Source organism: Mesorhizobium sp. WSM4808 (genome assembly GCF_055811675.1).
Map to the genome: position 1 here is coordinate 57,672 of NZ_JBVVQX010000001.1, position 114,486 is coordinate 172,157.

The 114,486-nt window shown below is 63.2% G+C and carries 102 protein-coding genes, 1 other RNA gene and 1 pseudogene (2 of these 104 running past the window's edge); 76 read left to right on the top strand and 28 right to left on the bottom strand.

The annotated features are described in order from the left end of the window. From AC0L2U_RS00240 to AC0L2U_RS00265, 6 genes are all read left to right on the top strand, one after another. Positions 1–1,574, top strand: partial view of a translocation/assembly module TamB domain-containing protein gene (locus tag AC0L2U_RS00240; protein ID WP_473601259.1) — the final stretch only. Its footprint begins 4,480 nt before the window's first position; the window shows 1,574 of its 6,054 coding nt (coding positions 4,481–6,054); its start codon lies beyond the left edge, outside the window; it ends in the stop codon at positions 1,572–1,574. Between the two features lie 266 nt (positions 1,575–1,840). Continuing rightward, complete coding sequence (locus AC0L2U_RS00245; protein ID WP_127331805.1) at positions 1,841–3,493, top strand: ABC transporter substrate-binding protein; 1,653 nt, start codon at positions 1,841–1,843, stop codon at positions 3,491–3,493. A 227-nt stretch (positions 3,494–3,720) separates the two neighbouring features. Continuing rightward, the gene (locus tag AC0L2U_RS00250) at positions 3,721–4,755 is read left to right on the top strand and encodes an ABC transporter permease (RefSeq protein WP_027035014.1); all 1,035 of its coding nucleotides are present in this window, start codon (positions 3,721–3,723) and stop codon (positions 4,753–4,755) included. A 12-nt stretch (positions 4,756–4,767) separates the two neighbouring features. Beyond that, on the top strand, positions 4,768–5,925 hold the full coding sequence (locus tag AC0L2U_RS00255) for an ABC transporter permease (RefSeq protein WP_027035013.1): 1,158 nt from the start codon (positions 4,768–4,770) through the stop codon (positions 5,923–5,925). Between the two features lie 65 nt (positions 5,926–5,990). Continuing rightward, complete coding sequence (locus AC0L2U_RS00260; RefSeq protein ID WP_473601260.1) at positions 5,991–8,339, top strand: dipeptide ABC transporter ATP-binding protein; 2,349 nt, start codon at positions 5,991–5,993, stop codon at positions 8,337–8,339. Positions 8,340–8,410: 71 nt separating this feature from the next. Then, on the top strand, positions 8,411–8,629 hold the full coding sequence (locus AC0L2U_RS00265; protein WP_127270554.1) for a CopG family transcriptional regulator: 219 nt from the start codon (positions 8,411–8,413) through the stop codon (positions 8,627–8,629). A 392-nt stretch (positions 8,630–9,021) separates the two neighbouring features. Here AC0L2U_RS00265 and AC0L2U_RS00270 read toward each other — a convergent pair whose 3' ends face one another. Then, a complete protein-coding gene (locus tag AC0L2U_RS00270; protein ID WP_127809952.1) occupies positions 9,022–9,612 on the bottom strand; it encodes a transglycosylase SLT domain-containing protein in 591 nt (196 codons plus the stop codon). Between the two features lie 216 nt (positions 9,613–9,828). Between AC0L2U_RS00270 and AC0L2U_RS00275 the strand changes: the two genes are divergently transcribed. Together AC0L2U_RS00275 and AC0L2U_RS00280 are read left to right on the top strand one after the other, a co-directional pair. Then, positions 9,829–11,367: a trimethylamine methyltransferase family protein gene (locus tag AC0L2U_RS00275; protein WP_473601261.1), complete on the top strand. Its 1,539-nt coding sequence runs from the start codon at positions 9,829–9,831 to the stop codon at positions 11,365–11,367. A gap of 57 nt (positions 11,368–11,424) precedes the next feature. Next, complete coding sequence (locus tag AC0L2U_RS00280) at positions 11,425–13,851, top strand: GcvT family protein (RefSeq protein ID WP_127809954.1); 2,427 nt, start codon at positions 11,425–11,427, stop codon at positions 13,849–13,851. Between the two features lie 458 nt (positions 13,852–14,309). Here the strand turns inward: AC0L2U_RS00280 and AC0L2U_RS00285 are convergent, their stop codons facing one another. Continuing rightward, positions 14,310–14,702 (bottom strand): DoxX family protein, encoded by a 393-nt coding sequence (locus tag AC0L2U_RS00285; protein ID WP_128289523.1) that lies wholly within the window; start codon positions 14,700–14,702, stop codon positions 14,310–14,312. Positions 14,703–14,899: 197 nt separating this feature from the next. On the opposite strand from AC0L2U_RS00285, the gene AC0L2U_RS00290 reads away from it, so the two are divergent. Beyond that, complete coding sequence (locus AC0L2U_RS00290; RefSeq protein ID WP_127399239.1) at positions 14,900–15,388, top strand: hypothetical protein; 489 nt, start codon at positions 14,900–14,902, stop codon at positions 15,386–15,388. A gap of 81 nt (positions 15,389–15,469) precedes the next feature. Here the strand turns inward: AC0L2U_RS00290 and AC0L2U_RS00295 are convergent, their stop codons facing one another. Further along, positions 15,470–16,246, bottom strand: coding sequence for a VOC family protein (locus AC0L2U_RS00295; protein WP_127809955.1), 777 nt, complete (start codon positions 16,244–16,246; stop codon positions 15,470–15,472). 165 nt (positions 16,247–16,411) lie between these two features. Between AC0L2U_RS00295 and AC0L2U_RS00300 the strand changes: the two are divergent. From AC0L2U_RS00300 to AC0L2U_RS00350, 11 genes and pseudogenes are all read left to right on the top strand, one after another. Further along, positions 16,412–17,094, top strand: a pseudogene (locus AC0L2U_RS00300) (gamma-glutamylcyclotransferase). A gap of 175 nt (positions 17,095–17,269) precedes the next feature. Continuing rightward, positions 17,270–18,634, top strand: coding sequence for an NAD(P)-dependent oxidoreductase (locus tag AC0L2U_RS00305; RefSeq protein WP_127272618.1), 1,365 nt, complete (start codon positions 17,270–17,272; stop codon positions 18,632–18,634). A gap of 2 nt (positions 18,635–18,636) precedes the next feature. Beyond that, entirely contained in the window at positions 18,637–19,950 is a 1,314-nt protein-coding gene (gene preA, locus AC0L2U_RS00310) for an NAD-dependent dihydropyrimidine dehydrogenase subunit PreA (RefSeq protein WP_128289522.1), read from the top strand. Between the two features lie 198 nt (positions 19,951–20,148). Beyond that, positions 20,149–20,652 (top strand): RrF2 family transcriptional regulator, encoded by a 504-nt coding sequence (locus tag AC0L2U_RS00315; protein WP_024501511.1) that lies wholly within the window; start codon positions 20,149–20,151, stop codon positions 20,650–20,652. Positions 20,653–20,695: 43 nt separating this feature from the next. Next, positions 20,696–21,154: a carboxymuconolactone decarboxylase family protein gene (locus AC0L2U_RS00320; protein WP_027035002.1), complete on the top strand. Its 459-nt coding sequence runs from the start codon at positions 20,696–20,698 to the stop codon at positions 21,152–21,154. Between the two features lie 62 nt (positions 21,155–21,216). Then, a complete protein-coding gene (locus AC0L2U_RS00325) occupies positions 21,217–21,594 on the top strand; it encodes a DoxX family protein (protein ID WP_473601262.1) in 378 nt (125 codons plus the stop codon). Positions 21,595–21,708: 114 nt separating this feature from the next. Next, positions 21,709–22,770: a glycosyltransferase family 4 protein gene (locus AC0L2U_RS00330; protein ID WP_473601263.1), complete on the top strand. Its 1,062-nt coding sequence runs from the start codon at positions 21,709–21,711 to the stop codon at positions 22,768–22,770. 50 nt (positions 22,771–22,820) lie between these two features. Beyond that, a complete protein-coding gene (locus AC0L2U_RS00335; protein WP_473601264.1) occupies positions 22,821–24,983 on the top strand; it encodes an amylo-alpha-1,6-glucosidase in 2,163 nt (720 codons plus the stop codon). A gap of 141 nt (positions 24,984–25,124) precedes the next feature. Further along, positions 25,125–26,906 carry an alpha,alpha-trehalose-phosphate synthase (UDP-forming) gene (locus AC0L2U_RS00340; protein ID WP_128309097.1) on the top strand — a complete coding sequence of 594 codons (1,782 nt, stop codon included), beginning with the start codon at positions 25,125–25,127 and terminating at the stop codon, positions 26,904–26,906. Positions 26,907–26,959: 53 nt separating this feature from the next. Then, a complete protein-coding gene (gene otsB / locus AC0L2U_RS00345) occupies positions 26,960–27,685 on the top strand; it encodes a trehalose-phosphatase (protein WP_473601363.1) in 726 nt (241 codons plus the stop codon). A 60-nt stretch (positions 27,686–27,745) separates the two neighbouring features. After that, positions 27,746–27,994 (top strand): hypothetical protein, encoded by a 249-nt coding sequence (locus AC0L2U_RS00350; RefSeq protein WP_473601265.1) that lies wholly within the window; start codon positions 27,746–27,748, stop codon positions 27,992–27,994. Positions 27,995–28,024: 30 nt separating this feature from the next. Here the strand turns inward: AC0L2U_RS00350 and AC0L2U_RS00355 are convergent, their stop codons facing one another. Further along, the gene (locus AC0L2U_RS00355) at positions 28,025–28,747 is read right to left on the bottom strand and encodes an SDR family oxidoreductase (RefSeq protein WP_473601266.1); all 723 of its coding nucleotides are present in this window, start codon (positions 28,745–28,747) and stop codon (positions 28,025–28,027) included. Further along, the gene (locus tag AC0L2U_RS00360) at positions 28,744–29,589 is read right to left on the bottom strand and encodes an SDR family NAD(P)-dependent oxidoreductase (RefSeq protein ID WP_473601267.1); all 846 of its coding nucleotides are present in this window, start codon (positions 29,587–29,589) and stop codon (positions 28,744–28,746) included. The genes AC0L2U_RS00355 and AC0L2U_RS00360 overlap by 4 nt, the downstream gene beginning before the upstream one ends. A gap of 103 nt (positions 29,590–29,692) precedes the next feature. Between AC0L2U_RS00360 and AC0L2U_RS00365 the strand changes: the two genes are divergently transcribed. After that, positions 29,693–30,580: a helix-turn-helix transcriptional regulator gene (locus AC0L2U_RS00365; protein ID WP_127382854.1), complete on the top strand. Its 888-nt coding sequence runs from the start codon at positions 29,693–29,695 to the stop codon at positions 30,578–30,580. Between the two features lie 272 nt (positions 30,581–30,852). On the opposite strand, the gene AC0L2U_RS00370 is transcribed toward AC0L2U_RS00365, so the two are convergent. Beyond that, positions 30,853–31,482, bottom strand: a complete 630-nt coding sequence (locus AC0L2U_RS00370) for a TetR family transcriptional regulator C-terminal domain-containing protein (protein ID WP_127272371.1) — start codon at positions 31,480–31,482, stop codon at positions 30,853–30,855. A 227-nt stretch (positions 31,483–31,709) separates the two neighbouring features. Between AC0L2U_RS00370 and aptA the strand changes: the two genes are divergently transcribed. From aptA to hydA, 5 genes are all read left to right on the top strand, one after another. After that, positions 31,710–33,038: an omega-aminotransferase AptA gene (aptA, locus tag AC0L2U_RS00375; protein ID WP_292336978.1), complete on the top strand. Its 1,329-nt coding sequence runs from the start codon at positions 31,710–31,712 to the stop codon at positions 33,036–33,038. 139 nt (positions 33,039–33,177) lie between these two features. Further along, on the top strand, positions 33,178–33,597 hold the full coding sequence (locus tag AC0L2U_RS00380; RefSeq protein WP_473601268.1) for an endonuclease domain-containing protein: 420 nt from the start codon (positions 33,178–33,180) through the stop codon (positions 33,595–33,597). A 3-nt stretch (positions 33,598–33,600) separates the two neighbouring features. Then, the gene (locus AC0L2U_RS00385) at positions 33,601–34,851 is read left to right on the top strand and encodes a Zn-dependent hydrolase (protein ID WP_473601269.1); all 1,251 of its coding nucleotides are present in this window, start codon (positions 33,601–33,603) and stop codon (positions 34,849–34,851) included. 280 nt (positions 34,852–35,131) lie between these two features. Further along, positions 35,132–35,497, top strand: a complete 366-nt coding sequence (locus AC0L2U_RS00390; RefSeq protein ID WP_473601270.1) for an endonuclease domain-containing protein — start codon at positions 35,132–35,134, stop codon at positions 35,495–35,497. An 80-nt stretch (positions 35,498–35,577) separates the two neighbouring features. Beyond that, complete coding sequence (gene hydA / locus AC0L2U_RS00395; protein ID WP_473601271.1) at positions 35,578–37,029, top strand: dihydropyrimidinase; 1,452 nt, start codon at positions 35,578–35,580, stop codon at positions 37,027–37,029. Positions 37,030–37,357: 328 nt separating this feature from the next. Here hydA and AC0L2U_RS00400 read toward each other — a convergent pair whose 3' ends face one another. Beyond that, positions 37,358–37,762 (bottom strand): cupin domain-containing protein, encoded by a 405-nt coding sequence (locus tag AC0L2U_RS00400; RefSeq protein ID WP_127331164.1) that lies wholly within the window; start codon positions 37,760–37,762, stop codon positions 37,358–37,360. 157 nt (positions 37,763–37,919) lie between these two features. On the opposite strand from AC0L2U_RS00400, the gene AC0L2U_RS00405 reads away from it, so the two are divergent. From AC0L2U_RS00405 to AC0L2U_RS00420, 4 genes are read left to right on the top strand one after another with little or no spacing between them, the layout of a single operon-like run. Then, positions 37,920–38,711 carry an ABC transporter ATP-binding protein gene (locus AC0L2U_RS00405; RefSeq protein WP_127272369.1) on the top strand — a complete coding sequence of 264 codons (792 nt, stop codon included), beginning with the start codon at positions 37,920–37,922 and terminating at the stop codon, positions 38,709–38,711. A gap of 48 nt (positions 38,712–38,759) precedes the next feature. Beyond that, positions 38,760–39,638, top strand: coding sequence for an ABC transporter permease (locus AC0L2U_RS00410; protein WP_292138005.1), 879 nt, complete (start codon positions 38,760–38,762; stop codon positions 39,636–39,638). Continuing rightward, the gene (locus AC0L2U_RS00415) at positions 39,635–40,789 is read left to right on the top strand and encodes an ABC transporter permease (protein ID WP_128288487.1); all 1,155 of its coding nucleotides are present in this window, start codon (positions 39,635–39,637) and stop codon (positions 40,787–40,789) included. Before AC0L2U_RS00410 ends, AC0L2U_RS00415 begins: the two co-directional genes overlap by 4 nt. Before the next feature lie 40 nt (positions 40,790–40,829). Continuing rightward, the gene (locus tag AC0L2U_RS00420; protein ID WP_013894623.1) at positions 40,830–41,801 is read left to right on the top strand and encodes an ABC transporter substrate-binding protein; all 972 of its coding nucleotides are present in this window, start codon (positions 40,830–40,832) and stop codon (positions 41,799–41,801) included. A 45-nt stretch (positions 41,802–41,846) separates the two neighbouring features. Here the strand turns inward: AC0L2U_RS00420 and AC0L2U_RS00425 are convergent, their stop codons facing one another. Continuing rightward, a complete protein-coding gene (locus AC0L2U_RS00425; protein ID WP_127271209.1) occupies positions 41,847–42,305 on the bottom strand; it encodes an Lrp/AsnC family transcriptional regulator in 459 nt (152 codons plus the stop codon). A gap of 125 nt (positions 42,306–42,430) precedes the next feature. Here AC0L2U_RS00425 and AC0L2U_RS00430 point away from each other — a divergent pair, with 125 nt between their 5' ends. Both AC0L2U_RS00430 and AC0L2U_RS00435 read left to right on the top strand, forming a co-directional pair. Further along, the gene (locus tag AC0L2U_RS00430; RefSeq protein ID WP_128363738.1) at positions 42,431–43,714 is read left to right on the top strand and encodes a cystathionine gamma-synthase family protein; all 1,284 of its coding nucleotides are present in this window, start codon (positions 42,431–42,433) and stop codon (positions 43,712–43,714) included. A gap of 138 nt (positions 43,715–43,852) precedes the next feature. After that, positions 43,853–44,296 carry a CHRD domain-containing protein gene (locus AC0L2U_RS00435; protein ID WP_128363737.1) on the top strand — a complete coding sequence of 148 codons (444 nt, stop codon included), beginning with the start codon at positions 43,853–43,855 and terminating at the stop codon, positions 44,294–44,296. A gap of 53 nt (positions 44,297–44,349) precedes the next feature. On the opposite strand, the gene AC0L2U_RS00440 is transcribed toward AC0L2U_RS00435, so the two are convergent. From AC0L2U_RS00440 to AC0L2U_RS00450, 3 genes are all read right to left on the bottom strand, one after another. After that, positions 44,350–45,999, bottom strand: a complete 1,650-nt coding sequence (locus tag AC0L2U_RS00440) for a thiamine pyrophosphate-binding protein (protein ID WP_127398277.1) — start codon at positions 45,997–45,999, stop codon at positions 44,350–44,352. Then, positions 45,996–47,171 carry a CaiB/BaiF CoA transferase family protein gene (locus AC0L2U_RS00445; protein WP_473601272.1) on the bottom strand — a complete coding sequence of 392 codons (1,176 nt, stop codon included), beginning with the start codon at positions 47,169–47,171 and terminating at the stop codon, positions 45,996–45,998. The genes AC0L2U_RS00440 and AC0L2U_RS00445 overlap by 4 nt, the downstream gene beginning before the upstream one ends. A gap of 99 nt (positions 47,172–47,270) precedes the next feature. Then, a complete protein-coding gene (locus AC0L2U_RS00450; protein WP_473601273.1) occupies positions 47,271–48,203 on the bottom strand; it encodes an alpha/beta fold hydrolase in 933 nt (310 codons plus the stop codon). 226 nt (positions 48,204–48,429) lie between these two features. Here AC0L2U_RS00450 and AC0L2U_RS00455 point away from each other — a divergent pair, with 226 nt between their 5' ends. Together AC0L2U_RS00455 and AC0L2U_RS00460 are read left to right on the top strand one after the other, a co-directional pair. Continuing rightward, complete coding sequence (locus AC0L2U_RS00455; protein ID WP_473601274.1) at positions 48,430–49,437, top strand: ribonuclease T2 family protein; 1,008 nt, start codon at positions 48,430–48,432, stop codon at positions 49,435–49,437. An 89-nt stretch (positions 49,438–49,526) separates the two neighbouring features. Beyond that, positions 49,527–50,129, top strand: a complete 603-nt coding sequence (locus tag AC0L2U_RS00460) for a hypothetical protein (RefSeq protein ID WP_292336968.1) — start codon at positions 49,527–49,529, stop codon at positions 50,127–50,129. Positions 50,130–50,133: 4 nt separating this feature from the next. Here the strand turns inward: AC0L2U_RS00460 and AC0L2U_RS00465 are convergent, their stop codons facing one another. Further along, on the bottom strand, positions 50,134–51,420 hold the full coding sequence (locus AC0L2U_RS00465) for a GGDEF domain-containing protein (protein ID WP_473601364.1): 1,287 nt from the start codon (positions 51,418–51,420) through the stop codon (positions 50,134–50,136). Between the two features lie 274 nt (positions 51,421–51,694). Between AC0L2U_RS00465 and ettA the strand changes: the two genes are divergently transcribed. The 4 genes from ettA to AC0L2U_RS00485 all read left to right on the top strand — a co-directional run bounded on the left by ettA (position 51,695) and on the right by AC0L2U_RS00485 (position 56,353). Then, positions 51,695–53,344: an energy-dependent translational throttle protein EttA gene (gene ettA, locus AC0L2U_RS00470; protein ID WP_027034974.1), complete on the top strand. Its 1,650-nt coding sequence runs from the start codon at positions 51,695–51,697 to the stop codon at positions 53,342–53,344. A 42-nt stretch (positions 53,345–53,386) separates the two neighbouring features. Continuing rightward, positions 53,387–54,154 carry a trans-aconitate 2-methyltransferase gene (gene tam / locus AC0L2U_RS00475; protein WP_473601275.1) on the top strand — a complete coding sequence of 256 codons (768 nt, stop codon included), beginning with the start codon at positions 53,387–53,389 and terminating at the stop codon, positions 54,152–54,154. A 186-nt stretch (positions 54,155–54,340) separates the two neighbouring features. Further along, positions 54,341–55,462, top strand: a complete 1,122-nt coding sequence (locus AC0L2U_RS00480) for a beta-ketoacyl-ACP synthase III (RefSeq protein ID WP_473601276.1) — start codon at positions 54,341–54,343, stop codon at positions 55,460–55,462. A 273-nt stretch (positions 55,463–55,735) separates the two neighbouring features. After that, the gene (locus tag AC0L2U_RS00485) at positions 55,736–56,353 is read left to right on the top strand and encodes an MOSC domain-containing protein (protein WP_127809974.1); all 618 of its coding nucleotides are present in this window, start codon (positions 55,736–55,738) and stop codon (positions 56,351–56,353) included. Between the two features lie 56 nt (positions 56,354–56,409). Here AC0L2U_RS00485 and AC0L2U_RS00490 read toward each other — a convergent pair whose 3' ends face one another. Next, complete coding sequence (locus tag AC0L2U_RS00490) at positions 56,410–57,255, bottom strand: SDR family oxidoreductase (protein ID WP_127272444.1); 846 nt, start codon at positions 57,253–57,255, stop codon at positions 56,410–56,412. A gap of 132 nt (positions 57,256–57,387) precedes the next feature. Further along, a complete protein-coding gene (locus tag AC0L2U_RS00495; RefSeq protein WP_127809975.1) occupies positions 57,388–58,350 on the bottom strand; it encodes a D-amino acid aminotransferase in 963 nt (320 codons plus the stop codon). A gap of 150 nt (positions 58,351–58,500) precedes the next feature. On the opposite strand from AC0L2U_RS00495, the gene AC0L2U_RS00500 reads away from it, so the two are divergent. Further along, the gene (locus AC0L2U_RS00500; RefSeq protein WP_128288481.1) at positions 58,501–59,004 is read left to right on the top strand and encodes a hypothetical protein; all 504 of its coding nucleotides are present in this window, start codon (positions 58,501–58,503) and stop codon (positions 59,002–59,004) included. 6 nt (positions 59,005–59,010) lie between these two features. Here AC0L2U_RS00500 and AC0L2U_RS00505 read toward each other — a convergent pair whose 3' ends face one another. Further along, positions 59,011–59,325, bottom strand: coding sequence for a DUF2293 domain-containing protein (locus AC0L2U_RS00505; RefSeq protein ID WP_127322835.1), 315 nt, complete (start codon positions 59,323–59,325; stop codon positions 59,011–59,013). Continuing rightward, entirely contained in the window at positions 59,322–59,861 is a 540-nt protein-coding gene (gene tsaA, locus AC0L2U_RS00510) for a tRNA (N6-threonylcarbamoyladenosine(37)-N6)-methyltransferase TrmO (RefSeq protein ID WP_128288480.1), read from the bottom strand. The genes AC0L2U_RS00505 and tsaA overlap by 4 nt, the downstream gene beginning before the upstream one ends. Positions 59,862–59,983: 122 nt before the next feature. Between tsaA and AC0L2U_RS00515 the strand changes: the two genes are divergently transcribed. Beyond that, positions 59,984–60,991, top strand: a complete 1,008-nt coding sequence (locus AC0L2U_RS00515; protein ID WP_023813166.1) for an ArsR/SmtB family transcription factor — start codon at positions 59,984–59,986, stop codon at positions 60,989–60,991. Beyond that, positions 60,991–61,908, top strand: coding sequence for a methylenetetrahydrofolate reductase [NAD(P)H] (gene metF, locus AC0L2U_RS00520; RefSeq protein WP_023813165.1), 918 nt, complete (start codon positions 60,991–60,993; stop codon positions 61,906–61,908). The genes AC0L2U_RS00515 and metF overlap by 1 nt, the downstream gene beginning before the upstream one ends. A gap of 474 nt (positions 61,909–62,382) precedes the next feature. Here the strand turns inward: metF and AC0L2U_RS00525 are convergent, their stop codons facing one another. Continuing rightward, on the bottom strand, positions 62,383–63,300 hold the full coding sequence (locus tag AC0L2U_RS00525; RefSeq protein ID WP_128288479.1) for a DMT family transporter: 918 nt from the start codon (positions 63,298–63,300) through the stop codon (positions 62,383–62,385). Between the two features lie 200 nt (positions 63,301–63,500). On the opposite strand from AC0L2U_RS00525, the gene AC0L2U_RS00530 reads away from it, so the two are divergent. Continuing rightward, entirely contained in the window at positions 63,501–64,721 is a 1,221-nt protein-coding gene (locus tag AC0L2U_RS00530; RefSeq protein WP_013530936.1) for an alanine racemase, read from the top strand. 168 nt (positions 64,722–64,889) lie between these two features. Here AC0L2U_RS00530 and AC0L2U_RS00535 read toward each other — a convergent pair whose 3' ends face one another. Together AC0L2U_RS00535 and AC0L2U_RS00540 are read right to left on the bottom strand one after the other, a co-directional pair. Next, complete coding sequence (locus tag AC0L2U_RS00535) at positions 64,890–66,071, bottom strand: lytic murein transglycosylase (protein ID WP_128288478.1); 1,182 nt, start codon at positions 66,069–66,071, stop codon at positions 64,890–64,892. Positions 66,072–66,480: 409 nt separating this feature from the next. Further along, complete coding sequence (locus tag AC0L2U_RS00540) at positions 66,481–67,281, bottom strand: glycoside hydrolase family 25 protein (RefSeq protein WP_127321779.1); 801 nt, start codon at positions 67,279–67,281, stop codon at positions 66,481–66,483. A gap of 227 nt (positions 67,282–67,508) precedes the next feature. Here AC0L2U_RS00540 and AC0L2U_RS00545 point away from each other — a divergent pair, with 227 nt between their 5' ends. Continuing rightward, entirely contained in the window at positions 67,509–68,888 is a 1,380-nt protein-coding gene (locus AC0L2U_RS00545) for a serine hydrolase domain-containing protein (RefSeq protein WP_128288477.1), read from the top strand. Positions 68,889–68,905: 17 nt separating this feature from the next. On the opposite strand, the gene AC0L2U_RS00550 is transcribed toward AC0L2U_RS00545, so the two are convergent. From AC0L2U_RS00550 to AC0L2U_RS00570, 5 genes are all read right to left on the bottom strand, one after another. Next, entirely contained in the window at positions 68,906–69,214 is a 309-nt protein-coding gene (locus AC0L2U_RS00550) for a HigA family addiction module antitoxin (RefSeq protein ID WP_473601277.1), read from the bottom strand. 9 nt (positions 69,215–69,223) lie between these two features. Next, positions 69,224–69,520, bottom strand: coding sequence for a type II toxin-antitoxin system RelE/ParE family toxin (locus tag AC0L2U_RS00555; RefSeq protein ID WP_128288476.1), 297 nt, complete (start codon positions 69,518–69,520; stop codon positions 69,224–69,226). Positions 69,521–69,630: 110 nt separating this feature from the next. Further along, a complete protein-coding gene (locus AC0L2U_RS00560; protein WP_128288475.1) occupies positions 69,631–70,314 on the bottom strand; it encodes a class I SAM-dependent methyltransferase in 684 nt (227 codons plus the stop codon). Next, positions 70,311–71,609, bottom strand: coding sequence for a BtaA family protein (locus AC0L2U_RS00565; RefSeq protein ID WP_128288474.1), 1,299 nt, complete (start codon positions 71,607–71,609; stop codon positions 70,311–70,313). Before AC0L2U_RS00565 ends, AC0L2U_RS00560 begins: the two co-directional genes overlap by 4 nt. A gap of 31 nt (positions 71,610–71,640) precedes the next feature. Beyond that, entirely contained in the window at positions 71,641–75,408 is a 3,768-nt protein-coding gene (locus tag AC0L2U_RS00570) for a hydantoinase B/oxoprolinase family protein (protein WP_473601278.1), read from the bottom strand. A 194-nt stretch (positions 75,409–75,602) separates the two neighbouring features. On the opposite strand from AC0L2U_RS00570, the gene AC0L2U_RS00575 reads away from it, so the two are divergent. From AC0L2U_RS00575 to AC0L2U_RS00605, 7 genes are all read left to right on the top strand, one after another. After that, the gene (locus tag AC0L2U_RS00575; protein ID WP_081734943.1) at positions 75,603–75,863 is read left to right on the top strand and encodes a hypothetical protein; all 261 of its coding nucleotides are present in this window, start codon (positions 75,603–75,605) and stop codon (positions 75,861–75,863) included. 164 nt (positions 75,864–76,027) lie between these two features. Next, on the top strand, positions 76,028–76,747 hold the full coding sequence (locus tag AC0L2U_RS00580; RefSeq protein WP_127268668.1) for a J domain-containing protein: 720 nt from the start codon (positions 76,028–76,030) through the stop codon (positions 76,745–76,747). Beyond that, the gene (locus AC0L2U_RS00585) at positions 76,744–77,499 is read left to right on the top strand and encodes an N-acetylmuramoyl-L-alanine amidase (RefSeq protein WP_128288473.1); all 756 of its coding nucleotides are present in this window, start codon (positions 76,744–76,746) and stop codon (positions 77,497–77,499) included. Before AC0L2U_RS00580 ends, AC0L2U_RS00585 begins: the two co-directional genes overlap by 4 nt. A 210-nt stretch (positions 77,500–77,709) precedes the next feature. Beyond that, positions 77,710–78,438: a lytic transglycosylase domain-containing protein gene (locus AC0L2U_RS00590; RefSeq protein WP_127809985.1), complete on the top strand. Its 729-nt coding sequence runs from the start codon at positions 77,710–77,712 to the stop codon at positions 78,436–78,438. A 50-nt stretch (positions 78,439–78,488) separates the two neighbouring features. Next, an RNA gene (gene rnpB / locus AC0L2U_RS00595) (RNase P RNA component class A) lies at positions 78,489–78,898 on the top strand. Between the two features lie 173 nt (positions 78,899–79,071). Further along, positions 79,072–79,347 (top strand): type II toxin-antitoxin system ParD family antitoxin, encoded by a 276-nt coding sequence (locus AC0L2U_RS00600; RefSeq protein ID WP_027034949.1) that lies wholly within the window; start codon positions 79,072–79,074, stop codon positions 79,345–79,347. Further along, the gene (locus AC0L2U_RS00605) at positions 79,344–79,646 is read left to right on the top strand and encodes a type II toxin-antitoxin system RelE/ParE family toxin (RefSeq protein WP_473601279.1); all 303 of its coding nucleotides are present in this window, start codon (positions 79,344–79,346) and stop codon (positions 79,644–79,646) included. Before AC0L2U_RS00600 ends, AC0L2U_RS00605 begins: the two co-directional genes overlap by 4 nt. A 9-nt stretch (positions 79,647–79,655) precedes the next feature. Here AC0L2U_RS00605 and AC0L2U_RS00610 read toward each other — a convergent pair whose 3' ends face one another. Then, entirely contained in the window at positions 79,656–80,771 is a 1,116-nt protein-coding gene (locus AC0L2U_RS00610; RefSeq protein WP_292700869.1) for a cystathionine gamma-lyase, read from the bottom strand. 410 nt (positions 80,772–81,181) lie between these two features. Here AC0L2U_RS00610 and mraZ point away from each other — a divergent pair, with 410 nt between their 5' ends. The 24 genes from mraZ (at position 81,182) to AC0L2U_RS00730 (ending at position 109,683) form a co-directional block, all read left to right on the top strand. After that, a complete protein-coding gene (gene mraZ, locus AC0L2U_RS00615; protein ID WP_128288471.1) occupies positions 81,182–81,640 on the top strand; it encodes a division/cell wall cluster transcriptional repressor MraZ in 459 nt (152 codons plus the stop codon). After that, positions 81,637–82,686 carry a 16S rRNA (cytosine(1402)-N(4))-methyltransferase RsmH gene (rsmH, locus tag AC0L2U_RS00620; protein WP_292700864.1) on the top strand — a complete coding sequence of 350 codons (1,050 nt, stop codon included), beginning with the start codon at positions 81,637–81,639 and terminating at the stop codon, positions 82,684–82,686. The genes mraZ and rsmH overlap by 4 nt, the downstream gene beginning before the upstream one ends. Before the next feature lie 4 nt (positions 82,687–82,690). Further along, positions 82,691–83,086 carry a cell division protein FtsL gene (gene ftsL / locus AC0L2U_RS00625; RefSeq protein WP_128364617.1) on the top strand — a complete coding sequence of 132 codons (396 nt, stop codon included), beginning with the start codon at positions 82,691–82,693 and terminating at the stop codon, positions 83,084–83,086. Beyond that, positions 83,083–84,792, top strand: a complete 1,710-nt coding sequence (locus AC0L2U_RS00630) for a peptidoglycan D,D-transpeptidase FtsI family protein (RefSeq protein ID WP_027034944.1) — start codon at positions 83,083–83,085, stop codon at positions 84,790–84,792. The genes ftsL and AC0L2U_RS00630 overlap by 4 nt, the downstream gene beginning before the upstream one ends. 54 nt (positions 84,793–84,846) lie before the next feature. Then, a complete protein-coding gene (locus AC0L2U_RS00635; RefSeq protein WP_127399080.1) occupies positions 84,847–86,301 on the top strand; it encodes a UDP-N-acetylmuramoyl-L-alanyl-D-glutamate--2,6-diaminopimelate ligase in 1,455 nt (484 codons plus the stop codon). Further along, entirely contained in the window at positions 86,298–87,755 is a 1,458-nt protein-coding gene (locus AC0L2U_RS00640) for a UDP-N-acetylmuramoylalanyl-D-glutamyl-2,6-diaminopimelate--D-alanyl-D-alanine ligase (protein WP_127809990.1), read from the top strand. The genes AC0L2U_RS00635 and AC0L2U_RS00640 overlap by 4 nt, the downstream gene beginning before the upstream one ends. Positions 87,756–87,774: 19 nt before the next feature. Then, positions 87,775–88,857, top strand: coding sequence for a phospho-N-acetylmuramoyl-pentapeptide-transferase (gene mraY, locus AC0L2U_RS00645; protein WP_013530954.1), 1,083 nt, complete (start codon positions 87,775–87,777; stop codon positions 88,855–88,857). A gap of 8 nt (positions 88,858–88,865) precedes the next feature. Beyond that, entirely contained in the window at positions 88,866–90,266 is a 1,401-nt protein-coding gene (gene murD / locus AC0L2U_RS00650; protein ID WP_128288467.1) for a UDP-N-acetylmuramoyl-L-alanine--D-glutamate ligase, read from the top strand. Then, complete coding sequence (ftsW, locus tag AC0L2U_RS00655; RefSeq protein ID WP_128288466.1) at positions 90,266–91,417, top strand: putative lipid II flippase FtsW; 1,152 nt, start codon at positions 90,266–90,268, stop codon at positions 91,415–91,417. Before murD ends, ftsW begins: the two co-directional genes overlap by 1 nt. A gap of 1 nt (position 91,418) precedes the next feature. Continuing rightward, on the top strand, positions 91,419–92,546 hold the full coding sequence (gene murG, locus AC0L2U_RS00660) for an undecaprenyldiphospho-muramoylpentapeptide beta-N-acetylglucosaminyltransferase (protein ID WP_127809991.1): 1,128 nt from the start codon (positions 91,419–91,421) through the stop codon (positions 92,544–92,546). Next, entirely contained in the window at positions 92,543–93,949 is a 1,407-nt protein-coding gene (gene murC / locus AC0L2U_RS00665; RefSeq protein WP_023813140.1) for a UDP-N-acetylmuramate--L-alanine ligase, read from the top strand. Before murG ends, murC begins: the two co-directional genes overlap by 4 nt. After that, a complete protein-coding gene (gene murB / locus AC0L2U_RS00670) occupies positions 93,946–94,911 on the top strand; it encodes a UDP-N-acetylmuramate dehydrogenase (RefSeq protein WP_127322152.1) in 966 nt (321 codons plus the stop codon). Before murC ends, murB begins: the two co-directional genes overlap by 4 nt. 313 nt (positions 94,912–95,224) lie before the next feature. Continuing rightward, on the top strand, positions 95,225–96,151 hold the full coding sequence (locus AC0L2U_RS00675; protein WP_127328876.1) for a D-alanine--D-alanine ligase: 927 nt from the start codon (positions 95,225–95,227) through the stop codon (positions 96,149–96,151). Then, positions 96,139–97,080, top strand: coding sequence for a cell division protein FtsQ/DivIB (locus tag AC0L2U_RS00680; RefSeq protein WP_128288464.1), 942 nt, complete (start codon positions 96,139–96,141; stop codon positions 97,078–97,080). Before AC0L2U_RS00675 ends, AC0L2U_RS00680 begins: the two co-directional genes overlap by 13 nt. After that, a complete protein-coding gene (ftsA, locus tag AC0L2U_RS00685; protein ID WP_027034934.1) occupies positions 97,077–98,384 on the top strand; it encodes a cell division protein FtsA in 1,308 nt (435 codons plus the stop codon). The genes AC0L2U_RS00680 and ftsA overlap by 4 nt, the downstream gene beginning before the upstream one ends. 68 nt (positions 98,385–98,452) lie before the next feature. Then, complete coding sequence (ftsZ, locus tag AC0L2U_RS00690; RefSeq protein WP_127273569.1) at positions 98,453–100,135, top strand: cell division protein FtsZ; 1,683 nt, start codon at positions 98,453–98,455, stop codon at positions 100,133–100,135. A gap of 281 nt (positions 100,136–100,416) precedes the next feature. Next, a complete protein-coding gene (gene lpxC, locus AC0L2U_RS00695) occupies positions 100,417–101,367 on the top strand; it encodes a UDP-3-O-acyl-N-acetylglucosamine deacetylase (RefSeq protein ID WP_128363274.1) in 951 nt (316 codons plus the stop codon). A gap of 264 nt (positions 101,368–101,631) precedes the next feature. Beyond that, complete coding sequence (locus tag AC0L2U_RS00700) at positions 101,632–102,501, top strand: outer membrane protein assembly factor BamD (RefSeq protein ID WP_127328879.1); 870 nt, start codon at positions 101,632–101,634, stop codon at positions 102,499–102,501. A 118-nt stretch (positions 102,502–102,619) separates the two neighbouring features. Beyond that, positions 102,620–104,293: a DNA repair protein RecN gene (recN, locus tag AC0L2U_RS00705; protein ID WP_127809997.1), complete on the top strand. Its 1,674-nt coding sequence runs from the start codon at positions 102,620–102,622 to the stop codon at positions 104,291–104,293. A gap of 111 nt (positions 104,294–104,404) precedes the next feature. After that, entirely contained in the window at positions 104,405–106,609 is a 2,205-nt protein-coding gene (gene ligA, locus AC0L2U_RS00710; RefSeq protein ID WP_127270946.1) for an NAD-dependent DNA ligase LigA, read from the top strand. After that, complete coding sequence (locus tag AC0L2U_RS00715; RefSeq protein WP_128288512.1) at positions 106,609–107,301, top strand: DUF2461 domain-containing protein; 693 nt, start codon at positions 106,609–106,611, stop codon at positions 107,299–107,301. The genes ligA and AC0L2U_RS00715 overlap by 1 nt, the downstream gene beginning before the upstream one ends. A 111-nt stretch (positions 107,302–107,412) precedes the next feature. Next, the gene (locus AC0L2U_RS00720) at positions 107,413–108,141 is read left to right on the top strand and encodes an AzlC family ABC transporter permease (RefSeq protein WP_128288491.1); all 729 of its coding nucleotides are present in this window, start codon (positions 107,413–107,415) and stop codon (positions 108,139–108,141) included. Beyond that, a complete protein-coding gene (locus AC0L2U_RS00725) occupies positions 108,138–108,434 on the top strand; it encodes an AzlD family protein (protein ID WP_127809999.1) in 297 nt (98 codons plus the stop codon). The genes AC0L2U_RS00720 and AC0L2U_RS00725 overlap by 4 nt, the downstream gene beginning before the upstream one ends. Before the next feature lie 352 nt (positions 108,435–108,786). Continuing rightward, positions 108,787–109,683 carry a LysR family transcriptional regulator gene (locus AC0L2U_RS00730; RefSeq protein WP_127396438.1) on the top strand — a complete coding sequence of 299 codons (897 nt, stop codon included), beginning with the start codon at positions 108,787–108,789 and terminating at the stop codon, positions 109,681–109,683. Here the strand turns inward: AC0L2U_RS00730 and AC0L2U_RS00735 are convergent. From AC0L2U_RS00735 to AC0L2U_RS00745, 3 genes are all read right to left on the bottom strand, one after another. Then, entirely contained in the window at positions 109,673–111,523 is a 1,851-nt protein-coding gene (locus tag AC0L2U_RS00735) for an aminopeptidase P family protein (protein WP_473601280.1), read from the bottom strand. The two genes, AC0L2U_RS00730 and AC0L2U_RS00735, sit on opposite strands and share 11 nt — an antisense overlap. 138 nt (positions 111,524–111,661) lie before the next feature. Further along, the gene (locus tag AC0L2U_RS00740) at positions 111,662–112,534 is read right to left on the bottom strand and encodes a 50S ribosomal protein L11 methyltransferase (protein ID WP_127810001.1); all 873 of its coding nucleotides are present in this window, start codon (positions 112,532–112,534) and stop codon (positions 111,662–111,664) included. 10 nt (positions 112,535–112,544) lie between these two features. Next, positions 112,545–113,123 carry an SCO family protein gene (locus AC0L2U_RS00745; protein WP_127810002.1) on the bottom strand — a complete coding sequence of 193 codons (579 nt, stop codon included), beginning with the start codon at positions 113,121–113,123 and terminating at the stop codon, positions 112,545–112,547. A 187-nt stretch (positions 113,124–113,310) separates the two neighbouring features. Between AC0L2U_RS00745 and AC0L2U_RS00750 the strand changes: the two genes are divergently transcribed. Together AC0L2U_RS00750 and AC0L2U_RS00755 are read left to right on the top strand one after the other, a co-directional pair. After that, positions 113,311–113,829 carry a CreA family protein gene (locus AC0L2U_RS00750; RefSeq protein ID WP_127395906.1) on the top strand — a complete coding sequence of 173 codons (519 nt, stop codon included), beginning with the start codon at positions 113,311–113,313 and terminating at the stop codon, positions 113,827–113,829. Between the two features lie 142 nt (positions 113,830–113,971). Further along, positions 113,972–114,486, top strand: the 5' portion of a protein-coding gene (locus AC0L2U_RS00755; protein WP_127810003.1) for a transferase hexapeptide repeat family protein. Its footprint extends 127 nt past the window's final position; the window shows 515 of its 642 coding nt (coding positions 1–515); it begins with the start codon at positions 113,972–113,974; its stop codon lies beyond the right edge, outside the window.

Consider the following 114,486-nt stretch of genomic DNA (forward strand, 5'->3'; position numbering starts at 1 on the left):
CCAACAGTTTTTCGCCGGGGCTCGATGCCGCCGGCTCGATCTCAGGCACGGTCAAGGTGACGGGCGCGCCGGCAAATCCCGCCATTGCCTTCAATCTCGACGCGGCGGGCGTGCAGACCTCGCAGACCCGCGGTGCCGGTGTCGGTGCGGTCAGTGTCTCCTCGTCGGGCACCTTCGGCGCCAACAAACTGACCTTCAATGCCAATGTCAGCGATGGAGCCGGCCTTGGCGTCAAGGGCGGCGGCACCGTGACGACGGCCGGCACGCCGGCACTGGTGCTCGACTTCAATGGCGTCGTGCCGTTCGGCCTGCTCAGCCAGAAGCTTGCCGCGCAGGGCCTGTCGCTGTCCGGAACCGCCAATGTCAACGTGCAGGTGCGCGGTCCCGCGACATCGCCCGTCATCGGCGGCAGCGTCAGCACCTCGGGTGCGCGCCTTGTCGATGCGCGCTCCGGCCTCGCCGTCAACGATCTCGCCGCCGATGTCTCGATTGCCGGCGGCGTCGCCAGGATCAACCGGTTGACCGGAACGCTGTCGACGCGCGGCAGCCTGTCGGCCAGCGGCACGGTCGGCATCAACCCGGCGCAGGGTTTTCCGGCCGATTTGTCGATCAAGCTGGTCGACGGCCGCTATACGGACGGAAGGGTGGTGACCGCCAATCTCGGCGGCGACCTTACGATCAAGGGACCGCTGACCTCCGCACCGGTCATTGCCGGCACCGTCAACCTCGCCAAGACGGTGATCACCGTTCCGGACAAATTGCCGGGCTCGCTGGCGGCGCTCGACGTCAAGCACAAGAACGCGCCAGGTGCGGTAAAGGCGCAGGACAAGGCGCTGCGGCCGCCGACGACCAGCGGCAAGGGCGGCGGTAGCGGCCTTGCACTCGATGTCACGGTCAACGCGCCGAACCAGATCTTCATCCAGGGCAGGGGCGTCGATGCCGAACTTGGCGGCTCGCTGAAGCTGACCGGCCCGGCCTCGTCGCCGCAAGCGGTCGGCACCTTCACCCTGCAGCGCGGACGGCTGTCGATTCTCGGCAAGCGGCTGACCTTCACCGAAGGCACGGTCGGATTTTCCGGCTCGCTGGTGCCCTATCTCAATTTGACGGCGACCACGACGACGACCGGCGCCACCGTCACCATCGTGGTGTCGGGCGAGGCGACCAATCCGAAGTTCACCTTCTCCTCGGTGCCGGCGCTGCCCGAGGACGAGGTGCTGGCGCAATTGATCTTCGGCCGCTCGATGTCGAATCTGTCGCCGCTGCAGATCGCCCAGTTGGCCGAGGCCGCCGGGCAACTGGCCGGCGTCGGCGGCTCGACGTCGCTGCTCGAAAACCTGCGCAGCGCCATTGGTGTCGACGACCTCGACGTCACCACCGACGACCAGGGCGGCACGGCGGTTTCGGCGGGCAAATACCTCAACGACCGCACCTATGTCACGATCCAGAAAGGCGACAAGCCGGGCTCGGGCAAGGCTACGATCGACCTCAATGTCGGGCGCGGCGTCAAGCTGCGCGGCGAGGCCAACGATGCCGGCGAAGCCAAGGGCGGCATCTTCTACGAGAAGGAATACTGATAGTTCGGCAGGACTTTTGGCCTCATGATGGATCGATTCTGGCGCTGTCCGGGCTGGAGTAAATGTCTCAGTTTAATCGACTACCGAGATTCCAGAAGAATCCGTCGGACAGTAGCAAATTTGCGCCAAGACTGTCGTTATCACGCGAACCGCTCCCCTTTCAAAGTTGCACATTCCCTAACATGTTCTCAATCCACGCCGTCTTTGACATCATGGCCTGGATGCGGAATGTTAAAAGGCGGAAAGCCAACAATGGGAGTTAAGTCATGACAATTTATAAGAGTAATGGCGATCGCGTTCCGGATCACATCCTGGCCATGGCCGAAGAAGCCAAGGCAGGCAAGGTGGATCGCCGCGAATTCTTGGCCATGGCCAGCGTCTTCGGTGCATCGACGGCAATGGCTTACGGCTTGCTCGGCCTCGCCGATCCGACGCCGGCGAAGGCCGAAGAGGTAAAGGGCAAGAAGGGCGGCACGCTGAAGATCGCCCAGTGGATCAAGGATCCCAAGGACCCGCGCAAGGCCGACTGGTCGGAAATCGCCAATGCCGAGCGCCAGGCGCTCGAGCCGTTGGTCAAGTACACGTCCGAATACACGTTCCGCCCTTATCTGCTGGAAAGCTGGGACGTCAACGACGATGCCACGCAGTACACGCTGCATGTGCGCAAGGGCGTCACCTGGTCGAATGGCGATGCCTTCACCTCCGCCGACGTCGTCTTCAACCTGAAGCGTTGGGCCGACAAGAAAGCCGAAGGCAATTCCATGCCAGGCCGTCTTGGCTCGCTGGTCAAGGACGACAAGCTCGACGAAAGCGCCGTGACCATGCCGGACGACCACACGGTCGTGCTGAAGCTCACCAAGCCGGACATCGCGCTGATTCCGAACATGTGCGACTATCCCGGCCTCATCGTCCACAAGACCTTCGATGAGAAGGGCGGCGACTTCAAGGCCTGCCCGATCGGCACCGGTCCGTTCGAACTCGTCTCCTACGATGTCGGTCAGAAGGTGGTCTACAAGCGCCGCACCGACGACAAGTGGTGGGATGGCGAAGTGTTCCTCGATGGCCTGGAATTCATCGATTACGGCACCGATCCGGCAGCCATGGTCAGCGCTTTCGAAGCCGGCGAAGTGCACACCAATTTCGAGACTTCGGCCGACTACGTGTCGATCCTAGACGGCATGGACCTGGTGAAGTCGGAGATCGTCACCGCGTCGACCATCGTCTGCCGCACCAACGTCAACAACAAGCCCTATGGCGACCAGAAGGTGCGCAACGCGCTGCAGCTTGCGGTCGACAACAATGTCGTCTTGCAGCTCGGCTACGGCAATGCCGGTTCGGTCGCCGAAAACCACCATGTCTGCTCGATCCATCCGGAATATTACGAGCTGCCCAAGGTTGCCCGTGACCCGGCCAAGGCAAAGGCACTGATGGCGGAAGCCGGCCAGGCCGACTTCGAACACGAGCTGATCACTGTCGACGAAGACTGGCACAAGAACACCGGCGATGCGATCGCCGCCCAGCTGCGCGACGCCGGCATCAAGGTGAAGCGCACCGTTCTGCCGGGTTCGACGTTCTGGAACGACTGGACGAAGTATCCGCTGTCGATGACCAACTGGAACATGCGCCCGCTCGGCGTCCAGGTTCTGGCCATCGCCTATCGCACCGGCGAGGCCTGGAACGAGGCCGGCTGGTCGAATCCGGACTGGGATGCCAAGCTCAATGCGGCGCTCGCCGTTGCCGACGCCGCCAAGCGCAAGGAAATGATGAAGGACATCGAGCAGATCCTGCAGGATTCCGGCATCATGATCCAGCCGTACTGGCGCAAGCTCTACAGCCACTCGGTCAAGGCGGTGCAGAATTACAAGATGCACCCGACCTTCGAGCGCGACTACGGCAAGGTCTGGCTCGAGCAGGCTTGATCGCATCGACATGGGGGAAGGGGCTCGCTCCCTTCCCTTGCTCTTTGCATCGTCCGTCCCTGCTGGTCCGCACTTTCTCAAAAAAGTTGCGGACTCGCGGGCAAGGCCATGCAACAAAAACAGGGTTGATCGCATCCGAAGGCCTGTTTGAGAGCCAGCCCCGCCGGTTACGGCAGGGTTGGCTTTCATAGCCGGCTCAAACCCCAACCCATCGGCAGGGGGCCGCCATGCTTTCCTTCGTTATCAGGCGTCTTGGCACCATGGCATTGACGATGCTGTGCCTGACCATGGTCGTCTTCTTCCTGATCAACCTCGAACCCAATCTGAAGAAGCTGGCGATCAGCCAGACCGAAATGCATACGTCGGCCGAGCAGCTCGAGAGCTGGCTGGTCAACCATGGCTACCGGCAGAACTTCTTCGTCCGCTATGGGCAGTGGCTGGGCGTGGTGCCCAAGCAACCTGTTACAGACCCGGCGACCGGCAAGCCGGCGCAGCGTTTCTCCTTCTGCAACGATCCGCTCGTGCCGACCTTCGCCGGCGTTTTCCAGGGCGATTTCGGCTGCTCGACCAAGTTCAAGGCGACCGTCGCCTCAAAGCTGTTTCCGGCACTCGGCGCTACGGGCATCCTGATGTTCTGGGTGCTGGTGGTGATGGTGCCGATCTCGCTGCTGATCGGCATTCTGGCCGGCATGCGCGAGGGGTCGCGAACCGACCGGGTGCTGTCCGTGGCGTCGATCGCCTCGACGGCGACGCCTGAATATGTGTCGGGCGTCATCTTCACCGTCATCTTCGCCTCATGGCTCGGCTGGCTGAACGGCTCGGCGGCTTCGGCCAGCCAAGGCATCACCTTCTACAATTTCACTTTGCCGGTGATGACGCTGGCGATCTACGGCATCGGCTACATCGCCCGCATGACGCGTGCTTCGATGGTCGAAGTGATGACGCAGCAATATATCCGCACTGCCAGGTTGAAGGGTCTTTCCTTCGGCAGCGTCGTGGTCAAACATGCCTTGCGCAACGCGCTGATCGCACCGTTCACCGTCATCATGCTGCAGTTCCCCTGGCTGCTCACGGGCGTCGTCATCGTCGAGGTGATGTTCCGTTACCAGGGCTTCGGCTACACGCTGGTCGAGGCGGCCGGCAACAACGACATCGACCTTTTGCTCGGCTGCTCGCTGGTCTCGGTGTTCATCGTCCTGATCACGCAGCTCATTTCCGATGTCGGCTACGCATTTCTCAATCCGCGTATCAGAGTTCAGTAGGGAGCGAAGCGGATGCCGGTTCAATACATCAGTGGCTTCACCATCGTTCTCGAAGTGCTGTCGCGCTTCTGGCCGGTCTGGATCGCGCTCGTCATCGTCATGGGCGCGAGCTTCGCCTACAAGAAGAAGCTGGCGCTCTACGGCCAGCTGTTCGACAGCGGTGTCGGCATCGTCGGCGTCGGCATCTGCCTGTTCTGGCTGTTCACGGCGATCTTCGCCGCGACCATTTCTCCCTTCGACCCGCTGGCCCAGATTCCCATCATGAAGGATGTGCTGCCGGGCGCCGTCGAACCGAAATCGGGGCTGACCTATCTGTTCGGCGGCGACAAGCTGGCGCGCGACGTGTTTTCGCGCATGGTCTATGGCAGCCAGATCGTGTTGATCATCGCGCCTGCGGCAACCGGGTTCGCGCTGATGGTCGGCATCACGCTCGGCCTGCCGGCCGGCTATTATGGCGGCAAGATCGACACCGTACTGTCGTTCCTGGCCAACCTCGTGCTCGCCTTCCCGGTCATCCTGCTGTTCTACCTTTTGGTGACGCCGGGCATCATGGACACGCCGATCCCCTATGGCATGGCCGGCGTCTTCTTCCTGTTCCCGATCATCTTTTTCAGCGTGCTGTTCTGGACCCGCTACAAGAACCGGCCCGACCGGCTCTACATCCTGCTCGGCATCACCCTGATCCTCGGCGGCTGGATCTATGCCGGCCTGGTCTTCGACGCCGATCCGCTGAAGATCGTGCATATCGACCCCAACCAGCTCAATATCTTCGTGGCGGTGGTGTTCGCCTCCAGCCCCGGCGTGTTCCGCATCGTGCGTGGCCTGGTGATGGACATCAAGACGCGCGATTATGTGGCGGCGGCGCAGACGCGCGGTGAATCGCCCTGGTACATCATGCTGTGGGAGATCCTGCCCAATGCGCGCGGGCCACTGATCGTCGACGCCTGCCTGCGCATCGGCTACACCACGATCCTGCTCGGCACGCTCGGTTATTTCGGCCTTGGCCTGGCGCCGGAAAGTCCTGACTGGGGCACCGCGATCAAGGACGCCAGCCGCCTGCTGCGCTCCTTCATCCACCCGGCGTTGCCGCCGACGATCGCACTGATGTCGTTCGTGCTGGGCTTGAACCTGCTCGCCGACTCGCTGCGCGAACAATCGATGAAAGACTGATCTCGGGTTTCGACCCGATGCGCCTGAGAGAAACAGGCCTAGAAGAACCAGGATTGGAGCGACCCATGAACGAGGCAGTTCGAGATCCCGCCACGCCAACCAATGGGCCGGCCAACGCGCCGATCATCGAGATCGAGAACCTGTCGATCTCCTTCTTCACCCGCAAGGGCGAGATTCCGGCGGTCATGGATTTCTCCTGCACCGTCATGCCGGGCGAGGCGATGGGCATCGTCGGCGAATCCGGCTGCGGCAAGTCGACCGTGTCGCTCGGCATCATGCGCGACCTCTCCAACATCGGGAAGATCGTCGGCGGCAAGATCAAGTTCCAGGGCAAGGACATGGGCGAGCTCTCCGACGAGGAGTTGCGCTCAATTCGCGGCAACAAGATCGCGATGATCTACCAGGAGCCGATGGCCAGCCTGAACCCGGCGATGAAAGTCGGGCAGCAGTTGATGGAAGTGCCGCTGATCCACGACAAGGTGTCGAAGGAAGAGGCCTATAAGCGCGCGATCGAAATGGTGCGCTCGGTCAAGCTGCCCGATCCCGAGCGCATGATGCGCTCCTATCCGCACCAGCTTTCGGGCGGCCAGCAGCAGCGTATCGTCATCGCCATGGCGCTGCTGTCGAAGCCGGCGCTGCTTTTGCTCGACGAACCGACGACGGCGCTCGACGTGACGGTGGAGGCCGGCATCGTCGACCTAGTCAAGGGGTTGGGCGAGAAGTTCGGCACGTCGATGATTTTCGTGTCGCACAATCTCGGCCTGATCCTCGAGACCTGCGACCGCATCACTGTGATGTATTCGGGCGAGGCGGTGGAGACCGGCAAGATCAAGGATGTGTTCGACCGGATGCGCCATCCCTATACGCAAGGGCTGTTCCGCTCGATCCCGCTGCCGGGCGCCGACAAGAACTCACGGCCGCTGATCTCGATTCCCGGCCAACTGCCGCTGCCGCACGAGCGGCCCAAGGGCTGCAATTTCGGCCCGCGCTGCCACCATTTCGTCGAGGGCGTCTGCAACGCCGCCGAAATCCCGATGATCGAGGTCGCTGGTCACGAAGGCCATTTCTCGCGCTGCGTGCGCTTCAATGAGATCGACTGGGAGGCGCTGCCGCCCGGCGCCAAGAAGGTCAATGAGCGCGTCGTGCCCGGTGCGCCGGTGCTCAAGATCGAGGACCTCAGAAAATACTACAGGGTCGGCGGCAACGAGGTGTTCGGCTCGAGCGAGGGCCGCGTCGTCAAGGCCAACGAGACGATCTCGTTCATGGCGCGCGAATCCGAGACGGTTGCCATCGTGGGCGAATCCGGCTGCGGAAAGTCGACGCTGGCCAAGGTGCTGCTCGGGCTGGAGACGGCAAGTGCCGGCACGGTGACGCTGGGCAACACGGAAATCCAGTCGACCGGCATCGAGAAACGGAGCGTCGACACGGTGTCGTCGATCCAGATGGTGTTCCAGAATCCGTTCGACACGCTCAATCCCAGTCATTCGGTCGGTTCGCAGATCATCCGCACGCTGGAGAAGTTCAACGTCGGCAAGACGGTTGCCGATCGCCGCAAGCGCATGCTGGAGCTGCTCGACCTGGTGAAGCTGCCGCGGGCATTCGAAACCCGCAAGCCGCGCCAGCTATCGGGCGGCCAAAAGCAGCGCATCGGCGTGGCGCGCGCCTTTGCCGGCGACGCCAAGGTGGTGGTGGCCGACGAGCCGGTGTCGGCGCTCGACGTTTCGGTGCAGGCGGCGGTGACCGAACTGCTGATGGACATCCAGCGCAAGAACAAGACGACAATGCTGTTCATCAGCCATGATCTGTCGGTCGTGCGCTACATCGCCGACCGCGTCGTGGTCATGTATCTCGGCTATATTGTCGAGCAAGGCACGACCGACCAGATCTTCGCGCCGCCCTACCATCCCTATACCGAGGCACTGCTGTCGGCGATCCCGATCGCTGACACCAGCGTGGTCAAGCGGCACATCGTGCTGGAGGGCGACATTCCCTCGGCGATGAACCCACCGTCCGGCTGCCCGTTCCAGACCCGCTGCGGCTACAAGAAGCTGGTGCCTGACAATCTTTGCGAGACCAAGGTGCCACCGGTCAAGCATCTCGGCGGCGGCCATATGAGCCTGTGCTGGCTCTCCGACGACGTGCTGGCCAAGATGGAGCCGGTGATCAAGTTCGACAAGGAACACGCCGCGCATGAGGGTTTGCCGGAAGACGCGCCGCATGGCGACGGCCCCGGTTTTGCCGGCACGCCACCGAAGCGTCCGCGCGGCAAGACGGGCAGCGCGGCAGCCGATGCGGTGGGGCAGGCTGCCGAGGAGGCCGAAGCCGTTTCGAAAGCCCGCCGTCACGAGGTCCGCGACGAGGTTTCGGAAACCGGCCGTTCTCCAAAGCCGGGCAAGCCCAGGAAATCGAACTGACCGGCATCACGCAATTTCATATGCTGCGCCATGTGATGCGTGATGTTTGATGCTTGGAGGGAGGGCGAATTGTGAGAACGACACTTGCAATCGATGACGATGTCCTTCTTGCCGCCAAAGCTATGGCGCGGCAGCAGGATCGCAGTGTGGGCGAAGTCATTTCCGATCTGGTTCGCCGTTCGCTGCGTCCGCCGCAGGCGGGCGGGGAGCGCAACGGCATTCCCTTGCTTTCGTCGCGGCCCGGCGGGCCGATGGTCGATCTCGAAACGGTCAATGCGCTTCGCGACTAGCCGCGCTGGAACAGAGGATTTGGCAGGGTTGGGGATCTGTCGGCAGCAAGATGTCTTCCCTCGGTGGACCATCGCTGGCATTCGGGATTGGCTGGAGCCTCCCCAAACTTCGTCATCCTAGGGCGTAGCAGGAGCGAAGCTCCGTCGCGGAGACCCCGGGATCCATGCCGCGACCTCAGCCGAGGGCGCAGCGGAGCACAATTTCTGCCCGCGGCGGCGATTTGAAGTCGCGGCATGGATCCCTTGGGCTGCGGAGCAGCTCCAGGGGTCTGCGCTGCGTCGCTGCGCTCCTTGCTCCGCCCGTGGATGACGAAGCGATGAGCGTTTACCGCTAGTCGGCAAGGCATGCCGTCCATCAGCGGGTGGTTGAAATGCTCATGCCCGGAATTAGTTCAGTTGCCGCACTCGCTCAGTTGCTGCGCGTAGTCCCGCGCCATCTTGTCGGTGGCCCGGGCATAGCCCTGGACGCCGGCATCGCCCCGGTTGCCGCGGCCATAGGCGGTCCAGCCGAGATAATAGGCGAGATAGAGGTTGTAGGTGTCGTTGCGGGCGACGCCATACGTGTCTGCCGTTTTGGAATGATACCAGCCGACAAAGTCGACGGCGTCGGCGAATTTCGACCGCCGGGCCGCCCAGTTGCCGGTCTCGCGCTGATATTGCGACCAGGTGCCGTCCAGCGCCTGCGAAAAGCCGGTGGCCGACGAGACATGCTTCCACGGAATGAAACCGAGCAGTTTGGTGCGCGGCGGCCTTGCATTGCTCTTGAAACCGGATTCCTTGCGCACCGTCGCCATCAGCACGGGAACGGGGATGCCGTATTTCTGCTGGGCGCGCTCGGCGGCCGACTGCCAGTTGTCGAACCAGCCGTCATTCTGGTCGAAGACGGCACAGACATTGTTGATGTGGCTGGGCGGCGTGGCGCAGGCCGAAAGCGCCAGCAGCACGCAAACCGCACCAATTTTACTAAAACTCGAACTACGCATTGGCGCAGCAATAGGCCGAAATCATAAAGGGAATCTTGCAGCGTCCGTTAACGCTTCGCCCAGGCAGTCGCTTGAGGGAATTTGTGTCAGTAATCCGACGTGTTTCGTCGCTTTCTCTAAATAGATATTGCAGAAATGCCGCCGTGGCTAAAATCACGCCCGCAAACGGCGTATTTCTGACAGCTTGCCCGGTTTGCCGGGGCTTTGATGCCGGGCATGAACGAACCAAGACGCAAACGCGGCGCCGAGCGCACCAGCAACAGGGGCCCGTCGGCCATCCCGCAACTGCCGCTCAGGCGGGTGACGAATCCCTATCCGCCAATGGCCATGCTGTCGCCCGACCAGATCGAGCAGATCCATCAGGCGTCGATGCACATATTGGAGAATTTCGGCATCGAGGTGATGAGCCCGCGGGCGCTGTCGCTGTTCGAGAAGGCTGGCGCCAGGGTCGATCATGCATCGGCGAATGTCCGCATCGATCGCGGCCTGATCGAAGACGTGCTGAAGACCACGCAGTCCAGCTATGTGTTGACGCCGCGCAATCCGGCCAACGCGGTTCATCTGGGCGGCAACACCATCAATTTCACGCTCGTTGCCGGGCCGCCGAATGTGCACGATATGGAGCGCGGCCGCCGCGCCGGCAATTTGAGCGACTATGCGGACCTGACCCGGCTGGCGCAGCATTTCAACTGCATCCACATGCTGGGCAACCAGGTCTGCGCACCGGTGGAGCTGCCGGCCAATTCCCGCCATCTCGACACCTACTTCACCAATCTGACGCTGACCGACAAGAGTTTCCATGTCTCGGCGATCGGCCGGGGCAGGGCGCTTGACGGCATCGAGATGATGGCGATTTCGCGCGGGCTGACGCTCGACCAGATGCGCGACGATCCCGGCATCACCACGATCATCTCGGTCAACTCGCCGCGCCGCTTCGACGAGATGATGGCCGAAGGACTGATGACCATGGCCGAATTCGGCCAGTCGGTGGCGGTGACGCCGTTCACGCTGATGGGGGCGATGAGCCCCGTGACGCTCGCCGGCGCGCTGGCGCAGCAGAACGCCGAGGCGCTGTTCGGCGTCGTGCTGACGCAGCTTGTCCGTCCGGGCGCGCCGGTCATGTATGGCGCCTTCACCTCGAATGTCGACATGAAGTCCGGCGCGCCGGCCTTCGGCACGCCTGAGAATACCAAGGCCAATATTGCGTCGGGGCAACTGGCGCGGCGATACGGGCTGCCCTACCGCACGACACCGGGCTCGGCTTCCAACGCCGCCGATGCACAGGGCGCCTATGAGACGCTGATGGCGCTGTGGGGCGCGGTGCTCGGCCACGGCAACCTCGTCTACCACGCCGCTGGCTGGCAGGAGGGCGGGCTGACGGCGTCGTTCGAGAAGCTGATCATCGACGTCGAGATGATCCAGCACATGATGGAGTTCTTGCGCCCGATCGAGGTCAATGAGGCGGAGCTTGCCGTCGAGGCTCTGGGCGCGGTGCCGACCGGCGGCCATTTCTTCGGCGAACCGCACACGCTGGAGCGCTACGCCACCGCCTTCTACCAGCCGATGCTGTCCAACTGGCAGAATTACGAGGCCTGGCAGGAAGCCGGTGGGCTCGACGCGACGGCGCGCGCGACGCGGCTGTGGAAGAAGGCGCTGGAAGACTATGTCGAGCCGGTGATGGATATCGCCGTGCGCGAGGCGCTGGAGGCTTACATGGCCAGGCGCAAGGAAGCGATCGGGCAGGGCGAGCCGTGATCGTTCCCAGCTTGAATCCACTCACCCATCCAACTCACTGATAACAGAGCAAAACTCATGAAATCGCATGCAAAGGTCGTGGTCATTGGCGGTGGCGTCGTCGGGTGCTCCGTGCTGTTCCATCTCGCCCGCCACGGCTGGACCGATGTTGTCCTGCTGGAGCGCGACGAATTGACGTCCGGCTCGACCTGGCACGCGGCCGGCGGCATGCACACCATCAACGGCGACCCCAACGTCGCCAAGCTGCAGAAATACACGATCAACCTCTACAAGGAGATCGAGGAGCTTTCCGGCCAGGCGACCGGCGTGCATCTGACCGGTGGCGTGCTTTTGGCGGCAACCGAGGCGCGGCTGGACTGGCTGCGCGGCGTCGTCGCCAAGGGCCGTTATCTCGGCATCGAGCTCGAGGAGATCTCGCCCAACGAAGCGGCCCAGCTGATGCCGCTGCTCGATCCCAAGCAGTTCGTCGGCGCCGTCAGGAACAAGGAGGACGGCCATCTCGATCCCTCAGGCGTTACCCATGCCTATGCCAAGGCCGCGCGGAAACTTGGGGCGGAAGTGGAGCGCTTCACCAAGGTCGAGGACATCGTGCGGCGTCCTGACGGGTTGTGGCGCGTCATCACCAACAAGGGCGAGGTGGTGGCCGAGCATGTCGTCAATGCCGGCGGCCTGTGGGCGCGCGAGGTCGGCCGCATGGTTGGTCTGGAACTGCCGGTGCTTGCCATGGAGCACATGTACCTGATCACCGAGGACATGCCTGAGGTCGCCGCCTGGAACGCCAAGACCGGCACCGAGATCATCCATGCGGTCGATTTCGACGGCGAGCTTTACCTGCGCCAGGAGCGCGGCGGCATGCTGATGGGCACCTATGAGAAGGCCAACAAGCCGTGGTCCGAATACCAGACGCCATGGAATTTCGGCCATGAATTGCTGGAGCCGGACATCGACCGCATCGCGCCGTCGCTGGAGGTCGGCTTCCGCCATTTCCCCGCCTTCCAGAACACCGGCATCAAGCAGATCATCAACGGGCCTTTCACCTTTGCGCCGGACGGCAACCCGCTGGTCGGGCCGGTGCGTGGCCTGCCGGGCTTCTGGGTCGCCTGCGGTGTCATGGCCGGGTTTTCGCAAGGCGGCGGCGTCGGCCTCGCTTTGTCGAACTGGATGATCGAGGGCGATCCCGGCGCCGACATCTGGGCGATGGATGTCGCGCGCTACGGCGACTGGGCGACGATGGCCTATACCAACGCCAAGGTGCGCGAGAATTATTCCAGGCGCTTTTCGATCCGCTTCCCCAATGAGGAGCTGCCAGCCGGGCGGCCGCTGAAGACGACGCCGATCTATGATCTGCTGTCTGCTGGGGGTGCGCAATGGGGCGTTGCCTATGGGTTGGAAGTGCCGCTGTGGTACGCACCGGAAGGCGTCAAGGACGAATTCTCGTGGCGCCGCTCGAGCGACTTTACGCAGGTCGCCAAGGAGGTCGCGACGGTACGCGACAGCGTCGGCCTGTCCGAGATTTCGAGCTTCGCCAAATACAAGGCGACGGGCGAGGGAGCGTCGGCCTGGCTCGACCGGATGCTTGCCTGCAAACTGCCGAAACCCGGCCGCATGACGCTGGCGCCGATGCTGAAGCAAGACGGCAGGCTGATCGGCGACTTCACGCTGGCCAATCTCGGGGAGGACGGCTGGTTCCTCGCCGGCTCCGGCATCGCCGAGCAATACCATATGCGCTGGTTCGAGAAGCATCTGCCTGACGACGGATCGGTCCGCATCGAGGCGCTGGGCGCGAAGCTCACCGGCCTGTCGATCGCCGGCCCGAAGGCGAGGGATGTGCTGGCAAAGGCCACGCGCTCGGATGTCTCCAATGCGGCATTTTCCTTCATGGCCATTGGCCGGATGGATATCGGCATGGCGCCGTGCCTGGTCGGCCGTGTGAGCTATACCGGCGATCTCGGCTACGAGATCTGGGTGGCGCCGGAATATCAGCGCGCCGCTTATCAAGCGCTGATGGCGGCGGGCGAGGAATTCGGCATCGGCCTGTTCGGCTCGCGCGCGCTCAATGCGCTGCGGCTGGACAAGAATTACGGCTCATGGGGGCGCGAGTACCGGCCGATCTACGGGCCGCTGGAAGCGGGGCTCGACCGCTTCGTTGCTTACGGCAAGGACGCCGATTTCATCGGCAAGGCCGCGGCGCTGGCCGAGCGCAGGCAGGGCGGCAAATTGCGCCTGCGCGCCTTTATCGTCGATGCCGACGATGCCGATGTCATTGGCGACGAGCCGATCTGGTTCGATGGCGCCGTGCGCGGCTGGGTGACGTCGGGCGGCTATGCACATCATTCGAAGAAGTCCGTCGCCGTCGGCTATGTGCCGAAGGAGATCGCAGATGAGAGCGACGGCTTCGAAATCGAACTGCTGGGCAAGCGCCATACGGCACGCATGCAGGCGGTGCCGCTTTTCGACGCCAATTTCGAACGGATACGTGCCTGACTCCCGCAGAGATGCCTGCGGCTACAGCCGCGACTAGTGGCCATCACCGGGCCTTGCATCAGCAAGGCTGCGGCCCATGTCGGCAATGCTTGCGAGATCGGGAGCGTAGCTGAGACCCACAGTGCGGCCTGCCGCACACCCGGCATCTCATCTTCGGCAATAGGTCAGCTGGCATTGCCGAGGCTTCCGGTCCGTACCTGTTGCGCAACAACTCAAGATCGAGCGCTTGGGTGTAACTGCAATGGGCACAATGCATCGTGATCTTAGTGCCGCGGTCTATCAGTAATTGAAGCGTGCATCCGGCCATGAGAAACAAAAATGCCTCCCAGTCGGAAGGAGTCAACGAGATCGGACGTAGGGTTAAAACCGTACAATTGCAGGCGTGCGATCTCGCCCAGGGTCAGGCCATCAACGTGTGGCTCCAAGGGCGCGCCCGAGCGCGCATCCCTTTCAAGACGTCAGGCGCTGCGGCGGTTGTCCAGCGCGAAGGCGCCGGCGCCGGCAAACACCAGATAGAGGAAGATGAAGCAGAAAGAGATCGCCGAATCGCCGCCATTGTTGACCGGGAAGAAGTCGCGCGGCATGTGCGCCATGAAATAGGCGATCGCCATTTCGCCGGCCAGAAGGAAGGCTACGGGCCGCGTGAACAGGCCGAGCGCCAGCAGGATGCCGCCGGCGAATTCGAGGATGCCGGCGGTCATGGTCAGCCCGGAAAGGGCGTGGTGATCGGCGCTGACGGGGAAGTTGAACAGTTTCTGGCTGCCATGCTCGATGAACTGCAGCGCGGTCATGATGCGCAACACGCCGAGCGCCTGCGGCTGGTATCTGGAGAGGCTTTCGAAAAGCTTCATAATGACTCCATTTTCAATCCGCCCGGCCATAGATTATCGCCCAGGAATGACCATTCACTTCGTATGGCCTGCCGTCAACAATCGGTGATTGGGATGTTCCCAATTGCCATTAAATTTTTCTCGCCGAGGTTGCATTAATATCTCTATGGTTGTATTGATGCGTGTACAACAATCCTGAATGTGTGGGGGCCTTTGCCATGAAAAAAGTCGTCATCAGCCTTTTCGCGATCCTCGCAGGCACCAGCTTCGCCATGGCCGAGGACGCCGGCTGTGAGGCGTTCAAGTGGCCGGTGACGCGGGAGCAGACCCTGTTTGCCGCAGCACCGGCAACGCCGTCCGGAGCGGCGCTGGCGGTTGGTGCGGCTGCGGACCTGGCGCTGGTGCCGGTAGAGAAAGCCGGTTTTGCGGTAGCGCCGGAACGTGCGCCGGCATCGGACACGTTTGGCGCCGTCGCCAGCGTGGAGGTGCCATCCGAGGGAGCCATCCAGATAAGTCTCTCGGGCGAGGCCTGGATCGATGTCATCCAGGACGGCCAGGCCATCAAGTCGGCGGGTTATAGTGGCGTGAAAACATGCCCTGGCATCCGCAAGAGCGTGCGCTTCAAGCTTGCACCGGGCCCGGCCACCGTCCAGTTCAGCGGCGCGAAAAAAGCTGAGCTGAAGGTCGCGGTGCTGGCGCCGGAATGAGACGGCGCCAGGCAGGGGATAGAGGCCTTCATCGGTAGTCCGATGAAAGCCCGCGCTTTGTTTCAGCGATGTTGATCGCGGTCAGCGGACCGGCGCCATCAAGGCGAAATGCGCGCCCTGCGGGTCCTGGCATTGGACGATCCAGCTGCCGCCCGGGACCTCCATCGGCCCCATCAGGATCTTGCCGCCATTGTCGGTCACCCGTTTGGCCGCCGCATCGATGGCCGGAACATTGAAATAGAACTGCCAGACCGGGACCGGAATCTGCTCGGGCTTGTTCATGATGCCGCCGCCGGATTCGGGGCCGGCTGTAAAGGTCTGGTAAGTGCCCATCGGGCCCATGTCGAAATCGCCGGCGTCGACCCAGCCGAACTGCTCGGAATAGAAATCGAACGCGGCTTTCCAGTCGCTCGTATAAAGCTCGTGCCAGCCGATGTGGCCCGGCGTGCCGGCCGGCACGACAGGCTGGTCGGGACCGTTCGGCTGCAGGAACATGAAGGTCGCGCCTTGCGGATCGGCGACGACGGCAAAGCGGCCGACGCCCGGAATGTCGTCGGGCTGGCGGTGAACGGTGCCGCCGGCTTTCTCCAGCGATGCCGTGGCAGCGTCGGCATCCCTGGTGTGGATATAGCCAAGCCAGGCGGGCGGCATACCCATCTTAGCGGCATCCTCAGGCAAGGTCATCAGGCCGCCGACGCCACGTTCGCCGACATTCATGACGACATAGCGCGGCATGCCGGGCGCCTTGTCGAAGGGCTGCGCCGTCCAGCCGATGACTTGGGTGTAGAATGCCTCGGCGGCATCGAGATCTGATGTCATCAATTCGTACCAGAAGAAGGGCATCGGGGCTTTTGGCATTTTCCGTCTCCTCACCTTTCATACGTGATCGTCGTCCATCATAGGACGATCCTCACGACGGGAATCCGACACCGCCCGGAAAACAATGGGTGTGTGTGCCAAGCGTTCCCTGGTTGCGCACCCAGCGGTTTTCGATTTCTCTACGGCTATGAAGAGTTGTCGTTCATGCGCTTGATGTCGCTCACGCCCGAGCTTGTCGCACTGTGCCATCGGGAGGAGGCCGATCCCGGCCCGGACCCGAGCTGGACAGACATGAACGACGAGGACTTTCGAGACCTTGCCTTGCGGCTGTCCAATGAAGCCGATGAGGGACCACTATGGGTGTTCGCCTATGGGTCGCTGATCTGGAAGCCGGAATTCGAGTCGGTTGAGCAACAACTCGCCACGGCCTTTGGCTGGCACCGGTCCTTCTGCCTCGACATGGTGCGGTGGCGCGGCAGCGCCGAGCAGCCTGGATTGATGATGGCGCTCGAGCGGGGCGGACGCTGCAACGGCGTGATCTATCGCTTGCCGGAGGGCGAGAAGCCGGCGCAGATCGAAAGGCTGCTGCGGCGCGAGATCAGCGACCACGAAAGCATCGAGACGGTCCGCTGGCTGCCGGTCCATACGCCGCAAGGTAAGCTGCGCGCGCTCGGCTTCTGGGTCGGCGTGAAGGGCAGGGGAACGTCGCTGAACCAGCCGTTGGACAGAGTGGCGAGCGTGCTGGCCAGAGCCTGCGGGCATATCGGATCCGGCGCCGAATATCTCTACAACACGGTCAGCCACCTCGAGGGTTCGGCATCCATGACCGCAATCTGTGGCGACTGCAGCAGCTGGTCGCAGAGGAGGTCAAGACCATTCATGGCTGAAAGCTTGAACCCGGCCATTCGCTCGCACTGTAAAAGCAGCCTCGGCTCCGATAACATGAGTAAAAAAATCATGTTATTATCCAGCCTTTTCAGAGACTTGCGCCGAAAATTGACCAATTGATAAAAAAATAAAACGTGCTAGCCTTCCCCAAAAGAAAACATGGGGGAACTGACGATGCCAGAAGGCCAATTCAGGGAAGGCATTGCGGGCGGCAGGCTCTCGGCCGACCAGTATGCGGATAATTTTTCCGACCTGCATCCGCCGCTCGATCACCACGAGGCGCTGGTCGAATCCGACCGCTGTTATTTCTGCTACGACGCGCCGTGCATGAACGCATGCCCGACCTCGATCGACATTCCGCTGTTCATCCGCCAGATCTCGACCGGCAATCCGATCGGTTCGGCCAAGACCATCTTCGACCAGAACATATTGGGCGGCATGTGCGCCCGCGTCTGCCCGACCGAAACGCTGTGCGAAGAAGTCTGCGTGCGCGAAGTGGCGGAAGGCAAGCCGGTGCAGATCGGCCGCCTGCAGCGCTATGCCACCGATGTCGCCATGAGCGAGAACAAGCAGTTTTATCCGCGCGCCGAGCCAACCGGCAAGACTGTCGCCGTGGTCGGCGCCGGGCCGGCCGGCCTTGCCGCCGCGCACCGGCTCGCCCGCCACGGCCATGACGTGACCATTCTGGAGGCGCGCGCGAAGGCCGGTGGCCTCAACGAATACGGCATCGCCGCCTACAAGAGTGTCGACGATTTCGCCCAGGCCGAAGTCGACTACGTGACCGCGATCGGCGGCATCGACATCCAGAACGGCAAGGCCCTCGGCCGCGACTATCAGCTGTCGGATCTGATCCGCAATTACGATGCGGTGTTTCTCGGCATGGGCCTTGGCGGCGTCAATGCGCTGCGTGCCGATGGCGAGGACGCCGACGGCGTCATCAACGCGGTCGAGTTCATTGCCGAGCTGCGCCAGGCCAGCGACCTTTCCGGCCTGCCGGTTGGCCGCCGCGTCGTCGTCATCGGTGGCGGCATGACGGCCATCGACGCGGCCGTGCAGTCGAAGCTGCTCGGCGCCGAGGAGGTGACGATCTGCTACCGGCGCGGCCAGGAGCACATGAATGCGTCCGAGTTCGAGCAGGATCTGGCCGCCGCCAATGGCGTCACCATCCGCCACTGGCTGCAGCCGAAGCGGGTGATCGCCGAGGGCGGCAAAGTGTCGGGCATCGAACTCGAATACACCGCCATGAATGGCGACAGGCTTGCCGGCACCGGCGAGACGCTGACGCTCGTTGCCGACCAGGTGTTCAAGGCGATCGGACAGAGTTTTGTGCCGGCAGCCCTCAACGGCAGCGGTGCATCGATCGATCTTGAAGCCGGCCGCATCAAGGTGGATGCGGAAGGGCGCACGTCGCTTGCCAGGGTCTGGGCCGGCGGCGACTGCATCTTCGGTGGCGACGACCTCACCGTCTCGGCGGTCGCGCAGGGCCGCGACGCTGCGGAGAGCATCAATCGGGCACTGACCTCGAACGGGAGGGCATGAGCATGGCTGATATCAGAAACAATTTCGTCGGCATCAAGTCGCCCAATCCGTTCTGGCTTGCCTCGGCGCCGCCGACCGACAAGGCCTACAACGTCATCCGCGCCTTCAAGGCCGGCTGGGGCGGCGTGGTGTGGAAGACGCTGGGCGAGGAAGGCCCACCGGTGGTCAACGTCAACGGCCCGCGCTATGGCGCGATCTGGGGCGCCGACCGCCGACTGCTCGGCCTCAACAACATCGAGCTGATCACCGACCGCGACCTGCAGGTCAATTTGCGCGAGATCAAGCAGGTCAAGAAGGACTGGCCCGACCGCGCCATCGTCGTCTCGCTGATGGTGCCTTGCGTCGAGGAGGCCTGGAAGGCGATCCTGCCGGTGGTCGAGGAGACCGAAGCCGACGGCATCGAGCTCAATTTCGGCTGCCCGCACGGCATGTCGGAGCGCGGTATGGGCGCGGCTGTCGGCCAGGTGCCGGAATATATCCAAATGGTGGTGCGCTGGTGCAAGCAGAACACCCGCATGCCCGTCATCACCAAGCTGACGCCCAACATCACCGATGTGCGCAAGCCCGCACGGGCGGCACATGCCGGCGGCACCGACGCGGTGTCGCTGATCAACACCATCAATTCAATCACCGGTGTCGACCTCGACAGCTTCGCGCCGCAGCCGACAATCGACGGCAAGGGCTCGCATGGCGGCTATTGCGGCCCGGCGGTGAAGCCGATCGCCATGAACATGGTGGCCGAGATCGCGCGCGATCCCGAAACCCGCGGCCTGCCGATCTCCGGCATCGGCGGCATCACCACCTGGCGTGACGCGGCCGAATTCATGGCGCTCGGCGCCGGCAATGTGCAGGTGTGCACGGCGGCGATGACCTATGGCTTCAAGATCGTGCAGGAAATGATTGCGGGCCTCGAAAACTGGATGGACGAGAAGGGGCACGCCTCGCTCAACGACATCGTCGGCCGCGCCACGCCCAATGTGACCGATTGGCAGTATCTCAACCTGAACTACGTCGCCAAGGCGCGTATCGACCAGGATGCCTGCATCAAATGCGGCCGCTGCCATATCGCCTGCGAGGACACTTCGCACCAGGCGATCACCAGCATGGTCGACGGTATCAGGCACTTCGAGGTGATCGAGGCCGAATGCGTCGGCTGCAATCTCTGCGTCAATGTCTGCCCGGTCGAGAACTGCATCATCATGGAACCGCTGGCGGCAGGCGTGACGGACCAGCGCACCGGCATGCCGGTATCGCCGGTCTATGCCAACTGGACGACACACCCGAACAATCCGATGGCCAAGGTGGCTGCGGAATAGGGACACGTCACGAGAAGAGCGCCGAGGGCGCAGCAGCGTCTCTTCTCCCCGTATAGTGACGGGGAGAAAGACGCTGGCATCGCCGATTTCGCCAACCGCCAACGTATTCCTTTTTTCGAAAGCGGACGACTCTGCATTTTCCTATTGCAGATAATAATTATCCACGATACTATGTATCCACGATAAGGAGCCGATCCAATGAAGCTGGGCGAGGGCGTTGAGGCAGCCATCCATTGCGCTGCCACGCTGGCGAGTGTGGAGGGGAACAGCACCATGCCTGGCGCTGCTCTCGCCGAGGCCTTTGGCCTGTCGCCTAGCTATCTGCTGAAGCATCTCAACATGCTGAGCGCCGCGCGCATCCTGGAATCGGTGCCCGGGCCTGCCGGTGGCTATCGGCTGGCGCGGCCGGCCGAGCGCATCACGCTGCTCGACATCGTGCTGGCCGTCGAGGGCCGCGAGCCGGCCTTCCGTTGCGGCGAGATCCGCCAGCGCGGTCCGGTGAAGCTCGATGCTTCAGCCTATGTCAAACCCTGCGGCATCAACGCGGCGATGCTGAAGGCCGAGCGCGCCTATCGCGCCGCGCTCGCCGAGACCAAGCTGTCCGATATCGTGGCCACCTATGCGGCAGAAGGCGATCCCAGGTCACTTGCCGCGAGCTGCGCCTTCGTCGAGCGCCACCAGCGGCCGCAGAAATCCAGTTAACCCCGCAGACCCAAAATCCAAGCAGACATGAAAGGACAAGAAGATGAAACAGAGGCTGCAATTTTTCGCCAAGGCGCCGGAGATCATGAAGGCCGTGTCGGCGCTCAACAAGGCGGTGGACGAATGCGGGCTCGAGGTTAGCCTGCTGCACCTGATCAAGCTCAGGGCATCGCAGATCAATGGCTGCTCGTACTGCGTCGAGATGCACAGCCGCGAGGCGAGGCGCGACGGCGAGACCGAGCAGCGGCTCTACCTGGTTTCAGCCTGGAAGGAATCGCCGCTGTTTTCCCTGCGCGAACGCGCCGCCCTTGCCTGGACCGAGGCCGTCACCCTGATCGCCAACAATGGCGTGCCGGACGAGCTCTATGCAAAGACGCTCGAGCATTTCTCGGAAGAGGAATTGGTCAAGCTGTCCGTTGCGCTCGGCATGATCAACACCTGGAACCGGCTGTGCATTCCGTTCCAGGCCATTCACCCGATGCCGGCGGCCAAGGCCGCCTGATTGTCCAGTTATGTTGGGAGCGCCGTCGAAAGGCGGCGCTCCACTTTTCAAGGGAGCGTTTGATGCCTGCCGATTTGCCTTCAACCTTGTTGTTTCTCGCTCGCCTGTTGCTCGGCGGCGCCTTCGTCTTCGCCGGCCTGCGCAACATCCAGAACGCGGCCTTCCTGACCCATATGATGGCCGCGCGCGGTGTGCCGCAGGCAAGATTGGCGCTGTGGCTCGGTATCGTGCTTCAGATCGCCGCCGGCGCGCTGGTCATCGCAGGATTGTGGACGGCACTCGCGGCCGCGGTGCTGCTGGTGTTCCTCATAGTCGCCACGCCGATGTTCCACAATTTTTGGGACCATCAGGGCCCGGATCGTGCGTCCCGCATCAATGGCTTCGTCGGCAATGTCGCCCTGAGCGGTGGCTTTCTGACCCTGATCGCGCAATCCGTTTGACGCACAGTTGCATGCCGACTGCGGCCTCTGGTGCCGACGGCTCGATCATAAAATCGGAACCAATCGAGGCGTTGACGCATTTCACACCTGCATGCCCAGCATCCAGGATGGAATATGAAAATCGCCCATGTCGCGCCGCTTTATGAATCGGTGCCGCCAAGGCTCTATGGCGGCACCGAGCGCATCGTCTCGTATCTAACCGAAGCGCTGGTCGATCTGGGCCATGAGGTGACGCTGTTCGCCAGTGGCGACAGCCAGACTTCCGCGACGCTGGTAGCCAGCCGGGAACGCGCGCTGCGCCTCGATCCGCGTCCGCTCAAGTCCGAGATCGCTGCGCATCTTTCGATGCTTGCGCAGGTGAGGGACCGGGCGTCGGAGTTCGATGTCATCCACCTCCACCTCAGCCATTTCCTGCACTTTTCCTTCTTCGAGGATCTCGCCGACCGCACGGTGACGACGCCGCATGGCAGGCTGGATTATGTGGACCTGGCGCCGGCCTATGAACGGTTTCCGCGTTTTCCCCTGATTTCCATTTCGCACAGCCAGAAGGCGGGCCTTGCCAAGGCCAATTGGCTGGCGACGATCCATCACGGGCTGCCGACCACTCTCTACGAACCGACTTTCGAGACGACGGCGGAAGAACCCTACCTTGCCTTCCTCGGCCGGTTCTCACGCGACAAGCGCCCGGACCGCGCCATCGAGATCGCCTTGCGGTCGGGGCTCAAGCTGAAGCTTGCGGCAAAGATCGGCGACGACGACCGCGCCTATTTCCACGAGGTGGTCGAACCGTTGATCGACGGCGATCGCATCGTCTATGTCGGCGAGATCGAGGAGGACCAGAAGGCGGAATTTCTCGGCAAGGCGGCCGGCCTGCTGTTCCCGATCGACTGGCCGGAGCCGTTCGGGCTCGCCGCCATCGAGGCCATGGCTTGCGGTACGCCGGTGATCGCCTGGAATTGCGGTGCGCTGTCCGAGATCATCGATCAAGGCGTCACCGGTTTCATCGCTGACACGATGGATGGCGCGGTCGCCGCGGTGCCTGATCTGCTGCAACTCGACAGGCGCAAGGTGAGGGCCGTTTTTGAAAAGCGTTTTTCCGCTCGAAGAATGGCCGGCGACTATCTGGCCGCCTATGCACGCCTGATCGGCGTGCCGACCGAGGCGAAGGCGTCTTGAGCAACGACGTGCTCGAGCCACGACAACGAAACAACAGGGATCTTTGACGAATGGCCCAACTCGATGAGCGCCAGCTCGATCCCGCGGTTGCGCTTGCATCGCTCGACGCCACCGCCCCTCGCGAGCCGCATCGGCTGTTTGCGCTCAAGCAGGGCGATTGCTTCGCGGTTGCCGACGCCTATGGCGACATACGTGGAGCCGGCGACGGTTTCTTTCGCGACGACACACGGGTTCTTTCCGAGTTCCGGCTGACCGTCGGCGGCAGGCAGACATCGCTGCTCGGCGCCTCGCTCAGCCAGGACAATGTGCTGTTCACCACCAATTTGACCAATCTGCCGATACAGAGCGCCGGCGGACGCGACATCCCGCAGGGAGCCATCCACATCGAACGCGTCAGACTGCTCTGGCAGGACAGGCTGTTCGAACGCATCACGCTTTCCAATTACAGCCGGGAACATTCGACGATCAACGTTTCCCTGCACTATTCCGCCGATTTCCGCGACATGTTCGAAGTGCGGGGGTCGACACGGCTGAAGCGCGGGCTGGCCCATGCCGCCGAAACAGACGCGACGTCGGTCCTGCTGCGCTATGACGGGCTCGATGGCCTGGCCCGCCTCTCTGCGATATCGTTCTCGCAGGCGCCGGACCAACTGACAGCCAACCGTGCCGATTTCCTGATCGCCGTGACCAAGCGCAGCAGGAAGGTGCTCTATGTCGAGGTCGGTCCCGAGGTGGCCGACAAGCCCGACCGCGACCGGTTCCGCGCCGCTGCCGCACGCGCCCGCTTTGGCATGCGGGCCAAACGTCGTCATGGCGCGACGGTGCGCAGCTCCGGCCGCGTCTTCAACGACTGGGTCGAGCGCGCCCGCGCCGACGTCGCGCTGCTGACTACCGAACTGGCGACCGGCCCCTATCCCTATGCCGGCATCCCCTGGTTCTCGACGGCGTTCGGTCGTGACGGCGTCATCTCGGCGCTGCAGATGCTGTGGCTCAATCCCGGCCTGGCGCGGGGCGTGTTGGCCTTTCTGGCCCAGCATCAGGCGACCGAGACATCGCCGTTCAGCGATTCGCAGCCGGGCAAGATCATGCACGAGACCCGCAAAGGCGAAATGGTGGCGCTGCGGGAGCTTCCCTTCGGCCGCTACTACGGTGGCGTCGATACGACACCGCTCTACATCTATCTTGCTTGCGCCTACGCCGATCGTACCGGTGACATGGCGTTCATCGACGGCCTGTGGCCTTCGCTGTGCGCGGCGGCCGAATGGACGGCGGAGGCGGGCCGGGAGACCGGATTCGTGACTTACCAGCGAGCGGCCGAGTCCGGCCTCGCAAACCAGGGATGGAAGGACAGTTTCGATTCGGTCTTCCATGCCGATGGCCGCATTCCCAAGGGCCCGATAGCCCTGGTCGAAGTGCAGGGCTATGTCTTTGCCGCCTTCCGCGGGCTGGCCAAGCTTGCCCGCCGCCGTGGCGAGGACGACAAAGCCGATCACTGGGAGGACCGCGCCGAGGCGATGCGGGTGGCGGTGGAACGCGATTTCTGGCTTGACGATCTCGGCTTCTATGCCCTCGCGATCGACGGTGCCGGCGAGCCCTGCAAGGTGCGGACCTCGAATGCCGGGCATCTGCTCTTTGTCGGATTGCCTGAGCCGGCGCGGGCCCAGATGGTCGCCGACCAGCTGCTTTCCGCCTCCTTCCATTCCGGCTGGGGGCTGAGGACGCTTGCCGACGATGCGGTGTTCTTTAACCCGATGTCGTACCACAATGGCTCGATCTGGCCGCACGACACCGCCATATGCGGTGCCGGCCTGGCGCATTATGGCGAGCGTGAAAGCGTGGTTCGCCTGATGAGCGGCACATTCGAATCCGCGGTCCATTTCAACATGCGGCTGCCCGAACTGTTCTGCGGGTTTACACGCGCGCCGGGCGAAGCACCCATCGCCTATCCCGTCGCTTGCCTGCCGCAAGCGTGGTCGGCGGGATCCGCCTTCATGCTGATGCAGGCCTGCCTTGGCCTGGAGATCGACGGCTGGGATGGCGAAATCCGCGTCACCCGCCCGAGACTGCCGATCGGCATCGACACGCTGACACTGCGGCACCTGGGCGTCGGCGACCGGGTCGTCGATCTCACCTTCCAGCGCGTCGGTGACCGGGTCGTCGCTTTCCTTGCCGACCGCCATGAAGGGCTGGTGCCGCTCATCGTAAGGACATGATCCGAACAAAATTGCCGGAACCGATCCGAGCTTTGTGCGTTGCAAAAATACAGGTCCGAACGCTGACCACGTGGTCGGCGGACCATTTCAAACGGGAACACGAACAAACGGTCGCCGACGGCCGGGGTGAGTTGACATTCAATGACAAACTACGGTGCGGACCTGCTCTGGGTTCTGATCTTCGCGAGCCTCGGTTTTTCCGCTTTTGCCGTTTTCCTCTCCATATCGCGGCACCGTCGCCGTCATCCACCCGCGGTCGCACATACGGCAGGCGAAGATGTGGCCGCGGAAGCCGCGCGCAAGGTGATACGGGAGTTCGAAAAGAATGGCCAATCGGCCGATGCCGCGCTGGTGACCTGGTCGCCCGAAACATTGCGCAAGATCCTGGCCGACGATCTGCCCGATGCGCAGGTCATCGTGGTGTCCAATCGCGAACCGTACATCCACAATGTGAAGGGCGACGGCGTCGAGTTGCTCGTCCCGGCCAGCGGACTGGTGTCGGCGCTCGAGCCCATTACCCGCGCCTGTGCCGGCACCTGGATCGCCTATGGCGGCGGAACGGCGGACCGCCTCACCGTCGACAACCACGATCGTGTGCAGGTGCCGCCTGGCAACCCGTCCTACACGTTGCGCCGGGTCTGGCTGACGGAGGAAGAGCACCAGGGCTATTATCTCGGTTTCGCCAATGAGGGCCTTTGGCCGCTTTGCCATATCGCCTTCACCCGGCCGATTTTTCGCGCCTCCGACTGGGCTGCCTATGAAGCCGTCAACCGCAAGTTTGCCGATACGGTGGTTGCCGAGGCCCGCAACGAGCGGCCGATCGTGCTGGTCCAGGACTACCATTTCGCGCTGCTGCCGCGCATGATCCGCGAGCGCCTGCCGGAGGCGATCGTCATCACTTTCTGGCATATCCCGTGGCCGAATTCGGAAGTGTACAGCATCTGTCCCTGGCGCGAACGCATCCTCGAGGGGCTGCTCGGCAGTTCGATCATCGGCTTCCACACCCAGTTCCACGCCAACAATTTCACCGAAAGCGTCGATCGCTTCCTGGAAAGCCGCATCGAGCGGGCCGATGCGGCCATCTCCTACGGCGGACGGACCACATTGGTGCACGCCTATCCCATCTCGATAGAATGGCCGGCGGACCTGCTGGCGAAACTTCCCGATGTCGACGATTGCCGCGCTCGCATGCGCGAGAGGTTCGGTCTCAAAGCGGATGTGAAGCTGGCCGTCGGAGTCGAGCGCCTCGATTACACCAAAGGCATTCTTGATCGGTTTCACGCTTTGAACGAATTGTTCAAGCGACAGCCTGAATGGATCGGAAAACTTGTCTTCCTGCAGGTCGCGGCACCCAGCCGCGGCACGCTGCCGGCCTACAAGCTGCTCCATGACGAGTGCCACCGTTATGCCGAAGAGCTCAACCGGCGTTATGGCAGCGAGGGCTACAGGCCGGTGATCATGGTGGCCGAACATCACTCGCAAGAACAGGTTTACGAGATCTATCGGGCCGCCGACATATGCATGGTCACCAGCCTGCATGACGGCATGAACCTCGTCGCAAAGGAATTCGTCGCCGCGCGCGACGACGAGCAGGGTGTTTTGATGCTCAGCACCTTCGCCGGCGCCTCGCGCGAATTGCTGGAGGCGCTGATCGTCAACCCTTACGATGCCGCCATGATGAGCGGAGCGCTGTTGCAGGCATTGACCATGGCGCCCGAAGAACAGCGCGAGCGCATGCGACCCATGCGCGAGACGATCCGCAACAACAACGTCTATCGCTGGGCCGGCAGCATGCTTCTGGATGCGGCGCGTTTGCGCAAGCGCGGAGACCTCGATCGGGTAACCGGTGCCGCCGGCGACCCGCCGCCCAGCGTCGACAATGTCGTCTCCATCTTCGAGCGCAGACGGATGGCGATGTCATGAGCGATACGCTGCAGAAGATGACTGGCGAGACCCTGCAAAAGCCGCAGGCCGTCATGGAGAAACCGCAGCCTGTGCTGGCCGGCGAGTGGGCATTGTTCCTCGACATCGACGGCACGTTGCTGGAACATGCCGAGCACCCGGACGCAGTCTCGGTCAGCGACGAGCTTCGCTCCTTGCTGCAAGGCCTGGACCGCAAGCTGAACGGGGCGTTGGCGTTCATCACGGGCCGGTCCGTTTCGGCCGTCGATCATCTGTTTCAGCCTTTGAAACTGCGCGCCGCCGGGCTCTATGGCCTGGAACATCGGCTCCTGCCGGACGACGACGTCGAGATCGCGGACGAGCCGGCGGATATCGCAGCCCTTGCCGACGAGATCGAGGCCGAACTCGGTCGTGGGGCGTATATCGAGCGCAAGGGACGGGTGCTGGCCATCCACACGCGCGCCGCCCCGCATCTGCTTCCGCGCGCGACGCAGCTTGTCGAGCAGGCGCTGGCCGGCCTGCCAAAGGGCTACCGGGTGGTTGCCGGCAACGCCGGCGTGGAATTGCTGCCGCTGGAGGCGGCCAAGGGCGCTGCGATCCGGCGTTTCATGGAGATTGCGCCATTCACAGGTCGCCGCCCGGTCTTCCTGGGCGACGACACCTCGGACGAAAACGGCTTCGAAACGATCAATGATGCCGGCGGCATATCGATACGGGTCAAACCACCGGCGCAAACCACCGCGCAGTACGGGCTGGCCGGCGTTGCCGAGACGCTGGCCTGGCTGAGAGGTCAACTCTAGGTGCAGCCGACGCAACCGTGATCGCGCCTCCTGGAAAGGACAAGGAAAGGAACGGTTTCGATGGGACGCTTTGCACAATTGGTTCGAGAGATCACCCCGACCTGGCTTCACGCTCGCTCCTCCCGCCATGAGATCGCCGACGTTTCACCGTCCGACGCGGACTACAGCTGGCAAGAGGCGATCGACAACAAGATGTATGGGGCGGATACATCTGACTATTCCCATGTGCCGGAAAAGCCTGTTTCGGCAAAACCGGCAGGCGACAGGCCCGCGGACGAGAACGACCGCGTTCCAAAGAAGGCCAATTAAGGTCCCGTTGGAGCCCGATAGTCGCTGTTCCTATGCCGCAAATCGCAGTCCGCCATCGCAGGTCAGCACCTGGCCGGTCATGAAGCCGTTGGAGACGAGGAAGGCGATTGCGTCGGCCACGTCTTCGGCCCGACCGACGCGGCCGACCGGGGTCTTGCCGGCATAGTCGGCAAAGATCGTTTGCCTCTGCTCTTCGGCCAGAAAATCCCACCAGGGCGTGTCGATGACGCCCGGCGCCACGACATTGACGCGCAGCGGCTTCAGTTCCAGGGCCAGGATCGGCACCACAGTCAACAGCATGCCGTTGATGGCGGCGATACCGGCGACGCCGGGCGTCGCGAGTTGCGCCGACACCGCCGAGATGAAGGTGACCGATCCGGCCTTGTTCAGCGTCGGCAAGGCGGCCTGCAGGCAGGACAGCTGCGGGCGGACCTTTTCCTCGACGCCGCTGCCGATGTCGCTCAGGTCAAGCGTCGGGAAGGGGCCGAGGCCCTTGCCGCCGCTGGCCGCCAGCACCAGATGGTCGAAAGGTCCGAGGCTCTCGAAGAACCGGCGGACCTCATCCGGCTTCGCGGCGTCGAACGCAACCTTCCCGGCAGCGCTGCCAAGGCTTTTCCAAGCGCTCTTCAGTTTGTCCTCGTTGCGCCCGGTGATGGTCACCTTCATGTCCAGGCCAAGCAGTTTTCGCGCCGTCGCCAGGCCGATGCCGGACGAGCCGCCGATGATGACGGTGTGTTCGATTGTCTTGGTCATGAATGGTCTTCCTTCGATGTGGGGGAGGCCGTGCCGATGAGATCAAGGCTCAAGGCTCGCAGACGTTGCCTTGCCTTGGCGTCATAGGCCTGGGTATCGGCGCGGGATTCCCGCAGGCCGTCGAAATAGAGGCCGCTTTTCCCGTCGAGCGCGGGTAAGGCGGCGAGGTTGAGGATGGCCTCGGCACCGGTCTCGACCGAGCTCCACGGCGTCACGCCTGCTTGCCGGACCATGGTGGTGTTCATATAGCTCGCCGGATGCAGCGCGTTGACGGTGACGCCGGTGCCTTTCAGCTGCTCCGCAAGGTCGACGGTGAACAGGATCTGCGCCAGCTTGCTCTGGCAATAGGCACGCACGCCGTCATAGGAGCGGGTCAGCATGACATCGCTGAAATCGATCGCCTGCTGCCCCGCAGAGGCGACATTGACGATGCGGGCCGGCGCACTCGCCTTCAGCAACGACAGAAGCTCCGATGTCAGCAGGAAACCGGCGAGATAATTGACAGCGAAGCGCAGTTCGTAGCCGTCAGCGCTGACCTGCCTTTTGGCGCCTTGGCCCGCCGTGCCGACGCCGGCATTGTTGATGAGGATGTCGAGCCGATCCGTCCTTGCGTGCACCGCCTCGGCGAGCCGGTGCACTTCGGCCAGAGAGGAGAGGTCGGCGACCAGAAGCTCGGCCTTGCCGCCGGTCGCTTCGATTTCGGTGACAACAGCCTTGCCGCGCGTTGCATCGCGGCCATGCACCAGCACACGGGCGCCCGCGGCGCCGAGCCGTTGCGCGACGACGCGGCCGACGCCATCGGTAGAGCCGGTGATGAGGATCGTCTTGTCTTTGAGTTCCATGTTCAGAGCCTCCGTTCTGTTGCTCTGAACCGAAGATGGGACAGTTGGCGCGGGCCAAACAGTTCAAACTTTATCCTGGTATCGATACTGCTATAATACCCGCATGGAGTCCCAACCCCACGCTGCCCCCACACATTCGGCTGAAGACAGCCGCCGGCGCGAACTCGGCGCCTTCCTGCGCTCGCGCCGCGAAAGGCTGACGCCCTCGGCCACCGGCATCGCCACCGGTCTCAGGCGGCGTACGCCGGGCTTGCGCCGCGAGGAGGTGGCGATGATCGCCGGTGTCGGCACCACCTGGTACACATGGCTGGAGCAGGGGCGGGAGGTCAGGCCCTCGGTCGAGGTGCTGACGGCACTTGCCGAAGCACTGCGCCTCGACGCCGCCGAAAAACAGCATCTGTTCATCCTCGCCGACCGCCAGCAGCCGGAGCGCCGTGCCGTGGCGCCGGAAAAAGTCGACGGCCCCTTGCTGCACATGCTGCAGAGCCTGGTGCTGCAGCCGGCCTATGTTGTCGGGCGGCGCTGGGATGTGCTGGCCTGGAACCCGGCTGCCGTCGCGGTGTTCGGCGACTATGGCTTGCTGGAGGGTGACGCCCGCAACATCGTCCACATGGTGTTCACGAGCCCGCACCACCGGCGCCTGCTGGTCGACTGGGAGCAACTGGCGCGCACCGTGCTGGCCTCGTTTCGGGCCGCGAGTGCGCGTTATGTCGGCGATCCGGATTTCGAGCGGCTGATCGAGTTGATGACGCGTTCGAGCCCCGAATTTCGCGCCTGGTGGCCGCAGCGCGACGTCGCGCACCGGTTGTCGGGGGTGAAGCATGTCCGGCACCCGAGCGCGGGCGCCATGACCTTCGAGCATATGAGCCTGTCGATCGGCGATGGCTCCGACATGAAGCTGATCGTCTACACGCCGCTCGCCGAGCAGAACTCGGTCGCCAAGCTGCAGACATTGCTGGACGCGCTGCCGGTTGAGCGGCGCAGCGCGTAACCCTCCACTTCGTCATCCCAGGGCGGAGCAGCCGCGAAGCGGCGTCGAGGAGACCCTGGGATCCATTCCGTGACATTGGTCGAAGGGTACAGCGGAGCAGAATTTGTACCGTTGCGGCGCGTTGAAGTCGCGGCATGGATTCTAGGGTCTGCGCCGCGTCGCTTCGCTCCTTGCTTCGCCTAGAATGACGAAATCAATGTGCGCTTCGGCCAATCCCCACCGTCTGGGATAGCCCGACGACTGCCAAGTTAACCCAAGACGTGATCTCGCTGCTACCCCTTCGGCTTGAGGCCATCGAGGAACAACTGCTCGAGAAATCTTGCGGCATCCTCGAAGCGGCCGTCGCCGCCGCGGTTCGGCCCGAGCACGGCCCGGACCTGGACGTCGAAATCGGCGTAGTGCTGCGTCGTCGCCCAGATCGAGAAGATCAGGTGCCACGGATCGGTCTTGGCGATCTTGCCGGCGCGCATCCAGCCCTTGATGACGGTCGCCTTCTCGTCGACCAGCGTCTTCAACTCTCCGGCCAGCAGCGGCATGATGCGCGGCGCGCCTTGCAGGATCTCGTTGGCGAACAGCCGGCTCTCGCGCGGAAAGTCGCGCGCCATTTCCAGCTTGCGTCTGATGTAGCTGCGCAATTCGGTCAAGGGGTCGCCGATGTCATCGAGTTCACGCAGCGGCGCCAGCCAGGTGTCGAGCAGGCGCTGCATCAGCGTCTCGTGGATGTCTTCCTTGCGGCGGAAATAATAGAGCAGGTTCGGCTTCGACATGCCGGCGGCTTCGGCGATCTGGTCAATGGTCGAGCCACGAAAACCGTTGGTCGAGAAAACCTCAAGCGCCGCCTCCAGGATGAGTTCGCGCTTTTCCTGCTGGATGCGGGTGCGACGAGGGGCGTCCGTGGTCACCGTTGCCAGCCCTCGCGTTGAGGGTCATCTGGACCAATTCTCTGGACCAGTTTTTCCCTAGCCTGTGGAACGCACTTCAGGTGCCGCATTTCCGCTAGTAATCCCTTGACCGCCGACAGGGCGGTGCTAACGTTTGTCCAATCGGTCAAAAATTTGCGTAGCATGAAAACGCGGCAAAGACCAAGCGTTGGGCGCACCGAAACAGATTACAAGGGGAAGTCCTGGTCATGTCCAACCGGCTGAAAGTCACGCCGAACGATCTCAGCGCATTCTGGATGCCGTTCACGGCAAACCGGCAGTTCAAGCAGGCGCCACGCATGATGGTGTCCGCCAAGGACATGCATTACACGACCAGCGACGGCCGCAAGGTTCTCGACGGCACCGCCGGCCTGTGGTGCGTCAATGCCGGCCACTGCCGTCCCAAGATCACCGAGGCGATCCAGCAGCAGGCCGCCGAGCTCGACTATGCGCCCGCCTTCCAGATGGGCCACCCGATCGTGTTCGAACTGGCCAACCGCCTGGTCGACCTCGCGCCCAAGGGCATGGACCATGTCTTCTTCACCAATTCCGGCTCGGAATCGGTCGAGACCGCGCTCAAGATGGCCATCGCCTATCATCGTGTGAAGGGCGAGGGCTCGCGCACCCGGCTGATCGGTCGCGAGCGCGGCTATCACGGCGTCAATTTCGGCGGCATCTCGGTCGGCGGCATCGTCACCAACCGCAAGATGTTCGGCACGCTGCTCGGCGGCGTCGACCATATGCCGCACACGCATCTGCCGGAAAAGAACGCCTTCACCAAGGGCGTACCGGAGTATGGCGCGGAACTCGCCAACGAGCTGGAGCGCATCGTCGCCCTGCACGACGCTTCGACCATCGCCGCCGTCATCGTCGAGCCGGTCGCAGGCTCCACCGGCGTCATCCTGCCGCCGAAGGGCTATCTCGAGAAGCTGCGCGAAATCTGCACCAAGCATGGCATCCTGTTGATCTTCGACGAGGTCATCACCGGTTTCGGCCGTCTCGGCACGCCGTTCGCCGCCGACTATTTCGGTGTGACGCCAGACATCATGACCACCGCCAAGGGCGTCTCCAACGGTGTCGTCCCGATGGGCGCGGTGTTTGTGAAGAAGGAGATCCACGACGCCTTCATGACCGGCCCCGAGCACATGATCGAGTTCTTCCACGGCTACACCTATTCGGGCAACCCTATCGCCTGCGCGGCCGCACTCGGCACGCTTGACACCTACAAGGAAGAGGGCCTGCTAACCCGCGGCGAGGAGCTGGCGCCGTACTGGGAAGACGCGCTGCATTCGCTGAAAGGCGAGCCGAACGTCATCGATATCAGGAACATCGGCCTGATCGGCGCGATCGAGCTGGCGCCGATCGCCGGCCAGCCGACCAAGCGGGCCTTCTCGGCCTTCGTCAAGGCGTTCGAGCGCGGCGCGCTGATCCGCACCACCGGCGACATCATCGCGCTGTCGCCGCCGCTGATCATCACCAAGGGCCAGATCAACGAATTGATCGACCATGTCAGAGAAGTCTTGCGAGCGATAGATTGACGAACTGGACGTGGATATCCCTCCCCCTCGAGGGGAGGGTGGCCGCGAAGCGGTCGGGTGGGGTCGGTGCGACTGGGTGCCGACCTGATCTTTTGCTGCGTGGCCGCGTCTGATGCCCCGTACCCGCGTGAGCTTCGAAATGCGCCAGAAGGCGCGCGCGCTTCGAGTTCACGCGACCAAGGGCGAATCCCTTCTGTGGTATGAACTGCGGGAGTTGAAATCGGGAGGCATCAAGTTTCGCCGTCAGTGCCCGATTGGGCCTTATATCGTTGACTTCGTTTGCTTGGCGGTGAAGCTGATCGTTGAGGTCGACGGTGATCTGCACGAACACGAGAAGGGTAAACGGCACGATGCTGTTCGTGATGCTTATCTGCGCTCTCTCGGGTTTCACGTCTTCCGTGTTGACGAGCCCGATGTCATAAACAGCGCGTGGCATGTCGCGCAGATGGTCAAGGGGAAGGTTGAGCATATGTCAGCCGACCCCACCCGACCGCTTCGCGGCCACCCTCCCCTCGAGGGGGAGGGGGACGCCGGCGCCCCGCAATCGATGAGGTTTTAGAGCATGGCCGCACCCGGCGAGAATCTGCGAATCAATTCAGACCGCTTGTGGGATTCCATCATGGAGATGGCGAAGATTGGTCCCGGCATTGCCGGCGGCAACAATCGCCAGACCGTGACCGACGAAGACGGCGAAGGGCGGCATCTGTTCAAGCGCTGGTGCGATGCGGCCGGGCTCGAAATGGGCGTCGATGAAATGGGCACGATGTTTGCCCGCCGCGAAGGCACCGATCCCAGCCTGCCGCCGGTCTATGTCGGCAGCCATCTCGATACGCAGCCGACCGGCGGCAAGTATGACGGCGTGCTCGGCGTGCTGGGCGGGCTTGAAGTGGTGCGCTCGCTCAACGATCTCGGCATCAAGACCAAACATCCGATCGTCGTCACCAACTGGACGAACGAGGAGGGCTCGCGCTTTGCGCCGGCTATGATGGCGTCCGGCGTGTTCGCCGGCGTGCTCGACCAGGCCGATGTGTACGGGCATGTCGACAAGCAGGGCAAGAAATTCGGTGAGGAGCTCGAGCGCATCGGCTGGAAAGGCAGCGAGAAGGTCGGCGATCGCAAGATCCACGCCTTCTTCGAACTGCATATCGAACAGGGTCCGATCCTCGAGGACGAAGATATCGACATCGGTGTCGTCACCCATGGCCAGGGCCTTAAATGGCTGCAGGTGACGCTGACAGGCAAGGAAGCCCACACCGGCTCGACGCCGATGCCCAAGCGCCGTAATGCCGGGCTCGGCATGGCGCGGGTGATCGAACTGGTGCACGAGATCGCCATGGACTACCAGCCCGATGCCGTCGGCGCGGTCGGCCACATGGAGGTCTATCCCAACTCGCGCAACATCATCGCCGGACGCACCGTCTTCACCGTCGATATCCGCTCGCCGGAAAAGGAAGTGCTGGACGCTATGGACGGCCGCATCCGTGAAGGCATCGACACGATCTGCGACGCGCTCGACATCCGCTACGAGATCGAGCAGGTCGGCGCTTTCGATCCGGTCACCTTCGACGCGGGTTGCGTCAAGGCGATCCGCGATGCCGCCGAACGTCTCGGCTATTCCCACCGCAACATCGTCTCCGGAGCCGGCCACGACGCCTGCTGGATCAACCGCGTCGCGCCGACAGCCATGGTGATGTGCCCTTGCGTCGACGGCCTCAGCCACAACGAGGCCGAGGAAATCACCAAGGAATGGGCTTCGGCGGGTGCCGATGTTTTGTTCCATGCGGTGGTGGAGACGGCGGAGATCGTCGGATGAGAGGTCGGCGCTGTACCCCCACCCCTAACCCCTCCCCACAAGGGGGAAGGGGACTTCCGTTGGTGCTAATCTTGGCAAATTGCCTACGTTTCTACACCGAGAGGAAAGTTTGGGCTCGCGGCAGTGTTCCCTCCCCCTTGTGGGGAGGGTTAGGGTGGGGGTCCATCTTCGCAAGAATCCTTTTTATGCTTTCTTTCAAAGGCTTTGAACGTCGGGCTGTGATAGCGCGACGCCAAGTCTCCCTCCCCCTTGCGGGGAGCGATTGAGGGTGGGGGTACTCTTGGCACCGACCGGAATTGATCCTGCTGCTATCAAACGTGCCAGGGTCCTGCGTCGGAACATGACGGAAGGCGAGCGGAAGCTCTGGTCCGAGTTGAAGGAGTTCCGTCGCCTATACGGTTTACACGCCAGAAAGCAGGCACCGATCGGCCCTTACGTCGCTGACTTTGTTCTGCATGAGAAGAACCTCGTTATCGAGGTGGACGGAGAGCATCACTTCACGCCGGAGCAAATGGAGAAGGATCGGACACGCGACGCATGGTTTGGCCGACAGGGCTATCGTGTATTGCGGTTTTCGACCGGAGATCTGGCGAACTCTTTCGATGGTTGCATCGAGGAGATATTGAGAGAAGTTGGAGTCATGTAGGGCCGCGCTTCGGTCCTGAACCGATCTGAAACACTACCGAGACGCTCGTAAGAAGCGCGAAGAGAACAAGGGAACAGCTAATGACCAAAGTTATCCGAAACGGCACCATCGTCACCGCCGACCGCACCTGGAAGGCCGATGTGCTGATGCAGCACGGCAAGGTCGTCGCCATTGGCTCGGACCTGCATGGCGACCATGAGTTCGACGCCACCGGCTGCTACATCATGCCGGGCGGCATCGACCCGCACACCCATCTCGAAATGCCGTTCATGGGCACCTATTCGGCCGATGATTTCGAATCCGGCACGCGCGCGGCGCTCTCCGGCGGCACGACGATGGTGGTCGATTTCTGCCTGCCGGCGCCACAGCAGTCGCTGCTCGAAGCCTTGCAGATGTGGGACAACAAGACCTCGAAGGCGTCGTGCGACTACTCCTTCCACATGGCGATCACCTGGTGGGGCAAGCAGGTGTTCGACGAGATGGCCACTGTCGTCGACAAGGGCATCACCTCGTTCAAGCACTTCATGGCCTACAAGGGCGCGCTGATGGTCGACGACGACGAGATGTATGCTTCGTTCCAGCGTTGCGCCGATCTCGGCGCGCTGCCGCTGGTGCATGCCGAGAATGGCGATGTGGTCGCCGCCCTGTCGCAGAAGCTGCTGGCTGCCGGCAACAACGGCCCCGAGGGCCACGCCTATTCACGGCCACCCGAAGTGGAAGGCGAGGCGACCAACCGCGCCATCATGATCGCCGACATGGCCGGCGTGCCGCTCTATGTCGTGCATGTCTCCTGCGAGCAGAGCCACGAAGCGATCCGCCGCGCGAGGCAGAAGGGCATGCGGGTATTCGGAGAACCGCTGATCCAGCACCTGACGCTGGACGAGAGCGAGTATTTCGACAAGGACTGGGACCATGCGGCGCGCCGCGTGATGAGCCCGCCCTTCCGCAACAAATTGCACCAGGATTCGCTGTGGGCCGGCCTGCAGGCGGGCTCGCTGCAGGTGGTGGCGACCGATCATTGCGCTTTCACCACCAAGCAGAAGCGCAACGGCGTCGGCGATTTCACCAAGATCCCGAACGGCACCGGCGGCCTCGAAGACCGCATGCCGGTGCTGTGGACGACGGGCGTCAACACCGGCCGGCTGACGATGAACGAGTTCGTCGCGGTGACCTCGACCAACATCGCCAAGATCCTCAACATGTATCCGAAGAAGGGCGCCATCGTAGAGGGCGCCGACGCCGACATCGTCGTCTGGGATCCCAAGCGCAAGAAAAAGATCACCTCGAAGAAGCAGCAGTCCGTCATCGACTACAACGTGTTCGAAGGGTTCGAGGTGACCGGTCTGCCGCGGTTCGTGTTCTCGCGTGGCGAACTGTCGATCCAGGAGGCCGAGGTCAAGGCCAAGCCCGGTCATGGCGAGTTCGTTGGCCGCGAGCCGAATGCGGCGGTCAACCGGGCGCTGTCGACGTGGAAGGAAATCTCCGCGCCGCGCAAGGTGGAACGCACCGGCATCCCGGCGACCGGGGTTTGAGCTTGCGCGGCTCGAAGAACGCCAAGAAACGGATGATTGCCGACAAACACAGCGCCGCCTTTGGGGATGTGTCGCAGTGCCGATAATTGCCGAACTCGGCGCCGCCCCTCATCCGCCTGCCGGCACCTTCTCCCCGTATACTGACGGGGAGAAGGGAGATGAACGCAACCTCGCCGCCCTTTTTTGTAACGTCGGAGATTGGCGAAATCCTCCGCGAAATCGTCCTTCTCCCCGTCACTATACGGGGAGAAGTGCCCGGCAGGGCGATGAGGGGCAGCGCAAACTTCGGGCAATTGACCGGTGGGATCCTAGCCCGTCGATGCTGGCCTCAGGCGACCAGCGCATCCAGTTCCGGCAGCAGGACGACGCTTTCCTGTTCGTTGGGATCGGTGCGCGCAATGACGGCCGAAGACGGGGCGCTGCTCAGATTGGCCGGCAGATGCGGCACGCCGGCGGGAATATAGAAAAGGTCGCCGGCCTTGACGACGATATGATGCTCGAGCCGGTCGCCGTACCAGGTGTGGACTTCGCCGGAGAGCACATAGATAGCCGTCTCGTGGCTCTCATGCATATGTGCCTTGGCGCGGGCGCCGGGCGGCATGGTGAGCATGTGCATGCAGATGCCGGAGGCGCCGACGGTCTCGGCGGCGATGCCGACGAAATAGGTCAATCCCTGCTTGCCTTCATAAGTGCTTTCAGGGCGGATAAGATGACAAGTGGGTTTGGGCGACATCGGGGAAACTCCGGGCGTCGATCGAGTGGGACAAGGTCAGTGGGACAGGGCCAAATGGGACAGGGCCAAATGGGACAGGGTAAGTGGAAAACAACATCGCGATAAAAGCAATCGGATTCCAGCCGCTGCAAGTACGCGAACAGGCAGGCGGCGGCCGATGACGGGGACTTCGCCAGCCGTCGTCGCGGCAAGCAAACTCGGACTGACCTTCCAGACCAATGACGGGCCGGTGCAGGCGCTGTCCAACGTCGATCTCACCATCGGTAAGGGCGAGTTCGTCTCCTTCATCGGGCCTTCGGGCTGCGGCAAGACCACGCTGCTGCGCGTCATCGCCGATCTGGAGAAGCCAACCTCGGGGACGATTTCGGTCAATGGCATGACAGCAGAGCAGGCGCGCGAGAAACGCGCCTATGGCTATGTTTTCCAAGCCGCCGCGCTGTTTCCGTGGCGGACGATCGAGCGCAATGTCGGGCTGCCGCTGGAGATCATGGGCCTGTCCAAGGCGGAGCAAGGCGAGCGTATCAAGCGCACGCTCGAGCTCGTCAACCTCTCTGGCTTCGAGAAGAAATATCCCTGGCAGCTCTCGGGCGGCATGCAGCAGCGCGCCTCGATTGCCCGTGCGCTGGCCTTCGATGCCGACCTGCTGCTGATGGACGAGCCGTTCGGCGCGCTGGACGAGATCGTGCGCGACCATCTCAACGAGCAATTGCTGGAATTGTGGGGACGCACCAACAAGACCATCTGCTTCGTCACCCACTCCATTCCGGAGGCCGTCTATCTGTCGACGCGCATCGTCGTCATGTCACCGCGGCCGGGCCGCGTCAGCGACATCATCGAATCGACGTTGCCGAGAGAGCGGCCGCTCGACATCCGCGAGACGCCGGAGTTTCTGGCGATCGCGGCGCGCGTGCGCGACGGGCTGCGGGCAGGGCACAGCTATGATGATTGAGCGCCGGCAAGCGAGCGGCCACCCACGCCTCGCCGGCGAGGCCTGCTGATGGACACCTTCCGCGACAAACTCATCCCCGTCACCTCGATCCTCGCTGGGGTGGTCGTGCTCTGGTATGCCTTCGCCGTCATCCTCAACGCGCCGTTCCAGCGCGATCTCGACCGTCGCGCCGGTGAGACCTCCACGTTCAGCGAACTCGTCGGCAAGACGCTGTCGCAGCCGAAGCCGACATTGCCGGCGCCGCATCAGGTGGCGGTGAATTTCTTCGAGAACACCTTCCTGCGGCCCATCACCTCGAACCGCAGCCTCGTCTACAATGCCTGGGTGACGCTGTCGTCGACGCTGCTCGGCTTTGCCTTCGGCACGGCGCTCGGCATCATCATTGCGGTCGGCATTGTCCATGTGGCGACGCTCGACCGTAGCCTGATGCCATGGATCATCGCCTCGCAGACCATTCCCATCCTGGCGGTGGCGCCGATGATCATCGTCGTGCTGGGGGCGATCGGCATCAGCGGCCTGATCCCGAAGGCGATGATCTCGACCTATCTGTCGTTCTTCCCGGTGACTGTCGGCATGGTGAAGGGGCTGCGCTCGCCCGAGATCATGCATCTCGACCTGATGCACACCTACAATGCCAGTCGTGCGCAGACCTTCTGGAAGTTGCGCGTGCCGGCCTCGGTGCCGTTCCTGTTCACATCGATGAAGGTGGCGGTCGCGGCAAGCCTGGTCGGCGCCATCGTCGGCGAACTGCCGACCGGCGCTGTCGCCGGCATCGGCGCCAAGCTTTTGGCTGGCGCCTATTACAGCCAGTCCATCGACATCTGGTCGGCGCTGGTCGCCGGTTCGGTGGTGGCCGCACTTCTGGTCATGGTTGTCGGCATTGCCGGGCGCCTCGTCGACCGCGCCATGGGCGGGAGGCCGGCATGAACTGGCTGAAACCCTCCTGGCAGGCGGTGTTGGCGATCGTGCTGTGCCTGATCGCGGTCGCGCTCGGCCCGATCGCCGCGCCGAAAGTCGATGCGCTGGCGCAGCCTGCAGGGACGTTGATATATCCCTATGCGGCGACGACCTGGCTGATCTTCGGCGTGCTGCTTCTCGCCGCTTTGATCTCGATGACCAGAATACCGTCCGTCGTCGAAGCGGTTGTGCTTTTCATCGGCGCGCATCTGACCGCCTGGCTGCTGATTGGCGGCATCACCGGTTTCGAGGGCCTGGCGCGGGCGCCCTATTTCCTGCTGCTCACGGGTGCCTGGCTGCTTGGCTGGCGCTGCGTCGCCGTCCTGTCGGGCCTTCGCCCGATGGCAAGCTGGGCGCGGACCGCGTTGCGCCTGATCATCCCGGCCATCTTCGGCGCCTGGATACTGATCATCTGGGAAGCGGTGACGCGCGGGGCCGGCATTCCCTTCATCCTGTTGCCGCCGCCAAGCGCAATCGGCGCGCGCATCGCCGGTTCGCTGCCGGTGCTCGGCGCGGATGTCCGGCAGACCATCTTCAAGGCGGTGATCTTCGGCTATGTGGTGGGCAGCGGCGCCGGCTTCATCACCGCAATCCTCGCCGACCGTGTGCCGTTCCTGCGGCGCGGGCTCTTGCCTATCGGCAACATGGTCTCGGCGCTGCCGATCATCGGCGTCGCCCCGATCATGGTGATGTGGTTCGGCTTCGACTGGCAGTCCAAGGCGGCTGTTGTCATCATCATGACTTTCTTCCCGATGCTGGTGAACACGGTCGCCGGTCTGGCCGCCTCCGGCCATATGGAGCGCGACCTGATGCGCACCTATGCGTCGGGCTACTGGCCGACGCTGCTGAAGCTCAGGCTGCCGGCCGCCGCTCCCTTCATCTTCAACGCGCTGAAGATCAACTCGACGCTGGCGCTGATCGGGGCCATCGTCGCCGAGTTCTTCGGCACGCCCGTCGTCGGCATGGGCTTCCGCATCTCGACCGAGGTCGGGCGGATGAACATCGACATGGTCTGGGCCGAAATCGCAGTTGCAGCACTTGCGGGTTCGGTCTTTTATGGCGTGGTCGCTCTTGTCGAAAGAGCCGTCACGTTTTGGCATCCCTCTGTCCGTGGTGGATAGGGGCGGTGGGTTTAGGGCACTAACTTCAGAGGGTAAAAAAATGAAAAGACTGATTATTCCCGTTCTGGCCGGCGCGATGTCGCTCGCCGCTTTCCAGGCAATGGCCGCCGACAAGGTGACGTTGCAGCTGAAATGGGTCACGCAGGCCCAGTTTGCCGGCTACTATGTCGCCAAGGCCAAGGGTTTCTATGAGGCCGAAGGTCTCGACGTCGACATCAAGCCGGGCGGTCCCGATATCGCGCCCGAGCAGGTGATCGCCGGCGGCGGCGCCGATGTCATCGTCGACTGGATGGGCGGTGCGCTGGCCGCCCGCGAAAAGGGTGTGCCGCTGGTCAACATCGCCCAGCCGTTCAAGAAGGCAGGCATGGAGCTGGTCTGCCCGAAGGACGGCCCGATCAAGACCGAAGCCGACTTCAAGGGTCACACACTAGGCGTCTGGTTCTTCGGCAACGAGTATCCGTTCTACGCCTGGATGAACAAGCTCGGCCTCAAGACAGACGGCGGCCCGGACGGCGTCACCGTCTTGAAGCAGAGCTTCGACGTGCAGCCCCTGATCCAGAAGCAGGCGGATTGTATCTCGGTCATGACCTACAACGAGTACTGGCAGTTGATCGACGCCGGCTACAAGCCCGAACAGCTAACCGTGTTCAACTACTCGGCCATGGGCAACGACCTGCTTGAGGACGGGCTCTATGCGTCCGAAGACAAGCTCAAGGACCCGGCCTTCGAAGACAAGATGGTGCGTTTCGTGCGCGCCTCGATGAAGGGCTGGAAATACGCCATTGACAACAATGACGAAGCCGCTGGCATCGTCATGGACGGCGGTGGCCAGGACGAGAACCACCAGAAGCGCATGATGAGCGAAGTCGCCAAGCTGATCGACAATGCCGACGGCAAGCTCGACCCGGCGACCTACGAGCGCACCGCCAAGGCGCTGCTCGACCAGAAGATCATCACCAAGGAGCCGACTGGCGCCTACACCACCGCCATCACCGACAAGGCGGTCAAGTAAGCCTACTGCGCATGATCTCGAGACGCGGCGCCTCCGGCAGAAATGTCAGAGGCGCCGTTCCTTTATGGTGTTCATGACGAAGCTGGTCTCGATCGAGGCGACGCATTTCAGCCGCGCGATCTTTTCCTTGATGAAGCGCTCGTATTGTTCGAGGCTTCCCGTCACTACTTTCAGCACATAGTCGCGCGAACCGGTGACGAGGTGGCATTCCAGCACCTCGTCCCAGCCGCGGATCGCGTCCTCGAACATGACGATCTCGTCCTCGTTCTGGCGGCTGAGCCGGATGGTGGCGATGGCGACCATGCTCCAGCCGAAGGCTGAGGGATCGACCAGGGTGGTGTAGCCTCTGATGACGCCGGTCTCCTCCAACCGCCGCACCCGTCTCAGGCAGGGCGACGGCGACAGGCCGATCCGCTCGGCAAGCTCATTGTTGGTGATGCGGGCGTCGGCCTGCAGTTCGCGCAGGATCCTGCGGTCGAAATCATCGGCTATCTTCTGCTGCACTTTCCGTCTCTCCGGGCAATTTGTTGCGGGAATGCAGCCATGAGAGCCCAAAAATAGCAAGGATTGGCGGAACGGGATCGCATAAATTGCCGTTCACTATGTCACTCGAACAGGCAGGAAAGCTCATGACCGCGCCACGTCCGTCGAAAACCCATATCGGCAACCACAAGCTCCACCCGGAGACGCTGATGCTGAGCTATGGCTTCGATCCGCAACTTTCGGAGGGTGCGGTCAAGCCGCCGGTGTTCCTGACCTCGACCTTCGTGTTCAAGTCGGCGGAAGAAGGACGCGACTTCTTCGACTACACCTCCGGCCGCAAGGAGCCGCCGAGCGGCACGGCGTCGGGCCTGGTCTATTCGCGCTTCAACCATCCCAACAGCGAGATCGTCGAGGACCGGCTGGCGATCTATGAGGGGGCGGATGCCTGCATCCTGTTTTCATCCGGCATGTCGGCGATCGCCACCACGCTGCTCGCCTATATCAGGCCGGGCGACGTCATCCTTCATTCGCAGCCGCTTTACGGCGGCACCGAGACGCTGTTGACGCGCACGCTCTCCGGTTTCGGTATCGGTGCTGTCGGTTTCGCGGACGGCGTCGACGAGACGGCGGTGCGCACGGCCTCCGACGCCGCCGTCGCGAAGGGCCGCGTGTCGGTCATCCTGATCGAAACGCCGTCAAACCCGACCAACAGCCTGGTCGATATCGCGCTGATGCGGAAGATCGCCGACGAGATCGGCGCGAGCCAAGGGTCGACGCCGATCGTCGTGTGCGACAACACGCTGCTCGGCCCGGTGTTCCAGCGGCCCATCGAACATGGCGCCGATGTCTCTGTTTATTCGCTGACCAAATATGTCGGCGGCCATTCCGACCTGATCGCGGGCGCCGCCATGGGTAGCAAGGCGGTCACCAAGCCGATCAAGGCGCTGCGCGGCGCGATCGGCACGCAGCTCGACCCGCATTCCTGCTGGATGCTTGGCCGCTCGCTGGAGACGCTGTCGATCCGCATGGAGCGGGCCAACGACAATGCGCGCCTGATCGCCGAATTCCTGCGCGACCATGCCAAGGTCGAGAAGGTGCATTACCTGCCGTTCCTGGGCGAGGAAACGCCGGCTGGCCGCACCTACAGGGCGCAATGCACTGGTGCCGGCTCGACCTTCTCCTTCGATATCAAGGGCGGAGAGAAGGCGGCTTTCGCCTTTCTCAACAACCTGCAGATCTTCAAGCTGGCGGTGAGCCTGGGCGGAACGGAATCCTTGGCCAGCCACCCCGCGGCCATGACCCATTCGGGCATACCCTTCGAGGTGCGCGAACGCATCGGCGTGCTGGAGACCACGGTCAGGCTGTCGATCGGCGTGGAGCACCCGGATGATCTGATCGCCGACCTGACCCAGGCGCTGGCAGCCGTCTGACGCCGCCGGTATCGCGCGGTCCATTAGTCTGCACGTAAGTGTTACTCGCGCGCAGCCATTCGCTCTTATAAGCCTTGTGCCGATACATCCGCGCGCCGGGGAGCCGTGGCTGGATGTCATCAGCAAACGGAGATTCTCATGCGTATCCAATCCTTGGCGCCGATGCTTTCGGCACTGGCCATCTCGGTGTCCTTCCTTACGGCAGCGCCGGCCCTGGCCGAGACGGTGAAGCTGAAAGCGACGCTCGACGGCGCCCAGCAGAACCCGCCGGTGACCACAAAAGGCAAGGGCACCGCAGCTCTTATCTTCGACACGGCCACGAAGAAACTCAGCTGGAACGTCAAATATTCCGGCCTCAGCGGGCCGGCGACCGCCGGGCATATTCACGGCCCAGCCGCGATGGGTGAAAACGCCGGGGTGGCGATCCCGTTCAAGGGCAAGCTCAAGAGCCCGATCAAAGGGTCGGCCGTGCTGACCGACGCGCAGGCCGCCGACCTGATGGCCGGCAAGGACTATGTCAACGTGCACACGGCAGCCAACAAGGACGGCGAAATCCGCGGACAGATCGAGACCGCCAAGTAGCGCAAGCCGCATGACAAAAAGGGGCGGGCGACCGCCTCTTTTTTTTGTTTGGACTACGCCTTGTCGCGTATCTGCGTCATCGTCTTGGTCGGCGTGATCGCTTCGGGGTCGAGGCGGATTTCCACGATCGCCGGCTTGCCGCTGGCGCGGGCACGTTCGAAGGCGGGAGCGAAATCGGCGGTCTTGTCGACCGTTTCGCCATGGCCGCCATAGGCGCGGGCGAGAGCCGCGAAGTCGGGGTTCTTGAGATCGGTGGCGACGACGCGGCCGGGATATTCGCGCTCCTGATGCATGCGGATGGTGCCGTAGATGCCGTTGTTGACGACGACCACAATGATAGGCAGGTCATACTGCACGGCGGTGGCGAATTCCTGCCCGTTCATCAGGAAACAGCCGTCGCCGGCGAAGGCGACCACGGTGCGCTCCGGGAACAGCTCCTTGGCGGCGACGGCCGCAGGCGTGCCATAGCCCATCGAGCCTGACGTCGGCGCACCTTGAGTGGCGAAGCGGCGGAAGCGGTGGAAACGATGCACCCAGGTGGCGTAATTGCCGGCGCCGTTGGTGAGGATGGCGTCGTCGGGCAACATCTTTTCGAGGTAGTTCATGATCGGGCCCATCTGGACCGAGCCGGGGCCGCCTTCCGGTGGCGTCGACCAGTCCAGATAGGCGGCATGCAGCTTTGGCGTCTCGGCTGCCCAAGTCGGCTCCGAGGCCGGTTTGCGCCTGGCGAAAGCGTCGATGAAGGCAGAAGGCGAGGCGTTGATCGCCAGTGTCGGCCGGTAGACGCGGCCGAGTTCGCCGGCGTCGGCATGGACATGCACCAGCGTCTGGTCGGGATAGGGGCTTTTCAGCAGCGTGTAGTCGGACGAGGGCATTTCGCCCATGCGGCCGCCGATCAGCAGCACGAGATCGGCCTGCTTGATCGCTGTGGCCAGCTTCGGGTTGATGCCGATGCCGACATCGCCGGCATAGTTCGGATGCAGATGATCGAACAGCATCTGGCGGCGGAAGGAGCAGCCGACCGGCAGCGACCAGGCCTCGGCGATCGTGCGCATTTGTGCAACCGCCTCGGCGTCCCAGCGCGTGCCGCCGAGGATGACGAACGGCCGCTTGGCCTTAGCCAGCAGCTTTTCCAGCGCATCGAGCTCCGCTTCGCCCGGCCGTGTCTCAACCGGCGTGTGCGGCAAGGCGATGGGCGCTTCGACGACACTCGTCAGCATGTCTTCGGGCAGCGAGATCACCACCGGGCCGGGACGGCCCGATGTCGCCACCGCGAAGGCGCGGGTGACGAATTCGGGGATGCGCGAGGCGTCGTCGATCTCGACCACCCATTTGGCGATGTCGCCAAAAAACCTCTTGTAGTCCACCTCCTGGAACGCTTCGCGCTCCTTGGCGTGGCTGGCGACCTGGCCGATGAACAGGATGACGGGTATCGAATCCTGCATGGCGATGTGGATGCCGGCCGAGGCGTTGGTGGCGCCGGGGCCGCGGGTGACGAAGCAGATGCCGGGCTTGCCGGTCAGGCGGCCGTGGCAATCGGCCATCATCGCGGCACCGCCTTCCTGGCGGCAGACGATGGTGCGGATCGCAGAGTCGTGCAGCGCGTCGAGCACCGCCAGATAGGATTCACCGGGCACGCAATAGATGCGGTCGGTGCCGTTGGCTTCAAGCGCGTCTACGATGAGTTGTCCGCCGGTCTTCATTGTCCAGACTTCTCCAGTTCGGCAAGGATTTCTTGCGTGTGCTCGCCCAGGCGCGGCGAGGGGCGCTCATAGACCAGCGGCGTGCCGGACATCACCATCGGCGCACGCACCGAAGGCAGAAGATTGCCATGGCCGTCGTCGAGATCGAGCCGCATGCCGCGCGCGATGGTCTGCGGGTCGGCGAACATCTGGCCGATCGTGTTGATCGGGCTCGCCGGCACGCCGGCCGCTTCCAACTTGGCCAGCAGCGGATCGCGGTCAAAAATCTTCAGCGCCTCGATCATGCGCTCGCGCAGCTTGACCCGGTTGGCGACCCGGGCAGGATTGGTGGCGAAGTCGGGATTGGCAGGCAGGTCGTCCAGTCCGACAGCGGCGCAGAATTTGGCGAACTGGCCGTCATTGCCGACCGCCAGGATGATGTGCCCGTCCCTGACCGGCACCACCTCGTAAGGGGCGATGTTCATATGCGCATTGCCCATCTGCACCGGCGATTGGCCGGAGACGAGATAGTTCAAATTCTGGTTGCCGAGCGCCGAGATCTGGGTGTCGAAAAGCGCCATGTCGACGTGCTGGCCTTCGCCGGTCTGCTCGGCATGGCGCAGTGCTGCCTGGATGGCGATGACCGAATAAAGGCCGGTGAAGATGTCGGAGATGGCGACGCCGGCCTTTTGCGGCTCGCGGCCAACCTCGCCGGTGATCGACATCATGCCGGCCATGGCCTGGATGATGAAGTCGTAGCCGGCGCGCGGCGCATAGGGTCCGTCCTGGCCGAAGCCGGTGATCGAGCAATAGACGAGGCGCGGGTTGATCTTGCGCAGGCTGTCATAGTCGAGGCCGTATTTCTTCAGGCCGCCGAGCTTGAAGTTCTCGATCAGCACGTCCGAGGTGGCGACCAGCCGGCGCACGGTCTCGGCGCCTTCCGGCGTCGAGAAATCGATGGCGATGGAGCGCTTGCCGCGATTGCAGGAATGATAATAGGCAGCCGACAGGTTCTCGCCGTCCTTGCCCATGACGAAGGGCGGGCCCCATTTGCGGGTGTCGTCGCCGCCATCGGGGCTTTCGACCTTGATGACGTCGGCGCCGAGATCGGCAAGCAACTGCCCGGCCCATGGCCCGGCAAGGATGCGGGCGAGTTCGACGACGCGGACGCCTTTCAGCGGGGGCTCAGCCATAGATCACCGTGGTTGCCGCAATCACCGTGATTGCTGCGAAAGCAGAGCCTCTATCAAGCCCTGCAACGGCTGTCACGGCTCTTGCAATGGGCCAATCCGTCACGCTTTGAGGACTTCGTCGGCCCAAATGGCGAAGTCATCCATGATGATGTCGCGATTCACCTCGTTCAGGCTTTCATGGCGGGTGTCGGCGTAAACCTTTGAAACCAGATTCGAAAAGCCCATCGCGCGCATGCGGCTGGCAAGATGCGTGATCCCTTTGCCATAGTCGGAAGCCGGATCCCTTTCGCCGCCGACGATGCTGATGGGCAGGTCGCGCCGGATGTTGGCAAAGCCGGCATCCTTGCCGCCGTTCAGCGCACTGCCGACGACGTCTCGCCACATCGACACCGAAGCGTCCCAGCCGCACAAGGGATCGGCAATGTATTTCGTCACTTCCGCTTCGTCGCGCGACAGCCAGTCGAACAATGTGCGGTGATTGGGCACCGCTTTGCCCCAGGCCTGGAAGGTGAGCTTCGGCAGCAGGCGCGACGGCACGTCGGAGCCGAGCCGCATCCGTTCCCAGGCAAGAATGCCCAGCGCAACCTGCCCGAGCAGGCCTTGGGAGAAATTGCCGTTCCAGATAGCGGCGGCATGGACGCGTGGCGAATGACTTAAAAGGAAATTCAACGCCACGGATGCGCCCATCGAATGACCAAACAGGATGACCGGTCTGTTTGGCTGTTCGCTGGCGATAAGATCATGGATGGCGCCGACGTCGGCGATCACCTTGGCCGGGCCGTCCTTGTCGGCGAACCTGCCCAGCGGCGCGTCGGGGGCCTTGGTCGCGCCATGGCCGCGATGATCGTGGACATAGACATGGAAGCCGCGGGAGCCAAGAAAATCGGCAAAGCGGGCATAGCGCGCTGCGTGCTCGGCCAGTCCATGATTGATCTGGACGACAGCGCGTGCCCGGCCATCGGCCTGCCTGACGAAAAGATTGAGCTCGGCACCGGTTGGGGAGCGAACCACGCGCTGTTGGCTGAATGACATGCCACTCGGTCTCCAGGCTCTGGCCGCCACCGTGGCGCTAGCTTTGTCTTGCGCCGGCGCTGGTTTTGCGTCAATCCGCCAAACCTGCGCCGGCGCTGGTTTTGCGTCAATCCGCCAAACCTGCATTTCGCAGATGATGTTTCTTGCGTTTGGCCAGCAAAATATCGCAATTCTGACATGGAGACAGCTTCAGTCTGTCGCCCACTTGTCCAGCCGGGGATTTTCCATGCGCTTTGCTGTCGTTTTCGGATTGGCCATGCTGGCCGCGTCGCTGGCCGGCGCCGCGCGTGCCGACGTCAAGATGAGCGGCTCCTTTGTGGCCGACGCTGCCTGTCCGGCGACGCAAGCGATCAAGAACGGCAAGAACCCCGGCAATGTCTCGACCGATGCCGGGCAGACCTATCAGCTGCTTGCCGGCAACAAGGACACGCCGACGCATTATCTCATCCTGGTGCCGGGCGCCGATCCGGAGCGCCGCTGGGTGAAGGTCAGCTGCGGCCACGTTTCCGGCAGCAGCGTGGCGACCGTGCCGGCCGCACCTGACGGGCAAGGCAAGCCGCGGGCGTCGGGAAAACCCGAATATGTCTTCGCGCTGAGCTGGCAGCCGGCGTTTTGCGAGACAAAGTCGAACAAGACCGAATGCAGGGCGCAAAGTGCCGGTGATTTCGACGCCACGCATTTCACCTTGCACGGGCTGTGGCCGCAGCCGAACGGCAATTTCTATTGCCAGGCAACGGCTAGCGACAAGGCCAACGACAATCCGGCCCACTGGAAAGACCTGCCGCCGGTCAATCTGGACGCCAACACCCGCACGGAGCTCGATCAGGTGATGCCTGGAACGGCCTCCCACCTCGAGCGGCATGAATGGATCAAGCACGGCACCTGCTACGGCAAGAGCCAGCAGGACTATTTCTCCGACGCGCTCAATTTAATGCGTGCGGTGAACAGCTCGCCGGTGCGCGATCTCTTTGCCAAGAACATCGGTGGAAAGCTGACGGCGGACCAGATCCGCGGCGCTTTCGACAGCGCCTTCGGCGCGGGGGCAGGCGACCGGGTGCGCGTGTCCTGCGTCATCGATCCGTCGAGCGGCAGGCGGCTGATCGGCGAACTGACGCTCGGTCTCGCCGGTCCGATCGGCCCGAACAGCTCGCTCAAGGATCTGCTGCTGGCTTCGGTGCCGACCAACAAGGCCGGTTGCCCGACAGGCAATGTCGACGCGATCGGCTTCCAGTAACTCTCAACAGAGGTACCGGACTGTCGCCCTGCCGTGCCCTGGTGCTATGCTGCGAGCGCATCATTCTGGCGGGGACGGCAATGGATGGCATGACGAGCAGCGCGCTGGCGCGGCTGGCTTTCTGGGCCAAGGGCATGGTCTCGATAAACGATGCCCGCATGGAATGGCCGGGCTTTTCGTATACCGACGCCGAATGGGCACGCATGCGAACGCTCTCCGAACCGATCGGCGTCGGCACGTACCAGCTGTTCACGATCGTCAATGCGGTGATCTTCATCATTATCGCGGCGATCGGCATTTTCGGCGCCTTCCTGCCGCTGGCGACGTTGCTGTTTCCGGTGCCGGCGGACACCAGCGCGTTGAAATTCTCCTCGCTGCTGGCCGCTTGCGCTTTCTTGATCATCGGGCTCGGCCTGCCGATCTCGATGCGTCTTTCGGCCATGCTGGTCGGCGGCAAGACGATGCGAGCAGCATTTGTTTCCGCGCCTGGCGACGAGGCGTTGGCGTCGAAAGTCTCGTGGCAGATCAACCGCATCATGCTGATCCTATGCGGCCTGCTGGTGCCGGGCATCCTGCTGTTCATTGCCTACGATATTGAGGCCGGGCCGATTATCACGGCGCTGAAATGGCTGGCGATCGCGCTGATGGCGGTTTCAACCGTGACGGGCTTTCGACGGCAGAGGAAGTCGTAACGAACTAGATCCGTGCGGATTTGGTCCACGCAGCGGCCGTGTCGGCTTCGTGGCCGCCCGGCTCGCCGACGACGCGATCGCGGCCGGTCGACTTCGCCTTGTAGAGACGCTGGTCGGCAAGCGCGAACAGGTCGGCAAGGCAGCGTGTGGTTTCGCCGACGCTGGAAACGCCGGCGCTGACGGTGAGCTCGAAGCGGCTGGTGGTGGCCGAGCCCTTGATCGCATGGCGAATGCTTTCGCCGAACAGCCTGGCGACCGGGTGCGGACGAGAACTGAGGATGGCGAATTCCTCGCCGCCGATGCGGAACACCTGGTCTTCGGCGCTTGCCGTCTCGCCAAGCAGGGCAGCGACCGCCTTCAGCACCTTGTCGCCTTCGGCATGGCCGAAACGGTCGTTGATCGATTTGAAATGGTCGACATCGATGATCAGCAGGCTGAGCGGCCTGGCGGTACGCAGGCTGACCTGGACGGCGGCTTCACCGTCGGCGTCGAAGCGCCCGCGATGCAGCAGGCCTGTCAGCCCGTCGCGGCCGACATGTTCGACCAGCGCTTCGTAGCGTTCGCGATAGGTCAGCGTATCGAAGATATCGGTCAGTCCGCGCGGCGCAGTGACCTGGCGCTCCTCGAACCATTTGAGATAGGCAACGAGCATGGTGCTGAAGGTCACCGCCGCCGCCATCTTGGCGAACCAGCCGCCGAAAAAGACGGCCATCGGCGCGCCGGCAACGAAATGCAGGGCGGTGAAAAAACCGGCCTGGTCGAAGGTCAGCACGCAAGCGACGGAAATCAGGATGCGCGCGAACGGCGCCTTGCGAAGATACCGACCAAGCTTTTCGTACAGCAGGATGATCAGGATGGCATCGACGAACAGCAGCGTCGTGCCCCACACCATCAGCCAGCCCATCTGGTCGATGAAGCCGATGTCTGGAAGCCTGCCGTCGGGAAGTGCCGCGATGACGTGCAGGCGCAGCAGCAGCACCAGCCCGATCATCAGCGCATTGCCGAGCAGCAGGCCGTAGATCGGCTGACGCACGGTTGCAGCGTCCTCCTTCATATAGAGCAGCAAAAGCATGACCAGCTTGCCGGAAAACAGCACCGCCGAGCCAGGCGAGACCATTCCGAACGGCAGAGCGACGTAAAAGACGCTGGCGAGATAGGTCTCGAGGAAGTGCATGACACCGAGCGCGCAGATGAATACGCCGAGGCCGATGCGCCTCCGGAAGCGGAAAAGCGTCACCATGACGCTGAAGTAGACGACCGCTTCGGCAAGGAGCAGGAAACTGTTCAGCAATGCCGTCGACCCGATCTCTTTCTCGAAATCGCGGATAGCGAGCGATTCCACTCCAATCCTGTTTTGACGCCGAAGAGTTAACCGGAGATTTCAGCACGCTTCGTGCTGGTGGAAAACTTCGGCGATTGGCGGACACTTCCGCGTGTGACCGGGCAGATATGGCAAAAGCGATTGCCGTTCGCCGCCGCATCGCCTACATAGCGGCCAACCTCCACTCAATTCGACAGGTCCAGTCAGTTTACTGGGCCAGTCAGTTTTTTCAGGGAAAGCGCGCGTGGCACGCCAGTTCATCTATCACATGGCCGGCCTCAACAAGGCCTATGGCACCAAGAAGGTGCTCGAGAATGTCCATCTCTCCTTTTATCCCGACGCCAAGATCGGCATCCTCGGCCCCAACGGTTCGGGCAAGTCGACGATCCTCAAGATCATGGCCGGGCTCGACAAGGAGTGGAACGGCGAAGCCTGGCTGGCCGAAGGCGCCACTGTCGGCTACCTGGCGCAGGAGCCGGCGCTCGATCCGGACAAGACCGTGTTCGAAAATATCATGGAAGGCGTCGCTGCCAAGACCGCCGTCATCGAACGCTATAACGAATTGATGATGAACTACTCCGACGAGACGGCCGACGAGTCGGCCAAGCTCCAGGACGAAATGGACCGGCTCAACCTTTGGGATCTCGAACAGCAGGTCGAGATGGCGATGGAAGCGCTGGGCTGCCCGCCCAAGGATTCGGAAGTCACCAAGCTTTCGGGCGGCGAACGCCGCCGCGTCGCACTTTGCCAGCTTCTGCTGCGCCAGCCCGACCTTCTGCTGCTCGACGAACCGACCAACCATCTCGATGCCGAGACCACGGCGTGGCTGGAAAAGCATCTGCGTGCCTATCCGGGCGCCGTGATGATCATCACCCACGACCGCTACTTCCTCGACAATGTCACCGGCTGGATCCTCGAACTCGATCGCGGCCGCGGCATTCCTTATGAGGGCAACTACACCAAATACCTCGAAGCCAAGGCCAAGCGCCTCAAGCAGGAAGGCCGCGAGGACGATGCCCGCCAGCGCGCCATCGGCCGCGAGCGCGAATGGATCCAGTCGAGCCCGAAGGCTCGCCAGACCAAGTCCAAGGCGCGTATCCAGGCGTTCCAGGATCTTTTGGATGCAGCCGACAAGCGGCGTCCGAGCGATACGCAGATCGTCATTCCGCATGGCGAGCGCCTCGGCAATGTGGTGATCGAGGCGGAAGGCCTGTCGAAGGGCTTTGGCGACACGCTGCTCATCGACGGGCTGGAATTCAAGCTGCCGCCCGGCGGCATCGTCGGCGTCATCGGCCCGAACGGCGCCGGCAAGACGACGCTGTTTCGCATGATCACCGGTCAGGAAAAGCCGGATGCGGGTTCTGTGCGCGTCGGCGAGACGGTGAAGCTCGGCTATGTCGACCAGAGCCGCGATGCGCTCGATCCATCGAAGACGGTGTGGGAAGAGATTTCCGGCGGCGCCGAAGTGGTCAAGCTCGGCAAGTTCGAGGCCAACACGCGCGCCTATTGCGCGTCGTTCAACTTCCGTGGCGGCGACCAGCAGCAGAAGGTCGGCAATCTGTCCGGCGGCCAGCGCAACCGCGTGCATCTGGCCAAGATGTTGAAGACCGGCGGCAATGTGCTGCTGCTCGACGAACCGACCAACGATCTCGATACGGAAACGCTGGCCGCACTCGAAGACGCGCTGGAAAACTTCGGCGGCTGCGCCGTCATCATCTCGCACGATCGTATGTTCCTCGATCGCCTGGCGACGCACATCCTCGCCTTCGAGGGCGACAGCCATGTCGAATGGTTCGAAGGCAATTTCGAGGATTACGAGCAGGACAAGATCCGCCGCCTCGGGCCGGATGCCGTCAACCCGCACCGCATGACCTACAAGAGGCTGACGCGGTAAGGGATTTTAGGGCGGCGATCTCAACCAGCATGAGGAGCTCAAATGGCTGATTGGTCCGCCGCCCAATATCTGAAATTCGAAGACGAGCGCACGCGGCCCGCGCGGGATTTGGTCGCGCAGGTGCCGGTGGACTTCCCGCGCCGGGTCGTCGACATCGGCTGCGGGCCGGGCAATTCGACCGAGCTGCTTGTCGAGCGCTGGCCGGATGCTGAGGTGTGCGGCTTGGACACTTCGCCCGACATGGTCGAGAAGGCGCGGGCGCGCCTGCCCGAGGTCACCTTTGATCTCGCCGATGCCTCCGAATGGCAGCCGGCGGAGCCGGTCGACGTGATTTTCGCCAATGCTGTGTTCCAATGGCTGCCTACCCATCCGGCGGTGTTCCAGCGGCTGATGGGCTTCCTCGCCCCAGGCGGTGCGCTTGCCGTGCAGATGCCCGACAATCTGGGCGAGGACTCCCACCGCCTGATGCGGGAGACCGCCGCCGAAATGCCATTTGCCGAAAAGCTCAAGGGCGCGGCACGCGGGCCGTTGCCGCCGGTGTCGTTCTACTATGACCTGCTGTCGCCGCTCAGCGATCGGCTGGATATCTGGCACACCATCTACAACCATCCGCTTGCCGACGCGCAGGCGATCGTCGAATGGGTGAAATCGACGGGCCTGAAGCCGTTCCTCGATCCGCTGGACGCCGAGGAGAGGGCGATGTTCCTCGAATGTTACACGGCCAAGATCGCCAAGGCCTATCAGAAGACGGCTGATGGCAAGGTGCTCTTGCGCTTTCCGCGCATTTTCATTGTCGCGAAACGAGCTTGATTATCCATGTCGCGCGGCGCCTTAGGGCCGCTTGGCTTTGGCTGTGGCCATGTCGAGGGATCGGCTTCAGTCGGCCCAGATCTTTGGTTTAAGCCGGCGTAAACCGCCTCGGTGAGAAAACTGTTGCGCCGGAGCGTTCCGGCGCCCACATGAAGCCGCAGCGCCTGCGGATGGGACGGACTGGACATGCATCGCGTCATCATCAGCGGCATCGGCGTTGAGATCCCCGAACCCACAATCACCAATGAAGAATTGGTCGCCAGCTTCAATGCCTGGGTCGACATGGAGAACGCGCGTCGCCAGGATACCGGCGAGCCGCCGCTGCCGAAATCAGACAGCGACTTCATCGTCCACGCCTCGGGCGTGCGCAGCCGTCATGTGATCGAACGCGAAGGCATTCTCGATCCGACCCGGATGGCGCCGCGCATTCCCGCACGGCCCGACGATGCGCTGTCGCTGGAGGCGGAGTTCGGAATAGCCTCGGCGAAGAAGGCCCTCGACCACGCCGGGCTGCAGCCGTCGGATATCGACCTGGTGATCTGCTCGGCCTCGCATCACCAGCGGCCCTATCCGGCGATCGCCATCGAAATGCAGGAGGCGTTGGGGACGAAGGGCGCCGGCTTCGACATGGGGCTTGGCTGTTCCTCGGCCGCGGCCGCCTTGCACATAGCCGTCAATTTGGTGCGGTCGGGCGCGCACAAGCGCATCCTGGTGACGACGCCCGAGATCATCACCGGCCATCTCAATTTTCGCGACCGGCAGACGCATTTCATCTTCGGCGACGCTTCGGTGTCGATGGTGGTCGAAGGGCTGGCCAAGGGCGACAAGCGGCCGGGGCGCTTCGAAGTGCTCGACACGCGCGTCTGGACGCAGATGTCGAACAACATCCGCACCAATCTGGGCTATCACACCCGCACCGCCCAGGACGATCCTTACATGATCAATCTGGAAGGCAATCTGATCAAGCAGGTCGGCAACAAGGTGTTCAAGGAAGTCACCGTTGCCGGGCAGAAATTCATCGTCGAATTCCTGGCCGAGCACGGGCTGACGCCGCAGGCGATCAGGCGCTTCTGGCTGCATCAGGCCAATGCACGCATGAATGCGATGATCCTGAAACTGTCGTTCGGCCACGAGGTCGACCACGACCGCGCGCCGATGGTGCTGGAGCGGCTGGGCAACACGGCGGGCGCCGGCGCCATCGTCGCGCTGTCGGAAAACCACGCCGACATGAAGCCTGGCGATTTCGGCCTGATCTGCGCCTTTGGCGCGGGGTATTCGATAGGCGGTGCGCTGCTGCGGATGCTCTAGCTATGTCGATATTCAGGTGAGGCCGCCCGGCGAATGGCTACGCTTCCCCGCGTCGCGGTAGGGCTGAACTCACGTACCCAAAAGTACGCTCCGTTCCTGTGCTCGGAATACACTTTGGCGCTCAATACGCCTTGTTGCGTTAGGCTGGTGCGAACGGCACTCGCCTGGCGATCGCCATCCCATCGGTGACGTTGATCGGACGATCAGCACTTTCGACTGGACGCCGCGAAGTCCGCCCGGCTAATTCGCTGGATGACGAGAGAAAAGAACGCCATGCTGGATCTCTTCCCCGAGGCTGAAAAGCCGATCGAAATCATCCCCGCGCGAAAGCTTGCCGCCAAGGCGGCAGCGCTTTACGTGGCGCCGGCGGATCATTTTCAGACGCGCCCGGTGGACGAATTGCTGCTGGATTTCGATGGCATAGCAGGCGATTTTCATGCCGGACCGACACGCCGCGCGGGCGGGCGCGAGCCCTGGTATCCGCGCGGCACCGAAATGCGCAACGAACGGCAATTGTCCATAGTGGCAGCGGACGAACTGGCGGTTGTTGCCCAACGCATGGGCCTGGCCGAGATCAGGCCGGAGTGGATCGGCGCCAATCTTGTGATCGAAGGGGTGCCGAACCTCTCGATGCTGCCGGCCGGCACGCTGCTGTTCTTCAAGGGCGGCGTCACCATCAAGATTGACGCACAGAACGGACCTTGCCGCATCGCCGGCCGGTCGCTCGCCGAAAACGCCGGAATGGCCGACGTCGAAGCCGGCGCGCTGTTGTTCCCAAAAGTCGCGAAACGGCTGCGCGGCGTCGTCGCCTGGGTCGAGAAGCCCGGAACGGTCAGGGTCCGCGAAGAAATCTCGGTGCGCGTGCCGGAGCAGTGGATCTATTCGGCATAGCTGTGCGGCAACCAGAGGGCAGGAGCTACGCCGCCGTGGCGGCGTAGCCAAGCTCACTAGGCGTTAGCTTTGCGGTTCTTCTTGGCGCCTTGCGCCATAACGGAAACGTGGTCCCACTTGTCCCATGTGGCGAGTCGGTTGGCGTATTCCTGGCGTATCATCGGCAGGCCGCCGTCGCCGAAGAACACCCTGAGCGGTGGCTCGGCGGCGTCGACAATGGCCAGCATCGCCGGCCCGGTGGCCTCTGGATCGCCGGCAACGGAATTGGCGCGGCGCTCTGCCATCTTCGCACGGGCGGGCGCATAGGCCTCGATCGGCTGAGAGATCTTGGCCGACGGGCCGGCCCAGTCGGTGGAGAAGCCGCCCGGTTCGACCAGCGTCACATGGATGCCGAATTCCGCGACCTCGATGCTCAGCGACTGGCTGAAGGCCTCCAGCGCCCATTTCGAGGCGTGGTAGAGGCCGAGCGAGGCAAAGGCATTGACGCCGCCGATCGACGAAATCTGGATGATGTGGCCGGAACGCTGCGCCCGCATGATCGGCAGTGCGGCCTGAGTGACCCACAGCGCGCCGAAGACATTGGTTTCGATCTGGTCGCGAGCTTCCTGTTCGCTGACCTCCTCGATGGCGCCGAAATGGCCGTAGCCGGCATTGTTGACGACGACGTCGAGCCGGCCAAAACGCTTGTGCGCCTCGGCGACTGCGGCATCGACGGCTTTCTTGTCGGTGACGTCGAGCTTTATCGCGGCAATCCTGTCGCCGTATTTCTCGACGAGATCGGCGAGCGTGCCGGCATCGCGGGCGGTGGCCGCGACGCTGTCGCCGCGCGCGAGTGCAGCCTCGGCCCAGACGCGACCAAAGCCCTTCGACGATCCGGTGATGAACCAAACCTTTGATGTCATGATCTTGGAGTCCTTGCCCCTGCGGGCGTGATTTTGCGTGAAAGCGGAGGCTTCTCCGCTTTCGGGCATATACGGTCCGTCCTCTGATTTTCCAGAGGCGACCGGAATCTTTCGAAAAAGACGCCTGAATTATCAGGGATAATTCACCTGAGACGACCACGCCGGATCCTCGTGCTTCTCCCAATAGAGCGCCATCAGCCGGCTGGTGATCGGTCCGACCTTGCCGTTGGCGATCGCCGCGCCGTCGATCTCGGTCACCGGCATGATGCCGCCCGCGGTCGAGGTGATGAAGACCTCGTCGGCCTCGCGCAATGCAGTGACGCTGACATCGGCCGCGGTGGCGGCAAGACCTTGTTCGGCGCAGAGATCGAAGACGGTGCGGCGGGTTATGCCCGGCAGCACGCCAATGGAAGGCGTCGACAGCTTGCCGTCCCTGACGCAGAAGACGTTGAAGCCCGGACCCTCGGCGACATTGCCGTTGAAGTCGAGGATCAACGCGGTCTCGGCGCCGCGATCATAGGCATCGTAGAGGCCGCGCACCAGATCGAGCCAGTGGTAGTTCTTGATCGCCGGGTCGATCGAGGCCGGCGGAATGCGCATCTTGTCGCTGATGGCGACACGCAGGCCGCGCTGCAACTGCTCGGCATTGGCGACCGAGCCGAACGGCACGGCGAACGCCATGAAGCGGTTGACCGCCTGGCGCGGGTCGCGGCTGAAAGTCGGCGAGGCGCCGCGTGTGCACAGCATTTCGACATAGGCGGCGTGATGACCGGACAGCGCCACGCAATTGTGCAGGATTTCTGTCACGCTGTCGCGATCGAAGGGAATGGTCATGCGCAGCTTTTCCAGCCCGCCGAAGAAGCGCTCGAGATGCAAATCGAGGCGGAAGAAGCGGCCATTCCAGACATGCACGGTGTCGTAGGTGGCGTCGGAATGCAGAAAACCCCAGTCCAGCACCGAGATCTTGGCCTGCGACATCGGCAGGTATTGGCCATCGAGGAAGGCGACGCCCTCGGGATAGGAGTGCGGGTCGACATGGCGGTCGCCAACCACGGGCAGTTGCTTCTCGTCCTGTGTTGCCATTGTCCGGCTCATCGGGGCCTCCTGTCACGCAGGCGAGAGGCTAGCGGCGCTGGGCAGAAGGCATAGAGCCACCCGCCCGGCGTTGTTCGGCCTCCATGACGATCTGGCCGATACATTCGATCGCGATTGCCCTATCGTTCCGGGTCTGAACGGGAGGGGAAAATGGGTAGGTTTGGGGCCGTCACAGCGGCAATGATGATGTTCGCCGCTGCGGGCGACGCCCGCGCCCAGTGCGCGCGCGAAGGCGAGGAATTGTGCCAGAGCGGCCAGACCTATCGCTGCGAGAAAACCGGCGGCGAATTGACGGCGACCTTCCAGAATGTGCCTTGCGCGGTGAACGTGCCGTCGCTGAGCGGCACCTGGGTAGGCAATGGCCACCAGAGCCCGGCTGGCGATGCCGGCGCCGACTGGGCGATTGCCATGACCATCAACGATGGCAGCGCGTCGATCGACTATCCGTCACTCGGCTGCGGCGGATCGCTGTCACAGACGTCCAGGGACGACATTTCAGCGGAATACCACGAGAGCATCACCTACGGTCAGGACAAGTGCATCGACGGCGGCAACATCACCGTAAGGTTTTACAAGGGCAATCTGTCCTGGATTTGGGTCGGCCACGCCGATGGCCAGCCCTACAATGCGGTCGCCGTGCTGAAGCGGAAGTAGCCGTGGTCATTCCTCCTCGTCGTCGGCGTCGAGCAGGCGGGTTGCGCGCCAGCGGGTGAGCACGATGTTGGTCTGCTCGATGACAAAGAAACGCGCCGAGTCGCGGTCATAGCCTTCGCTCAGCAGTTTTTCGTAATCGGTGTGCATGTGGCGGATATGGGCAATCGTCGCCAACCATACGGCGATGCCCGGCGGCAAGGTCTTCATGTGGACCGCGCCGGCGTCGCCGCGGATCTTCTCCATGTCGGCATAGGGCGCCAGCGGCAGAAGAGCGGTCAGCGCCTTGGCGATGGCGCGGCGGCGGCCGGTCGGCGCTGTCATCGCCGGGTCCGATCGGGCTCGTCGCGCCCTTCGATGGTCGCCTCGGCAATAGCGTCGGTCGAGGCGAAATAAGGTTTGATGTCGATGACCGGCGTGCCGTCGAGCACGTCAATGGCGTCGAGATCGATGCGGCCGGTGCGTTGGTCGAGCGCGACGAGCCGGACCACATGCAGCCCGATGGGGTTGGGGCGGGCAGGGGAGCGCAGCGAAAATACGCCTTTCGCTTCAGCGGCATGGCGCGGTTTCTGCACAATCAGGTCTCGCGGCGCATGATGCAGCCAGGACAGGATAATGACGTGGCTGGCGCGCTCCAGCCCCTGCAGGCCACTTCGGTAGGCTGCGTCGATGGTCAGCACCGCCTTCTGCCCGGTCTCGCGCGCGGCGCGCATGTTCTTCGGGCAGGTTTCGCGCGTCGTCCATGGCGAGGCAATGCGGCCGATGAAGACGATCCCGCCATCAGGCGGCATCAAGGCCGGATCGTTCTCCAGCCTCTGCTCGCCTTCGCGCGCCTCGAACATCTCACGCGTTTCAGTCATGGTCCACGTCTCTTAAAGCGCCACACAAACGGCATTTTCTTGTCCGCAAGCGACATTGCGCTTGCAAGGTCTCGAAAATCGACATAAACATATGTTTATATCTTTTCAAAGAGAATACGCTGATGCATGTCTCGCTCGACACTATGGTGGATACGTTAAAGGCGGCGGCCGAATCCAGCCGATTGCGCATACTGGCACTTCTGTCGCGCGGTGACCTCACCGTTTCCGATCTTACCGAAATTCTCGGCCAGTCGCAGCCGCGCGTTTCGCGGCACCTGAAGCTGCTTCTGGAGGCCGGACTGATCGGCCGCTATCAGGAAGGGTCGTGGGCCTTCTTCCGCCTGTCGGATGCGGATTCCGCGCGTGACTTCGTCATGGGGCTGGTTTCCGGCATTCGCGGCGCCGATCCGCAGGTCGAACGCGATCTTGAGCGCCTGGCCTCGGTCAAGCGCAAGCGGCAGGACCGGGCGGTCGCGTATTTTTCCGTGAATGCGGCAAGCTGGGACCATATCCGATCGCTGCATGTGCCGGACCGCGCCGTCGAAGCCGCAATGCTGAAACTGGTCGGCAAGCGGCCGTTCCAGTCGATGCTCGATCTCGGCACCGGCACCGGGCGGCTGCTTGAAATCTTCTCGCCGCTTTATCGGCGTGGTGTCGGCATCGACATGTCGCGCGAGATGCTGACCGTGGCGCGCGCCAATCTGGACAAGGCCGGCGTTTCGAATGCGCAGGTTCGGCAGGGCGACATCTTCGCGCCGCCGGTCGAGCGCGATGCCTTCGATCTCGTCACCATCCATCAGGTGCTGCACTACCTCGACGATCCCGCCCGTGCCATCCACGAGGCGGCGCGGCTTTTGCGTCCGGCCGGACGCCTGGTCATCGTCGATTTCGCGCCGCATGCGCTGGAATTCCTGCGTGAGGAGCACGCGCATATGCGGCTCGGCTTTTCCGACCGGCAGATCGCCGACTGGTTTTCGGAAGCCGGCCTCGATCTTGAAGACAGTCAGGAATTCGAGCCGCGCGGCGGCAACGAGGCCAGGCTCACCGTAAAACTCTGGCTTGGCCGCGACCGGCGCCTCTTGATCGCCGATCCTTCCAACGACACAAGGCAGATAAGGGAAACCGCCTGATGAACCAGTTCCGCTTTTCCCGCCGCCCCGACATTGGCGACAAGGTCAGGGTTTCCTTCGAATTCTTCCCGCCGAAGACCGACGAGATGGAAGCGAGGCTGTGGGAGACGGTGACAAGGCTGGAGCCGCTGAAGCCGAAATTCGTCTCGGTGACCTACGGCGCCGGCGGCTCGACGCGAGAGCGCACCGCGCGCACTGTAAAGCGCATCCTGACGGAAACCGGTATTCCTGCAGCGGCGCATCTGACCTGTGTCGGGGCAACGCGCGACGAGGTCGACGCGGTCATCCAGGATTACAAATCGATCGGCATCAACCGGTTCGTGGCGCTGCGCGGCGATCCGGCTTCCGGCGTCGGCGGACCGTATCGGCCGCATCCCGGTGGATACGAGAACGGCGCGGAGCTGGTCGCCGGGCTCAAAGCGATTGCTGATTTCGACATCTCCGTCGCGGCCTATCCGGAAAAACATCCGCAAAGCCCCGATTTCGCCACCGACATCGAGATGCTGAAGCGCAAGGTCGACAATGGCGCGACGCGTGCCATCACGCAGTTCTTTTTCGACAACGATCTCTACGAGCGCTATGTCGAGCGCGTCCGCCGCGCCGGCATCTACATCCCGATCGTGCCGGGTATCCAGCCGGTTCACAGTTTCAAGCAGGTCGCGAACTTTTCCGCGAGGGCGGGCGCGCATGTGCCCGGCTGGCTGGCGGAGCGTTTCGAAGGCCTCGACCGGGACCCGCAGACGCATGCGCTGGTGGCGTCGGCGGTGGCGGCCGAACAGGTGATGGACCTGGTCGAGCGCGGTGTCGGCGATTTCCACTTCTACACCATGAACCGCGCCGATCTGGTCTTTGCCATCTGTCATATGATCGGCATCCGCTCGCACGAGGCGGCGGCCGCCGGATCAGCTGCGGCATGAGAGTGGGTTGAACGACAAAAGGCCGGGAAAAACCCGGCCTTTTGAATTGGTTGGACTATTTGGGTGCTGGTCTTCCCCGCTTTGGCGGTCAGGGAAGGAAGCCCATAATAAGGGCTCCGATAAAGGCGAACGCAGCACAGATCATCAATGCGTTGATAGGCCTCGTAAGTCCCATGACATAGCCTCCTCTTAAAGAGCTATGTCACGGAGTCTAGGTTCATTTGTGCCACAGGCAAGCGGAAAATGTGCTGCATTGCGACGTGATTGTGAAATCCGCGACATGTCTTTTGCCGTTAGGCTTTGAAACTCCTAAGCAAAAACCAGCTTCAGGCCTGTGAATAAAATGTGGCCGACTCGTGTCGCTGCCGTGTCATGGCAGCGCTACCGCTGCGGAAGCCGAATTCAACTTTCGCGATGCGGGGGGCAATTGGGTGGTTAGAGCATCCTTTGCGCGTCCAGTGGACGCGCGGCGCTCTAACGTCGGCCGAACAGCCGCCCGTCAATGGTGACGAGGCCGAGCGCGATCAGCACCACGCCGCCGATTTCGAACAGCTCCAGCCGCTCGCCAAGGAACAGGAAGCCGAGCAGCATCGCGCTGGCCGGTACGACAAGCGTGACCAGCGAAGCGTTGGTCACGCCGGCCGAGGCGACGAGGTTGAAATAGAGGATGTAGGCGAAGGCAGTGGACAGAAGCGCCAGCGCCAGCACCGCCGTCCAGACCGGGGGCGAGGCCGAAAACAACCCGGATGGACCGTGGGTAAAGAGCACGATCGGGATCATGATGATGGTCGATGCCGTCAACTGTCCGGTGGCGATGATCGGCGAGGGCACGCCCGTGAAGCGGCGGGCGACCATCAGCGCGACGGCATAGGACAGCGACGCCCCGATCAGCGCGAATTTGGCCCAGACCGGGCCGCCGAGCCCGGCAAGCAGGCCGGGGCCGATCATGACAGCCGTGCCGGCGATGCCGAGCGCAATGCCGGCGAGCTTGTTCCAGGACAGCTTTTCGTCCGATGTCAGCGCGTTGGCGAGGATCAACGTCCAGAACGGCGTTGTCGCGTTGAGCACCGAGGCGATGCCGGCTCCGAGCTCCGTCTGGCCGGCGAAGATCAGCGAGAAGGGCACGACATTGTTGGTGAGCGCCAGCAGGAAGAACAGGCCGGCATGCGGAAGCGCGAGGCGAAAGGACGGGCCACGCAGACCGAGATAGATCTGCAGCGCAATCGCGGCGATGGCGACGCGAAACAGCACCAGCACCAGCGGGGGGAGTTCCGCCACCGCGATGCGCGCAAAGAAGAACGAGCCGCCCCAGATCGCGCCGAGCAGCAGGAGTTGCCCCCAATCCTTGAGCACCATCGGTCCGCGTGGTGCGGATGTCGCGGCCATTGCCATGTGAGTCGCCCTCCCAGACGTATGCCAGTCAGGCAGAAGCCATATCCGGTTCGGAGACAAGGGCCACCCGAAACGTGATTGATGGCAAACGCCTGCCGCCAAGACCTAGCGCCCCAGCGTCAGCCGTACGAGACACAGAATTGTTTTCATTAGCCGCTAGCTTGGATTAATTGTGCGCAGGCTAGATCAAGGATTCGTCGATGCAGCGATTCGAGAATGCCCGCGAGGCGGCACTGGCGCTTCGCCCGGACGATCCGGTCTATTGCTTCCGCCCGCAGGTGCTGATGGCGGATGCCAGGCAGTTCATGGGCATGTTCCCGGGCAAGACCGCCTATGCGGTCAAGACCAATGGCGAGCAGATCGTGCTGAAGACGCTGGTCGAAGCCGGCGTCAAGGCTTTCGACGTCGCGTCGCCGGGCGAGTTCGCCGCCGTGCGTGCCGTCTCTCCCGATGCCGAGATGCTCTACATGCATCCGGTCAAGGCGCAGTCGGATATCAAGCTGGCGCTGGAGAAATACGCCATCCGCGTCATTTCGCTGGATCATGAGGACGAGATCACCAAGCTGACGCGAGTGGTGCGGGCGCTCGACATCGATCCGGGCTCGATCAGCGTGTTCGTGCGGGTGCAGACCAAGGGCCATGCCGCTTACGAGTTGTCGAAGAAGTTCGGCGCCGGGCCGGCCTATGCCGTCGAACTGGCCGAGCGGCTGAACCGCACCGGCTACAAGGTTGGCCTGTGTTTCCATGTCGGCAGTCAGATCGAGGATCCCGACACCTATGAGCGGGCACTGGCTTCCGCCGATTGGGTGCGCAACCGGCTGACCTTCGATATTGCCGGGCTCGACGTCGGCGGCGGTTTCCCCGCCGAATACGGCCATGACCCCAACCGCAAGCAGATCGAGATGCCGTCGCTCGGCCAGATCATGTCGCGGCTTTCGGGCGATCTGAAAGAGTATCAGTTCGACCAGATGCCGCTGGTGGCCGAGCCGGGCCGCGTAATCGTGGCGCGCTGCCTGTCGCTGATCGTGCGGGTGCTGCTGCGCAAGGGAAAGCGGCTCTACATCAATGACGGCATCTGGGCGTCGCTGTCGGATTCATGGACCGGAAAGATCACGCTGCCGGCCCGCTTCATTCCTGATCCGGCGATCCGCTCGCGCAATGGCGAGGAAAAGAACATCGTGCCGTTCAAGGTCTGCGGGGCGACCTGCGATTCCGTCGACATCCTGTCGCGGCCGTTCTGGCTGCCGGAAACGGTCGATACCGGCGACTGGATCGAGATCGGCCATATCGGCGCCTATTCGCTCTCGCTGCGGACCCGCTTCAACGGCTTTTACCCCGACACCTTCGTCGAGGTGACGACGCCGTTCGACGAGGGCGACGCGCCGCAGGGGTTTGCGAGTTTGGAGACAATGGCGGATTAGGGAATAGGGAATAGGGAATAGGGAATAGGGAATAGGGAATAGGGAATAGGGAATAGGGAATAGGGAATAGGGAATAGGGATAGGGTGGCAGGCACTGCTTCGGAGTAATTTTCTACTGCCTACTGCCTACTGCCTACTGCCTACTGCCTACTGCCTACTGCCTACTGCCTACAATTTCCCCAGCAGCTCCGGCGTCGGCCAGCCATCCACCGGCAGGCCTAGCCGCATCTGCTCCTTGCGGATCGCCTCGCGGGTGTTGGTACCCAAAATGCCGTCGACAGTGCCGACATCGTAGCCTCTGGCTTCGAGCTTGGTCTGCAGCGCCTTCATCTGCTCGTTGTTGAGGCCGGTCTCGGGATTGCGCGGATCGAACTGTTCTTCTCCCGCCAACCTGGCGGCGAGGTTGGCCGCGGTCAGCGCATAGGTGAAGGACTGGTTCCACTCGAGATAGACGTCGAAATTGTCATAAGCGAGGAAGGCGGGCCCCTTACGGCCCATGGGCAGCGCCAAGCCTGCCTTGAGGCCGTTGTCGACCAGCGGCGCGCCGCTGGGGTAGGTGACGCCCCATTGCGCCCACTGCGACAGCGGCAGCTTGTTGGTGCGACCGGTCTGGTCCCACGGCATGTCTTCGGGCACGCGGACTTCCTGGATCCAGGGCTGGTCGCGTTTCCAGCCGCGCGACAGCACTTTGTTGGCGGTGGTCATGATCACATCGGGCACGCTGCCGCGCAGGTCGATCTTGCCGTCGCCGTCGCCGTCGACGCCGCGTGCCAGATAATCTGAGGGCAGGATCTGCGTCTGCCCGATCTCGCCGGCCCAGGCGCCCCTGACATCGGCCGGCAGCACGCCGCGATCGATCAATTGCAGAAGCGGTATCAACTGAGGCCGAAACAGTTGCGGGCGCCGGCAATCATGCGACAGCGTCACCAGGGCGCTCAGCGTGTGGAAGTCGCCCTGCACGGCGCCGAAATCGGTCTCCAGCGCCCAGAAGGCGGCGATGATCGGCGCCTGGACGCCGAACTGCTGGTCGGCGCGGGCGAAGACATCCGCGTATTTCTTCATGTTCGCCGCACCTTGCTTCAGGCGATAGGCCGAGATCATGCGGTTGGAAAACTCGACAAAGGTTTGGGTGAAGACGCCCTGGGCGCGGTCGCGTGCCAACACCTTGTCGTCGAAGGTTGCCGCTTCAAGGGCGTCGAGACCGGCAGTGCCGACGCCGGCCGCCTTGGCTTCCGCGGCGACGCCCTGCTTCCACGTCTCGAAGTCGCCGCCGCATTCCTGCGCCATCGCCGGCAAGGCCGTGGCACACAGGGTCAGCGCAGCCGCGAGGACTTTGGAACGCAGTCGCATCAGCTTCCTCTCGAAACGAATAGCGGGCAGTTGTTGTGCTCCCCCGGAGGCCCAACGCCCTGAATTGCCGGCGGTTGCACTTTTCACCGCTGGCTGTGTCGAAAAGCAGGCGGCAGGCCCGGTGTCAACGGTTCTTGTGCCGCAGCCCCTTATTCCGCCAGCTTCTCTGCCGTTGCACGGTGTCAACAGTGTTCTGCGGAGCTTCTTATCTCGGACGGACTCGCTGCCGTTGCACCGGTTCAACGGAAGCTCTGCTGGAGTGATTTGATCCATGGCGGTGCTGCCGTTGAACCGGTTCAACGGAAGCTCTGCTGGAGTGATTGATCCATGGCGGTGCTGCCGTTGCACCGGTTCAACGGAAGCTCTGCTGGAGTGATTGATCCAGGGCGGTGCTGCCGTTGAACCGGTGTCAACGGGTGTTCTGCCGCAGCCACTTGTTCCAGGTGGCTTCACTGCCGTTGAAGACGTTGATGTCGGCCTTGCCGGTCATGCCCGGAATGATCCCGGTTCCTGTGTACTGCCAGAATGTGAAGGGGTGGCTGCCGTATTTCTCACGTGGATGGCCGGCGACAGAACGCAGCCAGTACGGATAGCCGCGAAACCCCGCCAGGCCGTTGTCGTCGAAGAAGTCGACCGAGGTGTAGATGATCGGCTTCTTGCCGTAGTGGCGTTCGACGATCTCGAGGAAGGTGGTCATCTCCGCGCGCACCGTGGCGGCGTCGGGACGCAGCCTGCAGGTCGGCGATTGTGGGTTCCATTCCATGTCGAGGACCGGCGGCATCGCCGAGCGATCGACGGGGACGTTGCGGATGAACCAGCGCGCCTGCACGGCAGCCGGGGTGCAGAAATAGTAGAAGTGATAGGCGGCGCGGGGAACGCCCGTAGCTTTGGTCCGGGTCCAATGCTCGTTGAAGTATTCATCGAAGCGATCGCCGCCCTCGGTCGCCTTGATGAAGGCGAAGGAGATGCCGCTGGCCTTGGCCGCCGGCCAGTCGACCGAGGTCTGGTATTTGGAAACATCGGTGCCGTGGACGGCATAGTTCCACGGCGCGCCGCTCTCCCATTCATGCGGCTTGGAATCGGCAAAGCGCGGCGCCCGGACAGTGACCGTCGGGCTGCTCGACGCCGACGGCGACAGTGGCGAGAGATCGTCTACTGTCGAGCACGCGCCAAGCAGCGCTAGCATAATGAGGCCCGCAAGACGGCGCATCGCAATTCCCGAGCCGGATTCAGCCGGTCGCTGATGGGTCTATACCTGATGGCCGGCTTGTGATCGGGCCCCCTCCGAGCGATCGCCCCACAGCATCGCTCAGCATATCCTGTGATCGCCGATCATGGTTGATAATCCGTTGATGGCGCTCGACAAGCATTGTGATTTGCGGAAGCAATGGCGGCAAATCGATGACATAAGGGTCGCGCAGGGCCCGGAGGAAATAAATGCGGATCGTCGTCAAGATCGTCAGATGGCTGCTTGGCCTGATCGTGCTGGCGGTCGCCGCGCTGTTTGCGTGGCTATACATCGCGCCGCCCGAATTGATCCGCGTCGGTTCCGGCTATTCGGCCAAGATCGTCTGCTCGAATGTCTTCATCGCCGGCCGGGACGCCAATGAGGTGCTGGCCGTCGACGTGCAGGCGCCCGGGCATCCCCTGCTGCGGTTAATGCGTGTTTCGGTGGACAAGAACAGGGGAACGGTGTCTGCCGGCCTGTTCGGGTTTCTCGGCAAGAGCGTCGCTGTCGCCCGCGACGGGCTTGGCTGCGCTTCGGTTCCGGACGGCGATGTCGGCAAGGCGCGGCGGACCGCGATCCAGGCGGAGCCGTCGGCGGCCACCATGGGCGACCTGTGGCCGGAAGGCGAGCGGGTCGAGGCATCGCAGGATCCGGTTGTTGCCAAACTGCTCGACGATGCGGCGCTGACCGGCACCGGCATGCGGGCGGTGGTGGTGGTCAAGAATGGCCGCGTCGTCGCCGAGCGCTACAGCGAGGGCTTTTCCGCCAAAACGCCGCTGCTCGGCTGGTCGATGACCAAGACGGTGAACGCCGCCATCGTCGGTACGTTGGTCAAGGACGGCAAGATGGCTTTCGACGACAAAAACCTGTTCGCGCCGTGGAAGGCGGACGGCCGCGCCGCCATCAGCCTTGCCGAGATGATGGCGATGTCGAGCGGGCTGGAGTTCAACGAGGATTATGGCGACGTCGCCGACGTCACGCGCATGCTCTATCTCGAACCTGACATGGCGGGCTTTGCCGAATCAAAGCCGCTGGCGGCCGAGGTCGGCAAGGTGTTTTCCTATTCGAGCGGTACGGCGGTGATGCTGTCGCGGCTCTGGCAGGACGCGATCGGCGACAAGGCCAAGGCACTGACATGGCCGCGCACGGCGCTGTTCGAGCCGCTCGGCATGCACAGCGCGGTGCTCGAGACCGACGAGCAGGGCACTTTCGTCGGCTCGTCCTATCTCTACGCAACCGCGCATGACTGGGCGCGCTTCGGCCAGTTCCTGCTGCAAGGCGGCGTATGGGACGGCAACCAGATCCTGCCGGTTGGCTTCGTCGACTGGATGCGCGAGCCGGCATCCGCCTCGAAGGTCTACGGCAAGGGCCAGTTGTGGATCGAGGCCCCGGGCGATGAGGAAAACCCGGGCGCCGGCGTCGCGGCAGGCCTGCCCAAGGACACGTACTGGATGGAAGGCCATGACGGGCAGACGGTTGCCATCATCCCCTCGGAGCAGTTGGTGGTGGTGCGGCTGGGGCTAACGCCTGCCAAGCTCGGCTACCGGCCGCAGACGATGGTGGGGGCGCTGATCAAGGCGCTGCATTAGCGCGGCGCAAACTCTTGCTATGCAGCTGTCGCCAATGGCTTGGCGCGGTCAACTCGCGCCCGCTCGCCGGGCGAGTTCATGACCTGCCAAAGATCGCTGCGGCGCTGGACGTTCAACCAGAAGTCCGGGCTGTTGCCGAACACCCGCGCCAGAATAAGCGCGGTCGCCGCCGTCACGTTGCGGCGGTCGTTGCACAATTCGTTCACATGCTTGCGCTGGACCCCCATCGCCTCGGCCAAAGCCGCCTGCGTCAGGCCAAGCGGCTGCATGAATTCTTCCGTGAGAATTTCGCCAACCGTTGCCGGCTTGCGTGCGGTCATCAACATGTTCTCACCTCATCTATAGCTGTAGTCGTCGAGATAGATGTCCGACGCCTCACCGCGGCCGCCGTCCCAGCGGAAGATCAGCCGCCATTGCTTGTTGACGCGTATTGAATGGAAGCCTTCGAGAATACCGCGCAGCTTCTCGAAATGATTGCTGGGCGGCACACGCAAATCCTGATCGATCATCGCGTCGTCAATCATCTGGAGCTTGCGGAACAAACGGCTTTCGAGATCGGACGGAATGTTGCGAGAATGGGTGTCTTCCACGACGAAGGCGCGCAGCCATTCATCCCTGAAGCCGATGATCACCACATGCTTCCATGCATGTGAGATAGTGTACCGCTCTCGGGGTCATAAGGCAACGTTGATCCAACGGATCGTGGCTGCTTCGCCTTTATGTGCCTTTCCCACGGCAATATTCAGGAAGTGATCTTGATAACCGCCAGCCAGGCATAGCCGCGATAAAGCGTACGGAAACGGAAGCTTGCGCTGGTTCGCCGAGATTCCGATTCCAGCACTTCGCGCAACGATTCACGCGGCGCGACGTGGAATTTTTTCAGCCAGCCGCGCAGCAAGGTCCGGAACCAGCCGGGCAGGCCTTCCTGCTGGCCGAAATCGATGATGTGCAGCGAACCGTTCGGCGACAGGGCGGCAAGCGCTGCCGACACAGTTTTTTCCCAACCGGGGATCATCGACAGCGAATAGGACACGAAGACACGGTCGAAGCGTTCGACACCGAAGAGTGCACGGGCATCGAAATCGGTGGCATCGCCCCTTGCCAGCACGACGCGGCCGGACAGGCCCTCGCGGTCGATCGCCTTTCCGGCCGTTTCCAGCATTTCGGCCGAGATATCGAGGCCGTAGAAGAGGACATCGGGATAGCGGCGGGCAGCCAGGATGATGTTGCGGCCGGTGCCGCAGCCGAGCTCCAGCACGGTACCACCGACAGGCACGTCGAGCCCCGAGATCATTAGGTCGCGGCCGAGCAGGTAGTATTTGCGGGTCAGGTCGTAGATATGGCGCTGCCAGCGGTAGACGCCGTCCATCAGTTCGGCGTGGTTGGCCTTGAATTCGGGGCTGGCCGGCAGCTCGCTGGTGCTCATGCCGCGCGCTTTAGGTAGAGGTGGAAGCCGCCATAGATGGCCGAGCGGTCGCGGGCCGAAAATTCGCGCGAAGCCTCGTCCTGATAATCCCACTGCTCAAGCAGCGAGTTGGAGACGCGACCCGGCAGCAGGCTGGGTTCGGCGGCGGTGCGGAAGATGACGCGGGCGCCGGCTGACGCGGTGCGGGTGATCTCCGCCCACAGCGCGTTGAGCTGGTCATCGGTCATCCAGTCCTGCGCGTCGAGCAGGACGAAGCGGTCGACGGAGCCTGCATCCTTGCCGGCGAGGAATTCGATCAGATTGGCATGGTGGATGGCGACGCGGTCGACATTGCCGCGGATGGTCTCGTAATTCTGTTTTTCGAGATAGGCGGGCAGGGCGGCCTCGCCGGGGTTCGGATAGCGCCGGGCGAAGGCCTGCCAGGCGAAGTAGTTGTTCTCAAGCGGAAAATCGCAAGCGAGCTTTTCCAGCCGGGCTTTCAGCACGCTGGCCATGGTGCCGTCGCCAGAAGTGATCAGCGAATCGTACTGCGCCGGCGGGATGCCGAGGCCGAATAGCGAGGCCTTGCGCGACGTCGCCCATTTCAAAAGCTTCTTGTCGAAGACCGGCGCCAGCTCCTCGTTGAAGAAGCGGCGCTGCTCGCCGATGTTCCTGGCCTGCATGATGGCGGCTGGATTGACGCCGAAGAACTTTGCCGTGCGATGGCCCATGGCGATGAACAGGCCGAGCAGGCCGGTCTGGTAAAAATTGCGGTCGAACACAGTGATGCGCCTGATACCGCGCCAGTTGCGGCGCTCCCAGTAGTGACGGCTGACAGGATCGAGATGCGGCGCGATGAAACGGTCATACGATTTCGAATTGTGGCTGGTGTCGGCGGCGCCGAAGAAGCGGAACAGGTCGCCCTGCGATGGCAGGCGGCGCACCGCCTCCAGCTTCATGCGGTTCAGCGCGATGTGCGCGGTGTTGAGGTCGACGGCGTCGACCCGGGCCGGCGAGCGCGTGAGGTAGGCCAGAATGTTGCAGCCGCCGGAGGCGATGGTGACGACGCGGTGGCCCTGGCCAAGCTGCATCGCCTCCATGTCGACATCGGGGTCTTCCCAGATCTGGGGGTAGACGAGGCCGGAGAACAGGAAGGCGAACAGCCGCTCCGAAATGCCGGCCTTCGACAGCGGGCGGTTCTGGTAGACGGCCTTTCCAACTTCCTTGCCGCGGCGAAAAACCAGATCTGCGGAAACGTCCGTCATGGCAAGATGATTCCCCATTTGCTTTGCCGCAAGCGGGTAGCGCAGGGGCATGACAGCCCGGTGACAGCCTGTTGACGCCTTCTTACAGCTTGCCGAATCCCCCCGGCGTCGGCGTCGTCAGGATGACGGCGTCGCCGGCCTGAAGCAGGGTCTGGTCGCAGGCTTTTAGCACGTCGATCGCACCGTCCTTGCGGCGGACCTTGGTCGACCCGACCTCGCCATCGCCGCCACCGTCCAGCCCTTGCGGCGGCCGGTTGCGGTGCGAGGACAGGATCGCGCATTCCATCTTTTCGAGGAAGCGGATGGTGCGCCTGGTGCCGTCGCCGGCGCTCCATTTGCCTTTGCCGCCGGATCCTTCCCGAATGTGGAAATCCTCGAGCAGAACGGGAAAGCGCAGCTCCAGCACTTCCGGATCGGTGAGGCGCGAATTGGTCATGTGGGTGTGGACGCCGGAGGTGCCGGCAAAGCCGCGGCCGGAATTCATCTGGCCGGCCGGCGAGCCGGAGCAGATCGTCTCGTAATACTGGTATGTCTTGTTGCCGAAGGTCAGGTTGTTCATCGTGCCTTGCGCGTTGGCCATGGCGCCCATGGCGCCGAACAGCGCGTTGGTGACGTGCTGCGAGGTCTCGACATTGCCGGCGACGACGGCGGCGGGGTAGGCGGGTTTCAGCATGCAGCCGTCGGGAATGATGATGTTGATGGGCCGCAGGCACCCGGCATTCATCGGGATCATGTCCTCGACCATGACGCGGAAGGCATAGAGCACGGCGGCGCGGGCGACGGGTTCCGGCGCGTTGAAATTGTTCTTCATCACCGGCGAGGTGCCGGTGAAGTCGACGGTCGCCTCGCGCTTTTGCCGGTCGACCGTGATCTTCACCTTGATGATTTGGCCGGTGTCGGTCGGGTATTCGTACTGCGAACTGTCGGGCAGCCGCTCCAGCACGCGGCGCACGCTTTCGGCCGCATTGTCCTGGACATGGCCCATATAGGCCTCGACGACATCGAGGCCGAAATGCGCGACCATCTTGCGCAGTTCCGCGACGCCCTTTTCGTTGGCGGCGATCTGCGCCTTGAGGTCGGCGATGTTCTGGTGCGGATTGCGAGCTGGATAGCGGTGGTCGGTGAGCAGCGTTTCCAGCTCCTTCTCGCGGAATTTTCCGCGGTCGACGATGCGGAAATTGTCGAACAGCACGCCTTCCTCGTCGACCGTGGTGGCGAGCGGCGTCATCGAGCCGGGTGCCGTGCCGCCGATATCGGCATGATGGCCGCGCGAGGCGGCCCAGAACAGGATTTCCTCCCCCCTCGAGGGGGAGGTGGCGGCGAAGCCGCCGGAGGGGGTCGGATCGACCGGGTTCGACGCTCTTGCGGTGCCTTCTGAGAGGACCCCACCCGGCCGCTGCGCGGCCACCCTCCCCTCGAGGGGGAGGGAAAACACCGGCGTCACCACGGTGATGTCGGGCAGATGCGTGCCGCCATTGTAGGGCGCGTTGAGGGCAAAGACGTCGCCGGGGTGGATGTCGCCGGAATTCAGCCGGATGATGGTTTCGACCGAGCGGTCCATCGAGCCCAGATGCACCGGCATGTGCGGCGCATTGGCGACCAGCGCGCCATGGCGATCGAAGACGGCGCAGGAAAAATCCAGCCTTTCCTTGATGTTGACGGAATAGGCGGTGTTCTGCAGCGTCACGCCCATCTGCTCGGCGATCGACATGAACAGGTTGTTGAAGACCTCCAGCATGACCGGATCGGCCTCCGTGCCGAGCGCTGCCTGCCGGCGCTTTTTCTCGACACGGCGCAGGAGCACATGGTTCCTGGCGGTGATTTCGGCCAGCCAGCCCGGCTCGATGACGATCGTCTGGTTCGGCTCGATAATCAAGGCAGGTCCGGCAACCCTGTTTCCCGGCTTCAGCGCTTCGCGGCGGAAGATGGGTGAAGTGCGCCACTCTCCCTCGGTGAAGATTTCGCGGGTTTGCGAAGGGCTTACGGCAAGGTCTTCGGTTCGCGATTCAGTTTCGTCGCGCCCGGTGCCGCCGGTGTCCGTGCCTTCGACGCCGACGGTCTCGACGATCATCGGCTTGTCGTCATAGACGAAACCGAACTGCGCCTTGTGGGCGATTTCAAAATCGCGCCTGGCCTGGAAAATCGAATCCGCCTCGAAATTCACCGGCAGTGTCGTGTCGGTGCCGTCATAGCGAATGTGCAGCACCGGCTTCGTGGCGACCGTATCCTCGCCGATGCCTTGCGCCGCGAGTTCGGCGACAACGGCTTTTCTCAAAATGGCAATGAGGTTGCCGATCTCCATTCTGGACTCTTCGGCAAGCGGTTTCAGCAGCGCCTGCTGGCGCGAGGCAAAGACCGATGACAGGCCGATACCATAGGCCGACAGCAGGCCGGAGAAGGGATGGATCAGCACCGCCTCCATGCCGAGCGCATCGGCGACCAGGCAAGCGTGCTGGCCGCCGGCGCCGCCAAAACAGTTCAGGAGATATTCGGTGACGTCGTAGCCGCGCTGGACAGAGATCTTCTTGATGGCGTTGGCCATGTTCTCCACGGCGATGGTGACGAACCCTTCGGCGACAGTCTCGGGCGACCGGCCATCGCCGATTTCGGCGGCGAGTGCCGCAAATTTTGCTCGCACCGTCTCGACGTCGAGCGGCTCGTCCTGGCCGGGTCCGAATATAGCCGGAAAGAAATCGGGCTGCAGCTTGCCAAGCATGACGTTGGCGTCGGTGACGGCGAGCGGGCCGCCGCGCCGGTAGGCTGCCGGGCCGGGATTGGCGCCAGCCGAGTCAGGTCCGGCCCGGAAGCGACCGGCCTCGCAATGCAGGATCGAGCCGCCGCCGGCGGCGACGGTATGGATGCGCATCATCGGCGCGCGGATGCGCACGCCGGCGACCTCGGTGTCGAAGGCGCGTTCGTATTCGCCGTCATAGTGGGCGACATCGGTGGAGGTGCCGCCCATGTCGAAGCCGATGACCTTGTCGAAGCCGGCGAGCCTGGCCGTCTCGACCATGCCGACGACGCCGCCGGCCGGTCCTGACAGTAGTGCGTCCTTGCCCTGGAACATGTCGGCAGCGGTGAGACCGCCCGACGACATCATGAACATCAGGCGGGGCGATTGGCCGATCTCCCCCACAAGGGGGGAGCTTGGCGCCGCGCCCAGCTCTCCCGCCACCCTTTGCACATAGCGCGACAGGATCGGCGACAAATAGGCGTCGACCACCGCGGTGTCGCCGCGGCCGACCAGCTTGATCAGTGGCGAGACTTCGTGGCTGACCGAGACCTGGCTGAAACCAAGTTTGCGGCAGACTTTTGCCACCGCCTTCTCGTGGTCGGGGTATTTCCAGGCGTGCATGAAGACGATGGCGACCGCATCGATGCCATCGGCCCTGGCCTGTTCGATCGCCGGCCGGCAGGCGGCGATGTCGAGCAATTGTTCGACGCGGCCATCGGCGCGCACGCGCTCGTTGATTTCGATGACGCGCTCGTAGAGCTGTTCGGGAAGGATGATCTCCTTGGCGAAGATGTCCGGACGCGCCTGGTAGGCGATCTTCAGCGCGTCGCGAAAGCCCTTGGTGATGAGCAAAAGCACGCGGTCGCCCTTGCGCTCCAGCAGCGCATTGGTTGCAACCGTGGTGCCCATCTTGATGTCGCCGATCAGGCCGCTCGGGATCGTGTCGCCGGCCGACAAGCCAAGAAGGTCGCGAATGCCCTGGATGGCAGCATCGTTGTAGGCTTCGGGATTTTCGGAGAGAAGCTTGCGCGGGTGCAGCCCGCCTTCCGGATCTCGGCCGATGATATCGGTGAATGTGCCGCCGCGGTCGATCCAGAAATCCCATTTTTCGGTCATGACAGCCCCTGGCGCTTTTACGTTCGATCGGTGGTTCGGCACATTCTGTTAGTTCGCCACGGCCTGAGCGGCAATCGCAAATGAACCAGACGATGTTACATGTCGAAACGCAACGTTACGAAACTCATGGCCGTCTGACGCATTTGTCCTTCGACCGCTCACGGCAACGTGAGCGTGTGTTGAAGGAGAGACAAATGAAAAAGCTCATTCTCGCTTCCGTTTCCGCTCTGGCCTTGCTTGGCGTCGCCGCCTGCAGTGACAGCGGTACGGACAATACCACTACCCAGAGCACCAATCCGCCGGCTGCCGAGGAACCGATGAAGCCGGCTACTCCGGAAGCCACGCCGCCGGCCGCGACGCCTCCGGCAACGGATAATTCTACCACGAAGAGCATCACACCCGAGAAGCCTGCCGAGCCGGCTCCGGCAACACCAGCTCCTGCGCCCGCGCAGTAGTGAGCAAGCAGTACTTCGTGTGATGAATGAGAAAGGCCGGCTCGCGCTGGCCTTTCTCATATTGTCCGAGCGCCATGGCGTTGGAGTCCGATCGATTTGTCGCGCAAAGCCTGCGGCACTGTCCCGGCTTGATAGGAGCGGGCGGTGGCTCTAAGAAGCAGGCCATGTCCATTTGGGATCGCCTCGGCGAATTCATCACCCGCGTTTCATCCTCAGCCTCGTCGGGTGTCGCCGACGTGGTCGAGGCCGTGCGCACGGTTTTCGCCGGCGATGCGGATTTGCGCCGGCGTGTCGCCTTTTCGGTGGCGATGATCGCGCTGTCGGCCAAGATGGCCAAGGCCGATGGTATCGTCACCCAGGACGAGGTGCGCGCCTTCCAGGAAATATTCGAAGTGCCGCCGAAGGAGACGCGCAATGTGGCGCGTCTGTTCGATCTCGCCCAGCGCGACGTGGCCGGTTTCGAGACCTATGCCGAGCGGATGGCGCAGATGTGCGGTTCCGGGCATTCCAATTGTGTGATGCTGGAAGACATACTCGACGGTCTGTTCCACATCGCCAAGGCCGACGGGCTGGTGCACGAGCGCGAAGGCCATTTCCTGCACCGCATCGCCGAGATTTTCCGCATCGACGAAGCGCATTACGAGACCATCATGGCGCGACATGTCAACCTGGGCGCCGGGGATCCTTATGTCGTGCTTGGCATCGAGCGCGGCAAGCCGTTCGAAGAGGTCAGGAAGCGCTATCGCAAGCTGGTTTCCGACAATCATCCGGACCGGCTGATCGCGCGCGGCCTGCCTCAGGAATTCATCAAGATCGCGACCACCAGGGTGGCGGCGATCAACGTTGCCTACGAGATGATCGAGCGGGGCCTGCGCCACGCATGAGCGGCTTTCTGCCCGACGAGCCACGTGCCGAAGTCAGGGTATCGCCGAATTTCGGCCCGCGGCGCGAGACGCCCAGGCCTGACATGATCGTGCTGCACTACACCGGTATGGCGACCGGCGCCGGGGCCGAGGCCTGGCTTTGCGACCCGGCCAGCGAGGTCTCGTCACATTATCTCGTCCACGAGAATGGCCATATCGTGCAGATGGTCAGGGAAAGCGACCGCGCTTGGCATGCCGGCAAGAGTTCGTGGTTCGGACGGGCCGACATCAATTCCTGTTCGGTCGGCATCGAGATCGTCAATCCAGGGCATTCGCTGGGCTATCCCGGTTTTCCCCGGCGGCAGATCGATGCGGTGATCGCGCTGTGCCGTGGGATCGCCGGTCGGCATTCGATCGCCGCCGAGCGGGTACTCGCGCATTCCGATGTTGCGCCGGGGCGCAAGATCGATCCCGGCGAGAAGTTTCCGTGGCGGACGCTGTTCGAGGCCGGTGTTGGCCATCTCGTGGCGGCCGCGCCCGTCAGGCGAGGCGCCACTCTGACAACCGGCGATACCGGCGGCGACGTCGAAGCGTTGCAGTCGATGCTGGCCCTCTACGGCTATGGCGTTGAAATATCCGGCGTTTTCGACCGGCAGACGGAGGCGGTGGTCGAGGCCTTCCAGCGCCATTTCCGGCCGCGCAAGGTGGACGGCGTTGCCGACGGCTCGACGCTGCGGACGCTGCAAAGGCTGCTTGCTTCCGTGAGGCGCTGACCCCCGGGAGAGCCTCTCTCAAGCAATTCTTTCCCATCCTTAAGTTACAAGCTGTCACTCAAAGTGACTTGCCTGGCCTTGTTTGACACCAATTCGGGCGTCAAACGGCTGACGTGTAGATGTCGGACCCCAAGCCCCCCGGGTTGTTCCGACGTTGGTTAGGCGTTGCTGCGCGAACATCTTCGCGCGGTTCAGACAGAACAGGATCACATGCAGAAATTTACCGTTTTAACGGCAGCTCTTGCTGCCGGTGTAATGACTTTTGCCTTCAGTGCGGCGCATGCAGCATCATTCAGCCCGCGGGCCGATCAAGGGTTTCCCGTGGTATCCGCGAAAAGCGGCAAGGCAGGCCACGACGCCAAGGCAACAAAGCGGGCTTCCGCCAAAGCGGAGACGAAGCGGGCTTCCGCGAAAATGGAAAAAGCAAGCTGGTCCAAGCCGAAGAAGTCCGCCAGAAAGCAGACGAAGCGTGGCCGAAAGACCATCGACATGACGAGAACAGCGTCGATCGGAGTCCAGAACGCGGCGGCATCGACGGCGGCGGTGGCCAGCAGTGGGCAGTATTCCGCTATCGTTGCCCGCTATGCGGCGATCGAAGGCGTGCCGGTGTCGCTCGCCACGGCGGTCATCCAGATCGAAAGCAACTACCGGCCCAACATCGTCGGCGGCGCAGGCGAGATCGGCCTGATGCAGATCAAGCCGGCCACGGCTCGGATGATGGGCTATAGCGGCTCCGCAAAGGGCCTGTTCGATCCCGACACCAACATCAAATACGGCATGAAATACCTTGCCATGGCGCGGAGCCTCGGCGGCGGCACGACCTGCGGCACGATTCTGAAATACAATGCTGGACACGCCGCAACGCGGATGAACCCGGTGTCGGCCGCCTATTGCGGCAAGGTCAAGGTGCAGATGGCTGCGCTTGGATCGCCCGCATAAGTCTGCTTTTTCGTTTGCGTTTTCGGGCGTGAACCCCTTTATACGCTCTGCCAGCTGGCTGGGCGGCCGCACCCGCAAACGCCGAAAGGCCGCGGGTGAGGAAAGTCCGGGCTCCATGGAAACACGGTGCCGGTTAATGGCCGGCGGGGGCGACCCCAGGGAAAGTGCCACAGAAAGCAAACCGCCACGATCCGGCTTGCCGGATTCGGGGCAAGGGTGAAAGGGTGGGGTAAGAGCCCACCGCGCGACTGGCAACAGGAGCGGCACGGCAAACCCCACCGGGAGCAAGACCGAATAGGGGCGGTGCGAGGGGAAACCCTCGAGGGCTGTTTCCGGCTCACCGTCCGGGTAGGTTGCGTGAGGCACATGGCAACATGCGCCCAAGATGAATGGCCGCCACGTTCTCGCCGCGCAAGGGGCGAGGGCCATACAGAACCCGGCTTACAGGCCAGCTGGCAACTCTCTCCCCCGATATCAAGAGAAGTCTCTTGAATTCAGCAGGTTGCGCCCTCGGGCGCGCCTGTTGATTCAAGCCTGCCCGGCCGTTCATCCGTGCGAGCGAGAGTCGGCCATTGCTTGAAACCGGTGCGATTAAATCGTACCATGATCGGGAAATGGTACCGGGAGCCTCTCATGGGACAGGTCGACAAACGCAGCATCACGCTGTCGCCGGAACTGGCGCAGGCGGTGGATGATGTCGTCGCCGCCGGCGAATATGCCTCCGCCAGCGAAGTGATCCGAGATGCGCTGCGGCAATGGAAGGATCGGCGCGATCTCTTCGGCTATACGCTCGATGAGTTGCGCAAGCTGGTGCAGGAAGGGATAGACAGCGGGCCGGGACGATTTGCGTCGATGGATGAAATCAAGGCCGAGGCGCGGAGGCGCTTGCGATCTGACGACGCAGCATGAATTCGCTATTCATCGTCCGGAACGCGCGCGCAGAAGACGATTTGATCGCGATCTGGCTTCATGTTGCACGCGATAGCGAGGTCGCAGCGGATAGGTTGCTCGATCGCATCGAGGCACGGTGGCAGCAACTGGAGACCTATCCCTTCTCCGGCGCGCCGCGCGATGACATCGCGCCCGGCGTCCGTCATCTGCTCGTTGGCGACTATCTCACCTTGTATCGTGTAGGTGACGACGCGATCGAGATCATTCGTGTACTGCGCGGCTATCGCAACATAGAAGCCGACGATCTCGGCCCGTGATCGGTCCGGTCAGCCGCCGATCTTGTCCAGCGACGCCTCGATTGCCTTCCAGAGCTCTTCCACCGGCTCGCAGCCGACCGAGAGGCGAACGAAGCCGGCGGCAACGGCATCGCCTCGCTTCAAGCGCCGCTCGGCGGAGGTGTGGACGCCGCCGAAGGATGTCGCGGCCTGCATCAAGGCGCAATTGTTGATGAAATCCTCGGCCTTGTCCTCCGAGGCGAGCTCGAAAGAGATCAGAAAGCCGAAGCGCTCCATCTGGGCACGGGCAAGGTTGTGCGACGGATCGCCTTCCAGTCCGGGATAACGGAGGCCGCTGATTGCCCGGTGGCCCTGCAGCCGCCGCGCGATGACTTCCGCCGAGGAACACATGCGATCGAAGCGCACATCCAGTGTCTCCAGGCCGCGATGCACCAGCCAGGCTTCGAATGGTCCGGGAATGCTGCCGGAAACTTCGCGCCAGCCGGTCACGGCGGCGATGATCTCGGCATTGCGGCTGGCGACATGGCCGAACAGCACATCTGAATGGCCGTTGGGTGCCTTGGTGTCGGCGGCAACGACGATATCGGCGCCATGGTCGAGCGGCCGTTGGCCGAAGGGTGTCATGGTCGTGTTGTCGACGACAAGGATCGCGCCGGCTTTGTGAACAGCATCGGCAACGGCGGCGATATCGCAGATATCCAGCCCCGGATTGGCGGGGGTTTCGACAAAGGCGAGGCGATAGCCATCGAAGCCGCCGTCGAGGAAGGTCGAGGTAGGCCTGACATCGTAGACGATGCCGAGCGGCTTGAGGAAGCGATCGGCCAGCGCTCTTGTCGTGTGGTAGCCGTCCGATGGCAGCAGGAAACGGTCGCCAGTCTTGAGCACGGTAAAAAACGCCGCCGAGATTGCCGCCATTCCTGAAGGGAAGGCGACGCAAGGCGCGTCCTCCAGATGGGCCAGCATATGTTCGACCGCGTCCCAGGTCGGGTTACTGAATCGCCCGTACTGGTTGAAACCGGTGGCGTCGCCGGGCGCATGAAAGATGGCGGCCATGGTCAGTGGCAGGGGAATGGAATCGCCCATGGCAAGCCCGCTGCGACGCAGGTGAGGAAGCGCTGCAGCGCGTGACTTTGCAGTTTCGGACATCGAATTTCCAACCCTGGTTGCGACCGACGAGATGTGGCGAGACGCTATGCCCGGCAGCGGCGCTCGGCAAGGCGCGTCCGGTTGGGCCAGGCGGCTCTAAACGGTTCGTTAGGCTTAATAGACCATAAAGACGAGACGTGTCGGCGAGGCTGCTCTCATTGGTCGCGGCGCGCGTGTTTGTGAAGCCTAATCCCGTTGACGCCCATAGTGCCCCATGATATCCCATCTAGACATCAAAGCCTTCGTTCCGTGTCAGGGTAAAGCGTACGCCAATCGGGCAGCCGCGGCGGCTGCGCGTTTGCCGGTTTTTGCCCGTGCGGACGAGGCTGATACGGGGCAGGGAGCGCGCTGCGGCGGCGCGTGCGACAAGATGGAGAGGGGTGCGGCGGCGCAAGCGGCTGTAGCGTTTAATGGACCGGTTTCTGTCAACCACGGTGAGCAGGATCGATGCGAAGGGACGGGTGTCCGTTCCCGCGCATTTCCGTGCGGTCGTGCAGAAGCGCGGCTATTCGGAACTTTATGCGCTGCGCTGCCTGGATCTGCCGGCGATGGATGTCGGCGGGCTCGATCTGCTCGACCGCTACGAGCAGCGCATCGCGCTCGAGGATCCCTTCCTGCAGACGGCGGACGACATGTCGTTCTTCTGCCATGGCGACGGAACCTTCTTGAAACTCGACCAGGACGGCCGCATCACGATGAGCGATTTCCTTCGCGAACACACCGGCATTTCGGCGGAAGTGGCCTTTGTCGGGCGCGGCAATTTCTTTCAGATCTGGGAGCCGGGACGGCTTGCCGCCTATGGGGCGCAGGCGCGGGCACGGCTTTTGCAGCTTCGGCAGGGGACGAAGCCTGGGGAGCGACCGGAATGACGGCAGGCCACGGCGATGACCTTCCTCATGCCATCGATGGGCACGCCGTTGGCGGATCGGCCCGCCACATTCCGGTCCTCCTTGCCGAGGTGCTCGAAGCGTTGGCGCCGGCGCAGGGCGACCTCATCATCGACGGCACGTTCGGCGCCGGCGGCTACACCAGGGCCATTCTGGCGACGGGCGCTTCCGTGGTGGCGATCGACCGCGATCCGGATGCCATTGCGGCCGGGCGCGATCTGGAAGCGCAGTCCGGCGGCCGGCTGCGGCTGGTGCAGGCGCCGTTCTCAACGCTGGACGAACGTGTTGAGAGCGCCGAGGGCGTCGTGCTCGACATCGGCGTGTCCTCGATGCAGCTCGACCAGGCCGAGCGCGGGTTTTCGTTCCGCGCCGACGGGCCGCTCGACATGCGCATGGCGCAATCGGGCCTCAGCGCCGCCGACGTCGTCAATTCCTTCAAGCCGGGCGATCTTGCCCGCATCTTCGGCTTCCTCGGCGAGGAGCGTCATGCCGGGCGCATCGCCCGCATGATCGAGGCTCGCCGCGAAAAGCGCCCGTTCGAGCGCACGCTGGAACTGGCCGACGCCATCGAGACGCATATCGGCCGTGCGCCGAAGGACAAGATCCATCCGGCGACGCGCGTCTTCCAGGCGCTGCGCATCTTCGTCAATGACGAGCTTGGTGAACTGGCCAAGGCCCTGTTCGCGGCCGAACGCGCGCTGAAGCCGGGCGGACGGCTCGCCGTGGTCACCTTCCATTCGCTGGAAGACCGCATCGTCAAGCGTTTCATCGCCGACCGGGCCGATGTCGCGACCGGCTCGCGGCATTTGCCCGAGGCGCATGCCCGCACCGCGACGTTCCGCAAGGCGGGTGGCGGCGTGACTGCCGGCGACGCCGAGGTGGCGGCCAATCCGCGCGCCCGTTCGGCCAGGCTGCGCGCGGCAATCCGCACGGATGCGCCAGCGCGCAGCAGCGATTTTTCGATTTTCGGCCTTCCAAAACTTCCCGGCCCAACACTTCCCGGCACGAGCCGGCCGGGGGAGAGGTAGCTAAGTGTTTCGTACCAGCGACATTGTCCTGATCGCCGTCATGGTTGCGGTCGCGGCCCTTACCTACAAGGCCAAGCGCGAGGCCGAGGAACAATTGGCCGCGGTGCAGAAGATCCATGCGCAGATACGCTATGAGGAGGATACGATCGACCTGCTCAAAGCCGACTGGAGCCTGCTTACCCAGCCGTCGCGGCTGCAGAAGCTGGCTGAACTCTACAAGTCGCAGCTCGAACTCGAGCCGGTCAGCGCCCGCCAGATAGGCGGCATCGGCGACCTGCCGGCCAAATCCCTGGACATCCAGGACATCCTGAACGGACGCCAGGGTGGTATGGCCGACAATTCCGACCAAGCGCCTTCGGACAGTAAGGATCCCGTCGTGACCGGAGGCATCGCCCAATGATCGGCAAACTGCTGAAGCGTCGCGCCAGGACGAGTGAAGATGGATCGATCGTCGTCGAGGGCGCCCGCAAGGCGACCGGCGGCAAGGGCAGGACGCGCATCGTCATGACGATGGCGGTGTTCTTCGGTATCTTCTCGACCATATCAGGGCGGCTGGTCTATCTCGGCTTCCAGACCCCCGACATGTCGGGCGGTCCGCAGAGCCGGGTGACGGCATCGCGGCCCGACATCGTCGACCGCAACGGCGAAGTGCTGGCCACGGATATCAAGACGGCGTCGCTGTTTGCAGAACCGCGCCGCATTGTCGACGCCGACGAGGCGATCGAGAAGCTGTCGACGGTGCTTCCGGACATCGACTATGAGCAGACCTACCATAAGCTGAAGAGCGGCGCCGGTTTCGTCTGGCTGCAGCGGCAGCTGACGCCCAAGCAACAGTCCGACATCATGCAGCTCGGCATTCCCGGTTTCGGCTTCCGTACCGAAAAGCGCCGCTTCTATCCGAGCGGCGAGACCTCGTCCTACATTGTCGGCCTCACCAACATCGACAACCAGGGCATCTCCGGAATGGAGAAATATGTCGACGAGCAAGGCTTGAGCGACCTGCAGGCATCGGGCCTTGCCATTGCCAAGGATCTCAAGCCGGTAAAGCTTTCGATCGATCTGCGCGTGCAGCATGTGGTGCGCGACGAGATCGCCGCCGGCCTGGAGCGCTATCGTGCCATGGGCGCCGGCGCCGTCGTGCTCAACGTCAAGACCGGCGAAGTGGTGGCCATGGCCTCGGTGCCGGATTTCGATCCGAACAATCCCTACAATGCACAGGACAAGGACCGGCTGAATCGCATGTCGGCGGGCCTCTACGAGATGGGCTCGACCTTCAAGAGCTTCACCTCAGCCATGGCGCTCGATTCCGGCAAGGCGACGATGGCGAGCCGCTTCGATGCTTCGCATCCAATCCGGGTCGGCCATCAGGCCATTCACGATTTCCACGGCAAGAACCGTGTGCTGTCGTTGCCGGAGGTGTTCCTCTATTCGTCCAACATCGGATCGGCCAGGGAAGCCGAGATGGTCGGCATCGAGGGCCATCGCGAATTCCTGCATCGCCTTGGCCTTCTGGACAGGATGCAGACCGAATTGCCGGAGACTGCCCGTCCGACTGAACCGAAGGTCTGGAAACAGGTGAATTCATTCACCATCGCCTTCGGCCATGGCGTGTCGACGACGCCGCTGCAAGCGGCTGTGGGCTGCGCGGCGTTGATGAATGGCGGCTTCCTGATGAACCCTACCTTTTTGGTGCGTACGCAGGCGGAAGCGATGGCCACCGCCAAGAAAGTGGTGAGCGAAAAGACCGTCGAAGGCATGCGCTACCTCTATTCGCTCAATGCCGAGAAGGGCTCTGCCCGAAACGCCAGAGTCCCCGGCTACCGCGTTGGTGGCAAGACCGGAACGGCCGAGAAGGTCGTCAATGGCCGCTACTCCAAGGACTTGAATTTCAACACTTTCGTCGCCGCCTTCCCGATGGACGATCCGCAGTATCTGGTGTTTACCATTGCCGATGCCCCGCACCCTGAAAAGCCGGGCATGACGGATGTCGCGGCCGCAAATGCGGGGGTTATGGCCGGCAATATCATCAGGCGTTCAGCTGCCATGCTTGGCGTGAAGCCAGATTTCAGCCATGAAAATGGTGCAACGCTGGTTTCCTATCAGTGATTCTTAGGGCGCGCCGGCAACAGCGCGCTATTTTGTTGCGGTGAACGGGACTCGATGAAGCTCAGAGATCTAGCCGGTATCCTGCCCGTCGAGGGAATAGCTTCCGTCGATCTGGAGGTTACAGGGATTTCTTCGGATTCCCGCCAGGTAAAAGCGGGTGTTGTCTTCTTTGCGCTCGCGGGAACCAAGGCCGACGGTGCCGTTTATGCCGCCGACGCCGCCGCGCGCGGTGCGGCCGCGATCGTAGCGGGCAAGGGCAGCACCGTTGCCGGGCTGTCGGTCCCGGTATTGGCAGTCGACGATCCGCGCCTGGCGTTGGCGCTGAGTGCGGCCCGCTATTTCGGCAAGCAGCCTGAGATAATGGTCGCGGTGACCGGCACCAGCGGCAAGACTTCGGTCGCGGCTTTCACCAGGCAGATCTGGGAGCAGTCCGGTTATGCCGCCGCTTCGATCGGCACCACTGGCGTAGTGGCGCCTGGGCGCAACGACTATGGCTCGCTGACGACGCCCGATCCAGTCGCCCTGCATCAATTGCTGCGGGAATTGGCGGATGCCGGCGTCACCCACGCCTCGATGGAAGCCTCCAGCCATGGGCTCGACCAGCGCCGTCTCGACGGCGTGAGGCTGGCGGCCGGCGGCTTCACCAATCTCGGCCGCGACCATATGGACTATCATCCGACCATCGAGGACTATCACCGCGCCAAATTGCGCCTGTTCGACGCGCTGCTGCCGAAAGGCGCACCGGCCGTCATCTTCGCCGACGATCCATGGTCGGCACCGACTTTTCAGGCGGCGCGGGCCGCCAGGCTCGAAGTGCTGACGGTTGGCCGCCATGGCGATTTCCTCAGGCTGAAGCGGGTTGAGCATGAACGCCATCGCCAGCGGGCCGAGGTCGAGGCCGATGGCATGCTCTACGAGATCGACCTGCCGCTGGCCGGTGATTTCCAGATTTCGAACGCGCTGGTTTCGGCGGGTCTTGCCATTTCCACGGGAACACCTGTCGCCAAGGCCTTGCTGGCGTTGGAGAAATTGAAGGGCGCGCCGGGCCGGCTCGACCTCGTCGGCACCACCGGCAATGGCGCGCCGGTCTATGTCGATTATGCCCACAAGCCCGACGCGCTGGAAAACGTGCTGGCCTCGGTGCGCCCATTCACGACCGGCCGCGTCATCGTCGTGTTCGGCTGCGGCGGCGACCGCGACCGGGGAAAAAGACCGATCATGGGCGAGATTGCGACGCGGCTTGCAGATGTTGTCATCGTCACCGACGACAATCCGCGCTCCGAAGTGCCGGAAACGATCCGCGCCGCTATTTTGGCCGCCGCCCCCGGCGCCATCGAGATCGGCGACCGGCGCCAGGCGATCCACGAGGCGGTCGCCATGCTGCATGCCGGCGACACGCTGATCGTGGCCGGCAAGGGCCACGAGGAAGGCCAGACGATCGGCTCCGAAACCTTGCATTTCTCCGATCACGAGGAAGTTCGCGCGGCACTTACGGAGCGTGCCGCATGAGCTTGCTGTGGACCTGCGAGGCGCTGGTTGCCGCCATGGACGGGCGGCCGTTGGGGCCGATGCCGGAAGGCATTTCCGGCATTTCGATCGACAGCCGCAGCCTGCAGCCGGGCGACGCCTTCTTCGCCATCAAGGGCGAGGCGATGGACGGCCATGATTTCGCCACCGCCGCCATCAAGGCCGGCGCCGGCGTGCTGGTGGTGGCCGAAGGCAAGCTGCCGTCGCTCGGCCGGCTGACGGCGCCGATTATCGTCGTCGAGGACGTGCTGGTCGCACTGGAAAAGCTTGGAGTTGCGTCGCGCGCCCGCTCGAGCGCGAAAATCATCGCTGTGACCGGTTCGGCCGGCAAGACCACGACCAAGGAAGCGCTGCGCCATGTGCTGCAAGCCGTCGGCAAGGTGCACGCCTCGGCGCAGTCCTTCAACAATCACTGGGGCGTGCCGCTGACCTTGGCGCGCATGCCTGATGATTGCGACTATGCCGTATTCGAGATCGGCATGAACCATCCCGACGAAATCCGGCCGCTGGTAAAAATGGTGAGGCCGCATGTCGCCATCGTCACCATGATCGCGGCGGCGCATCTCGGCTTTTTCCGCAATCTCGACGAGATTGCCAAGGCCAAGGCCGAGATTTTCGAAGGGCTGGAGCCCGAGGGGGCCGCCATCCTCAACCGCGATGATGCGCGCTTCAAGCTGCTCGACAAGATGGCCCATGCCGCCGGTGTCGAGCACGTCTACGGCTTCGGCGAGAATGCGCGCTCTACCTTCAAGCTCACCAAATGCGAACTGCATGCGGATCATTCCGACATCATCGCCAGGATCGGCGGCCACGAAGTGGCGGCGCGGATCGGCGCGCCCGGCCGCCATATGGTGCAGAACGTGCTGGCGGTGCTGGGTGCGGCGCATCTGGTCGGCGCCGATCTCGACAAGGTGGCTTCAGCACTGGCCGATCTTTCGGCCGAACGCGGGCGCGGCAAGCGCCATGTGCTGCGCCATCCCGGCGGCTCGACTTCGAGCTACCCAGGTGGACTGATCACGCTGATCGACGAAAGCTACAACGCCAATCCGGCATCGATGGCTGCTGCCATGGCATTGCTCAACGCGACGCCTGTGACGGGCGAGGGCCGCCGCATCGCCGTGCTCGGCGACATGCTCGAACTTGGCGACCACTCGGCCAAGCTGCATGCAGCCCTTGCCGATCTCATCGTCAGCTCGGGCACGCAGACCGTCTTTCTCGGCGGCCCGGAAATGCGGGTGCTGGCAGAAGCGCTGCCGGCTGAGATCAAGACGGAATACCGCGCCGGTGTCGAGGAGTTGAAGCCGGTGCTGCTTGCCGCGCTCAAGCCGGGCGACGTGGTGATGATCAAATCGTCGAAGGGCATCGGCTTTGCAAAACTGGTCGATGCGCTGCTGGGCAAATTCCCGGCTGAATCGACAGCCAGAAAACAGACCTAGGTCGGGGGACGAAAAGCGCATGTTTACACTGCTCGTCGATTTTGCGGACAAGGTCTCGGTCTTCAATGTCTTCCGCTACATCACCTTCCGCACCGGCGGGGCGCTGATCACGTCGGCGCTGATCGTCTTCATCTTCGGGCCGACCATCATCAATTCGCTGCGGCTGCGGCAAGGCAAGGGCCAGCCGATCCGCGCCGACGGACCGCAGACGCATTTCAAGAAGGCCGGCACGCCGACCATGGGCGGACTGATGATCCTGTCGGGCATTATCGGCTCGTCGCTTTTGTGGGCCAACCTGTCGAGCATCTATGTCTGGGTGGTGCTGCTGGTGACGCTGGGCTTCGGCTCGATCGGCTTCTACGACGACTATCTGAAGGTGACCAAGCAGTCGCATCTCGGCTTTTCCGGCAAGGCAAGGCTGGCGCTTGAATTCGTCATCGCCGGCATCGCCGCCTGGGTGATCATGCACAATGGCCAGGCGCCGTTCTCTTCGTCGCTGACGTTTCCCTTCGCCAAGGAATTCATCGTCAATCTCGGCTGGTTCTTCATTCCGTTCTCCTGCTTCGTCATCGTCGGAGCAGGCAATGCTGTGAACCTCACCGACGGTCTGGACGGGCTGGCGATCGTGCCGATCATGATCGCGGCGGCCTCCTTCGGCGTCATCGCCTATCTCTCAGGCAACGCCGTGTTCGCCGAATATCTGCAGATACATTTCGTGCCCGGCACCGGTGAACTGGCGGTCGTGCTCGGCGCGGTCATCGGCGCCGGCCTCGGCTTCCTCTGGTTCAACGCGCCGCCGGCGGCGATCTTCATGGGTGACACCGGATCGTTGGCCATGGGCGGCCTGATCGGCACCGTCGCGGTCGCCACCAAGCACGAGATCGTGCTGGTCATCGTCGGCGGATTGTTCGTCGTGGAAATCCTGTCGGTCATCATCCAGGTCGGCTACTTCAAGATGACCGGCAAGCGGGTGTTCCTGATGGCGCCGATCCACCATCATTTCGAAAAGCTCGGCTGGACCGAAAGCCAGGTGGTGATCCGCTTCTGGATCATCGCCGTCATCCTGGCGCTGGTCGGCCTGTCGACCCTCAAGCTGAGATAGGAAGCCCTTTGATCCCCGCCGCATCCTTTTCAGGCAAGCGCGTTTCCCTCTTCGGGCTCGGTGGCTCGGGGATTGCGACGGCGCGCGCGCTGATCGAGGGCGGCGCGGACGTGCTGGCCTGGGACGACAATCCCGAAAGCGTTGCCAAGGCCGCTATTGCCGGTATTGCGACCGCTGATTTGCGCGGCGCCGACTGGGCGAAATTCTCGGCTTTCGTGCTGTCGCCGGGCGTCCCGCTGACGCATCCCAAGCCGCATTGGACGGTGGAGCTGGCGCGCGGTTCAGGCGTCGAGATCATCGGCGACATCGAGCTTTTCTGCCGCGAGCGGACGCTGAGCGCGCCAAATTCGCCTTTCATCGCCATCACCGGCACCAACGGCAAGTCGACGACCACCGCGCTGACCGCGCATATCCTGAAGGCCGCGGGACGCGATACCCAGATGGGCGGCAATATCGGCCGCGCGGTGATGACGCTCGATCCGCCCGAGCCCGATCGGCACTATGTGGTCGAATGCTCGTCTTACCAGATCGACCTCGCGCCTTCGATCAATCCGACGGCGGGCATCCTGCTTAACCTGACGCCCGATCATCTCGACCGCCACGGCACCATGCAGCACTACGCCGCGATCAAGGAGCGGCTGGTAGCCGGCAGCGAGACGGCGATCGTCGGCATCGACGATTCCTGGTGTGCGCAGATCGCCGAGCGGCTGGAGCGGGCGGGCCGGCCTGTCATCCGCATTTCCAAGCGCCTGCCGCTGACCGATGGCTATTTCGCCGATGGCGGCAATCTGATGGAAGCCGTGCACGGCCGTTACAGCCGTGTCGCCTTCCTCGAAGGCATCGGTTCGCTGCGCGGCCAGCACAATGCCCAGAACGCTCTGGCGGCGGTCGCCGCTTGCCTCAAGGTCGGACTGGAGCTTGGCGAAATCCAGTCGGGGCTGGAAAGCTTTCCCGGCCTCGCTCACCGCATGGAGCAGGTCGGCCGCAAGGACCATGTGCTGTTCATCAACGATTCCAAGGCGACCAATGCCGATGCCGCAGCACCTGCGCTATCCAGCTTTACGCGCATCTACTGGATCGCCGGCGGCCTGCCCAAGGAAGGCGGCATCGAGCCGTTGCGCGGCTTCTTTCCGCGCATCGCCAAGGCCTATCTGATTGGCGAGGCGGCGCCGGCCTTTTCGGCGACGCTGGGCGAGGCAGTTCCCTACGAGATCTCAGGCACGCTGGCCGCCGCGGTCGAGCACGCCGCGCATGATGCCGCTAAGGACGACAGCGGCGAGGCGGTGGTGCTGCTGTCGCCGGCCTGCGCCAGTTTCGACCAGTTCAAGAATTTCGAAGTCCGCGGCGAAGCCTTCAGGCAAGCTGCGGATGCTATCGAGGGTGTGAAACCCATCGGAGGGGCACGATAATGCAAAGCCGTCTCGACAAAAGCCCGGTGGCAACCTGGTGGTGGACGATCGATCGCTGGTTCCTCGCGGCGTTCCTGTCGCTGATGGGGCTCGGCATCGTCTTGTCCTTCGCCGCCAGTCCGGCGGTGGCCGAACGCATCGGCCTCGACAGTTTCCACTTTGCCACCAGGCAGATCATCTTCACCGTGCCGGCGCTCGGTGTGATGCTGGCAGTTTCCTTCCTCGATTCCAGGCAGATCCGGCGCATGGCGCTGGTCATCCTGTGCCTGATGCTGGTGCTGATGGTGGCGGTGCTCTACATCGGCGTCGAGGTGAAGGGTGCGCGCCGCTGGGTGTCGCTTGCCGGCCTGTCGATCCAGCCGTCGGAATTCCTGAAGCCGGCCTTCGTCATCATGTGCGCGTGGCTTTTCGCCGAGCACAAGCGCCAGCCCGATATTCCGGGCAATCTGTTCGCCATGCTGCTGCTGGTGCTGGTCGTGTCGCTGCTGGTGGCACAACCGGACCTCGGCCAGACCATGCTGACGACCGGCACCTGGGGCATCATGTTCTTCATGGCCGGGCTGCCCTGGCTGTGGATCGTCGCGCTGGGTGCGGCCGGCGTCGGCGGCGTCTTTGCCGCCTATACGGTGTTCCCGCACGTTGCCCTGCGTATCGACAAGTTCCTCACCGGCGAGGGCGACACGTTCCAGGTCGACATGGGGCGCGAAGCGCTGATCAATGGCGGCTGGTTCGGAGTCGGACCGGGCGAGGGCACCGTCAAGCGCGTCATCCCCGACAGCCATGCCGACTTCGTCTTCTCGGTTGCCGGCGAAGAGTTCGGGCTGATCATGTGCTTCTTCATCATGTCGATCTTCGCCTTCATCGTTCTGCGCGGCCTCAACACGGCGCTGAAGGAGCATGACGATTTCACCCGCTATGCGGTCGGCGGTCTCGTCACCGTGTTCGGCCTGCAGGCGGTCATCAACATGTGCGTCAACCTCCAGCTCGTGCCGGCCAAGGGCATGACGCTGCCGTTCATCTCCTATGGCGGCTCCTCGCAGATCGCCATCGCCATCTCGATGGGCATGGTGCTGGCGCTGACACGCAAGCGGCCGGAAAAGCGCAAGCAGGTGGGCTTTGGCCTGTCGCAACGCGCCATGCCGGCGGAGTGATATGGCCAGAGGCGTCATCCTTCTCGCGGCAGGCGGCACCGGTGGGCATCTTTTCCCGGCCGAGGCGCTGGCGCATGAGTTGAACGAGCGCGGCTGGTCGGTGCATCTGGCAACCGACGACCGTGCGGAGCGTTTCGCCGGCCATTTTCCGGCCGCCGCCGTCCACCCGATCCAGTCGGCGACGATGGGCTCGAAAAACCCTTTTGCCCTGCTTGGTGCCTTCTGGAAAATCTGGCGCGGCGTGCGCCAGGCTTCCGCCGTCATCGGCAGGATCAAGCCGGATGCCGTCGTCGGCTTCGGCGGCTATCCAACCTTGCCGCCGCTCTACGCGGCGACACGGCGCAAGGTGCCGACGCTGATCCATGAGCAGAACGCGGTGATGGGGCGCGCCAACCGGGCGCTGGCCGGCCGTGTCGATGCCATCGCCGGCGGCTTCCTGCCGCAGGACACCAGTGCTGCCGGTGTGAAGACGGTGACGACAGGCAATCCGGTCAGGCCGGCCGTGCTGGAAGCGGCCAGGATGAATTATGCGGCATCGACCGGGGAACAGCCGTTCCGCCTGCTGGTGTTCGGCGGCAGCCAGGGCGCCCAGTTCTTTTCCGATGCCGTGCCGGGAGCCATCGCGCTGCTTTCCGACGCACAGCGCAAGCGGCTGGTGATCACCCAACAAGCGCGCGCGGATGACGTGGCGCGGGTCAAGGCAGCCTATGCCGCGCTTGGCGTCGCCGTCGAGGTCTCGCCCTTCTTCACCGACATGGCGCAGCGCATGGCGGCTGCGCACCTGGTGATCTCGCGCTCCGGCGCCTCGACCGTCTCGGAGATCGCCGTCATCGGCCGGCCGGCGCTGCTGGTGCCTTACCCCTATGCGCTCGACCACGATCAGGCGGCGAACGCGGCGGCCCTTGCCGCTGCCGGCGGCGGCGAAGTGCATCCGCAATCCTCGCTCTCGTCCGAACGCATCGCAGCGCTCATCGGCGAGCTGATGGAAGACCCCGATCGGCTGACGGCGATGGCGGCGGGTGCGAAATCGGCCGGGAGGCCGGACGCGGCACGGTTGCTCGCTGATCTTACAGAGGCTATTGCGTCCAAAAAAACCGTTTCGGATTTCAGGAAGAGGACGCAAGCATGAAGATGCCGCAGACCATCGGCCTTGTGCATTTCATCGGCATTGGCGGCATCGGCATGAGCGGCATTGCCGAAGTGCTGCACAATCTCGGCTACAAGGTGCAAGGGTCCGACCAGGCCGAAAGCGCCAATGTGCAGCGGCTGCGCGACAAGGGCATCGAATGCTTCGTCGGCCATAGGGCCGAAAATCTCGGTGATGCCGAGGTGGTGGTCGTCTCGACGGCGATCAAGAAATCCAATCCAGAGCTAAAGGCCGCGCGCGAAAAGCTGCTGCCGATCGTGCGCCGGGCCGAAATGCTGGCCGAACTGATGCGCTTTCGCCAGGCGGTGGCGATCGGCGGCACGCATGGCAAGACGACGACGACCTCGATGGTGGCGACCTTGCTCGATGCCGGCGGGCTCGATCCGACCGTCATCAATGGCGGCATCATCAATGCCTATGGCACCAATGCGCGCATGGGCGACGGCGAATGGATGGTGGTCGAGGCCGACGAGAGCGACGGCACTTTCCTGAAACTACCGGCGGAGATCGCGGTCGTCACCAACATCGATCCCGAGCATCTCGATCACTATGGCAGCTTCGACAAGGTGCGCGAGGCGTTCCGCCAGTTCGTCGAGAACGTGCCGTTCTACGGTTTTGGCGTGATGTGCACCGACCACCCCGAGGTGCAGGCACTGGTCAGCCGCATCGAGGACCGCCGGGTCATCACCTATGGCGAGAATGCGCAGGCCGACGTGCGCTTTACCAATCACCGCATGGCAGGTGCCATTTCGGAATTCGACGTGGTGATCCGCGACCGCAAGACAGGCGGTCAGACTGTCATAGCAGGCCTGCGCCTGCCGATGCCCGGCCGCCACAACGTCTCCAACGCGACGGCAGCGATCGCGGTCGCGCATGAGCTCGGCCTGTCGGCCGAGGCGATCAAGAAGGGCCTGTCGTCCTTCGCCGGCGTCAAGCGCCGCTTCACCCATACCGGTTCGTGGGACGGCGTCGAAATATTCGACGATTACGGCCACCATCCGGTCGAGATCTCGGCGGTGCTGAAGGCGGCGCGCAGCGCCACCCAAGGTCGCGTCATCGCCATTGCCCAGCCGCATCGCTTCACCCGGCTGCATGATCTGTTCAACGAGTTTTCCACCTGCTTCAACGACGCCGACACAGTGATGGTGGCGCCGGTCTACGCGGCCGGCGAAGAGCCGATCGACGGCGTCAGCTCGGACGCGCTGGTGTCGCGCATCCGCGCCGGCGGCCATCGCGACGCACGCTACATCGAGGGTCCGGCGGCGATCGCGCCCGTCATCCGTGATCTGGCAAAGCCGGGTGACTTCGTCGTCTTCCTGGGCGCCGGCAACATCACCCAATGGGCCTATGCATTGCCCAAGGAGCTTGGCGGGACCGTCTCATGATGCACGGCCAGGCCCTGATCGACAGACTGGGCGACCGGCTTGCCGGCCTGCGCGGCCGCCTGACGCCGAACGCCGAGATGGACAAGATCACCTGGTTCCGTGCAGGGGGTCTGGCTGAGGTGCTGTTCCAGCCGGCCGACGAGGAAGATCTTGCGGTGTTCCTGAAAGCCGTTCCCGAAGAGATACCACTGACCGTCGTCGGCGTCGGCTCGAACCTTCTGGTCCGCGATGGCGGCATCGAGGGCTTTGTCATCCGCCTTTCAGCCAAGGGCTTCGGCGAGGCCGAGGTGATTTCGCCGATCAGGATCAAGGCGGGAGCCGCGACCCCCGACAAGCGCGTCGCAGCGGTGGCGCTCGAGGCCGGCATTGGCGGCTTTCATTTCTACCACGGCATTCCGGGTGCAATCGGCGGTGCGCTGCGGATGAACGCAGGCGCCAACGGCGTCGAGACGCGCGAGCGGGTCGTCGAAGTGCGAGCGCTCGACCGCAAGGGCAATGTGCAGACGCTGAGCAATGCCGATATGGGTTACGCCTATCGCCATTCGGCGGCGCCTGCCGGGCTGATCTTCACCTCGGCCGTGTTCGAGGGCTTTGCCGAGGACAGAGCGGCGATCAAGGCGGCGATGGAGGCCGTGCAGAACCATCGCGAGACCGTGCAGCCGATCCGCGAGAAGACCGGCGGCTCGACCTTCAAGAATCCGGAAGGCACGTCGGCCTGGAAGGAGATCGACAGAGCGGGCTGCCGCGGCCTGATGATCGGCGGCGCCCAGATGTCGCCGATGCATTGCAACTTCATGATCAACACGGGAACCGCGACCGGCTACGACCTAGAATATCTCGGCGAGACGGTGCGCACGCGGGTGCTGGAGAATTCCGGTATCCGGCTGCAATGGGAAATCAAGCGCATCGGCAATTTCCGGCCGGGACATGCGGTTCAGGAGTTTTTGGGACAGCTTCTTTAAAGCGCAGCGTGGCGCGTGTTGAAGTTCATGTGATGCATGAACTTTAACACGGCCGACACGGTCCGCGACCGTTGCCGCAAAGACTCAACGACACGCTTTTCGCATCCATTTTCTCAGAAAGTGAATCTCTCGGAATCGTAAGCACTTGCCAGTGAATCAACTCTCTGATTCTCTGCTCGAAAGCGTTTCCTGATTTGAGTCGTTCGACGCGTTTTCAGCGTTTTCCGTCTGGGGGGCAACCTGCCGGGAGACTCTGACTCAATGTTGCGGAAAATCTGGTTTTGGTCCGCCGTGAGAGAGGGGATGCCGGGGAATGAAAAACAAGCATGTGGCCGTCCTGCTGGGTGGTTTTTCGTCCGAGCGGCCCGTGTCTCTATCGTCGGGAAAGGCTTGTGCCGATGAACTCGAGAAGGAAGGCTACCAGGTCACCCGTGTCGATGTCGGGCGCGATGTCGGCTCCGTGCTTGCCGAGCTCAAGCCCGATGTCGCCTTCAATGCGCTGCACGGCCCTTTTGGCGAGGACGGCACCATTCAGGGCATCCTTGAATATCTCGGCATTCCCTACACCCATTCCGGCGTGCTCGCCTCGGCTCTGGCCATGAACAAGGAGCAGGCCAAGCGGGTTGCCAAGTCGGTCGGCATCGTGGTCGCCGAATCGAAGGTCGCCAGCCGCTTCGCCATCCAGAGCAAGCATCCGATGAAGCCGCCCTATGTGGTCAAGCCGGTCAATGAGGGTTCGAGCTTCGGTGTCGTCATCGTGCATGAGGGCCAGTCGCATCCGCCGCAGGTGATCGGCTCGTCCGAGTGGAAATATGGCGATACCGTCATGGTTGAGCGCTACATCCACGGCAGGGAGCTGACCTGCGCGGTGATGGGCGATGTGGCGCTGGGGGTCTGCGAGATCATCCCGACCGGCCATTCCTTCTATGACTATGATTCAAAATATGTCGCCGGGGGATCAAAGCACGAATGCCCCGCAAAAGTTTCACCGAATATTTACCAAAAAATACAAACACTGGCGCTCAAGGCTCACCAAGCGATCGGCTGTCGCGGCGTTTCCCGTTCGGACTTCCGTTATGACGATCGTCATTCCGAAAACGGCGAGATTGTCTGGCTCGAGGTCAACACCCAGCCGGGTATGACGCCGACGTCCTTGGTGCCTGAAATCGCCGCCCAGGCTGGGCACTCGTTTGGCGATTTGTTGAGTTGGATGGTGGAGGACGCTTCGTGCCTGCGTTGAAATGGAGACAAGGTTGGGAGAGGGGCGCGGCGGGGCCGGCGCTGTTCGGCCTGCCATTGTCGTCGGGCCATTTCGTGCTGCCGCGCATGCTGCGCCGCCCGGTGCGCATTCTGGCGCGCCTGGGCGTCGGGGAATTCCAGGCGCCGCGCTTTTCCGCGGCCATGATGTCGGCCGTGCTGATTTTCTCGAGCAGTGCCTATGGCGCCTATCTCGGCGGTCATGTCGAGGGTATCGTGCAGAGCATCACCGCCCGTACCGGATTTGCCGTTGATCAGGTTAAGGTGGTCGGCAATCGCCAGACCTCGGAAATCGACATACTCGACAGGCTTGAGCTCGACGGTTGGACGTCGCTGATCGGCTTTAATGCCGAGGCCGCGCGGGAACGAATTGCGACATTGCCGTGGATCGAGGTTGCGGCCGTCCGCAAGGTCTACCCGCATACTCTGGAAGTGCGCGTCGAGGAGCGTGAGGCTTTCGCGCTCTGGCAGCAGGGTGACGCGCTTTCGGTCATCGAGAGGAATGGCGCCATGATCGCGCCGTTCTCGGGCGGCAAGCAGGTGCTCCTGCCGCTGCTGATCGGCACCGGCGCGCCGGCGAGCGCGCCCGATTTCCTGGCCAAGGTCGAAAAATATCCCGAACTCGCGAGCCGGATCAAAGGTTATATCCGCGTCGGCGAGCGGCGCTGGGACCTGAAGCTGGACAATGGCATCACCATCAAGCTTCCCGAGGATGACGAGGAACAGGCGCTCGCCGAACTCGTCAAGATGGATCATGATAACGGCTTGCTGTCGCGCGACATCGCCGCCGTCGACATGCGCCTGACGGACCGGCTGGTCGTGCAGTTGACGGCGGAAGCGGCGACGCAGCGCGAAGCCGCCCTCAACGAGAAAGCCAAGAGCCTGAAGCGCAAGCCGGAGACGAAGATATGAGCTGGCTTGGCGGTCCTGGCGATGCCGCGTCGCGCCGGTCCGGCACCCTGACGGTGCTGGATGTCGGTTCGAGCAAGGTCTGCTGCATGGTGGCCAAGCTGAAGCCATGCGATGACGGCAAGCTGCTGCGCGGCCGCTCGCACCGGATCCAGGTGATCGGTATCGGCCATCAGAAGTCGCAAGGCGTGAAGTCGGGTGTCGTGGTTGACCTCGATAGGGCGGAACATGCCATCCGCCTTTCCGTCGACGCGGCCGAGCGCATGGCCGGGCTGACGGTCGATTCTCTCATCGTCAACATGACCGCCGGCCGGCTGAAGAGCGAAGCCTTCTCCGCCACCATCAATCTTGGCGGTCACGAGGCCGACGAGGCCGACATCAAGCGCGTTCTCGGCGCTGGCGCCAAGCAGGCGCTGAAGGCCGAGCGCGAGGTGATCCATTCGCTTCCCGTCGGTTTCTCGCTGGATGCCGAACGCGGCGTGCGCGATCCGCGGGGCATGGTCGGCGACGCACTCGGCGTCGACATGCATGTGCTGACCGGCGACGCCGCGCCGATGCGCAATCTGGAGCTTTCCATCAACCGTTCGCATCTGTCGGTCGAGCGCATGGTGGCGACGCCCTATGCCAGCGGCCTGGCGGCCTTGGTCGACGACGAGCTGGAAATGGGCGCGGCCTGCATCGACATGGGCGGCGGCACGACGACGATCTCGGTGTTTTCGGAAGGCAAGTTCGTCCATGGCGACGCCATCGCCATCGGCGGCAACCACGTCACGATGGACATGGCCAAGGGGCTGTCGACCTCGCTCGATGCCGCCGAACGGCTGAAGGTGATGCATGGCTCGGCACTGCCGGGCAGCGCCGACGACCGCGACCTGGTCTCGATCCAGCCGATCGGCGACGACGGTGACGTGCCCTTGCAGATCCCGCGCTCGGTGATGACGCGCATCGTGCGCGCCCGCATCGACGAGACGCTCGAACTGCTGCGCGACCGGCTGAACAAGTCCGGCTATGGCAATGCAGTGGGCAAGCGTGTGGTTCTTACCGGTGGCGCCAGCCAGCTTGCCGGCCTGCCGGAGGCGGCGCGCCGCATCCTGGGACGCAATGTGCGCATCGGCCGCCCGCTCGGCGTGGCCGGTCTGCCGGAAGCGGCGAAGGGGCCGGCCTTCTCGGCTGCGGTGGGGCTTCTGATCTATCCGCAGATGGCGAGCTTCGAGAGCCATCCGGCGAAAGGAATTTCCGGTCTCAAAATGACCGGAACGGGCGGAAAACTGCATCGCATGAGTCAGTGGTTGAGAGACAGTTTCTAAAATTGACGGGGACAGCCCCATAGGCGGCCGCGGCGGCGAAGCGGCGTGAAAGGCAAAGGACGGAGACAATGACCATCAATCTGCAAAAGCCGGACATCACCGAGCTTAAGCCGCGCATCACCGTGTTCGGTGTCGGCGGCGGCGGCGGCAATGCCGTCAACAACATGATCACCGCCGGTCTGCGCGGTGTCGAGTTCGTGGTGGCCAACACCGACGCGCAGGCGCTGACCATGTCGAAGGCCGGCCGCCTGATCCAGCTCGGCGCGCACGTCACCGAAGGCCTTGGCGCCGGCTCGCAGCCGGAGGTCGGCCGTGCGGCGGCGGAAGAGTGCATCGATGAAATCCTCGATCACCTGACCAACACCCATATGTGCTTCGTCACCGCCGGCATGGGCGGCGGCACCGGTACCGGTGCTGCTCCGGTCGTTGCCCGCGCAGCGCGCGAAAAGGGCATCCTCACGGTCGGCGTCGTCACCAAGCCGTTCCACTTCGAAGGCCAGCGCCGCATGAAGACGGCCGACTTCGGCATCGAGGAATTGCAGAAATGCGTCGATACGCTGATCGTCATCCCCAACCAGAACCTGTTCCGGCTGGCCAATGACAAGACCACCTTCGCCGATGCCTTCGCCATGGCCGACCAGGTGCTCTATTCCGGTGTCGCCTGCATCACCGACCTGATGGTCAAGGAAGGCCTGATCAATCTCGACTTCGCCGACGTCCGTTCCGTCATGCGCGAGATGGGCAAGGCGATGATGGGCACCGGCGAGGCTTCCGGCGAGGGCCGCGCGATGGCCGCCGCCGAAGCGGCGATCGCCAACCCGCTGCTCGACGAGACCTCGATGAAGGGTGCCAAGGGCTTGCTGATCTCGATCACCGGCGGCCGCGACCTGACGCTGTTCGAAGTCGACGAAGCCGCGACCCGTATCCGCGAGGAAGTCGACCAGGACGCCAACATCATCCTGGGCGCCACTTTCGACGAGGAACTCGAAGGCGTCATCCGCGTCTCGGTGGTTGCCACCGGCATCGACAAGTCGGCGGCTGAAATCGCCGCCGCACCGATCTCGATCCGCACGGCGCCTCCGAAGCCGGCCAGCCGCCCGGCGGCTCAGATCGCGGAGGTTCGTCCGGCGCCTGTCCAGCAGGCGGCATACGAGCCACGCGCTATCGACCCGGTCGCGGAAGCCATCCATCTGGCCGAAGCCAATGCCGCGGCCATGGCGCAGGCGCGCCCGGCCCCGGTCGCCCACGCTGAAGATTTCCGCCCGCAGAGCAAGATCTTCCAGGCGCCGCCCGCCCAGCCGATGCCGCAGCCGGTGGTCCAGCAGATGCAGCCGGCCCCGCAGCCGCGCGAGATGCTGCAGCGCGAGGCGCCGCAGCCGGTTGCCATGGCGCCGCAGCGCATGCCGCGCGTCGAGGACTTTCCGCCGGTCGTCAAGGCCGAGGTGGATGCCAAGAGCCGCCCGGTCGACCACGAGAACAACAGCGGACCGATGGGCCTGCTGAAGCGCCTGACCAATGGTCTGACCCGCCGCGAGGAAGAACCCGCACGGCTGCAGCCGGCGCAGCCGCGCGAGCCCAAGCTGCGCCAGGCCGCGCCCGAAGTGCGCCGTCTCGCCAGCCAGGATGCGCAGCTCTATGCGCCGCGCCGCGGCCAGCTCGACGATCAGGGCCGCCTGACGCCGCAGGTGAGGACGACTCAGGAAGACGATCAGCTGGAGATTCCGGCGTTCCTGCGCCGCCAGGCCAACTGATTGGTAAACGGACTGTAACATTTGTTAACAGGCAAGCGAGGAATCGCTTGCCTGTTAATGTTTTATATGATGTGATTTCAACGACTTACCAAGTCGTACTCATTCCATTTCGCGGTTACACAGAGTAAGAAACCGTGATTTGGAGTCTCCCTGACGGGACATTATCTTCGCTGCCTACCATCATCGGTTTGCCGGGATTTCGGGGGAAGTCACCCTGCCAGCCGATTCACACAAGAGCCGCGCCCTCGGGCTGGAGAAGCGGACCTAGGCATTACGGGCTTATGGGGATTGTCTTGCACGACTATCAGACGACATTGAAGACGCGCGCGTCGCTTACCGGCACCGGCGTCCACAGCGGCAAGGAAGTGTCCATCAGCTTCGTGCCCGCGGATGCCGACACCGGCATCGTTTTCCAGCTTTTCAACGGTTCGGAGCAGGGCCGCGAGTTTCGTGCCCTGGTTTCGGAAGTCGGCGCTACCGACCTGTGCACCATGCTTGGTGATCCCGCCGGCGAGCATATCGCCACGGTGGAGCACATCATGGCGGCGCTGTTTGGGCTCGGCATCGATAATGTCGCTGTCGAGATCGATGGTTCCGAGGTTCCTATCTTCGATGGCAGCGCCATGGCGTTCGTCGAAGCCATCGATCAGGCGGGTATCGAGACGCTCTCGGTCAAGCGGCGCTATATCAGGGTCATCAAGCCGGTGCGTATCGAGAACGGCGCCTCCTGGGCGGAGTTTCGGCCCTATGACGGGACCCGTTTCGAGATCGAGATCGACTTCGAAAGCCCGGCGATCGGCCGTCAGCTGTTTGCCTCCGACCTCAATGCCGATATTTTCCGTCGTGACATCGCGCGCGCCCGCACCTTTGGCTTCATGAAGGATGTCGAGCGGCTGTGGGCCGCAGGCTACGCGCTCGGCTCCTCGCTGGAGAACTCGCTGGTCATCGGCGACGACAACCGCGTCATCAATATGGGCGGCCTGCGCTATCCCAACGAATTCGTGCGCCATAAAACGCTGGACGCCATGGGCGACCTGGCGCTGGCCGGCGCCCGCTTCATCGGCTGCTTCCGCTCCTATCGCGGCGGCCACAGGATGAATGCCGCGGCCCTGCGCCGTCTGCTCTCGGACCGCACGGCGTTCGAGATCGTCGAGACGACGCGCCGTGAGCGTGGCCGCAGCGCCGAGATGAACGCCGTCAATGCGCCACTCTACGCACCCTGGATGATCTGATTTCCCAGGGTTTTTTCGGGTTCCATGGGTGATAGCGAATGTTGCAGGAATGCACCACCCGCCAGTGAAATTGCATTGATGTCCAAGCGGCGCCCGGCCGCCACAAAAATGCGCGATTGGCCGGAGATAGCGTTGCCGGGCAAGGCGGTTATGGTTTATGGCTGCTGCCGTCGATTAATGCATGTCATTCAAAAGTGGGGACCAGTTTTGAAACAATGGCGTGCAACTGGCATTGAAATAGCGCCGAAAGGGCGAGATCCAATCATGTTCTTCAAGCGAGTTGGTCAATTGAAAGCACCGCAGAGGGCTGTTTTCCTGGCGCTTTCAGTAGTTGTTCCATCGCTCTTTCTGTCGGCCTGCATGTCGTCGGAGAAAGATATCGACCTGTCGACCTATGTCGAGCAGACCGAGCCGGCCGATGTTCTCTACAATCAGGGCCTTGCCAATCTCAATGCCGGGCGCCTGCAGGAGGCGAGCCGCAAGTTCGACGCCGTCGACCGCCAGCATCCCTATTCGGAATGGGCCCGCAAATCGATGGTGATGGGCGCTTTCGCCGACTATCGCCAGGGCAATTACGATGAGGCGATCGGCTCGGCCAAGCGCTATCTCACGCTTTACCCGTCGACCGATGACGCAGCCTATGCGCAGTACATCATCGGCTTGAGCTACTACCGTCAGATCAAGGACGTGACGCAGGACCAGAAGGAAGCGCGCCAGACCGTCCAGACGATGCAGGATCTGGTCACGCGCTGGCCAACATCGGAATATGTCGACGACGCCAAGGAAAAGATCCGCTTCGCCAACGACCAGTTGGCCGGCAAGGAAATGCAGATCGGCCGCTACTATCTTGAGCGGCGTGAATACATCGCTGCCGTGAAGCGCTTCCGCACCGTGGTCGAGAACTATTCCAACACCCGCCATGTCGAGGAGGCGCTCGCCCGCTTGACCGAAAGCTATTACGCGATGGGTCTGACCTCGGAGGCACAAACCGCCGCCGCCGTGCTCGGCACCAACTACCCCGACAGCCCATGGTACAAGGATTCCTACAAGCTCTTGCAGAGCAATGGGCTTGCACCGCGCGAGAATGCCGGGTCGTGGATATCCAAAGCCGGGAAGATGATCACCGGCGCCTGACGTATGAGCATCGACTGAAGCGCCACAGCGCTTTTCGGATTGATCCGGTGCTCAAACAAAAAGATAGTGCGGCGCTGCGACTGCAAATGGTCGCGTGCCGTTCTAGATTCGGGTTCTGATGCTTTCCAGACTGTCGATCCGCGATATCGTCCTGATCGAGAAGCTGGATATCGACTTCCAGCCGGGCCTTTCGGTGCTGACCGGCGAAACCGGTGCCGGCAAATCCATCCTGCTCGATGCCCTGTCGCTGGCGCTCGGAGCGCGCGGCGACGCGTCGCTGGTGCGCCATGGCGCGGCACAGGGCCAGGTCATCGCCGTCTTCGACGTGCCGCGCAATCATCCGGCCCGTACGCTGCTTGCCGACAATGCGATCGAGGATGATGGCGACATCATCCTGCGCCGCCTGCAGACGGCGGACGGCCGCACCCGTGTTTTCGTCAACGATCAACCTTCAAGCGTCACCCTGATGCGCGATGTCGGGCGCGCGCTGGTCGAGATCCACGGCCAGCATGACGAGCGCGCGCTGGTCGATCCCGGAGCACACCGCGAGGTGCTCGACGCTTTCGGGGGCCATCTCGGCGCCGTCCGCTCGACCGGCGAGGCATGGCGGCACTGGCGCGCCTGCGAGCAGGAGCTGTCGCGCCACCGCGCCAAGGTGGCGGCGGCCGCGCGCGAGGCCGACTATCTGCGCGCGGCGGTGGCGGAATTGACCAAGCTCGATCCGCAGCCGGGCGAGGAGACCGACCTTGCCGAATTGCGCGCGTCTATGATGCGGGCCGAAAAGATCGCTTCCGAAATCCATGACGCGCAGGATGTGCTGTCGGGCCCATCTTCGCCCCTGCCGCAACTGGCCAGCCTGTTGCGGCGGCTGCAGCGCAAGGTGACGGAGGCGCCCGGCCTGCTCGACGATGTCGTCAAATCGCTCGACGAGGCGATGCTGTCGCTCGACGCGGCGCAATCGGGCGTCGAGGCAGCATTGCGCGCCACCGAATATGATCCGCAGCGGCTGGAGAAAGCGGAGGAGCGGCTGTTTTCGCTGCGCGCCGCCTCGCGCAAGCACAGCGTCGCCGTCGACGATCTGGCGCAGCTGCGCGACACGATGTCGGCCGATCTCGCCGATCTCGATGCCGGCGAGGAGCGCCTGCGAGGGCTGGAAAAGCAGGCCACCGCTGCGCGCGAGACCTACGACATTGCCGCCGCGCAGCTGTCCTCGCTGCGTCATGCGGCGGCGGTAGGCCTGACCAAGGCCGTGATGGCCGAACTGCCGGCCCTGAAGCTCGAACGCGCCGCCTTTATCGTGGAAATGAAGAGCGAGGCCGAGAGCCGTATGGAAGAGGGGATCGACCAGATCGAATTCTGGGTGCGCACCAATCCAGGCACGCGGCCCGGGCCGATGATGAAAGTGGCCTCTGGCGGCGAGCTTTCGCGCTTCCTTCTGGCGCTGAAGGTGGCGCTGGCCGACCGCGGTTCGGCGCCGACGCTGGTGTTCGATGAAATCGACACCGGTGTGGGCGGCGCTGTCGCCGACGCCATCGGCCAGCGGCTGGCGCGACTGTCGAAGCGCGTCCAGGTGCTGTCGGTGACGCATGCGCCACAGGTGGCGGCACGCGCGGCGACGCATTTCCTGATCTCCAAATCCGGCACCACCGACCGTGTCGCCACCGGCATCGCCGAGATGGACCGGCCGGCGCGGCAGGAAGAGATCGCTCGCATGCTGGCCGGCGCCACCATCACCGATGAAGCGCGCGCGGCCGCCGAACGGTTGCTGCGCGAGAACACCACAGCTGCATAAGAACAGCTGATGTCAGGGATCGAGTCAGGATATGGCTCCATCCTGCTGTTCAGGAATGATTTTCCTAAAATCCTGATCTATTGTGTAGCGCCACCGTTCGGGGAAGAAAGCATGTCCGAAAAACCAGTTGATGCCCTGACCGAAAGCGAGGCCGAAGCCGAGCTGAAGCGGCTGGCGGAAGAGATCGCCGAGCACGACCGGCGCTACCATACCGAAGATGCGCCTGTTATCACCGATGCGGAGTATGATGCGCTGGCACGGCGCAACCTTGCCATCGAGGAGCGCTTTCCGGCGCTGGTGCGCGAGGATTCGCCATCGCTCAGGGTCGGAGCCGCTCCGGCGGAAGGCTTTACCAAGGTGCGCCATGCCGTGCCGATGCTCAGCCTTGCCAAGGCCTATACCGACGATGACGTCACGGATTTCATCGAACGCGGGCGGCGGTTCTTCGATCGCGACAAGGAGCTCGACATCGCCTTCACAGCCGAACCGAAGATCGACGGGCTGTCGGCTTCGCTGCGTTACGAAAACGGTGTGTTCGTGCAGGGCGCGACGCGTGGCAACGGCGCCGTTGGCGAAGACATCACCGCCAATTTGAAGACGATCGCCGATATTCCAGCGAAGCTGAAAGGCTCGGGCTGGCCCGAAATCATCGAGATCCGCGGTGAGGTCTACATGACCTATGCGGAATTCGAGGCGCTGAAGCAGCGATCGGCTGCGGCCGGCGGCCAGGACTACGTCAATCCGCGCAATACGGCGGCCGGATCGCTGCGCCAGAAGGATCCATCCGTCACCGCCAGCCGCAACCTCAAATTCTTCGCCTATGCCTGGGGTTACACGACGGCTGATCCCGCTCCGACCCAATATGATTCGGTGCAGAAATTCGCCGAGTGGGGGTTCAAGATCAGTCCGCTGATGGTGCGGGCGAAATCGGCCGAGGAGCTGATCGCGCATTATCATCGGATCGAGGAGCAGCGCTCGGCGCTCGGCTACGATATCGACGGCGTCGTCTACAAGGTCGACCAGCTGGAGTTGCAGCGCCGCTGGGGTTTCGTCACCGGCGAACCGCGCTGGGCGGTCGCGCATAAATTCCCGGCCGAACAGGCGATGACGACCGTGCAGAAGATCGACATCCAGGTCGGCCGTACCGGTACGCTGGCGCCGGTTGCGCGGCTGGCGCCGGTCACAGTCGGCGGCGTCGTGGTCGAGAACGTCACGCTGCACAATGAGGACTACATCAAGGGCCTGGACTCGACCGGCGAGCCGATCCGCGACGGCATCGATGTGCGCATCGGCGATACGGTCGTGATCCAGCGGGCAGGCGATGTCATTCCGCAGATCGTCAGCGTCGTCATCGACAAGCGGCCTGCTGATGCGGTGCCTTACGAGTTCCCTCACACTTGCCCGATCTGCGGCTCGCCGGCGACGCGCGAGATCAACGAAAAGACCGGCAAGGAAGATTCCCGCCGGCGCTGCACCGGCGAACTGATCTGCCCGGCGCAGGCGGTGGAAGGATTGCGCCACTTCGTGTCACGCGGCGCCCTGGACATCGAAGGCCTCGGCGCGGAGAACATAGACACGTTCTTCAATGCGGGATTGATCAAGACCGCCGCCGATATCTTCACGCTCAGGGATCGCCGTCCGGCCGTCACCAGGGCGCTGGCCGAACGCCGCGAGGAGCAGGCGAGGCAGCGCGAGGCCGCATCGGGCAAGACGCGCAAGAATGTGCGCAGCGTCGAGGATCGCAACTATGAGGGCCTCGACAAGCTGTTCGCTGCCATCGACTCGCGCCGCGAGCCGGAGCTCGACCGTTTCATCTTCGCGCTCGGCATCCGCCATATCGGCGAAACGACGGCCGCCGTGCTTGCCCGCACCTTCTCGACCATCGAGGAGATGATCCGGGTCGGCAAGGAGACAGCGGCAGCGGAGGATCCACACACGGTTTTCCCCTCGGTCAACGGCATCGGCGATACCGTGATCGATGCGTTGCGCGACTTCTTCGGCAATGAGCGCAATGACGACGTGCTTGACGCGTTGCTCCGCCAAGTCAAGCCGAAGCCGTATATCGTCAACGTCTCGGCCGACAGCGAGGTCGCCGGCAAGACGGTCGTGTTCACGGGCTCGCTGGAGAAGATGACACGCTCCGAAGCCAAGGCGATGGCGGAGCGCCTGGGCGCCAAGGTCGCGGGCTCGGTTTCGGCAAAGACGGATCTGGTGGTCGCCGGGCCGGGTGCTGGCTCCAAGCTCAAGCTTGCCAGCGAACTCGGCATCGAGGTGATCGACGAGGATGGCTGGCTGGTACGGATCGGCAAGGCGTGATGGAAGGCGCATTCAAGGGTTTCGGCCCGAAAGCCATTCCGTTCCTGAAGGCGCTGGATTTCCACCAGAGCCGAGAGTGGTTTTTAGAAAACCGCGACCTGTTCGAAAAGGAGCTGCGTGATCCGCTCAGTGATCTGGTCGACACGCTGACCGAGCGTTTCGCGGAGGCCGGACTCGGCCTGCGCGGCGATCGCAAGAAGTCGCTGTTCCGGATCAATCGCGACGTGCGCTTCGCCAAAGACAAGCGGCCCTACAACAGGCATTTGTCGGCAATCCTGTCGCCCGACGGCACCAAGATGGAGCAGGGTGTGTTCTACGTGCATATCGGGCTTGAGCGCTGTTTTGCCGACATTGCCTGGTGGCAGCCGGAGCCGGCGCTGCTGCTGGCGATGCGCAAAGCCATCGCGACCAAGCCGGACAATTTTCGCGGCCTGGTGGCGGCGTTGAAGAAGAACCGGCTTGAACTCGAGACCGAAGGCCGTATGAAGCGTACGCCACGCGGCTTCGAGGAAATCAGCGATCCCGATCTGGTCGCCGCCATCCGCCACCGGCATTTCTATGTCCAGCATGTCATCGATCCGGCGGGAATCCATACGGCTGATCTGGTCGACGAGCTCGTCGATTTCACCTTGCGCGCCAAGCCGCTGCTCGACTGGGGCAGGGCGATCGAGGGCAAAGGTTCGCTTGACTAGCCTTCGGCTCCGGTAACCCGACGATCATTTCCGCTGATCGTTTGGCTCAAGCGAATTCGTGTGACAAGGCAGGCAGCGCTTCCTACATCAGGCCCTGATCAAGGAGAGGCCATGTCGGCGCAAGCAATTTCCGAGAGCGGCGATAAAAGCGATTTCTGGCAGGGCGTGCGGCTGTCGATGCCTGTCGTGGTGGCGTCGGCGCCGTTTGCGGTGCTGTTCGGCGCGCTCGCCGTCGACAATGGCTTCTCGGTCCTGGAAGCCTTCCTGATGAGCGCGCTGGTCTATGGCGGCGCCAGCCAGATGGTCGGCATCCAGCTGTTCGGCCAGCATGTGGCGCCGTGGCTGATCGTGCTGTCGATCTTCGCCGTCAATTTCCGCCACGTGCTCTATTCCGCAGGCATCGGCCGGCGCATCGCGCACTGGCCTGTCATCCAGCAGGCACTTGGTTATTTCATCCTCACCGATCCGCAATTCGCGGTAGCCGAAGCGCGGGCGCAATCGGGCCGGACAGTCGGCTTTGCCTGGTATCTGGGACTTGGCCTGCCGGTCTATCTGTTCTGGATCGTCGAAAGCGCGCTTGGCGCACTGTTCGGCAAGCTGATCCCCGACACGCATGCGCTCGGCATCGATTTCCTGCTGCCGATCTATTTCCTCGGTCTCGTGCTGGGCTTCCGCAAGCGGCCGCTGTGGCTGCCGGTGGTCATCGCCAGCGCCGCCGCCTCGATCATCGCCTATAAGACCGTGGGCTCGCCCTGGCATGTCTCGATCGGCGCTGTTGCCGGTGTGCTGCTGGCGGTCATCCTGCCTCCCCATCACAGCGGCGTAAAGGCACGGCCATGAGCACGACCTTCTGGATCATCATCGCCGGTGCGGTCGCGACCTATCTGACGCGCATCGGCGGGCATCTGGTCATCTCCCGCTTCGAAACAATCCATCCGCGCGTCGAGGCCGGTCTCAACGCCGTGCCGGCGGCGGTGCTGACGACGCTGGTGGCGCCGGAACTGTTGAATGCCGGGCCGGCGGAGTGGGCGGCACTGGTGGTCACCGCGCTGGTTTCGCTGCGCGGCGGGCTGATGGCAATGTTCTTGGCGGGTGCGGCGGTGCTGATCATCGCCCGGCAGTTCGCCGGCTGACTTTTTGTCTTGGTCAGTCCACGTATGCTCACCAACGCGGCGCCGACACATGTAGTGATCGAGGCAATAATTCCTGTCAGGCGCTTCTTGAAAATCGAAGCGATCCACACCGCGCTCAGCCGAATTGCCTCCGATCTCTCCTGATGGGCGTGACGCACAAGGTTGGTGTAAAGGGCGTCGCGCTGCATCGGAGTCAATGCGCCAAGATCGATCGGCCAGGGGCCGAGAGGTTCAGGTGACATTTCCATCTCCCGTGGACGCCCGGATCGGCGTCGATAACAGGCGATTTACGCGCCGTTGATCATCCGATAAAATGAGTTATTAAGATCATTTTATTCTCCGGGAGAGATGTATGGATTTGGCCGACCTTCGCATCTTTCGCATGGTGGTGCGCGAGGGCGGTATCACCAAGGCGGCGGAAAAGCTGTTTCGCGTGCAGTCCAACGTGACCACTCGCATCCGGCAGCTTGAAGAGGATCTGGGCGTGCGGCTGTTTATCCGCGAAGGTAAGCGGCTGCAGGTGTCGCCCGCCGGCCTAAGGTTGGTTGTCTACGCGGACCGGTTGCTGGCGCTTGCCGAGGAAGCGCGAACGGCGGTCCTCGATCCGCGCCCACGCGGTAAGCTGCGACTTGGCGCTATGGAGAGCACCGCCGCGGCTCGGCTTCCTGGCCTGCTCGCCGAGTACCACGCACGCTATCCCGAGGTGGAGATTCAACTGCGCACCGGCAACCCGCAGGTTCTCGCGGCCGCCATGCTCGCCGGCGAAGTCGACGCTGCGCTCGCGGCCGAGCCGCTCGCAGACGCTCCATTCGAGAAGCAGGCTGCATTTCGTGAGGAATTGGTCATTGTCTCTGCGGCATCGCGCGGTTCGATTGAGGACCGCAGCGACATGCCCAAAACCATGATAGCCTTCGAGCATGGCTGTCCACATCGCAGGCGGCTGGAAGAATGGTATGCGCGCCGAGGCTTCATGGCCGAGCAAATCGTCGAGCTCGGTTCATATCATGCGATGCTCGGTTGCGTGGCGGCCGGCATGGGCATAGCGCTGATGCCCAAAAGCGTGCTCAAGGGCTTCCCTGAAAGTGGCAGGCTGCAGGTGCATGAACTGCCTTCGGACGAGGACAGTGCCCTGACGGTATTGTTTTGGCGCAAGGGAGCCGGCTCTCCCAACGTCCAGGCTTTGCGGGAGCTGCTTGCGGAGCAAGGCTCCCCAATACCAAGCAAGGTTTCCGCCGCGGCTACTGCTTGAGATCGTGCGGCAATGGCGCGGTGGCCTTTCCTAGCCAGGCCAGCGTCTCGCCGTCGAGCATCGGCCCGATCTCGGCCAACACGCGTGCATGATATGCGTCGAGCCAATGCAGCTCGTCGCGCGTCAGGAGGTCCGACTGCACCAGCCTGGTATCGATCGGCGCCAGCGTCAGCGTCTCGAAGCCGTGCATGGCGATGTCTCCGCCCTCGATCTCTTGCGCCGGCGTCACCAGGATCAGGTTCTCGATGCGGATGCCGTAGGCGCCTTCCTTGTAGTAGCCCGGCTCGTTGGACAGCATCATGCCTTCGAGCAGCTTTTCGGTGCCGGTGCCGGTGCGGGCGATGCGCTGCGGCCCTTCATGCACCGCCAGATACGAGCCGACGCCATGGCCGGTGCCGTGGGCGAAGTCGCAACCGTGCTTCCACAGCGCCATGCGCGCGACGGCATCGATCTCGGAGCCGCGCGTGCCGGAGGGAAAGCGCAAGGTGGAAATGCCGATCATGCCTTTCAGTACCAGGGTGAAGCGTTCGCGCATCTCCTGCGTCGGCTGGCCGATCGGCACGGTGCGCGTGATGTCGGTGGTGCCGTCCTGATACTGCGCGCCGGAATCGAGCAGGAACAGTTCGCCGGCCTGCAGCTTGCGGCTGGTGGCGCGCGACACGCGGTAATGCATGATGGCACCGTTCGGACCGGCGCCCGAAATGGTGTCGAAGGAGACATCGCGCAGCGGCATCTGCGTTTCCTCGCCGGTCTGCCGCCGCGTCTCCTCCAGCCGGGTGACCACCGATATCTCATCGAGCGATCCGGGTTTTTGCCGCTCCAGCCAGCACAGAAGCTTCGCCACGGCCGCACCGTCACGCCGATGCGCGGCGCGCGAGCCGTTGATCTCGGCCTGGTTCTTGGTGGCGCGCGGGATGCGGGCGGGGTCTGCTGCTGCAACGACGGCGCCGCCATTGGCCTCGACCAGCATGCGCAGCCGGTCGGCCGCCAGCACCGGGTCGAGCGCGATTTTCGCGCCACTCTTGGCAAGGGCGACGATCGCGGCTTGGAATTCGCCGGGCCCATGCGGCTCGGCGAGTTGGGTGAGATAGGCCGCGACCTGGCGCGAGAATTTGCGCTTATCCATGAAAAGCTGGTGCGACCGATCGGCGGCAAGAATGGCGAAGCCGAGCGCCAGCGGCGTGTGCGGCACGTCGCCGCCGCGGATGTTGAAGGCCCAGGCGATGGAGGAGGGGTCGGTCAGCACCGCATGGGTGGCGCCGTCCTTTGCGATCGCCGCCGCCAACCGCGCGAGCTTGTCCTTGGCGAGTTCGCCGGCAAAGCCGATCGGGTGAAGTTCGACCGGGGCCACCGGCGCGTCGGGCTGATCCTTCCAGATGATGTCAATCGGGTTCTTGTCGAGCGGCACCAGCACGGCGCCTGATTTGTCGGCCGAGGCCTGCAGCGCCTTGACCTCGCTGATCGTGTGCAGCCATGGATCGAAGCCGAGCCGTGCGCCCTTGCCAAGATTGTCTTTCAGCCAGACAGCCGGCGGATTGTCGACCAGGCTTTCGATCGAAAAGACGTCCAGGTCGACCTCGCTGCGCACCTGCAGCGTGTAGCGCCCGTCGACAAAGACGAAGGCGCGGTCGCGCAGGACGATGGCGACACCGGCCGAGCCGCTGAAGCCGGTCAGCCATTTCAGCCGCGCCGAACGGTCGGCGACATATTCACCCTGGTGCTCGTCGGCGCGCGGCACGATGAAACCATCAAGCCCGTTGGCTTCAAGCCATTGGCGCAGGAGCGCCACGCGCGGTTTGCCGACGGCCGGGTCGCCGGCGGAATCGAAGGTCTGGAACATTGTGGGCCTCCTGATATCCGCGGGACCGTAGCCTATGGACTGGGAAATCGGAATCGATTTCCGGCTGCGCGCAACCTGCTACAGCATCGCTGGACTGACAACCGGGGGAACTTGGTCCAAGCTCGGTCGGTCCCGGGCTCAATGCTTGAGGTGGATCGTCACCCAGCCCTCGCGGTGCAAGGTTCTGACATGGCGAAAATTCTGGCCGACATAGGCCGAGATGACGGCGTCGCGCTGGCGGTCGAGGATGCCTGACAGCACGATCGAGCCGCCGAGCGCGATGTGGCCAGCCATTTGCGGCGCCAGCCGCATCAGCGGCCGTGCCAATATGTTGGCGACGATCAGATCGAAGGGCGCGCGCCTGCCGAAGATCGGGTGGTGAAAGCCCGGCGCCGTTGCCGTTTCCACCAGTGCCTTGACGTGGTTGAGCCGCGCATTGGCGGCAGCCACCCGCACCGCCACCGGATCGATGTCGGTGGCCAGCACAGGAATATGCGCCAGCTTGGCGACTGCAATCGCCAGCACCGCGCTGCCGGTGCCGAGGTCGAGCGCATTGCGCGGATGCTCGCGCCGGACCACTCTTTCCAGCATCTCCAGGCAGCCGGCGGTGGTGCCGTGATGGCCGGTGCCGAAGGCGAGGCCGGCCTCGATCTCGATGGCGAGTTCGCCGCTGTGGCGTTTCCTGCGGTCATGCGCGCCGTGGACGAAGAAACGTCCGGCACGCACCGGCTTCAGCTCTTCCAGCGAATGCGCCACCCAGTCGATGTCGGGCAGGGCCTCGCGCTCGATCGGCTTCGACAGGGAAAGGCCGGCAAGGATGTCGTTCAAGCGGGTCTCGACCGCATCGACGTCGCCATCGGCATAGAGCGACACTTCGTGGATGTCCTTGTCCTCGTCGACCTCCAGGACGGCGATCGGCAGCCCTTCTTCCTCGAAGGCTGCCTCAAGCGCCGCGAAAATGCTGACGGAATCGGTCTTTCCGGTGGTGAAGTAGAGGCGCGTCTGGGTCATGAAATGGTTATCAGCTTTTCGCCGCCAGCCGCTTCAGCTTGGCGATGGCCGTATCGGCGCTTTCGCCATAGGCGATTGTGCCGGCAAAGTCGCCATTGGCGTTGAGCAGCAGCACCGAGGCGGTGTGGTCCATCGTGTAGTCGCCGTCGCCGGTGTCGACCTTCTTCCAGTAGATGCCGAACGACTTGGCCATGGCATGGACCTTGTCGGGAGCGCCCGTGATGCCGACGATGCGGTCGGAGAAATTGCTGACATAGGCGTTCATCACTTCCGGCGTGTCGCGCTCGGGGTCGACCGAGACGAAATAGGCGTGCAGGTTCTTGCCGTCGTCGCCGAGCGTCTTCAGCCAGCCGGCCAGTTCGAACAGCGTGGTCGGGCAGACCTCGGGGCAATGGGTGAAGCCGAAGAAGACGACGCTGGGCTGACCCCTGAAGGCAGCCTCGGTGATCGGCGCGCCTTTCTGGTCGACTAGGGTGAAGGCAGCGCCGAAGGGCTCGCCGCCATAATGGCCGCGGTACCAGTCGAAGGTCAGCCAGCCGATACCGGCGGCCATCAGGACGAGAATGCCGACCAGGATAGAACGCATCATCAGAAAAGTCCGTCTGCAGAAATCATCGCGCGGCTCAATGCCGCGCCTGTGCGACAGTCTTAGCGGTTCGGCCTCGCACAGGCAAAGTGCCGCGTTGCCGCAACCGCAGTGGTGTCGACCTATCTGCTTGCAAAGCCGGGCTGCTCGCCCCACCTGTGACCGGCAACTCGAACCGCAGGAGGCTCCCTTGCCACGACTGATTGGGCACGGATCGATTGGGCGAAAACTGATCGGCGGCGCCTTGGCCGCGTGTGTTGTCGTTGGCGCCGGTGCCGCGGTCGCCGAGGAAGTCGGCAAGGTCGGAGTCGACTGGCTCGGCAACGACATCATCGTCGAGGCGATCAAGGATCCGAAAGTGGAAGGCGTGACCTGCCACGTCTCCTATTTCGATCGCGGTATCATCGATCGCCTGCACAAGGGCAACTGGTTCGAGGATCCGTCCGATTCCTCCATCTCCTGCCGCCAGACCGGCCCGATCACGATCGGCGACATCGACATGAGCGAGGGCGGCGAGGAGGTGTTCAAGCAAGGCATCAGCCTGATCTGGAAGAAGCAGGTGGTGAACCGCATCTACGACAAGCCCAATGAGACGCTGATCTATCTCTCGCATTCGCGCCAGGTGCAGAACGGCTCGGCCAAAATGTCGGTCACCACCGTGCCGCTCTACGGCCAGAACGTGGTGTGGAGCAAAGGCAAGCCGCAATAGGCTGCTCAGTTCCTTCCGGAACCGGCCGGACGAATGGTCCCGCTTGCGGGACCATTCGTCCGGCGAATCCTTGCTGGGAAACGATCTGAGGGGCGATTGGTCCCGCTTGCGGGACCAATCGCCTAGGCGTAAAGCCGCCGGCATGGACCGTTCCGAAAACCTCGTCCCGAAAGACCCTGAGCCGCGTATCCATCCGACCGCGGAGCTGAAGGCGTGTAAGCTCGGCCGCTATGCCTCGATCGGCGAGCGGGTGGTGCTGCGCGAGGTGAATGTCGGCGACTTCTCCTATTTTGAACGCCACTGTGAAGCGATCTACACGACGATCGGGAAATTCTGCTCGATCGCCGCCAACAGCCGCATCAATGCGCTGGAGCATCCCATAGAGCGGCTGACCCAGCACAAGCTCAGCTACCGGCCGAACGAGTATTTTCGCTGGCTGGGCGTCGATGCCGCCTTCCGCGAGCGGCGGCAGGCGAAAGCCGTGACCATCGGCCATGATGTCTGGATCGGCCACGGCGCGGTGATCATGCCTGGGGTCGCCATCGGCAACGGTGCCGTCATCGGCGCCAACGCCGTGGTGACACGTGATGTGCCGCCCTACGCGATCGTCGCCGGCGTGCCGGCGAAGGCTCTCCGGCCACGCTTCGCTCCGGATAT

Coding starts and splice junctions, on each gene's coding strand:
- AC0L2U_RS00245 (WP_127331805.1), top strand. CDS start 1,841: ATGACAATTTATAAGAGTAATGGCGATCGCGTTCCGGATCACATCCTG.
- AC0L2U_RS00250 (WP_027035014.1), top strand. CDS start 3,721: ATGCTTTCCTTCGTTATCAGGCGTCTTGGCACCATGGCATTGACGATG.
- AC0L2U_RS00255 (WP_027035013.1), top strand. CDS start 4,768: ATGCCGGTTCAATACATCAGTGGCTTCACCATCGTTCTCGAAGTGCTG.
- AC0L2U_RS00260 (WP_473601260.1), top strand. CDS start 5,991: ATGAACGAGGCAGTTCGAGATCCCGCCACGCCAACCAATGGGCCGGCC.
- AC0L2U_RS00270 (WP_127809952.1), bottom strand. CDS start 9,612: ATGCGTAGTTCGAGTTTTAGTAAAATTGGTGCGGTTTGCGTGCTGCTG.
- AC0L2U_RS00275 (WP_473601261.1), top strand. CDS start 9,829: ATGAACGAACCAAGACGCAAACGCGGCGCCGAGCGCACCAGCAACAGG.
- AC0L2U_RS00280 (WP_127809954.1), top strand. CDS start 11,425: ATGAAATCGCATGCAAAGGTCGTGGTCATTGGCGGTGGCGTCGTCGGG.
- AC0L2U_RS00285 (WP_128289523.1), bottom strand. CDS start 14,702: ATGAAGCTTTTCGAAAGCCTCTCCAGATACCAGCCGCAGGCGCTCGGC.
- AC0L2U_RS00290 (WP_127399239.1), top strand. CDS start 14,900: ATGAAAAAAGTCGTCATCAGCCTTTTCGCGATCCTCGCAGGCACCAGC.
- AC0L2U_RS00295 (WP_127809955.1), bottom strand. CDS start 16,246: ATGCCAAAAGCCCCGATGCCCTTCTTCTGGTACGAATTGATGACATCA.
- AC0L2U_RS00305 (WP_127272618.1), top strand. CDS start 17,270: ATGCCAGAAGGCCAATTCAGGGAAGGCATTGCGGGCGGCAGGCTCTCG.
- preA (WP_128289522.1), top strand. CDS start 18,637: ATGGCTGATATCAGAAACAATTTCGTCGGCATCAAGTCGCCCAATCCG.
- AC0L2U_RS00315 (WP_024501511.1), top strand. CDS start 20,149: ATGAAGCTGGGCGAGGGCGTTGAGGCAGCCATCCATTGCGCTGCCACG.
- AC0L2U_RS00320 (WP_027035002.1), top strand. CDS start 20,696: ATGAAACAGAGGCTGCAATTTTTCGCCAAGGCGCCGGAGATCATGAAG.
- AC0L2U_RS00325 (WP_473601262.1), top strand. CDS start 21,217: ATGCCTGCCGATTTGCCTTCAACCTTGTTGTTTCTCGCTCGCCTGTTG.
- AC0L2U_RS00330 (WP_473601263.1), top strand. CDS start 21,709: ATGAAAATCGCCCATGTCGCGCCGCTTTATGAATCGGTGCCGCCAAGG.
- AC0L2U_RS00335 (WP_473601264.1), top strand. CDS start 22,821: ATGGCCCAACTCGATGAGCGCCAGCTCGATCCCGCGGTTGCGCTTGCA.
- AC0L2U_RS00340 (WP_128309097.1), top strand. CDS start 25,125: ATGACAAACTACGGTGCGGACCTGCTCTGGGTTCTGATCTTCGCGAGC.
- otsB (WP_473601363.1), top strand. CDS start 26,960: ATGGAGAAACCGCAGCCTGTGCTGGCCGGCGAGTGGGCATTGTTCCTC.
- AC0L2U_RS00350 (WP_473601265.1), top strand. CDS start 27,746: ATGGGACGCTTTGCACAATTGGTTCGAGAGATCACCCCGACCTGGCTT.
- AC0L2U_RS00355 (WP_473601266.1), bottom strand. CDS start 28,747: ATGACCAAGACAATCGAACACACCGTCATCATCGGCGGCTCGTCCGGC.
- AC0L2U_RS00360 (WP_473601267.1), bottom strand. CDS start 29,589: ATGGAACTCAAAGACAAGACGATCCTCATCACCGGCTCTACCGATGGC.
- AC0L2U_RS00365 (WP_127382854.1), top strand. CDS start 29,693: ATGGAGTCCCAACCCCACGCTGCCCCCACACATTCGGCTGAAGACAGC.
- aptA (WP_292336978.1), top strand. CDS start 31,710: ATGTCCAACCGGCTGAAAGTCACGCCGAACGATCTCAGCGCATTCTGG.
- AC0L2U_RS00380 (WP_473601268.1), top strand. CDS start 33,178: ATGCGCCAGAAGGCGCGCGCGCTTCGAGTTCACGCGACCAAGGGCGAA.
- AC0L2U_RS00385 (WP_473601269.1), top strand. CDS start 33,601: ATGGCCGCACCCGGCGAGAATCTGCGAATCAATTCAGACCGCTTGTGG.
- hydA (WP_473601271.1), top strand. CDS start 35,578: ATGACCAAAGTTATCCGAAACGGCACCATCGTCACCGCCGACCGCACC.
- AC0L2U_RS00400 (WP_127331164.1), bottom strand. CDS start 37,762: ATGTCGCCCAAACCCACTTGTCATCTTATCCGCCCTGAAAGCACTTAT.
- AC0L2U_RS00405 (WP_127272369.1), top strand. CDS start 37,920: ATGACGGGGACTTCGCCAGCCGTCGTCGCGGCAAGCAAACTCGGACTG.
- AC0L2U_RS00410 (WP_292138005.1), top strand. CDS start 38,760: ATGGACACCTTCCGCGACAAACTCATCCCCGTCACCTCGATCCTCGCT.
- AC0L2U_RS00415 (WP_128288487.1), top strand. CDS start 39,635: ATGAACTGGCTGAAACCCTCCTGGCAGGCGGTGTTGGCGATCGTGCTG.
- AC0L2U_RS00420 (WP_013894623.1), top strand. CDS start 40,830: ATGAAAAGACTGATTATTCCCGTTCTGGCCGGCGCGATGTCGCTCGCC.
- AC0L2U_RS00430 (WP_128363738.1), top strand. CDS start 42,431: ATGACCGCGCCACGTCCGTCGAAAACCCATATCGGCAACCACAAGCTC.
- AC0L2U_RS00435 (WP_128363737.1), top strand. CDS start 43,853: ATGCGTATCCAATCCTTGGCGCCGATGCTTTCGGCACTGGCCATCTCG.
- AC0L2U_RS00440 (WP_127398277.1), bottom strand. CDS start 45,999: ATGAAGACCGGCGGACAACTCATCGTAGACGCGCTTGAAGCCAACGGC.
- AC0L2U_RS00445 (WP_473601272.1), bottom strand. CDS start 47,171: ATGGCTGAGCCCCCGCTGAAAGGCGTCCGCGTCGTCGAACTCGCCCGC.
- AC0L2U_RS00450 (WP_473601273.1), bottom strand. CDS start 48,203: ATGTCATTCAGCCAACAGCGCGTGGTTCGCTCCCCAACCGGTGCCGAG.
- AC0L2U_RS00455 (WP_473601274.1), top strand. CDS start 48,430: ATGCGCTTTGCTGTCGTTTTCGGATTGGCCATGCTGGCCGCGTCGCTG.
- AC0L2U_RS00460 (WP_292336968.1), top strand. CDS start 49,527: ATGACGAGCAGCGCGCTGGCGCGGCTGGCTTTCTGGGCCAAGGGCATG.
- tam (WP_473601275.1), top strand. CDS start 53,387: ATGGCTGATTGGTCCGCCGCCCAATATCTGAAATTCGAAGACGAGCGC.
- AC0L2U_RS00480 (WP_473601276.1), top strand. CDS start 54,341: ATGCATCGCGTCATCATCAGCGGCATCGGCGTTGAGATCCCCGAACCC.
- AC0L2U_RS00485 (WP_127809974.1), top strand. CDS start 55,736: ATGCTGGATCTCTTCCCCGAGGCTGAAAAGCCGATCGAAATCATCCCC.
- AC0L2U_RS00490 (WP_127272444.1), bottom strand. CDS start 57,255: ATGACATCAAAGGTTTGGTTCATCACCGGATCGTCGAAGGGCTTTGGT.
- AC0L2U_RS00495 (WP_127809975.1), bottom strand. CDS start 58,350: ATGAGCCGGACAATGGCAACACAGGACGAGAAGCAACTGCCCGTGGTT.
- AC0L2U_RS00500 (WP_128288481.1), top strand. CDS start 58,501: ATGGGTAGGTTTGGGGCCGTCACAGCGGCAATGATGATGTTCGCCGCT.
- AC0L2U_RS00505 (WP_127322835.1), bottom strand. CDS start 59,325: ATGACAGCGCCGACCGGCCGCCGCCGCGCCATCGCCAAGGCGCTGACC.
- tsaA (WP_128288480.1), bottom strand. CDS start 59,861: ATGACTGAAACGCGTGAGATGTTCGAGGCGCGCGAAGGCGAGCAGAGG.
- AC0L2U_RS00515 (WP_023813166.1), top strand. CDS start 59,984: ATGCATGTCTCGCTCGACACTATGGTGGATACGTTAAAGGCGGCGGCC.
- metF (WP_023813165.1), top strand. CDS start 60,991: ATGAACCAGTTCCGCTTTTCCCGCCGCCCCGACATTGGCGACAAGGTC.
- AC0L2U_RS00525 (WP_128288479.1), bottom strand. CDS start 63,300: ATGGCAATGGCCGCGACATCCGCACCACGCGGACCGATGGTGCTCAAG.
- AC0L2U_RS00530 (WP_013530936.1), top strand. CDS start 63,501: ATGCAGCGATTCGAGAATGCCCGCGAGGCGGCACTGGCGCTTCGCCCG.
- AC0L2U_RS00535 (WP_128288478.1), bottom strand. CDS start 66,071: ATGCGACTGCGTTCCAAAGTCCTCGCGGCTGCGCTGACCCTGTGTGCC.
- AC0L2U_RS00540 (WP_127321779.1), bottom strand. CDS start 67,281: ATGCGCCGTCTTGCGGGCCTCATTATGCTAGCGCTGCTTGGCGCGTGC.
- AC0L2U_RS00545 (WP_128288477.1), top strand. CDS start 67,509: ATGCGGATCGTCGTCAAGATCGTCAGATGGCTGCTTGGCCTGATCGTG.
- AC0L2U_RS00550 (WP_473601277.1), bottom strand. CDS start 69,214: ATGTTGATGACCGCACGCAAGCCGGCAACGGTTGGCGAAATTCTCACG.
- AC0L2U_RS00560 (WP_128288475.1), bottom strand. CDS start 70,314: ATGAGCACCAGCGAGCTGCCGGCCAGCCCCGAATTCAAGGCCAACCAC.
- AC0L2U_RS00565 (WP_128288474.1), bottom strand. CDS start 71,609: ATGCCCCTGCGCTACCCGCTTGCGGCAAAGCAAATGGGGAATCATCTT.
- AC0L2U_RS00570 (WP_473601278.1), bottom strand. CDS start 75,408: ATGACCGAAAAATGGGATTTCTGGATCGACCGCGGCGGCACATTCACC.
- AC0L2U_RS00575 (WP_081734943.1), top strand. CDS start 75,603: ATGAAAAAGCTCATTCTCGCTTCCGTTTCCGCTCTGGCCTTGCTTGGC.
- AC0L2U_RS00580 (WP_127268668.1), top strand. CDS start 76,028: ATGTCCATTTGGGATCGCCTCGGCGAATTCATCACCCGCGTTTCATCC.
- AC0L2U_RS00585 (WP_128288473.1), top strand. CDS start 76,744: ATGAGCGGCTTTCTGCCCGACGAGCCACGTGCCGAAGTCAGGGTATCG.
- AC0L2U_RS00590 (WP_127809985.1), top strand. CDS start 77,710: ATGCAGAAATTTACCGTTTTAACGGCAGCTCTTGCTGCCGGTGTAATG.
- AC0L2U_RS00600 (WP_027034949.1), top strand. CDS start 79,072: ATGGGACAGGTCGACAAACGCAGCATCACGCTGTCGCCGGAACTGGCG.
- AC0L2U_RS00605 (WP_473601279.1), top strand. CDS start 79,344: ATGAATTCGCTATTCATCGTCCGGAACGCGCGCGCAGAAGACGATTTG.
- AC0L2U_RS00610 (WP_292700869.1), bottom strand. CDS start 80,771: ATGTCCGAAACTGCAAAGTCACGCGCTGCAGCGCTTCCTCACCTGCGT.
- mraZ (WP_128288471.1), top strand. CDS start 81,182: ATGGACCGGTTTCTGTCAACCACGGTGAGCAGGATCGATGCGAAGGGA.
- rsmH (WP_292700864.1), top strand. CDS start 81,637: ATGACGGCAGGCCACGGCGATGACCTTCCTCATGCCATCGATGGGCAC.
- AC0L2U_RS00630 (WP_027034944.1), top strand. CDS start 83,083: ATGATCGGCAAACTGCTGAAGCGTCGCGCCAGGACGAGTGAAGATGGA.
- AC0L2U_RS00635 (WP_127399080.1), top strand. CDS start 84,847: ATGAAGCTCAGAGATCTAGCCGGTATCCTGCCCGTCGAGGGAATAGCT.
- AC0L2U_RS00640 (WP_127809990.1), top strand. CDS start 86,298: ATGAGCTTGCTGTGGACCTGCGAGGCGCTGGTTGCCGCCATGGACGGG.
- mraY (WP_013530954.1), top strand. CDS start 87,775: ATGTTTACACTGCTCGTCGATTTTGCGGACAAGGTCTCGGTCTTCAAT.
- ftsW (WP_128288466.1), top strand. CDS start 90,266: ATGCAAAGCCGTCTCGACAAAAGCCCGGTGGCAACCTGGTGGTGGACG.
- murG (WP_127809991.1), top strand. CDS start 91,419: ATGGCCAGAGGCGTCATCCTTCTCGCGGCAGGCGGCACCGGTGGGCAT.
- murC (WP_023813140.1), top strand. CDS start 92,543: ATGAAGATGCCGCAGACCATCGGCCTTGTGCATTTCATCGGCATTGGC.
- murB (WP_127322152.1), top strand. CDS start 93,946: ATGATGCACGGCCAGGCCCTGATCGACAGACTGGGCGACCGGCTTGCC.
- AC0L2U_RS00675 (WP_127328876.1), top strand. CDS start 95,225: ATGAAAAACAAGCATGTGGCCGTCCTGCTGGGTGGTTTTTCGTCCGAG.
- ftsA (WP_027034934.1), top strand. CDS start 97,077: ATGAGCTGGCTTGGCGGTCCTGGCGATGCCGCGTCGCGCCGGTCCGGC.
- ftsZ (WP_127273569.1), top strand. CDS start 98,453: ATGACCATCAATCTGCAAAAGCCGGACATCACCGAGCTTAAGCCGCGC.
- lpxC (WP_128363274.1), top strand. CDS start 100,417: ATGGGGATTGTCTTGCACGACTATCAGACGACATTGAAGACGCGCGCG.
- AC0L2U_RS00700 (WP_127328879.1), top strand. CDS start 101,632: ATGTTCTTCAAGCGAGTTGGTCAATTGAAAGCACCGCAGAGGGCTGTT.
- recN (WP_127809997.1), top strand. CDS start 102,620: ATGCTTTCCAGACTGTCGATCCGCGATATCGTCCTGATCGAGAAGCTG.
- ligA (WP_127270946.1), top strand. CDS start 104,405: ATGTCCGAAAAACCAGTTGATGCCCTGACCGAAAGCGAGGCCGAAGCC.
- AC0L2U_RS00715 (WP_128288512.1), top strand. CDS start 106,609: ATGGAAGGCGCATTCAAGGGTTTCGGCCCGAAAGCCATTCCGTTCCTG.
- AC0L2U_RS00720 (WP_128288491.1), top strand. CDS start 107,413: ATGTCGGCGCAAGCAATTTCCGAGAGCGGCGATAAAAGCGATTTCTGG.
- AC0L2U_RS00725 (WP_127809999.1), top strand. CDS start 108,138: ATGAGCACGACCTTCTGGATCATCATCGCCGGTGCGGTCGCGACCTAT.
- AC0L2U_RS00730 (WP_127396438.1), top strand. CDS start 108,787: ATGGATTTGGCCGACCTTCGCATCTTTCGCATGGTGGTGCGCGAGGGC.
- AC0L2U_RS00735 (WP_473601280.1), bottom strand. CDS start 111,523: ATGTTCCAGACCTTCGATTCCGCCGGCGACCCGGCCGTCGGCAAACCG.
- AC0L2U_RS00740 (WP_127810001.1), bottom strand. CDS start 112,534: ATGACCCAGACGCGCCTCTACTTCACCACCGGAAAGACCGATTCCGTC.
- AC0L2U_RS00745 (WP_127810002.1), bottom strand. CDS start 113,123: ATGATGCGTTCTATCCTGGTCGGCATTCTCGTCCTGATGGCCGCCGGT.